The sequence below is a fragment of the Streptomyces sp. NPDC026538 genome (assembly GCF_055567535.1).
In genome coordinates this window covers 210023-323354 of sequence record NZ_JBVHQG010000005.1, presented here as the reverse complement: position 1 = coordinate 323354, position 113332 = coordinate 210023, and the positions used below count along the sequence as shown (strand labels likewise).

Below are 113332 nucleotides of genomic sequence, written 5' to 3'. Positions count from 1 at the left end.
CGCCACCGAGGTGAACGCCCGTACCTGGTTGAGCCGGTGGTCCTCGTCGGCGACCAGCGCGGCCTGGGTCTCCGCGTCCTCCGCGGCCAGCTTCTGCTTGTCGCCGTCCCCGTCGGCGTGCGCCGCGGTGGACGTGCCCAGCAGCAGCGTCGCCGCCACCGCGAAGGAGCCCAGCAGCGCCGCCGTTCTGGCACCGGCCCGGCGCAGCCCCGTGCCGGGGCCCGGTCTGGCAGTGATGAGTCGTGCCGACATGACGTCAGATCACCTCCGGCTGGAGAGCGGAGTGGTTCTGACCGCCGCCGGAGAGGGTCGAGGCGCTCTGGCCCTCGCCTCCGATGCTGGTGGAGCTGCGGGTGAGCCAGCCCTGCTTGTTCATGGTGACGAAGGCGTACAGCTTGATCGGCAGCGAGATCATGATGACCACGAGAGCCGTCAGTGGCAGCAGCAGGATCTCCTGCGGATGCCTGCGCAGATGTGAGTAGCCACGGACCGCACGGCCCAGCATCAGCCAGACCAGGGTGAGGACGATGCCGCGCCCGCTGAAGTCGAGCCGGCTCAGCAGCAGATAGCCGAGGGCCATGCCCATGGTCACCGGGGTGAGCAGGATCTGCAGCACGGTGATCTTGGTGACCAGCGGGGCCCGCCACAGCCAGCCCTTGTACAGCGAGGTCAGGTAGCACCGGTAGGAGTTGCGGCTCCACCGGACGCGCTGCTTGACGAAGGCCCGGAAGGACGAGGGGAACATGGAGATGGCCCGTGCGGAGGACTGGTGCACCGTCTTGTAACCGGAGGCGAGCACCAGCCAGGTCAGCCTGCCGTCGTCGCCGGCCACACAGCGGCGGCCGAGGAAGAACTCGTTCTCCAGGTTCTCCAGGACCGGCAGGACCGCCGCCCGTCGGTAGGCGGCCGTACGGCCCGACAGACAGGCCACGGCACCGGCCCGGCCCATGGCCGGGACGTAGTCGTAGTAACGGAGGTTGACCAGCCAGTCGGCTATTCGGCGCCAGACACTGGTGGTGCGCTGGTAGACGTTCTGCTGGGTGCCCACCCCGCCGACCGTCGGGTCCACGAAGGGCATCTGTACGGCGTCCAGCAGGCCCGGCTCCCAGCGGGTGTCGGAGTCCACCAGGACGAGCAGCTCCCCCGTGGCGGCACGAATGCCGACGCCCAAGGCGGAACGTTTCCCCCTGTGTTCGAAGGCGAGCACCCGCACCCGGGGGTCCTCCACCAGCGACAGCCGGCGCAGTACCTCGTGGTCCTCCACGTCGGGAACGATGATGATCTCGGCCGGGTCCTGGGCGAGCCAGGTGTCCAGGCATTCCAGCAGGATGTCAGGGTCTTCCCGGTATGCCGGGACCACCACGGAGACACTGGTACGGAAGTTGTTGACGACCGGCTTGGCGAACCGGGAGAGCACCGCTCGGTACAGCCAGAGCGCCCAGACGAAGAGTCCGGCAAGCCCCAGCGGCATCAGCTCTCGCCACGAAGTCTCCCCCACAGCCTCGACGATCCACGACCAGACCTGGTCGAAGAACTCGGACAATGTTGCGTTCTCCCCCCACATAACACGGCTGCCTCGGTCCGAAAGGGACAGAACCGGGCACTGCTTCAGCGATGCTAGGAGATCTTGGGTGAACGAGGGTCACACAAAACGCAAACTTCGCTTACAAAATCTTCACACACCACTCGCCACGGACGCGACGAACCGTCGTACGACAGGTGTGCAGGACCCCCGATTCCCCATTCTCTCCCCAGCCGTGACGGCGCGTCACACGCGTCACGGCTGGAGCAGGATCATATGGGGGTGATGTGAAGAGCACGAACTCTTCCGATAAATGGCATGTTTCGGCGCAACGAGCAGAAAGCGCGGCCCGTTCGAACACGCACACCGGAAGGGGTGCGGGGCGGCCATCGACATCACGAGAAGGGGCGCGGGCGGCCATCGACATGCGGCTACCGCCGCGCGTTCGCGACCGGCCCCCACGCACCCGCAGACGGCTACCGGCCCACACCCCCCGCCGCAGGCAACCCCGTCCCGATCCCGGTCACTTGTTCTTCCCACGGCTCCGGGTGGAGAGGGGGTGGGGGCCCCGATGAGGGCCGCCCACCTGGTCCTTCAGCCCCCAAGCGCCGATTTCAGCCGCTCCGGGTCGGTGGTCGGGGCGTCACAGGTGAAGTTACGGCAGACGTACGCGGCCGCCTCGCCCCCGACGAGCGGGCGCTCGGCGAGCAGCGGGAACTCGTCACTCCCCGGAGTCCCCATGGCCACGACCGCGCCGGGTGCGACGCCCAGAAGTGCGATGCGGTGCAGGGCGGTTGTACGGCCGTCCCGTTGGTCGGGTCCCACGACCGCGACCTCGCGCGGACCGTCGAGGAACGCCTCGGCGACGGCGAGCCCCCACCCGATGAAACGCGGCACCCGCGGCCCGAGCGTCCTGACGACACCCAACGCCCGTTCCGCCGCGGTGCGATGAGGCTCCGACCCGGTGTGGGCCGCGTAACTCAGCAGCGCACCCGCGGCCGCGGTCCAGCCGGAGGGCGTGGCGTTGTCGGTCGGGTCCTGCGGCCGGCGGATGAGCCGCTCGGCATCGGAGGCGGTGTCGTAGAGGGAACCGGTCTCCGGGTCGGCGAACCGGACCAGGACGTGGTCGAGCAGCAGCCCGGCGAACTCCAGCCAGACGCCCTCGCCGGTCACCGACGCGAGCGCCATGAAGCCCTCGGCGACATCGCCGTAGTCCTCCAGCACGCCCGCGTTGGCGCCGACCCGGCCGTCCCGGCTGGTGCGGGCGATCCGTGCGTGGTCGTCGAAATGCAGCCGTACGAGGAGATCCGCCGCACCGACGGCGGCCTCGACCAGATCGGGCCGGTCGAAGTAGGCGCCGGTCTCGGCGAGCGCGGCGACGGCGAGGCCGTTCCAGGCGGCGACCACCTTGTCGTCCCGGCCGGGCGCGGGGCGCTCCGCGCGCCGCGCGAGCAGCCGCCGCTTGATCGACTCGATCTTTTCGGCGTCGAACTCGCCCTCCTGCTGCGGGAGTTGCAGGACGGACTGACCGTGCTCGAAGGTGCCTGCCTCGGTGACCCCGAAGTACTGGGCGGCGAGATCCGCGTCGGCGCCGAGGACCTCGACGAGCTGCGCGGGCGTCCACACGTAGTACGCGCCCTCGACGTGCCTGCCGGTCCCGTCGTCACTGTCGGCATCCAGGGCGGAGGCGAACCCGCCCTCGCCGGTGCGCAGTTCCCGGACCATGAAGTCGGCGGTCTCCAGGGCGACCCGGCGGGCCAGCTCGCTGCGTTCACTGGCGGCTCCGTCGCGGGTGGTGGCCCGCCACAGGTGCGCGTACGCCCGGCAGAGCAGGGCGTTGTCGTACAGCATCTTCTCGAAGTGCGGCACGACCCAGTCGCGGTCGACGGAGTACCGGGCGAAGCCGCCGCCGAGCTGGTCGTAGAGGCCGCCGCGGGCCATCCGCTCGCAGGTGTCCGCGGCCATCTGCAGGGCGCCTTCGGAACCGGTCCGGGCGTGGTGGCGCAGCAGGAACTCGATGACCATGGACGGCGGGAACTTGGGGGCGCCGCCGAACCCGCCGCGCTGCGCGTCGTATTCACGGGTGAGCCCGAGCAGGGCCTGGGCGAGCTCCTCCTCGCCGGGCGGCCGGGAGCCCTGGTGGCTGATCTCCCGCTCGGCGAGATCACGGACGATCTTCCCGGCGACCTCGGCGACCTCGTCCCTCCGGTCCGCCCAGGCGCCCCGGACACCTTCCAGCACCTGCCGGAAGGAGGGCATGCCGTGGCGCGGGGCGGGCGGGAAGTAGGTGCCGAAGTAGAAGGGCTCGGCGTCGGGCGTGAGAAACACGGTCATCGGCCAGCCACCCTGCCCGGTGGCGGCCTGCACGGCCTCCATATAGACGGCATCGACATCGGGCCGCTCTTCACGGTCGACCTTCACGGCGACGAAGTGCTCGTTGAGGTAGTCGGCGGTGTCCTGGTCCTCGAAGGATTCGTGGGCCATGACATGGCACCAGTGGCACGAGCTGTATCCGACGCTCAGCAGGACGGGTCTGTTCGTCTCGCGGGCCCGGGTGAAGGCCTCGGCCGACCAGGGCCACCAGTCGACGGGATTGTCGGCGTGCTGGAGGAGGTACGGGGACGTCTCATGGGCCAGTCGGTTCACCCTCCCACTCTCCCACGGCGTCGGGAGCAGCGTAGAAGCGCAGGTTGACCCGGCGTGCCCCCTCGGGAACGGCGTCGTCCGGGTGGCTGTGGCGGGCGAGGAGTTCCTGGTAGGCGTGGACGAAGGCGTGCAGGTCGTCCTTGGTCATCCAGGTGCCGGTGCGCTGCACCTGGGCCCAGCCCTGCGGCCCCCGGTACTCCTCGTGGGCGCGGCGGAACAGCGCGGTGTCGACCTCGATCCTGAGCAGGGCGAGGTGCTCGGCCGCCGCGTACTCCTCGCTGGTCATCGTGGACGGGTCGGGGGTGGTGTGCCTGAACGGCAGGCTCCGCCACCACCGCTCCCGCCCTCCCGACTTCTCCGGGATCTCCTCGATGAGCTTCTGTTCGGCGAGTTTGCGCAGGTGGTAGCTGGTGGTGCCGGAGCTCTCGCCGAGTTCGCGGGCGAGCACGGTGGAGTTGGCCTCGCCGTGCCGGCCGAGGTAGTCGAGGATCCGGCGGCGCAGGGGATTGCCCAGCGACTTGTAGAGGGCGGTGCGTTCGAGGCCGGTCAGCTCGGTGTGTGCGGCGGGGTCGGGCGCTGCGGCCGTCCCGGGCGTGACGTCGGTCATGCGATCACCGTAGCCCTGAGACCCCTGAGAGAACCCTGACCCTTCCCCGATGTCTGCCGAATTTTATTTGCAGACATTTCTCTGCGGTCTAGCGTGGGGGCATGGCGGAGGACCCGTGAGGTCCCAGCTTCGGGGAAGCCGGAACAAGGTGAGGGGGCCGAGGTGTTGGAGCGGTTAACGGCGACGGAGGCGCGGAGGATGCAGCGGACGAGGCGGTTGAAGAGGTGGGCACTGATCCTTCTCGGGTCGTCCGCCGTGCTGCTGGTGCCGTGGATGGTGGTGCTGGCGCTGACGCTGCCCACCAAGGCCGAGGTGCACCACTGGTCACTGGCCTGGATCGGGCTGGACGTCCTGATGGCGATGGGCTGCGCGGCCACGGCGGTGCTGGGGCTGCGGGGGGACGCCCGGGCCCGTCTGACGGCTTCGGCGACGGCATCGGTCGCGATCCTGGACGCCTGGTTCGACATAACGACGTCGGCGGTCGGCACAGAACTGCTGGAGGCGCTCGGCAGTGCGGTGGCGGAGGCGGGTCTGGCCGCGGCATGCGTCTTCCTGGCGCTGTCGAAGGGCCGGCAGAGCGAGCCCGTGCCGCGGTAGCCGATCCGTTCCGCGACGATCCCGCTTCGATGATCCGGCTTCGATGATCCGGCCCTCTCGCAACTTCGCTCTCTCCCAAGGACACTCATAAGCAAAGGAGTTACCGCTGGAGGGGGACGGGACATGCGGGACGCCCATCGGGCGGAGGCCGACCGGCTGCTGGTCCGGGCCGTGGAGGAGGAGGTCCGCCGCTCCGGCGGCCGCGTGGACGGGCAGCTGTTGCTGTCCCGGGCCCGCGGCGGCCTGGACGCGATGGCACAGAGCGCCGCCGAGGAGTACGACACCTACGCCCACGCTCTCGACGAGAGCGAGGCCGGCCGGCAGAGCTTCGGCCAGCGGTACGCCAGAGAGGGTGCCGGAACTCCCCTGCTGGTAGCGGCCGTCGCCGCGGTCGCCGCCACCGTCGCCGACCTCTCCCTGGGCACCGGCGCCGGTACGGCACTCGGCGCGGGCGTGGCCGCCGGAGTGATCGGCGCGGCCGCCACGGTCGTCAAGGTCGCGGGTGCTCATCTGCCCGCCGCTCATCACCAGGCCGGCGCGGCCGGTCAGCCCGGCGGTCCCGAGCAGCTTCGGCTGCAGTGGCTGACCGCGCTGGAGGTGCGGGGCATCCGTCCGTTCCTCGATCAGCAGCGGGTGCTGAGCGCGTCCACGGGGCCGAAGAAGCAGGGCCCGGGGCTGCGTGGTGCGGACAAGAGCGCGGCGGCCCGCAGGCGTACGGTGCTGCAGCAGTCGTTCGGTCAGCTCCCCGACCCGGACGTCCCGTTCGCCGGCCGGCACCAGGAGCTGGCGCGGATCCGGCAGTGGGCGCAGGCGGCGCGGGCGACCACGGAGACCCGTCCGACGGTGGTCGTCCTGCATGGCGAGCCCGGCTCCGGGCGTACGACGCTCGCGGTCCGGGCCACCCACGATCTGAAGGACTTCTTCCGGGGTGCGGTCGTGGTGGATCTGCGCGGCGACACCCGGGGCGAGCCGCCGTTGCCCACCCGGGACGCGTTGCTGCATCTGCTCAACCGGCTGGGTGCGCCGCGTGAACAGCTGCTGTTCCGTGAGCGTTCCTCGGCGGACCAGCAGGTCAAGCGGCTCAGCGAGCTGTACCACCAGCACCTGACGGGTCTGCCGGTGACGATCGTGCTGGACGACGCCTCGGATGCCGAGCAGGTGCGCACGCTGATCCCGGAGCGGTCCGACAGCCTGGTCCTGGTCACTGCCCGGGAGCAGCTCGACCTGCCCGCGGACCTGCCGGCCTGGGTGCATCAGCTTCCGGTGACGGCGCTGGACGCGGCGGGCGCGGAGGAGCTGCTGGACGCGGCGGCGCAGGACACGTCGGGGCCGTACGACGCGCAGTCCGCGGAGCGGATCCGGGAGTTGTGCGGCGGCCTGCCGTTGGCGCTGCGGGTGGCGGGCTCGTCGCTGGGTTCGCGGTCGCCGCTCCAGCTGGCGGCGGATCTCGGCGCGTACGGCCCGGTCGAGCCGGTGGAGCGGGTGCTGTGGCTGCGCTACACCGACCAGTCGGAGACCGGACGTCGTCTGCTGCGGAGGCTGGCGCTGGCGGGCCGGGCCTCGCTCGGCGCGGCGGCCGCGGCCGCTCTGCTGGCCACGGACGAGGCGGAGGCGACCCGTCATCTGGTCGCGCTGGCGCAGGCCGGTCTGATCGACCACGTCCGGGGCAGCCGCTACCGGTTGCACGACCTGGTCCGTGCCTTCGCCCAGGCCCGCCTCGCCGACGAGGAGGAGCCGGCCGACCGCACGGCGGCGCAGGAGCGGCTGATCGTGAACTACGGGGAGCTGGCCGACTCCGTGCTGCGGCTGGTGGACGGCAACATGTCGACCCGCTCGGACCGGTTCAGCCCGCACGGCTTCACCTCGCTCGACGAGGCGCTGCGCTGGCTGGACGACGAGTCGAGTTTCATCACGGCGGCGCTGCGACACGCGGAGGGCGTCGACCAGGCGGCCGTGCAGAGTCTGCTGGGCGCCCTGTGCGACTACTGCCTGCTGCGCGGCGACCTGTACCGGCTCGGTGAGATCAGCGAGTTGGCGCAGGCGGTGGACCAGGGCCTGCTGGTGCGCTCGGTGCAGTGGCGTACCGGTATCGCGGCCCGTCAGCTGGGTGAACTGGACAAGGCGCGCACCACCCTCACCTCGGTGGTGGACCTCTACATGGAGGCGCATCACGACGCCGGTGCGGCCCGCGCCCTGTGCTCCCTGGGAATCACCCTGCACCATCAGGGCAACCTCACCGAGGCGGCGGCCAGGCTCCAGGAGGCGCTGGATCTCCAGGCGGCCCCCCAGCTGGCGACCGACCGGGCCTGGACGATGCACGCGCTGGCGGCGGTGCAGCGCGACCGTGCCCGGCTGCCGGAGGCGTTGGACCTGCTCACCCGCTCGCTCGTGCTGCACCGGGAGGGCGGTTCGGTGCACGGCGAGGCCTGGGCGCACTTCCAGCTCGGTCAGCTGGCGCTGCGGATGGGTGACGTACCGCGTGCGGAGCGGGAGCTGGGGGCGGCGCTGGAGCGTTACGGCCGTACCCGCGACGCCCGTGGCGAGGCCTGGGCGCTGACCCAGCTGGCGCGGGCCCGGCTGGTGGACGGTGACGCCGCCCCGGCGGTGGACGCACTGCGCCAGGCGGCCGCCCGGCACCGGGAGAACGAGGACGCGCGCGGCGAGGCCTGGACCGTCTACTACCTGGGCCAGGCCCTGGAGGAGACCGGCACGCTGGACCTGGCGGTCCGTGAGCTGGAGCGCTCGCGCACCATGTTCTCCCGCATACGGGACGTCTACGGGCTGGCCTGTGCCCGCCACCACTCGGCCCGGGCGACCCGCGACCAGCGGGCGGCCCAGACCGGCTCGCTGCGCAACTCGGGTTTCGCCCGTCAGCTCCTGGTCGACGCCCGCGCCGACTTCCAGCGCATCGGTGTCGTCCACGGCGAGGCCTGGACCTGTCTGGAGCTGGCCGTCGTGGACGCCGGCAACAACCGCACCCAGCAGGCCCTGGCCCTGTGCGACGAGGCGGTCACCCTGTTCTCGTCGTACGGCGACCGCCGTGGCGAGGACTGGGCTCGCTTCCTGCGCTGCACCCTGCTCCCCTACGCCGCGCCGGGCGGTGTGGAGGTGGGCACGGCGGTCGCCCAGGAGGAGCTGGCCCAGCTCTCCCGCGGCGCCCATCCGCTGCGCGACGAGAAGCTGGCCGAGTACGTCACGGCGTACGGCCTGCTGCTGGACCGCGGGGTCACCCTGGAGTCCGGCTGGCAGGCCTGGCGTCTGGGCATGGTCCCCAGCCGGCACGCCCGCGAGGTGATGGGGGTGCCGGTGCCGGGTGGGGCGTGACGCCGGTCAGCCCTTGGGTTCGGCCGCGGGAGTCCCCGAGTCCGCCTTGGCGTCCGGGGACTCCTTGAAGTCGACCTTCTGCATGTGCTTGCTCATGGACTTCATCAGGCCCCAGACCGCCACGGCCATCACCGCGAAGACGATGAAGCCGAGGACCCCGGGGGTGACCTTGTTCTCGTCGACCTCCTTGGCGAGGGGGACGAGATGCGTCAGTGCCAGACTTGCGCTTGCGCTCATGTCAGGCATTGTCGCGGATGCCCGCAAAGAGGTCGTCCTCGGGGAGGGAGGTATCGACGAACGACTTCGCGAGCTCGTACTCCTCGGTCGGCCAGACCTCCTTCTGGAGGTCCATCGGGACCTTGAACCAGCCGCCGTCGGGGTCGATCTGCGTGGCGTGGGCGATCAGCGCCTTGTCGCGGATCTCGAAGAAGTCCGCGCACGGGATGTGCGTGGTCAGGGTGCGCTCGGTGCGCTCGACCTCGTTCCACCGCTTCAGCCAGTCGCCGTACGGCGACTCCATGCCGCGTGCCAGCAGCGCGTTGTGCAGCGCCTCGGTGCGGGGGCGGTTGAAGCCCTGGTTGTAGTAGAGCTTCTGCGCCTGGTGGACGGGGCCGAACTCGCTCTCGGGGTACTTCTCGGGGTCGGCCGCGCCCTCGAAGGCCACCATCGAGATCTTGTGGGTCATGATGTGGTCGGGGTGCGGGTAGCCGCCGTTCTCGTCATAGGTGGTGATCACCTGCGGGCGGAACGCGCGGATCCTGCGGACGAGCTCGCCGGCCGCCTTGTCGACGTCCTCCAGGGCGAAGCAGCCCTCGGGGAGCGGCGGCAGCGGGTCGCCCTCGGGCAGGCCGGAGTCGACGAAACCGAGCCACTGCTGCTTGACGCCGAGGATCTCGCGGGCCTCGTCCATCTCCTTCTTGCGTACCTCGTGGATGTGCTCCTCGATGTACTTGTCGCCCTGCAGCTTGGGGTTGAGGATGGAGCCGCGCTCCCCGCCCGTGCAGGTCACCACCAGCACGTCCACCCCCTCGGACACGTACTTCGCCATGGTGGCCGCGCCCTTGCTCGACTCGTCGTCGGGGTGGGCGTGCACGGCCATCAGTCGCAGCTGGTCAGTCAAGACTCATCCTCAGTAAGTCGGCGCCCCGGTGTCTTCGGGTGCGATCGGCGCTTCTATAGTGACCGAATCGGGGGGCGAATAATTCCGGGGTCCGGGTCTCGCCGGGTCCGGGAGGGGTTCTTGCCGGGAGGACGATCATGAGTACCGCGAGTACGCGGCTGCCCGAGGGCCGCTACGGCCGCTCCTCGGACGAGGTCGCCGACCGCAGGCTCAAGATCACCGGCGCCGTCCTGGGCGCCCTGCTGCTCGCCCTGGTCGGCTACTTCGCCTATCACTATGTCGTGAAGAGCGAGATCAGCGCCCAGGTGGTCGCCTTCGACGCCTCGGACAGCGCGGTCAAGGTGCATCTGGAGGTCCACAAGGACGCCGGCGCCTCCGGGTACTGCACCCTGCGTTCCCAGGCCGCGGACGGCTCCGAGGTGGGCCGTGCGGACTTCCGCTTCACCGGTTCCGCCACCGAGATCGACCGGGTGGTCACGCTCCGTACGACGGCCCGGGGCACCACGGCGGAGCTGCTCGGCTGCCACGCCGACTGACGTCAGCCATGAATACGTAGGCCCTCACCTGCGTTGACGTAATTCTGATGGCTTATGTCCTCCCCCTTACGCCGTTGAATTGTTAGGCTCGTGGTTTCGCCCTTCCATGGAGGAACATGCTTCTGGGTAGGGCGATGCTTTGTATTCCCAGTACCGACGAGGAGCACCTGTGACCCAGACCAGCGAGAACGTCACCTGGCTGACCCAGGAGGCGTACAACCAGCTCAAGGCCGAGCTGGAGTACCTGTCTGGTCCTGCGCGCACGGAGATCGCCGCCAAGATCGCGGCCGCGCGCGAGGAGGGCGACCTGCGCGAGAACGGCGGGTACCACGCGGCCAAGGAGGAGCAGGGCAAGCAGGAGCTCCGTGTGCGCCAGCTGACCCAGCTTCTGGAGAACGCCAAGGTCGGCGAGGCTCCGACCTCCGCGGACGGCGCCGTCGCGCCCGGCATGGTGGTGACCATCGCCTTCGACGGCGACGAGGACGACACCATGACGTTCCTCCTGGCCTCACGCGAATACGCGAGCGCCGACGTCGAGACCTATTCGCCGCAGTCCCCGCTGGGCACCGGTGTCATCGGACACAAGGTGGGCGAGGACGCGGAGTACGAGCTGCCGAACGGCAAGAAGGCCTCGGTGAAGATCCTCAAGGCCGAGCCCTACTCCGGCTGACGCGAACAGACCCGCCCCCGGCGCCCGTGGGACGCCGGGGGCCTTGTCATGCCATGCGTCGCGCGATCATGGTCCGGTTCACGCGGTGGCCGAGCGGTACTTGCGGACCGCGAGCGTCCGGAAGACCAGGATGATCGCGACCGACCAGATCAGCGAGGCCAGGATCGGGTGCTGCATGGGCCAGGCGTCGGACGCGTTGAAGCCCGGCGGCAGGTTGCCGAACAGCTCACGGGCCGCCTGGACGGTGGCGCTGAACGGGTTCCATTCCGCGATGTGACGCAGGAACGTCGGCAGGTGGCTCGCGTCCACGAACGCGTTCGAGATGAACGTGAGCGGGAACAGCCAGATCAGACCGCCCGAGGTCGCGGCTTCCGGAGTACGCACGGACAGGCCGATCAGCGCGCCGATCCAGGAGAACGCGTACCCGAGCAGCAGGAGCAGACCGAAGCCGGCGAGCACCTTGCCGAAGTTCTCGTGGGCGCGCCAGCCGACGATCAGGGCGACGACCGCCAGCACGACGAGGGTGAGCGCGGTCTGCACCAGGTCGGCGATGGTCCGTCCGGTCAGCACCGCGCCGCGCGCCATGGGCAACGACCGGAAGCGGTCGATGAGTCCCTTGTGCATGTCGTCGGCGATGCCGGCGCCCGCGCCCGCGGTGGCGAAGGTCACCGTCTGCGCGAAGATGCCCGCCATCAGGAACTCGCGGTAGGCCTGGGTGGAGGTGGACGAGCCGACCTGGATCGAGCCGCCGAACACATAGGTGAACAGCACCACGAACATGATCGGCTGGATGAGCCCGAAGATCAGCATCTCGGGGATCCGGGACATCCGGATCAGGTTGCGTCTGGCGACCACCATCGAGTCGCGGAAGGACTGGCTGAGGGCGTTGCCCGGGGCGGCTACCCGCACGGTGTCGCTGGCGGCACTCACTTCACGGTCTCCTTGCGGCTGTCCTTGCGGGTGTCCTTCGGGCCCTGTTCACCGTTGTCCTCGGTCTTCTCCTCGGCCGTGTGTCCGGTCAGGGACAGGAAGACGTCGTCGAGGGTGGGGCGGCGCAGCGCGATGTCGTCGATCTCGATGCCCCGGGAGTCCAGCTCGCGTATGACCTCGGCGAGCAGCTTGGCACCGCCGGTGACGGGGACGGTGAGCTTGCGGGTGTGCTCCTCGACGGTGGTCTCGCCCTTGCCGAAGCCGTGCAGCACCTCGGCGGCGGTCGGGATGTGGTCGCGCTCGTGCACCACGACCTCGACGCGCTCGCCGCCGGTGCGGGCCTTGAGCTGGTCGGAGGTGCCCTGCGCGATGACCCGGCCGTGGTCGACGACCGCGATGTCGTGGGCGAGGTGGTCGGCCTCCTCCAGGTACTGGGTGGTGAGCAGCAGCGTCGTACCGCCGGAGACCAGCTGTTTGATGACCTCCCACAGCTGCTGGCGGTTGCGGGGGTCGAGGCCGGTCGTCGGTTCGTCCATGAACATCACGGGCGGCGAGACGACCAGGGCGGCCGCGAGGTCGAGGCGGCGGCGCATGCCTCCGGAGTAGGTCTTGGTGGGGCGGTCGGCGGCGTCGGTGAGGTGGAACTGCTCCAGCAGCTCGACCGCGCGGGCCTTGGCCTGCTTCGCGCCCATCTGGTAGAGACGGCCGACCATCTGCAGGTTCTCGCGGCCGGTCAGGTATTCGTCGACCGCCGCGAACTGTCCGGACAGGCCGATGGAGCGGCGTACCGCGTCCGGCTGCCTGACCACGTCCAGACCCGCGACGACCGCCCTGCCGCTGTCGGGGCGGAGCAGGGTCGTCAGACAGCGGACGGTCGTCGTCTTGCCGGCGCCGTTCGGCCCGAGCAGTCCGAGGACCGTGCCTTCGGGGACATCGAGGTCGACGCCGTCCAAAGCCCTTACGTCACCGAAGGTCTTCACCAGGCCTTCGGCATAGATGGCGCCTGGCATATGAGTCTCCACGTCGTCGAGAATTCTTCGAGAAAGGCTAGGGAAGCGCGCTGCGGGCCGCCTATGGTTTTCGCCGGCGCGACGGCAGCCGGGCGCGGCCGTGGCCACGCGACACACCATAACGCGATGTATCGCGTCCGTCGACAGAATTCCTCGAACGAGTGAATGAACAGGTCCTGACCTGGCCGTTTCCCGCCGGGAGCGGCCGCTCTCTCAGTCGATGACCGTGTAACCGGCCTCGCGCAACGCCTGCCCGAGCTCGGTGCAGTGCACCGGACCCTTGGTCTCCAGGTGCAGTTCGACCTCCGCCTCCGAGAGCCCGAGCCGCGGGTCGGTCCGCACGTGACTCACGTCCAGGACGTTGGCGTCGGCCGCCGACAGCACCCCGAGGAGCGTGGCGAGGGCGCCCGGCCGGTCGGTCAGCCGCAGCCGTACGGCCAGGTAACGGCCCTGCGCGGACATGCCGTGCCGCAGCACCCGCTGCATCAGCACCGGATCGACGTTGCCGCCGGAGAGCACCGCGACGACCGGTCCGGCGAAGGCGCCCGGCTCGGCGAGCAGGGCGGCCACCGGAGCGGCGCCGGCCGGTTCCACGACCAGCTTGGCCCGCTCCAGGCAGAGCAGCAGGGCGGCGGAGAGCTGGTCCTCGCCGACCGTGCGGACCTCGTCGACCAGTTCCTCGATCAGCGCGAACGGCACGTCGCCGGGCCGTCCGACCTTGATGCCGTCGGCCATCGTCACGGGGTTCCGCACCGAGACCGGGCGCCCGGCCGCCAGCGAGGGCGGGTACGCGGCCGCGCCCGCCGCCTGGACGCCCACGATCCGCACGTCCGGCCTGACCGCCTTCACCGCGACCGCGATGCCGGCCGCGAGCCCGCCGCCGCCGATACCGACGACGATCGTGCCGACCTCCGGGCACTGGTCCAGGATCTCCAGGCCGACCGTGCCCTGACCGGCGATGACGTCGGGGTGGTCAAAGGGGTGGATGAACACCGCGCCGGTCTCGGCCGCGTACTCCTGGGCGGCGGCCAGCGTCTCGTCGACCACCTGGCCGTGCAGCCGTACCTCCGCGCCGTACTCGCGGGTGGCGCTGATCTTGGGCAGCGGGGCGCCGTTGGGCATGAACACCGTGGCGTGCACGCCCAGCAGCGCGGAGGCCAGGGCCACGCCCTGCGCGTGGTTCCCGGCGCTGGCCGCCACGACCCCGGCGGCTCGCTGCTCGGGCAGCAGCCCGGCGATCCGCACATAGGCGCCGCGCAGCTTGAACGAACCGGTCCGCTGGAGGTTCTCGCACTTGAGGTGCACCGGCGAGCCGACCAGCTGGGACAGGTACCTGCTGCTCTCCATCGCGGTCACCCGCGCCACGCCCGTGAGCATCTTCTGAGCGCCGCGTACGTCGTCGAGGGTGACGGGGCGCAAGGAGTCAGCCGTGCTGTAGCTCATGACCCAAGTCTCGCAGTTCACAGGCCGAAGCCTCGGGTGTGACCAAGCTCCGAGACCGGTTTGCGCAGCGCCGGTACGGCTCGCCCCCTGTCCGCGTACTCTGTCCCCCACACCAGCACTCTTCATGAAGTGAGCCTCCGGCCATGCCCACAACACCTGAAATGTCGATGGACATGACGACCGTCGGTGACACCGGTCTCCTCGATACGCTGCAGCACGAGGTGGCGGTGTTCGCCCGCCGTGCCGAACAGACCCGGCTCGGCGGCGTCGGGCAGGTGCGCAACTCCATGGACCGCGCCGCGTACCTGCTGCTCAACCGGCTCGACAAGGAAGGCCCCATGGGGGTCAAGGCGCTCGCCGCGAGCATGGGGATCGACTCCTCCACGGTCACCCGGCAGGTGGCCCCGCTGGTCGACACCGGGCTCGTCAAGCGCACCTCGCACCCCGAGGACGGGCGGGCCGTGGTGCTCCAACTGTCCCCCCGCGGGCTGTCGCGGCTGGACGAAGTGCGTTCTTCGCGGCGGCAGTTGATGGCGGAGCTGACCCAGGACTGGGAGCCGGCGGAGCGGGAGACGTTCTGTGCGCTGCTCACGCGCTTCAACAGCGCCCTGTCCGCGCGCATGACCATCCAGCCCGGCCCGGACACGCCGTCGGTGTCCTGAACCCCGGCCGGCACCCGACCGCGTCCTGAGCCATGGCCCGGACCCGCCGTCGGTGTCCTGACCCCAGGCCGGGACCTGACCGCGTCCTGAACCCCCGGCCCGGACCCGTCCGGCGTCCTGAGCCGTGGACGGCACCCGCCCGCGGAACATCCGCCGCGCGTGTCGCCCGGCTCTTGACCGTGGGGGCACCCCTGGCCTCATATGAGACCGGGCCTCCGTCGTATCCGAATCCGTGTCCGGGTCCCGGACGCGGTGGGGCCCCACAGACGGGGAGGCGCGGTGCGTGATCGGCAGGCGTTCCAGGACGCCCGCCGGGCCCGGGAGTTCGAGGCGTTCGTCGCGGGCGCGGCAGGACGGCTGCTGCATGCCGCGACCCTGCTCACCGCGGAGGCCCCGGACGCCAACCCGCGCGCGCGGCGCCTGCTGACCCTCGCGCTCGCGCACACGTACGCGAGCTGGGACCGGCTGCGCGGCGAGGACCCGTACGACCGGGCCCGCCAGCACCTGGCCCTGCGCTTCGCGAACTCCGTCTGGCACCAGTACGGCGGCCCGCTGAGCCGCACCCGCCCGCACCCGCACAGCACCCTCGCCGTCCTGACGCCCCAGGAGCGCCTGATCCTGGTGCTCCGGCTGTACGAGGGGGTCGCCGAGGAGCAGACGGCGGCGCTGCTCGGCCTGCCCACCGACCGTGTGCACGCCATCTGTGACCGGGCCACCGCCACCCTGCTGCACCCGCCCAGGAAGGCGGCATCGACGGTGATGGGAGCGAAGGTGGCACCGTCGTGAACCGCGCCGAACGCGAGGCCGCCGCCCGGCGGATCATGGACCAGAGACCGCCGCGGGTGCCGCCCGACCTCTACGGCGAGGCGGTGCGCCGGGGAGGCCGCCTGCTGCGCCGCAGACGCGCGGCCCGCCGCCTGCTGTGGCTGCTGCTGTGCGCGGCGGCGGTGGCGTTCACCGTCTGGGCGGCACTGGTCCGGCCGTGGGCGCAGCCGCCGTCCACGACGACTCCGCCCATCGTCGGCTGGTGAGCCGGACCTAGGGCCGGTCGTGTGGATCATGCCGCGGACGCGAGGTCCGGCCCGCACGTCTGCGGCGTTGTCCTGCGACCTGACCCGGACGACAGGCCCTAGCCCAGCGCCTGCTGCAGGTCCTCCAGCAGGTCGTCGACGTTCTCGATGCCCACGGACAGGCGCACCAGGTCGGCGGGCACCTCCAGCGCGGAACCGGCCGCCGAGGCGTGGGTCATCCGGCCCGGGTGCTCGATCAGCGACTCGACACCGCCCAGGGACTCACCGAGGGTGAACACCTTGGCGCGGTTGCAGACCTCGACGGCCGCCTCCTCGCCGCCCGTGACCTGGAAGGAGACCATGCCGCCGAAGGCCTTCATCTGCTTGGCGGCGGTCTCGTGACCGGGGTGCTCGGGCAGGCCCGGGTAGAGGACACGCGTCACGCGCGCGTGCCGGCTCAGCATGTCGGCGACCCTGGTGGCGTTCTCGCTGTGCCGGTCCATGCGCACCGCGAGCGTCTTGGTGCCGCGCAGCACCAGCCACGAGTCGAACGGCCCGGCGACCGCGCCCATCGCGTTCTGGTGGTACGCCAGCTCCTCGCCCAGCGCCTGGTCCGACACGATCAGCGCGCCGCCGACCACGTCCGAGTGACCGCCCATGTACTTCGTCAGCGAGTGCACGACGACGTCCGCGCCGAGCGAGAGCGGCTGCTGGAGGTACGGCGTGGCGAAGGTGTTGTCGACGACGAGCCGGGCGCCCGCGTCGTGGGCGACCTGCGCGACCGCGGCGATGTCGGTGATGCCGAGCAGCGGGTTGGACGGGGTCTCCACCCAGACCGCCTTGGTCTTCGGGGTGATCGCGGCACGTACGGCCGACGGGTCGCTGGTGTCGGCGACGGACCACTCCACGCCCCACCGGGAGACGACCTTCGCGAACAGCCGGAACGTGCCGCCGTAGGCGTCGTTCGGGATGACCACGTGGTCGCCGGGGCTGAGCAGGGTGCGCAGCAGGGCGTCCTCGGCCGCCAGCCCGGACGCGAACGCGAGCCCGCGGCGGCCGCCCTCCAGCGCGGCGAGGTTCTCTTCCAGGGCGGTCCTGGTGGGGTTGGCGCTACGGCTGTACTCGTAGCCGCCGCGCAGGCCGCCGACGCCGTCCTGCTTGTAGGTCGAGACCTGGTAGATCGGCGGTACGACCGCACCGGTGAGGGGGTCCGCCGTGTTGCCCGCGTGGATGGCGAGCGTCTCGAAATGCTGACTGATGTGCCTGTCGCTCATAGGTCATGAGCCTAGTGCTCACGTGCCTGCGCACGCGCCCCGGAGGGGCGGGGGGCCGTGTCGATGTGCGGCTCTGCCGGGTGGGCGCGACAGGCTCCCACCGGCCCGCCGTCGCGCCCCGCCCCCGCGTTGTCCACAGGTCGTGACCACCGGTTGGCCAATTGTCCGCGCCGTCTGGTTCGCTTGACGCATGGCGATTCTCTGGGCCCTGATGGCGCTGCTCCTGCTGAGCTTCGTGCTGCTCCCCGTCCTGCGGCGGCGGCGCGGCATGATCGAGCAGGTCCACCCGAGCCACCCGGACGCCGCAGACCCGGCGGACTACGGCTTCGTGCGCGAGGAGGAGCTGGACATCCGGATGCCGGGACCCGACCAGGACCTGCTCGACGTCCTGGACCTGGTGCAGCGCACCCACGACTACCACGCGGCGGCGCAGCTGCTCGCGGGCACGGAGATCGCCGGCGAGCTGCGCTGGCAGCGGGTGCAGGCCTTCGCCGGGGCGGCGGCGCTGGAGCTCCAGCAGCGGCCGGGCGGGGTCAGCGAGACGCCGGGCGGGCAGTGGCTCCGGGTGTGGCGCGCCGAGCAGCCCAAGGACGCGGGCGGCGCCGCCGTGCACGCGGAGTTCCTGGTCCAGCAGGCGTGGCGGACGTCGACGCCGGGCACGGACGACTTCCGGATCATCATGGAGGAGGCCAGGGACGCCTGCGGACAGGCGGCCCTGCTGTCCCCCGGGGACCCGGTGCCGTACATCGTCGAGCTCTCGGTGGCCCGCGGGCTGAACTACTCGCAGACCGAGTTCGAGAAGCTGTGGCTGAAGATCCTGGACCGCGCGCCGGCGCACATGGGAGCGCATCTCGCGGCCCTGCACTACTGGTGCGAGAAGTGGCACGGCTCTCGCGCGGTGGCGTACTCCTTCGCCGAGGCGGCCGCCGCGCGCGCCCCGCGGGGCTCGCTGCTGGCCGCGATGCCGCTGTTCGCGGTCTTCGAGCACCTCCCCGAGGTGAACCTGGTGGCGAGTTTCTACCAGAGCGAGGTCGTCACCAAGGCGGTGCACGGCGCTCTGCACGCGGTGCACTCGGCCCGCCAGGACGACCCGATGCTCGCCCACGTCCGGCATCTGCTGGTCTTCTTCCTGGTCCGCTCCGAGCGCTGGGCGGAGGCCATGGGCGAGCTGATACACGTCGACGGGCACGTGGGAGCCCTGCCCTGGACGCTGTCCGCGAACCCGGCCGCCGAGTTCGCCCTCTACCGCGCGCTGGCGGTGGCGGGCTACGAGGCGAACGGCGGAAGCCCGGCGACGCTGCACAGCTGAGGGCGCCGGCAAGAAGAAGGGTCGGGTGCCGGCTGCGGGCGGGTGGGGCCCGGCCGATCGTCGGCCGACGTCAGGCGACAGCGCTCTTCCCTGCCCTCGTTTCTGTCACACCCATGCCACCCCCGGGGGATCCCGCGGTCTGCCTGGAGCCCGCCCGGGTTCGTCACTCAGCGCCGCGGAGAGGAAGAATGGGAGCCCCGCGCCGTGTGAGGTGGTGGCAATGCCTGCTTGGCACCTGCGTGACTATCACGAAGACGATCTCGACCAGGCCATCGACATCTGGGATCAGAGCCGCCGGGCCGAGGAGGACCAGGTGTTCGCGGTTTCCGAGGTCATGACGGCGGCCAAGGCCGGACAGACCTCGGTCGTCGCGGTTGTCGGCGATGAACTGGTCGGCATGGCCGTGGCACAGGCGTACGGAAAGCGGGGGTGGATCCTCCTGGTGGCGCTCGCCTCCCGCTGGCGCGAGCGCGGGATCGGAAGCGCCCTGCTCTCCGATCTCGAACGGCGCCTGCGGGCACTGGGCGTGCGGCACATCAGTGCGCTGCTGCCCGCCGGCGCGGCGGGGACGAAGGCGCTGGAGAACTCCGGCTACCGGTTCCGCGACGGGCTCACCTACTACGAGAAACTCGAACCTCCCGAGACCGCCAACTCGGAGGTCCTCGCGGCGCTGGGCGGCCGCATGCTGCCCGAGGGTCTCTGGGACGCCATGGCCGGCATGGAGCAGGAGAAGCAGGTCGTCGAACGCCGTGTCGTGCTCCCGCTGACCGAACCGGCGCTGGCAGACCGTTACGGCGTCGTCCCGCCCAAGGCGATCATCCTGTTCGGCCCGCCAGGCACCGGAAAGACCAGTTTCGCCAAAGCGGTCGCCTCACGGCTCGGCTGGCCGTTCGTGGAGCTCTTCCCCTCACGCCTCGCGGCCGACACGAGCGAGGGCCTGGCCGTGGCACTGCGGGAGGTCTTCGCGGACCTGGCGGAACTGGACTCGGTCCTCCTCTTCATCGACGAGGTCGAGGAGATCGCCGGTGCGCGCTCCGGCAAGGCGGTCGATCCCGGGCACGGCGTGACCAACGAGCTGCTCAAGCTCATCCCCATCTTCCGCGAGCACGACGCGCGGCTGCTGGCCTGTGCCACCAACTCGGTTCGCTCCCTCGACGCGGCGTTCCTGCGGCCGGGCCGGTTCGACTACGTCATCCCCATCGGCCCACCGGACGCAACTGCCCGCGCGGCGATCTGGAGTCGTTATCTCCGGGCCTCCGCCGAGTCGGTGGACATCGCCCAACTCGTCCGGGCGAGCGAGCTGTTCACTCCGGCCGACATCGAATTCGCCGCCCGCAAGGGCGCACAGGCGGCATTCGAGCGCGAAGTCACCCATCGTCAAGGCCGACCGGCCACGACCGAGGACTACATGACCGCCATCGCCGACACGCGACCGACACTCACCGCACAGGCCATCCAGGAGTTCGCGGAGGACATCGACAAGTACCGCCGACTCTGACACGGAGCCCACGCCCGGCCGACGTCAACAGCGGTGGCCTGCCACTCCGGCCTGTCCTCCATGTGCCCGACGGGCCGCACGCCGACTCCCACGGATGACTGGTCGCTTGCCGGCGTCCGTGTTCGATGATCGCCGCATCGGTGCTGCGGAGCGGTTCTTCCATGGCGTACGGCGTGGGCTCGGTCAGCTCAGGTGACCACCGGTTTTCGACCCGTTGCCCGATCCGACGGAGCACGTCGGCCGCAAACGGCAGGCAGTTGCCCGCGCGGGCCAAGTAGCGTCCGGCACATGGAGTGACATCTCAGCAAAAAAGGGTCTGTGAACACGCCTTGACATGGGTCGTCAAGGGGTGTTCACAGACCCGTGCTCAATGCAGGATCGGAAGCCCGGCTCGACGCCGGGTCCTCTTCGCCTCTGTGGTTCAGCCGGTGACGTCGCCGCACCTGGGCTCGGCGAGCCTGTCCTGCCGAGCCGTTCGTGTCCGCGGGGACGGCTGGGTGGCCCCCTTGGCGACCGGCTGGAAGTAGTGGTCCAGCGCCCAGGCCGCCACGCGGGTGCCGGCCCGGCAGCCGACTACGTCCGCCGTGCGGGAGTGGACACCGCCCCACACACGGGCGTCGACGACGTCCCGGTTGAAGTGGTCGGCGGACCCGTAGTACCGCGTGGTGCCGGTGACCTCGGAGGGGACGTGGAGGTCGATGCGCGAGGTGCCGAGGACGCCGGTCAGGGCGCGTGCCACGGCGGCGGCGACGGTCGTATGGCCGGCGACGTAGTCCGGGTGCGGCGGGGTGAGGAGCAGCGGCTCCCAGGCCGGGTCCGCCGTCGTCGCGGGATTGCCGTCGGTGTCGGCGAGGCGGATGGCGGTGATCGGCCGCCAGGTGCCGTAGTGGAGCTTGGCGTCCCATGCGGTGACGACGGCGTCGGTCGCGGACGTGTTCACCGCGGCGAACAGCCGGGCTGTCTCGGCGATGCCGAGCCGGTGCCGGGCGGCGTGGTCTCGTACGGCTGCCTGAACCTGTTCGACCAGGTTGCCGCTGAAGAAGAGGGCGGTCTCGGTCTGCTGCGCGCTCCTGCCCGAGCCGGTCTTCCCGCCCATGGCCTTCAGCTCCTGGACATCATCGGCGTAAGCGGCCGAGGAGAGGGCGGGTGGTGCGCCGGGGCGGAACTGCTGCGGGGAGGTGAGCAGGAGGGGGCGGAGCCTGGCGAGCCAGGTGTCGCTGAAGGGCTGGAACGCGGGCGGGGTGGGCCGCCAGACCCCCGGTGCCGGGGAAGCGGTGAAGGGGACGTCCGCGAACCTTCCGTCCCCTTCCCGGAGTTCGATGATGCGGGCGGCGGCGCGCTTTCCGTAGTCGACGCCCCGGTCTCGGGCCTGACCGGCCGGAAGAGCGGCGAGCGAGTCCGCGTAGGCGGTGTCGAGGCGCTCCTTGAAGGCAGGGAAATAGGTGAGCAGCACGTCGTGGGCCGCAGTGGCGGCGGCCGCCGCGGAGGATGCCTTGGCCGGACCGCGCTCGCGCCATTTGTACAGGGCGTAGCCGCCTTCGATCCCCACCACGGCGTTGTACACGGCGACGGAGACGAACCCCTCCCAGATCGCCGCCTGCCCGGAGGGGCGTGGGCCAAGGCTGGACTTGATCGTGTCGGTGGCGATGGCGTTCCACTCCCGGACCACGGCTGCCGGGGCCGCCGCGGTCCGGGTGTCCGCGTCGGGGGGACTTGCCGCGGCGGTGAGCGTCACGAGGGCGATGGCCACGACGGCGCAGATGAATCCCCGGACACGTGAACGCGGAGGAACGGGAAGAGGGGGCTCTTGATACAAGGCGTCCTCCATGGAGTCGAGTGCCCAAGGCTTAGCAACAGCCCACTGCGCGAGCAAGACAACTCGCCGCGAACCGGACAGACCCATGGCGCCCTCGAACGCCTCACCGCCCGCTGCAAGGAGATCGCCGGACGGGGCCTGCGCCCACCTCCGGCCCCGGCGAACCGCGCTGCAGGGGGCAGGGGCGCGAACCCGGGCCGCGGTCCGTGAGGGCTCTGGCGGACTGAGCGTCGTTCGGGCCGACGGCCGACGTGCGGGACCCGGCGGGCAGCCGGACAATATTGGTGCGGGGTGCTTGAACTCTGCTGCAGGTCCTCGTCGCAGGGTCACACGGACCTGCGTCGTACACCCTTCGCAGCCCTCCCGGTCAGCGCTCCGCGCGCGTGAGCAGAAGGGTGCTCGAGCATGGGCGGCATCGACGGACCGGCTCTTGAGAGTCTGCGTGAGGCACTGCGGGGACCCGTCCTCGCTCCGGGAGAAGCGGGCTATGACGAGGCCCGCAGCATCTACAACGCCATGATCGACCGGCGTCCGGCGGTGATCGCGGGGTGCGTCGACGTGGCGGACGTACGGACGGCGCTCTCGTTCGCCCAGGACACCGGGCTGGAGCTGACGGTGCGTGGGGGCGGACACAGCGGTCCGGGGCTGTGTGTGGTCGACGACGCGCTGATGCTCGACCTGACGCCGATGCGCTGGGTGGACGTCGACCCGCAGACGAGGACCGCGCGCGTGGGCGGCGGAAGCCAGTGGGGCGACCTCGACCACGCGACCCACACGTTCGGCCTGGCCACTCCGGCCGGGATCGTCTCGACCACCGGAGTCGGCGGTCTCACCCTCGGCGGTGGGCACGGGCATCTGACCCGCAGGTACGGCCTGACCATCGACAACCTGCTGTCCGCCGACGTGGTCCTCGCCGACGGCACGTTCGTCACCGCATCGGAGAACGACCACCCGGACCTGTTCTGGGCGCTGCGGGGCGGCGGCGGCAACTTCGGCGTGGTCACGTCGTTCACCTTCCAGCTGCACCCCGTGGACACCGTCGGCCTCGGGGTGACCGTCTGGCCCGTCGACCGCACCCGTGAAGTGCTCCAGTGGTACCGGGAGTTCCTGCCCGGTGCGCCCGAGGAGCTCAGCGGCTTCTTCGCCCTCCTGACGGTACCGCCCGGGCCGCCCTTCCCCGAGCCGATCCACGGACGGAAGGTGTGTGGCGTGGTGTGGTGCTACACAGGTGACCTGGAAGGGGATCGCTTGGAGAAGGCGTTGACCGTCGTGAACGCGCCCGGGCCGCCGGTGTTCCACTTCACCACTCCCATGCCCTACCCCGCCCTGCAGAGCATGTTTGACGGGCTGATGCCCAAGGGGCTGCAGTGGTACTGGCGCGGCGATTTCTTCGACGCGGTCCCCGACGACGCCATCGCCGTACACGAGACGTACGGCCAGAACCTCCCCACCGGCCTGTCCACGATGCACCTGTACCCGATCGACGGGGCGACCCGCCGGGTCGATGCCGACGACACGGCCTGGGCCTATCGACATGCCACGTGGTCCGGCGTCATCGCGGGCATCGACCCCGAGCCCGCCAACGCCGGCCTGGTCCGGCAGTGGTGCACCGACTACTGGAGCGATCTGCACCCCTATTCCATGGGCGGCGCCTACATCAACTTCCTTGGCGAGGAGGAAAGCGCCGACCGGGTCCGGGGTACGTACCGTGAACACTACGACCGGCTCGCCGCGATCAAGCACACTTACGACCCCGACAACTTCTTCCACGCCAACCAGAACATCCCACCCGCCACCTCGTGAGCGGCCCGACTCCAGAATGCCGGACCTGGCAAGAGCTGTGAGCGAGGCTCGACATGGGTCATCAAGCAGCGTTCACCGCCCACAAGAACCTATGCCTGCGCGCTGGACCGAGGTCGCCTTCGGGCCGGCCTCTCGGGGCGAGGATCATGGTGTGGTGAAGTGGACGAAGGAGACGCCCCCGGTCGGGCAGTCCGAGCATGAGCCCGAACTCTCGGCCTACCAGCGGGCGATGAGGAACCGACTTCTCGCGGCCCCGGTGATGCCCGCACCCGAACCCTGGCGGCCCGTCTTCGCGTACGAGTACGGCATCCCTGTGGGCGGACTGCTCGGGATCGGCTTCGCGAGGGACCCCGACAGCGGCCGCGATCTGGTGATGGTCGTCTCCTCCGACGGTCACGGTCTCTTCGACGCCGTGACCGGCGAGAAGATCGCCAGGGACCGCGACCCCGCTCCCGAGGACAGCACCCCCGACGCAGTCGCCGACCTGTCCTGCCCCGGGCTTGGGCCGATCACCGGAAGCCGCGTACGCATCGCCGGGCTCTTCGGCGGCGGGCTGCACACCACCACCGAAGACGGCTGGACCCTGGAAGTCGTCACCCCGGCCTGGCCGAACGAACGGGTCCTGCTGTCCCTTGACGGCGGACTCCCCCACGCGGGTCCGCACGGAGCGCAGTGGTGGCACATCTTCCACTCGAACTACTCCACATTCCGCGCGGCCGGCTTCTCTCCCTCCGGCCGCACGATCGCCGTGGCGACGAGCAGCGACCTCTCCCTGTGGACCCGCAGTACGGACGACCGTCATACCGACGGCAGGAAGATCCGGTTCAGGTGACGATTCAGGATCGCGGCTGCGGACTCCGGGCTGCGCTGGCCGACGAGGATGCTGGTGCCGAGTCCGGCTGACATGGCGAGCAGGCCGGACGCTTCGTCTCTCGCATCGATTCCAGGCCCGGTGAGATCGGCCTCTTGCGCCTCCCGGAGGAGCCCGGTGAGGGTGTCCTCGGCGGCATCAGGGTTCGCGATGAAGGGCTGCGCGGCGAGGGCCTCGTCGGTCACGGCCAGGACGGCGTACGAGGTGTAGAGGAAGTGGAACGTGCGGCTTTCCTCATCGGTCGGCAGCGCCGCCATCAGAAGCGCCTCGATCACGGCGCGTGGGCCCGGACTGCTCCCGGCGGCACGGACCCGGGCGGCGACCCGTGCTCCGAACCTCTCCGTCAGATGGTGCAGCCCGAAGAGCAGCAGCTTCTCCTTGGTCTCGAAGTAGTACTGGACCAGCCGCAGTGACACGCCGGCCTCCGCCGCCACATCGCGCATCCCCACGGCGTGCAGCCCGTTCCGCCCCGCGACCCTGACGAGTGCCTCGGCGATCTCGGTTCGTCGTTGTGCGTGGTCCACACGTTTCGGCATCGGTTGCGCCTCTCCTCCGTCCGGGCCGGTTGCTCGGCCGTTTTCATGATACGACTGTATCAAGTTGATGATACGGTCGTACCACGATCAAGTTGTCGCCTCTGGAGGTGCCTTCCGTGCCCGAGACCACGACCCGCGAACGCGTCCGCCCCGACGTAGGGCGATATGTGAGCGACGCCCTTCGCGAGCGATATTTCTCCGCGTGCGACGCCGTCTACGCCATGGGTGCGTCGGCTGTCGCGCAGGAGGACGTGGAGACCAGCTTCGGGACGACGCACGTCTACCGGTACGGCTCCGACGACCCGGCCGGCGCGTCGCGCACCCCGGTGGTCCTGGTGCATGGCGCGGGCAGCTGCTCCGCGATGTGGTACCCGAACACCCCGGCGCTCAGCACCGAGCGCCCCGTCTACGCGATCGACACACCCGGCGATCCCGGCCGCAGTGTTCAGCGTGAACCCATTCACCAGCCCGAACGTGCCGCCCAGTGGCTGGACGAGACACTCGCCGGCCTCGGCCTCGACCGCGTCCACCTGGTTGGTTCCTCCTATGGAGGATGGCTCGCCCTGAATCAGGCGCACCGCAGGCCCGCACGCCTCGCCTCGGTCACCCTGCTCGACCCGGGCGGCCTGGAGAAGGTCGGCCTGCGTTTCTTCGTCTGGATTTTCGTCAGCCTCTTCGCGACCTTCGCACCCAAGAGGCTGCGCCCTCGGCTGGCGGCCTGGCTGGAGCAGCCGGTCCTCGTCGTGCCGCAGCTGCGCGCGATGATCAGAGCAGGCGTCCGCGCCTACCGCATTCGCCGCCCGGCTCCACTGCCCCTGTCCGAGGAGGAACTGTCCACCATCCGCACCCCGCTCTATCTGGTGCTCGGCAAGCGAAGCCTCCTTGTGCATCCGACGCGGCAAGTGGAGCGCGTTCCGCGGCTGATACGGGGTGCCCGGGCCGAGATCGTCTCGAACACCGGTCACGGACCGCAGATCGACCACGCGGACGAGGTCAACCGCAGGATGTTGGATTTCATGGACTCGATCGGCTGACGGGTGCGGACCCGGCGCCTTCTCCGTCGCCGTCGCCGCCTGGTGGGCCCCGCGTCGGCGGACTACCGCGCTCGGCCGAGAAGCAACCGCGCGTGGCACAAGAGCAGTCCGCGGCAGGGGCAGCCGGGCTCGGCGTGGCCGCTAGGCCGGATGCCGTGTTCGAGATGCGTGCCGGTGCCGTCCCGTCACAGGATCCTGGTCATGCGGACATCTACTGTCATACGGCCCTGTCCTGTACCGGCGCGGCGCGGCGGCGCGCGTCATGCCATATCCGCGGCTCTTGCCTGCGGAGTCCTGCTGGCCGGCACCGCGGCGTGCGGTGGAGCCGGCGGGCACCGGAGTCATGTCGGTGCGCCGGGCGTCAACAACCCGGCAGCGCACGGCTCCCCCGGCCCGGAAGCGGGCCCGCCCGTTCCGGGCGTCGGAAGCCGCATGTGGAAGCGCGTGCCGGCCGACACCCGCCAGGCCGTGGTCGTCTACGGCGACGGGCCGGACTCCGCCGAGAGCACCGTCGTGCTCTACGAGAGACAGGGCGCCGCCTGGAAACGCAAGGGCAGTTGGCCCGCGCACAACGGCAGGGAGGGCTGGACGACCGACCATCGCATGGACGACGAGCGCAGTCCCGTCGGCGCGTTCTCCCTGACGGATGCGGGAGGCAATCTCGAGGATCCGGGCAGCCGCTTGCGCTACTGGTACGACGACAACGCCTTCGCGTCCATGACCGAGGACGGCGACGACCACGCCCACGACTTCGACTACGTCATCGCCATCGACTACAACCGGCTCAAGGGTGTCCCGCCGTTCGACTGGAACCGTCCCCAGGGAGTGGAGAAGGGCGGCGGCATATGGCTGCACCTGGACCACGGCGACGGCACGTCTGCCTGCGTCACCGTCCCCGAGTCGGGCATGAAGACCCTGCTGAGCACCCTCGATCCCCACCTTCACCCCGTCGTGGTGATGGGAGACCGGGAGCGGCTGAAAGCCTGACGCCCGGCCCGCAACCCAGGTGCGTGCCCGACGGGATGCCATCCGCGCAAGTGCACGTCCGGCCGGCGACCGCGGGGCCGGCCGACGACCACCGTCGGCCTCATGCGGTCCGTTGCTAAGGTCGGCGGATGACCAGTCGCAGCCGCGACCACGTCGCAGACGTCCAGAGCGTCGTGGCCGCGCACATGCCCGACTGTCGGATCGAGTCCGTTGTGCCGCTCGGCGAGGGCCTGGACAACCTGGCGTACGAGGTCAACGGTGAGCTGGTCGTGCGCTTTTGCAAGGAGCCCGACCTGGCGCGGCGGACCGCCCTGGTGGGCCACGAGGCCCGCCTGCTTGCCGCCGTCGCCGACATCTCGCCGCTGCCCGTCCCCGAACCGGCGTTCACGGTCGCGGAGCTGGGATGTCTGGCCTACCGCAAGCTCCCCGGCGTGCCGTTGTCGGACTTGCCGCGGCACCAGCGGTCGGCGCACGGCTCGTCGATCGCCGCCACGCTCGGCCAGTTGCTCACCGCACTGCATGCTGTTCCGATCGGACGGCTGGCCGATCTGGTGGACGCGGACCGCCGGCCGCTGGCCGAGTGGCGGCACGAGGCCACGGAGAGCTATGCGACGGTGGCCGGGCAGGTACCGGCGGTGCACCGCCGACCCGTCGAGGCGTTCCTGGACGCCGCACCACCGCACGAGGGGTACACCCCGACGTTCTCCCACAACGATCTGGGGATCGAACACGTTCTCGTCGACCCGGTCGCATGGACGGTGACCGGCGTCATCGACTGGAGCGACGCGGCCGTCGTCGATCCGGCCTACGACTTCGGGCTGCTCCACCGCGATCTCGGCCCTGCCGCCGCCCGCGCCGCCATCAGCGGCTACCGAACCGACGCCAACGACCTCGCGGCGCTCGGCGAGCGCGCCCTGTTCTACGCCAGGTGCAGTGTCTTCGAGGACCTGGCGCACGGCATCGAGACGGGACAGAGCAGCTACGTCGACAACAGCCTTGCCTCGATGGAGTGGCTGTTCCCGGCCGGTCCCTGCGACGGGGGCTGTGCGGCGCGGCCGTAAGTCGCTCCGTGGGCGGGTGGACGGTGGCCATCCACGACGTGACCCCGCTCACCCACGACGTCCACGCCCTGGTCGACGTCCAGGCCCTGGTCGGCGGTGCCTGGGGGGCGGGCCGACCCACCGGACGGCAAGTGACGGCCGATGGGCCGCACGGCGGCACAGGCCCCCAGCACCGGGGGCCTGTCCGCGTGGTCTGTCCGGTGGGCCGGCCCGCGGTCAGCCCTCCGTGCGGGCCGGCAGTCGCCAGCCCGGGCGCGGGAAGTGGCAGGTGTAGCCGTCCGGGTAACGCTCCAGGTAGTCCTGGTGCTCGGGCTCGGCCTCCCAGAAGGGACCGACCGGCTCCACCTCGGTGACGACCTTCCCCGGCCAGAGTCCGGAGGCGTCCACGTCCGCGATCGTGTCCTCGGCGATCCGCTTCTGCTCGTCGTCCACGTAGTAGATCGCCGAGCGGTAGCTGAGGCCGATGTCGTTGCCCTGGCGGTTCTTGGTGCTCGGGTCGTGGATCTGGAAGAAGAACTCGAGGATCGCGCGGTAGTCGGTCTTCTCGAGGTCGAAGAGGATCTCTATGGCCTCCGCGTGCGTGCCGTGGTTACGGTACGTCGCGTTGGGCACGTCACCCCCGGTGTATCCGACCCGGGTCCCGGTCACGCCCGGGAGCCGGCGGATCAGGTCCTGCATCCCCCAGAAGCATCCGCCCGCCAGCACGGCCCTCTGCGTCTGCGCAGCCATTACGGACCCTCCAATTCCTGTCAGCTCGGTCACTCGGGCTGTTCGGCTCGCACATCACCGGCGTCCCGCGCCCACTCCCCACAACGCGCGAGGACCCCGTGCGATTCCGCACCCGTCCGACCGGCCGCGCGGCCGTCGTCGCCGAGGTCGCGGACCCGTTGGAGCGGGGATCGAGCCGGGTGAGCCGCCGGCTGGTACCGCCGGGACCTGGGGCGGCCGAGGTCGCCCGGGATCGGTGCCGGGAATGGGGTTGCGTCGGTCGTGCGGCGGCGGGCTGAATGGCCCGTATGGCCGACATCCATGGCTCCTACGACGAGTTGTTCGCCGCTGTGCCCACCATGCTCTCCGGGCTGCTGGACGAGGGGGATGTGGGAGGTGCCGTCGCCGTCTTCGTGGACGGGGAGCCCGTGGTCGACGTGTGGGGCGGGTTCGCCGACGCGGGGCGGAGTGTGCCGTGGGAGCGGGACACGATCGTCAACGTGTTCTCCGTGACCAAGACGATGACCGCCCTGTGCGGGCTGGTCCTGGTCGACCGGGGTGAGCTGGATCCCGACGCGCCGGTGGCCCGGTACTGGCCCGAGTTCGCCGCGGCGGGCAAGGAGGGCGTGCTGGTACGGCATCTGCTCTCGCACACCGCCGGGCTGCCCGACTGGGAAGGGCCGACGGAGGAGTTGTACGACTGGACGACGGCCACGGCCCGGCTCGCCGGGACGGCTCCGCAGTGGGAGCCGGGGACGGCGGCCGGGTATCACTCGCTCACCCAGGGGTTCCTCGTGGGTGAGGTGGTGCGCCGGATCACCGGGCGGACCCTGGGCGAGTTCTTCGCCGCCGAGGTGGCCGGCCCGCTGGGCGCGGACTTCCATATCGGGCTGGGCGCCGAGCACGACCGGCGGGTGGCGCTCACCGTGCCGCCGCCGGGCAGGGACGAGGACTACGCGGCCGGCGCGCGGGACGGCGACGCGCCACAACGCGCCGGCGTGGCCACCCTGCGCGTCCGGGACGGCAACAGCCTCGCCTGGCGGCGCGCCCAGATCCCCGCGGCCAGCGGCTTCGGCAACGCCCGCGCCATCGCCCTCGTGCAGTCCCTGATCGCCTGCGGCGGAACCGTCGGCGGGGTGCGGGTGCTGTCGCAGGCGGGGTGCGAACGGGCCCGGGAGGTGCAGTTCGACGGTGACGACCGGGTCCTGGGCATGCCCTCCCGCTACGGCCTGGGCTACGGCCTCTTCGGCAGCGCCCTCGGCTGGGGCGGCTGGGGCGGCGCGCTGGTCTGGGTCGACCCGGACGAGCGGACGGCGATCGCCTACGTGACGAACCAGATGCGTGAACCGGCGACCGACAACCGGGCGATCGAGCTGGTCATGGCCGCGCAGGACGGAATCAAGGGGCTGCGCGGGTGAGCACCCGAGACCGGGGAGGCGGGCCCGGGGCACCGAGCAGCGGGATCTTTCTCGTCGGCGGGGGCTGGGACGCTCCCGAGGTGTACGGGCCGCTGCTGCGGGCCGCGGGCGCGGGCAGCCGTCGTATCGGGTGTGTGATCGTCGACGAGGGAGACGGGGCGGAGCAGTTCGGACGGTACGCGGGGGCGTTGCGGGCGGCCGGGGAGTGCGTTCCGGTGCCGCTGCTCGTGCCGGTCGGAGGGCGGTTCGAACCCGGGTCGTTGAAGGACGGCCTGGACGGGGTGCTGGTGTGCGGTGGGCTCACGCCTGCCTACCAGGACGCGTTCTCGGGCTGTCTGGAACTGCTGCCCGAGGTGCTCGCCGAGCATCGCATCCCCTACGCCGGATTCTCCGCGGGCGCCGTTCTCGCCGCCCGACGGGCCGTGGTCGGCGGCTGGCTGGTGGACGGCGCGCCGGTCTGTCCGCCGGACACCGCGGAGGACCTGGCCGACGTCGAGGTCCGGCCGGGCCTCGGACTGGTGCCCTTCGCGGTGGAGGTGCACGCGGCGCAGTGGGGCACGCTGGGCCGGCTGGTCGCGGCCGTGGCGCACGGCCGGGTGCCGTACGGCGTCGCGGTCGACGAGAACACCGTGCTGACGGTGGCGGACGAGCGGGGGCTGGTCGGCGGGCGTGGGCGCGTGCATGTCGTACGGCCGTCCGCTGGTGACGGGGCGGGTGCGGTCGTACGGTCGTACGCGGCCGGGGAGGCCGTGCCGCTGGGTCAGCCGCCGCTGCCGTAGGGCCGGGTGAGGATTTCCAGGCGGTGGCCGTTGGGGTCGTCGAAGTAGGTGCCGCGGCCGCCGTCGTTGGTGTTGATCTCGCCGGGGCGGTTGTGGTGCGGGTCGGCCCAGTAGGTGAGGCCGGCGTCCCGGACGCGGGTGAAGATCTCGTCGAAGTCGTCCTCGGAGACCAGGAAGGCGTAGTGCTGCGGCGGGATGTTCCCGGGGCTGTCCAGGTAGTCGAGGGTGACGCCGTTCGGCAGCGCCACCGGGACGAACGGGCCGTATTCGGGGCTGACTTCAAGACCGAGGATGTCGGCCAGGAACCTCGCCGACGCGTGCTTGTCGTGGGCGGCGACGATGGTGTGGTTCAGGTTCACGGTCATCGTGGGACCTCCTCCTGTCCAACGTACTCCCGGCGCCGGTTAAGGTCAGGCTTGCCTTAGTCGCCGATCGTGAGACCTGGTTGTGCGTGCGTCGAGAATGAAGGCCGTCCTGGCCATGTCCGCCGTGTCCGTGGTGGGCGCCCTGCTGGCCGGCTGCTCCGCCTCCGCCTCCGCCCGCGATGCCGGGGCGTCGCACGCCGACGGAACTGTCAACAAGGTCGCCGGCGCCTCCGAAGGCCCCTCCGCCGCGCCGAGCGCCCTCGCCGACGGCATGGGCTCGGACAACGAGACCGACGGCCTTTTCCCGCGCACGGTCACCCACTTCGCGGGCAGGACCACCATCAAGGCCCGGCCGAATCGGATCGCGGTGCTCTCCACCGGGCAGCTCGACGACCTGCTCACCCTCGGCATCGTCCCGACCGCCGGCACCCGCGGTCGGTGATCGTCGCCCTCGCGCTGCTCCTCTCGGCGGCTCACCCGCACGCCTCAGCTGCCGCTGGTCTGCTCGGCGTTGACGGGCGGCCTGGTGCGGGTGACCGCCGACCCGGTGGCGCGCACCCTGGTACCTCCGCTGGAGATCCCGGTGGGTGCGCTCACCTCCCTGGCCGGCGGTCCCTATCCGCTCTGGCTCCTCGGCCGGAAGCAGAGACGGTGACTCAGATCGTCGCCGTGTCGATCACGAAGCGGTAGCGGACGTCGCTGTTGACGACCCGCTCGTAGGCCTCGTTGACCTGGTCGGCGCTGATCAGTTCGATCTCCGCCCCCAGGTTGTGCTCGGCGCAGAAGTCCAGCATCTCCTGGGTCTCCTGGATACCGCCGATGCCGGAGCTGCTCAGGACGCGACGGTTGCCGAAGACGGAGGAGAGCAGGATGTGCACCGGCTCCTCCGGGATGCCGACGTTCACCATCGCGCCGTCGGTGCGCAGCAGCGACAGGTACGCGTCGAAGTCGAGCGGCGCCGACACCGTGTTGAGGATGATGTCGAACGTGCCCTTGAGGTCCTCGAAGGTCTTCGGGTCACTGGTCGCCCGGTAGTCCGTGGCGCCCAGCTTCAGGCCGTCGTCCTTCTTGCGGAGCGACTGGGACAGGACGGTGACCTCCGCGCCGAGGGCGGCGGCGATCTTGACGCCCATGTGGCCCAGGCCGCCGAGGCCGACGACCGCGACCTTCTTGCCGGGACCCGCGTTCCAGTGCTTCAGCGGGGAGTACGTGGTGATGCCGGCGCACAGCAGCGGGGCGGCGACGTCGAGGGAGAGGCCGTCGGGAATGCGGACGACGTAGTTCTCGTCGACGACGATCTTCTGCGAGTAGCCGCCGTAGGTCGGCTGCCCGTCCTTGCCCACGGCGTTGTACGTCCAGGTCGGACCGCCGCCGGTGCAGTACTGCTGGAGACCGGCCTTGCAGTTGTCGCACTCGCGGCAGGAGTCGACCATGCAGCCGACGCCCACCCGGTCCCCCACCGCGTACCGGGTGACACCCGGGCCGACCTCGGAGACGACGCCCGCGATCTCGTGCCCGGGCACCATCGGGAAGATCGCGGTACCCCAGCCCTCGCGGGCCTGGTGGATGTCGGAGTGACAGATACCGGCGAACTCGATGTCGATGAGGACGTCGAATTCACCGACCGCGCGCCGCTCGATCGTGGTCCGCTCCAGCGGGGCCTTCGCGGCGGGCGCGGCGTAAGCAGCAACAGTGGTCATGAGGGGGGTTCTCCTAGGGGTGTGTTCGTACCCGGTCGCCTTCTTCCCGGGCACACATCCAGGCTCCCTCACGCTACGTCCGCCACCCAGTCCCCGCCTCTGCGTACGTCTGGCGTGCCTACCACTGGCGGGGTCAGGTTCGCGTGCGTACGACCGTGAATACTGGACGTATGGAAGAGCAGCCCCCGACCTCCCCCTCCCCGCCGCTGGACCGGCGTGCCGAGCTCAGCGAGTTCCTGCGCACCCGGCGGGCCCGGCTGCTCCCCGGCGACGTGGGGCTGCCGGACTTCGGGCGGCACCGCAGGGTGCCGGGGCTGCGGCGCGAGGAGCTGGCGCAGCTGGCCGGCGTCTCGGTGGCGTACTACACGCGCCTGGAACAGGGCAACGGGCGGAACGTGTCGGCGGAGGTGCTGGACGCGATCGCCCGCGCGCTGCGGCTGTCCGACGCCGAGCACGCGCATCTCATGCACCTGGCCAAGGGCAAGCAGCACAAGAAGAAGGCGTCGGCGCGGCCGCAGCAGGTGCGGCCGGCGCTGGGGCAGCTGCTGGAGGCGATGGACGGGGTGCCCGCGTACATCGGGGGGCGCCGCTCGGACATCCTGGCGTGGAACGGGATGGCGGCGGCGGTCTTCGGTGACTGGTCGGAGCTGCCGGTCACGGAGCGCAACTGGGCGCGGCTGGTGTTCCTGCGGCCCGAGTACCGCGATCTCTTCGTCGAATGGGAGCAGAAGGCGATCGACATCGTCTGCCTGCTGCGTATGGACGCGGGCTGCTTTCCCGACGACACCCGGCTGTCCGCGCTGGTCGGCGAGCTCTCGGTGAAGAGCGAGGAGTTCCGCCGGCTGTGGGCGACGCACGACGTCAAGGAGAAGAGCCACGGGGTGAAGCGGTTGCACCACCCTTTGGTGGGCGAGCTGTCCCTCAGCTACGAGTCGTTCCGGATGCCCGACGACCCGGACCAGTCCCTGGTCACGTACCACGCGGAGCCTGGCTCGGCGTCGGCGGAGGCGCTGCGGCTGCTGGCCAGCTGGGGCACGGACGCGACCCGCGTCGCCCCCGCCCCCTGACCTGACCCCGGGCATGCGGAACGGCCCGCCGGAAGCAGCGCTTCCGACGGGCCGCTCGCTGTGGATCCACTCAGCGGCAGTCCGCCCAGTGGCGGTCCACCCGGTGCCCGGCCGCTCCGCGGCTACGGCTCACTTGGCGTAGTACGCGTTGTAGATGGAGATCGTCGACTTGTTGCCCTTCTTGTCGGCGATCTTGGCGTGGAACGAGATGGCCTTGCCCTTGGCCGGGTTCTTGACGGTGATCTTGCCGTGGCTGACCGTCAGCTTCTTCCAGGTCTGGCCGTAGTCGTACGACACGTAGACCGAGAGGGACTTCAGGTTGCGGCCGGCGGCCGCGCCCTCGACGGTGACCGGGAAGGTGACCGTCTTGCCCGCCGCGACGCGGCTGTCCGAGCCGGTGTTGGCGCCGAAGTGGACGGTGGAGGCGGGGAGCTTGGCCGGCGGGGCGGCGCCGGCCGACTTCTTCGAGTGGAAGGTCCAGCTGGCGTCGATCCGGGTGGAGGCGGCGGCGACCCTGACCGAGCGGATGACCGAGGTGGTCAGCTTGTACTCGGCGTCGGCGGACGGCACGGTGAAGGAGCCGTCACCGAACAGCGGGTCCTTGTTGGAACCCACCTTGGTGCCGTTGCGGTACAGGGTGGTGTTCACCGACAGGAAGTCGGAGGACCCGGCGTGCTTGGCGCTGTCCGAGAACAGCGGGACGATGCCGTAGATCTGGTTTCCGTCGCGGTACAGACCGAACTCGTTGGTCAGATGCGGACCGAAGATCGCCCTGTTGAAGGTGTTCTGGTAGCTCTTGCCCGCCTTGTACTGCTGCGGGTCGCTCGTGTAGAAGGCGTCGGCGATCGGCAGGCCCTGGGCGTCATGGCCGCTGAACTGGGCGAAGTCGAAGCCCCACAGGGCGCCGTCGACGGTGGAGACATGGACGGTACGGGCGCTGGGCAGCTTCTGCTCCCCCTCACCGCCCATCACCACGTCTTCGCCGACGATGCCCCACGGGCTGACCGAGCCGGTCTTGCCGGGAGCGGAGGCGCCGAGGGTGTTCTTGACCGTGGCGAACTCGCCGGCCTTGAAGTGCCGGACCTTGTCGCCCTGGATCTTCCTGACCTGGGCGCTGGTGGCGACGTCGTACTCCTCGCGGTCGCCCTTGGTGAACTGGCCGCTCCAGGTCTGGGTCAGACCGCTCGCGACCTCACCGCCCAGCGGGGCCATCCGGATCTTGTCGAAGGTGTCGAAGCCGACCCCGAACCCGATGCCCGCCGGGTCGTACATGTAGTCGATCGTCGCGGAGCCCGGCTTCGCCTGGGCGTCCGGCACGGTGATGTCGGCCGCCTTGGTGGTGCGGGCGTCGATGGTGACCGTGAGGTCCCTGGTGACGCTCAGCTTGGGCTGGACCAGCCAGTCGAGACCGCCGTCGAAGGTGGTGAGGTCCTTCGCGATCCAGGCGTCGAGCAGGTACGTGCCCTTGGGCACCCGGATCGTGGCGGTCCCGGAGCCGGCGGTCGGGACGGCGTAGGCGCGGCCGTCGCCGAGGCCCGAGTAGCTCATCAGGGCGGTGTTGTAGACACCGGTCGGGTTGCCGTCGCGCCCGATGTGCTTGACGGTGACGCTGTACGACTGGACCTCACGCAGCACCGCGGCCGCCGTGCGGACACTCTGGCCGTCGCCGGTCGCCGTGACGTACGCCGAGTAGGCGCCGTCGAGGGTGCCGCCCAGCTTGGTGTTGGCGGTGACGTCGACGGCGGCCGTGCCGCCCGCCGGGACGGTCACCTTGGTCGCGCCCAGCTTGAAGAAGCCGGCCGGGGCGGCCGCACCCTTGGGGTCGGTACCGCTCGCCGTGAGGCTGAGGGTGACGTCCTTGGTGCCGAGGTTGCGGTAGGTGAGCTGCTTGGTGACCGGGGTGTCGTCGGTGTGCGGCCACTGCTGCACACCGAAGTTCACCGACACCGGGTCGGCGACCACGGTCTGCTTGATGGCCTTGTCGACGGCGATACGGCCCGAACCCTGCTCGAACGGCGTGTACTTGCCGCCCTTGGCGGAGCCGGTCAGCGCGGCCTTCAGCTGCTGGTAGCCCCAGTCGGGGTGCTCCTGCTTCAGGATCGCGGCGGCGCCGGCGACATGCGGGGTCGCCATCGACGTGCCCGAGATGGTCAGGTAGCCGGGCGGGTTCTCGCCGACCTCCTGGTCGATGAGGCTGCCCTTGGCCGCGGCCGCGGTGATGTCGACGCCGGGCGCGGTGACGTCCGGCTTGATGGTGCCCTCGGCGCTGGGGCCGGTGGAGGAGAAGTCGGCGAGCTTGTCGTTGCCGTCGACGGCGCCGACGGTGAGCGCGGCGTCCGCGCTGCCCGGCGAACCGATCGACTCGGGGCCCTCGTTGCCCGCGGCGATCGCGAACAGGATGCCCTTCTCGTCGGAGAGCTTGTTGACCTCGGCTTCGAGCGGGTCGATCTCCGGGGTGTCGTAGCCGCCCAGGCTGAGGTTGACGACATCGGCGCCCTCGGCCGCCGCCCACTCCATGCCGGCCAGGATGCCGGAGTCGTCACCGGAGCCGGTGTCGTCCAGGACCTTGCCGTTGAGGATCTTCGCACCGGGCGCGACACCGGTGTACTTGCCGTGCGACTTGGCGCCGGTGCCCGCCGCGATGGAGGCGACGTGCGTGCCGTGCCCGAAGTGGTCCGAGGCGTCGGCCGCCGTGCTGAAGTTCTTGGACTCGATCACCTGGTCCTTGAGGTCCGGGTGGGTCGTGTCGACACCGGTGTCCAGGACGGCGATCTTGACGCCCTTGCCGTTGTAACCGGCCGCCCACGCCTTGGGCGCGCCGATCTGCGGCACGGACTTGTCGAGGCTGGCCTTGCGGACGCCGTCGAGCCAGACGTGCGCGATGCCGGAGGCCGCCTTGTCCCCGTTGGTGACCGCGTCCCACAGCTCCGGCGTGTCCTTGACCGGGGTCTGCACGGCGTCGGCGTTGAGCGTCTTGAGGCTGTGCCGCAGGGTGCCGGCGTCGCGGACGTCGGCCTTGGCGGCACCGGCCGCGCCCTGGTACCCGACGATGACCTTCAGGCCGTTCTTCTGCGCCTTGCGGGTCGCGGCCTTGTTCAACTCGGTGACGTCGAAGAGCCGTTGGTCCAGCTTGCCGGAGGCGACCAGCCGCACGGCGTCACCGGGGACGACGAGGGTGTGGCCATCGGCCTTGCGGATCTGGAAAGGTATGTGCTCGCGTCCTTCGGCCCGCTCCAGGCCGACGACCCGGCCCTTGGCGTCGAGGGCGACCCGGTCACCGGTGATCAGGGTGACGTGGTGCCTGCCGGCGACCGATGAAGCGGCCGCGGAGGCCGCGGCGGCGCGCTGCTCCGGCTTCGCCGACGCCGGGCTGGTCATGCCTGCGGCGAGAGCGACGGCTGCCGCCGTGGCCACCGTGGCCGCGGCAGCTCTTTTCACTTGTCTGCGCAAGACTCCCCCTGGGAGACGGTGTCCCGGGCGAATTCCCCGTTCACCCGGCCGGAGGCAGTCCCGTACGTGTATACGTCAACCCCCCGGAATACGGAGTATGCCGGGGGGTGATCAGCGGGCTCAAGAGATGAGAGACCGGTAAGAGGAGTACAGGAGAACTGTTACGCGCCGGGGTGGACACTGTTACCCAACTGCGCGGTTGTGCGCGGGAGTTCGGTGTTAGGTGGCGTCAGCCAGTGACGCACTTCACGCGCCCGCGTTCTCCTTGACGGTGATCTTGCCCTTGCGGATGGTCGCCAGCCGGGGGGCCTTCCTCGCGATCGCGGAGTCGTGGGTGACCATGATGAAGGTCAGCCCGTGCTCCTTCCACATGCGCTCCAGTACGTCCATGATCTCGTCGCGCATGCCCTCGTCGAGGTTGCCGGTGGGCTCGTCGGCGAGCAGCACCTTGGGCTGCTTGACGAGGGCCCGGGCGATGGCGACGCGCTGCTGCTGGCCGCCGGACATCTCGCCGGGAAGGTGGCCGAGGCGCTCGCCGAGGCCGACCGACGTCAGCGCCTCGGCGGCGCGTTCCCGCCTTTCCCTGGCCTTGACGCCGAGCGGGACGAGGGCGGTCTCGACGTTCTCCTGGGCGGTGAGCGTCGGGATCAGGTTGAAGGACTGGAACACGAAACCGATGTTCTCGCTGCGGACCCGGGTCAGCTTGGTCTCGGAGAGCTTGGCCAGGTCGGTGCCGTCCAGGACGATTTCGCCGGAGGTCGGCCGGTCCAGGCCGCCGAGCATCTGCAGGAGGGTGGACTTGCCGCCGCCGGTGGGGCCCTGGATGACCAGGCGGTCGCCGTCGGAGATGGTGAGGTCGATGCCGTCGAGGGCGCGGACGGTGTCCTTGCCGCGGGAGTAGAGCTTGGTGACGCTTCTGAGTTCGTACATGGTGGCTCCTGGAGGGTTTGGAGGGGGGCGGCTTCGTCATTGGCTGCGGGTGGGTGGGGGGCTGGTCGCGCAGCTCCCCGCGCCCCTTACGGGGCGCTGCAGTCGCGGGCGCCTTGTCAGCTCACTCAGCTGCGGGCAGTCGTGCTGCTGGGGCGATGGGGGTCCCCCCGCTCGAGCGAAGCCGAGAGCGGGGGAGGGCGGGCGCGGCGGCACCCTGCCGGCGCCGGTAAGCGACACCCCCCCGCCCCAGCCACAACCGGCGCCGGCTACTCCACTCGCCGCAGCGCATCCGCAGGCCGCAGCCTCGACGCGCGCCAGCCGCCGAACGCACCCGCGATCAGGCCGCCGGCCACCGCCAGACCCACCGCGACCGCGATCGTCGTCACGCTGACCGGTGCCGTCAGGGCGACCTCCAGCGTCTTCGCGGCCTGCCGCCCGCCGCCGAAGCCGCCGCCACCGCCACCGCCGAAGCCGCCACCGCCGCCGGGAGCGGCGCCCGCGTTGCCGCCGCCACCGCCGCCGAGGGAGGCGTCCAGGGTCGGGCTGATCTCGGTGACGACGTACGCGCCCGCCAGACCGAGCGCGATACCGAGCGCGCCGCCGACCAGGCCGTTGACCATGGCCTCACCGATGACCTGACCGGTGACCCGGCGGGACTTCCAGCCCAGCGCCTTCAGCGTGCCGAACTCGCGGACCCGGCGGGAGACCGCGGAGGAGGTCAGCAGTCCGGCCACCAGGAACGCGGCCACGAGCACCGCGATGGACAGCCACTTGCCGACGTTGGTCGCGAGCGAGGACGCCGTGGAGAGGGAGCCGGAGACGGTGTCCGCGAGGTCGGCGGAGGTGGTGACCGTCGTACCCGAGACGTTCTTCTGGATGGTCGACTTGACGGCCGAGATCTGCTTGGAGTCGGTCGCCTTGACGTAGATCGTGGTGACCTTGTTCTTCTCGTCGGCCAGCGTCTGCGCCTGCTTCAGGGGCATGTACAGGTTGGCCGCCGCGTCACCGCTGTCGGCCGTCGCGATGCCGATGATCGTGTACTTGACCTTGTTGATGGTGACGGTCGAACCGACCTTGTACTTCTTCTCCTTGGCGTACGCCGAGTCGGCGACCAGTACCTTGGCGTCGGTCTCGGTCGTCTTGAAGGTACGACCGCTGGTGATCTTCGACGAGGTCAGCGGGCCGACCTCGGTCTGGGTCACGTCGGTGCCGTAGACCGTGTACGAGTTGACGTCGAAGTTGGCGCCGCCGCCCCGGACCTCACCCTGCGGGGCGCCGGTGCCCCCGCCGTTGCCCTGGCCCTGGCCGCCCTGCTGGTTGCCGCCGGAGCCCTGGTTCTGCTGGAACTGACCCCGGGTGAACTGGCCGCTGATCTTGACCACGTTGAGGTTCAGCCCGCCGACCGCGGTCGCCACGCCCTTCTGGCCGCCGACCTTGGTGACGGTGGTGGAGGCGAGGGTGGTGAAACCCTGCACCATGACGCGGTCACTGCTCTGCGTGCTCGACGAGCCGTTGTTCTGCGCGTCGAAGTTGAAGCGGGGCCGTTGGGAGGCGCTCGTGGACGCCGACGCGGCCTTGGTGACGGTCATGTCCGTACCCAGGCCGTACAGCGACTGGAGGACCTTGTCCTGCGCCTTCCCCATGCCGTTGGACACGGAGTTGACCACGATGACCAGTGCGATGCCCAGCGCGAGGCCGGAGGCGACGACGAGAGCCGCCTTTCTGCGGCGGCGCAGTTCGCGCCTCAGGTAGGTGAAGAACATGACCGCAAGGTAGGGACGCACCGTGATGGCTCGATAAGGCCGAAATAAGAGAAGCATGAGAAGGCTGTGGCGGGCCCCAGAAATGCCGATGCCGCCCCTGGGGGCGGCATCGGCGAGCTGTGTGGCGACTGTGCGTCAGACGGCCGAACCGGCCTTCCAGGCGGCCCAGTTCAGGTTCCAGCCGTTGAGGCCGTTGTCGGGGGCCACGGTCTTGTCGCCGGTGTTGGAGATGACCACCACGTCACCGACGATCGAGTGGCTGTACACCCAGTAGGCGGGCGTGCTGGTGTCGTTGGCGCCCTTGGTGTCGGACAGGCCGACGCAGCCGTGGCTGGTGTTCACGGCACCGAAGATGGACTTGGCGCCCCAGTAGTTGCCGTGCAGGAAGGTGCCGGAGCTGGTGAGGCGGATGGCGTGCGGCACGTCCTTGATGTCGTACTCGCCCTTGCCGTCGCTGTCGGTGAAGCCCACGGTCGCGCCGTTCATGCGCGTCTCCTTGAACTTCTCGGACATCACCATGACGCCGTTGTACGTCTTGTTCTCGGGCGAACCCGCAGAGATCGGTATGGTCTTGACCGTCCTGCCGTCCTGGGTGATCTTCATCTCCTTGGTCTTGGCGTCGACGTAGGAGACCTGGTTGCGGCCGATGTGGAAGGTGACCGTCTTCTGCTGGACGCCGTAGACACCGGAGGCGCCCTGCACACCGTCGAGCGCGAGCTTCAGCGTGACGGTGGAGTTCTCCTTCCAGTAGTCCTCGGGACGGCAGTCCATGCGCTGGGTGGAGAACCAGTGGCAGGCGACCTCCTGGCCGCTGCTGGAGGTGACCGTGATGCCCTTCTGGACGGCGGCCTTGTCGGTGATCTGCTTGTCGAAGTTGATCGACACGGGCATGCCGACGCCGACGGTCGAGCCGTCCTCCGGCGTGAAGGTGCCTATGAAGCTGTTGGCCGGGGAGACCGTGGTGAAGGAGGCGTTCTCGTGGGCGACCAGACCGGCGGAGTCCTTGGCCTCGGCGTCCACCTTGTAGGTGGTGGACCGCTCCAGCTGGGTGGAGGGCTTCCAGGTCGTCTTGTCGGCGGACAGGGCGCCGGCGACCGCGGTGCCGTCGGCCGTCGTCATCGTCACGTTCGTGAGCGTGCCCTTGCTGACGGTGACGGCCGCGGAGTTGTTGATGGAGGCGTTGTCCGAACCGTCCTTGGGCGTGATCGTGATGTCGGCCTGGGACGACTTCTTCGCCGCCGCCTGATCCGACTGGGCCTGCGAGCTCTCACCGCTGCCGGACGCCTTGTCGTCGCTTCCGGAACACGCCGTGAGCACCAGCACACCGCCGAGCAGTGCGGACGCGGCCATCAGGCCCTTGCGCCGCTTACTGTCCGTCATCACACGCTTCTCCATCGTTGCCGAGTCCGCGAACACACCGAGAGTCCCCGTCAAGAACCTTCAACGCTACGGCCGCTTCGTCCCGTTCCACATTCCTGGGAGGTGTGGGGCACACCACGTCCGCCGGGGCGGGCGGTGCGGCAGGGGTCGGTCCGTGCGCTGTCTCAGACGACGAAACCCCGGACGGCGGTCGCCGTCCGGGGTCACTGGTTCCCCGGAACGCTCAGCCGATGCCGTCCTCTTCCTCGTCGTCGCCCTCGCCATCATCCTCGTCGAGGTCCCAGTCCGGCGAATCCGGATCGTAGGAGACCTGCTCGCTGGACCAGGAGGCCTGCTGGAGTTCGACTCCGGGCACCTCGCTGACCAGGTCGAACGGGTCGACGAGATAGGCAAGGGCCTCGGCGGTGTCTTCCGTCACAGCGCTCTCGGCGTGCGCACGCTCCTCGCCGGGCAGCTCGGCGTCCTCGGCGATCCGCTGCAGCGCGGCCTTGGTGACCTCGTCGGCGTCCTCGACTTCGAGGACCAGCTCCACTCGAAGCCGCACAAAACGTGATGTCTCTGGAGTGCTCATGCCGGGAGCGTACGGCCGAAACCTCCTGTGACTTTCCCGTGACCCGCGATTTTCACTAACATCGCCCCACACGGCCAATTCGCCAGCGTCACAAGGGGATCGATATTCCGTGTCATCCGTTCGCCGCCCGCTGCTGACCGCCACCGCCGCAGGCACGCTCCTGTGCGCGCTGTGGTTCGTCCCGTCCGCCAACGCGTCCCAGGACACCCCGGCGAGAACCGGCACGTCGGAGAGTACGGCGACACAGGTCACCCAGCAGGCCAAGGCGCTGTCCGAGGCGACCGGGGACGCCGGTCAACTCGCCGACACCGGAAGCCCGGACACCACGCCGTACGTCATCGGCGGCACCCTTTTCCTCGCCGTCGGCGCCGGGTTCGTGGTGTACTCGGTCCGCCGGGAACGGCTGGAATTTTAAACAACTTGACCGATCCTTGACCGGGGACTCAGAGTCCCCTCATGAAGAGATCATCGGCCCTGCGGATGTGCACCCTCGCCGCCGGCGGCGCACTGTCCCTCGCCCTCATCACGGGCTGCTCCGACGGGAGTTCCGAGGACCCGTCCGCCACCACGGACTCCGCCTCCAGCGTCAAGGCGTCGAGCGCCGCTGAGTTGAAGCAGCAGATTCTCGCGCAGGGCGAGGTCGACGGCTACAAGGTCAACGCGATCGGCGAGGCCGCGCCGACCCGCAGCAAGATCAAGGCGAGCGACGAGAAGTGCCGCCCGCTGGCCTACGTCCTCACCGGCCTCGCACCGGCCGAGGCGCCCGCGGAGATCGGCCGCACGGTCCGCGAGGACAAGAAGGACCCGACCGACGACGCGACCTCCCTCGATGACATGGCCGACGGAAAGTTCGAGGACGCGCTCAAGGACTCGCTGAACCTGGACGTCACGTCCCTCGACCTGTCGTCGTACGACGGGAAGGGCGCGCAGCAGGCCCTGAAGGCCCTCTCGGCGGCGGTCAAGGACTGCGCGAGCGGCTTCACGGGCGGCGCGGCCGGCGACGAGCAGAAGGTCACGAAGGTCACGGCGACCAAGCCCTCGGGCGCCGGCGACGAGTCGGTGGCGTTCACGGCGGTCACCGACATGGACGGCGACAAGGGCCCCCTGCACGCGGAGGTGGTACGCCACGGCAACACGCTCGCGACGTACTTCACGATGAACATCGGGGCGATGATGGCCGGACAGACGTACACGGTACCGCCCCCGGTGATCAAGGCCCAGTCAGCGAAGCTGAAGTAACACGCAGTTCCCCGCGCCCTTTCGGCGGCGCAGGGAACTCCGCATCTCGAGGCGCGGGCAACTCCCCATCTTGGGGGCGCGGGCAACTCCCCATCTTGGGGGCGCGGGGAACTCCGCATCTTGGGGGCGCGGGGAACTGCGCGACCAGCCCCCGCACACCCGCACCCGACGATGCGGGAGACTCCGCATCCTGGGGGCGCGGGCAACTCCGCATCCTGGGGGCGCGGGGAACTCCGCATCCTGGGGGCGCGGGGAACTGCGCATCCTGGGGGCGCGGGGAACTGCGCGACCAGCCCCCACACACCCGCACCCGACGATGCGGGAGACTCCCCATCCTGGGGGCGCGGGGAACTCCGCATCTTGGGGGCGCGGGGAACTCCGCATCCTGGGGGCGCGGGCAACTCCGCATCCTGGGGGCGCGGGGAACTGCGCGACCAGCCCCCACACACCCGCACCCGACGATGCGGCCGAGGCCTACCGCAGCGCCCCGGTCACCTTCTCGACGGCCTCCACGAGCGCTCCGCCCCGCACGAACTCCTCCGCCGCCGCGAGGTCGGGCGCCAGGTACCGGTCGGGCCCAACCCCCCGCACCCCCGCGGAGCGCGCCGCCTCGATCACGGCCAGCGAAGCCGGCGCCGCCGTCAGCCCCTCCCGCAGCTCGATCGCCCGGGTCGCCGCATACAGCTCGACGGCGATGACCCGCGCCAGATTGCCCACGGCCGTCCGCAGCTTGCGCGCCGCCGACCACCCCATGGAGACATGGTCCTCCTGCATCGCGGAGGAGGGGATCGAGTCGGCCGACGCCGGCACGGCGAGCCGCTTCAGCTCGCTGACCAGCGCCGCCTGCGTGTACTGGGCGATCATCAGGCCCGAGTCGACGCCCGCGTCGTCCGCCAGGAACGGCGGCAGCCCGTGGCTGCGGTTCTTGTCCAGCAGCCGGTCGGTCCGGCGCTCGGCGATGGACCCGAGGTCGGCCACCGCGATGGCGAGGAAGTCGAGGACGTAGGCGACCGGCGCGCCATGGAAGTTGCCGTTGGACTCGACCCGCCCGTCGGGCAGCACGACCGGGTTGTCGACGGCCGACGCCAGCTCCCGCTCGGCGACGAGGCGCGCGTGCGCGAGCGTGTCCCGACCGGCCCCGGCGACCTGCGGAGCACACCGCACCGAGTACGCGTCCTGGACGCGCGGCGCGTCGTCCTGGTGGTGCCCGGTGAGCTGGGAGCCCTTGAGCACGGCGAGCATGTTGGCGGCGCTGTCGCCCTGCCCGGGGTGCGGGCGGATCGCGTGCAGCTCGGGCGCGAGCACCTTGTCCGTGCCGAGCAGCGCCTCCAGGCTCAACGCGGCTGTGACATCGGCGGACTTGTAGAGCATGTCCAGGTCGGCGAGGGCCATGACCAGCATGCCGAGCATGCCGTCGGTGCCGTTGAGGAGCGCGAGCCCCTCCTTCTCGCGCAGTTCGACGGGCGCGATCCCGTGCTCGGCGAGCAGCTCACCGGCGGGGCGGACGACGCCGTCCGGGCCCTCCGCGTCCCCCTCGCCCATCAGCGTGAGCGCGCAGTGGGACAGCGGCGCCAGGTCGCCGGAGCAGCCGAGGGAGCCGTACTCGTGCACGACCGGGGTGATTCCGGCGTTCAGCACGTCGGCCATGGTCTGGGCGACTTCGGGACGCACACCGGTGTGTCCGGAGCAGACGGTCTTCAGCCGCAGGAACATCAGGGCCCGTACGACCTCGCGCTCCACCCGCGGCCCCATGCCGGCCGCGTGCGAGCGCACGATGTTGCGCTGCAACTGGGCCCGCAGCTCCGGGCTGATGTGCCGGGTCGCGAGAGCGCCGAAGCCGGTGCTCACGCCGTAGACCGGCTCCGGCTTGGCCGCCAGCGCGTCCACGATCTCCCGGGCCGCCGCCAGCGCCGCGACCGCCTCCGCCGACAGTTCGACGCGGGCGCCGCCGCGCGCCACGGCGAGGACGTCGGACGCGGTGACACCGGACGTCCCCACCACCACAGTGTGCATATCCATATTCAGGAGCGTACGCAGTGAATGCAGCTGCTGTCACTAGTGGGGTGCAGGGTTGCCCCTTACTTCTAGGTCACTTCTGCGTAAACAGCTGTACGGTCATGACCGCCGGCCCCGGAAGCTGCGCCGCTCGGCCCGTTCCGGCGGGGGCGCGTCGGCCAGTCGGACGACGGGATCGTCCGGCCCCTCCCGCCCGGCCACCACCGGCCGTTCCGCGCGGAGCGCCTTGGCGCGGTACTGCGCGGCGTCGGCGAGCCGGAACAGGCGGCGGGCCGAGCGCACCGGCCCGATCGGGTCCGCGGTCGAGGCGACCCCGCACGCGACCCCCTCCCCCAGCTCCAGCTCCCCGGCCCGGCGGCAGAGTTCGTCGGCCGCCTTGACCACGTCGTCGGCCTGCGGGCCGACCACCAGCAGACAGAACTCGTCCCCGCCGAGCCGTGCGGCGAGGGCACCCGGGAGCATCGCCCCGCACAGGGACAGGACCGAGCCGAACCGTTCGAGAAGACGGTCGCCGACGGCGTGCCCCTGGGTGTCGTTGACCCGCTTGAGCCCGTTGAGGTCGCAGACGACCAGGCTGACCACGGCGTCGTCCGCGCGGTGCCGGTCGATCGCCTCGTCGAGGCGTACGTCGACGGCACGGCGGTTGGCGAGCCCGGTGAGCGCGTCGGTGTACGCCAGCCGGCGGGCCTCCTCGAGACGCTCGGTCTGGGCGATCCCGGCGGCGACCACGGAGGCCAGGACGGTGGCGAAGTCGGCGTCGCCGTGACCGAAGACGGGGGTCTGGACGGCGCGGGCGACATACAGCTCGCCCCACGCCCTGCCGTGCAGCAGGATCGGCGCGACCAGGCAGCAGCCGCGGCCCCTGCGGCGCAGGGCGTCGACCCGCCGGTGCGAGTAGCCGGGGCGGCCGGCGGCGGGACCCTCGGCCGTCTCCACCCAGGCGTTGGGGCCGCCGCCGCCCGCCCAGCGTTCGTGGAGGAACTCGGTGATCTCGGGGAACTGGTGCACCGGGTAGGCCTCGGCCTCCGGGAACTCCTCCTCGTCCGGGGCGCGCTCCCCGACGTTCACGAGGACCCGCAGCCGGCCGAGGTCGCGCTCCCAGACGGAGAGCGCGGCGAAGCTGCCGTCCAGGGCACGGCAGGCCCCGGCCGCGGCGGCGCGCCAGCACTCGTGTGGGGTGTGAGCCGCAGCCATGCCCTGAGCCAGCGCCACGACGGCGGCGAGCCGTATGTCCTCACCCATTACTCCAGGCTAGGGAGGTTTGGGCTCATTCGGGACATTGGTGCGGCGAACAGGTGTAGCGACGACCTGCGCCGTCCCGGGGCGCGGCCCGATGGGGCCGATCACGCGGTTCCCCGCGCCCCGGCCCACCCGCACCTCACTCCCCCGGCCACTCCGGCTTCCGCTTCTCGTTGAACGCCGCGACGCCCTCCGCACGGTCCCCCGAGAACGCCACCGACCGCCATGCCGCGTCCTCGACCTCCAGCCCCGTCCGCAGGTCCAGCCCGTGCCCGAGCCGCAGCGCCCGCTTCGCCGCCCGCAGCCCCACCGGCGAGTTCGCCGCCATCCGTGCCGCCAGCGCCAGCGCCGCGTCCCGGTCCTGGCCCGTCTCCACCAGCTGGTCGACCAGGCCCAGCTCATGCGCCTCCGGCGCCTCCACCCGGCGCGCCGAGAAGATCAGCTCGGCCGCGCGGGCCGCGCCGACCCGGCGGGGCAGCAGCTGCGTACCGCCGCCGCCCGGAATCACGCCCACCGACACCTCGGGCAGGCCCACCACGGCCGTGCCGTCGGCCACGATCACGTCGCAGGACAGCGCCAGCTCGAAGCCCCCGCCGAGCGCGTAGCCGTGCACGGCGGCGACCGTCGGCATCGGCAGCTCCAGTACGCCGGTGTACGCCCCGCGCGACAGCGGCCGCGCCCGGACCAGCTCCGCGTCGGTCATGGAGTTGCGCTCCTTGAGGTCGGCGCCGACGCAGAACGCCCGCTCGTGCGAGGAGGTCAGCACCACCACCCGGGCGTCCCGGTCGGCGCCCAGCGCGGCGCACGCGGCCACGATCGAGCGGGCCATGTCCGCCGACACCGCGTTCATGGCCTTGGGCCGGTCCAGTACGAGTTCCACCACGTGACCGTGGCGTCGTACCAGCACGAACTCCCCGTACCGCTCCTCGCTCATGGCACCCTCCGCTCGACTCGCACTCGCGTTAACGCTTGTTAACCGCACGATCATCGCAGCCGGGCCCGGCTCGGGGAAAGGGGCATCGACCACCTCCGGAGACCCTCGTTCGGGTGACATCCCGGGAGACTCCCGGCGCACACCCCATGGAAGCGCATAACGTGCGCTCGCCACGGCGCATCGGGGGGCGCGCAGCGGGGAGGGAGCGTCATGACAGAAACGCCGTCAGTCGGCCGCCGGGGGCGGCACCGCAAGCCCCGCCCCCGCAAGGTGCTGTTCGCCGCCGGAGGTCTCGCACTGGCCGCCGGGGTGCTGAGCCTCGTACGCATCGTCCCGGAGGGCGGTGTCGGCACGCCCGGCACCGCGGAGGCGGAGCCCCGGCTGGATCCGACCGCCGACGCCACGGACCGGTCGGCGAACGCGGCCGCCACCCTCGGTCCGGTCCGCACGGCCACCGCCTCGGCGGCCACCGTCATGGGCGGCACGAGCCGGACCCCGACGGCCACGCCGTCCGCCACGCCGTCCGCACCGGCGTCGGTCTCACCCAGCGCACCGCCCGCCAGGACCGTCACGGTCCCGACCACCATCCCGACGAGCCCGGCACGACCGGCCGGCACCGCGCCGGCTCCGGCGACCAGCACCCCGGCCACGACCCCCACCCCGACCTCCACGCCCGGTACCCGTCCGCCGGGCGACGGTGTCTGCCTGCCCGTCGTCGGACTGTGCGTGGACCCACTGATACAGGCCGGTCGCCGCTAGGACGGCTCCCCGTCGCGGCGGGTGAGCAGCCAGGGCTCCACCACGCCCAGGCCACGCACCGGGCGCTGCCACATCGGCTGGAGCGCGAAGCGGTACGTCGGGGGTTCCTCGCCCTCCTTCTCGGCGGTGGCCGCTGCCTCGGCGGCCTCCGCCTCCGAGGCGGGCGCCTCGCCGGAGCGGATCAGTTCCTCGGCGAACGCCGAGTCGACGAGCACGGCGTCCCGCGGGGCTATGGACGTCAGCCGGGAGGCCAGGTTCACGGTCGTACCGAAGACATCGCCCATTCGGGTGGTCACGGTGCCGAAGGCCATGCCGACGCGGAGCTCCGGCATCGTCTCGTCGTGGCCCATGGTCTCCACCAGGCGCAGCGCGATGTCGGCGGCCGTGCCGGCGTCGTCGGCGGCGTACAGGACCTCGTCGCCGAGGGTCTTGATGAGCCGGCCACCGCGGGCCGCCACCAGGTCGGCGGCGGTGGTCTCGAAGGCCTCGACCAGCTCGCCGAGTTCCTCCTCCTCCATCCGGCGGGTCAGCCGGGTGAACCCGACCAGGTCGGCGAAGCCGACGGCCAGCCGCCGGTCGACCATCTCCTCGTCGTCGGCCGACTGCACGACCCGGCCGGCCGAGGCGGCGAGCTGACGGCGCCAGACGTAGACCAGGAACTCCTCCAGCTCGGGCAGGAGCAGTTCGACGATCGGGTACGTGACCTCGGTGCGGGTCATGCCCGGCTCGGGGGGCTCGGTCAGGCCCTCCAGGAAGGAATCCATCTGCCATTCGGCCAGACGGGCGGTGGTCTGCCCGGTCGACCGGGCCACCTGCACGGCCATGGCCTCGCTGAGCAGGCCCGCCTCGACGAGACCGGCGAGCCGGCGCAGGGCCAGCACGTCGGCCTCGGTGAGCGCCTTTGCCTGCCCGATGTCCGCGAAGCCCATGGCCCGCCAGAACCTCGAGGCCAGTTCCATGGAGACGCCGGCGCTGCGGGCCGCCTGGAACGGGGTGTAGCGGCGCTCGGCACCGAGGATCAGGCCTTCGAGGCGCAGGGCGAGCGGGTCCTCGCCGGAGTCGGCGGCGTCCGCGCCCTCGCCGGAGCCCGTGTCGTCGACGGTCACGCCTGCTGCCCTTCCGATCTGCCGCGGTCACGTATCGACCGGCCTCAACTCTACGGCAGCTGTGCGGTAGCTCACTTCGTGAGGTGGGCCGATGTCAGGTCGCCCCGCCGGCGTTCCCTGGGGGCTACGCCCCCCGGACCCCCGCGCCAGGGGACGCGGACGGCCCGGATCCCGCCTGCCGGGCCGACGGGGGCCGAGCGCGCCCACGCGGCGGTGGCCGCAAATCAATTACAACCCCGCGCCCCTTACGGGGCCGTCGCAACCGCGGGCAGTCGTGCCGCTCGGGGCGGGTGCCCCAGCTCGAGCGAAGCCGAGCACGGACGGCCCGGATCCCACCTGCCGGGCCGACGGGGGCCGAGCGCGCCCCCGCGGGGGTGGCCGCAAATCGGGCACAGCCCCGCGCTCCAACGGGGCCCGTCGTCGCCGTAGGCGGTCGTGCCGCTCGAAATGACGTGAGCGATACCCCGCCCCCGCCACACCGGCTCACGCCGGCCGTAGGTGCACGATGTCGCCCGCCCCGACAGGTTCCTGCACGCCCGCCTCCGTGGCGATCACCAGTCGTCCGTCCCCGTCCACGGCCACCGCCTCCCCGACCAGCGACCGGTCCCCCGGCAGCTCGGCCCGGACCGTCCGCCCCAACGTCGCGCAGCCCGCCGCATACGCCTCCTGGAGCCCGCTGCGCGCCGGATCGCCGCCCGCCGCGCGCCAGCGCCCGTACCAGTCCTCCAGCGACCGCAGCACCGCCCGCAGCAGCGGATCCCGGTCCGTGGTCGCGGCGCCGGCCAGCGCCAGCGACCCCGCCTGCGGCACCGGCAGCTCCTCCGCTCGGAGCGTGACGTTGATACCGACGCCGACCACGACGGCGTCCTCGCCGGCCCGCTCCGCCAGGATGCCCCCGGCCTTGCGCTCCTCGTCACCGACGGTCACCAGCAGGTCGTTCGGCCATTTGAGTGCCGTATCGACGCCGGCCGCCCGGGCCAGCCCCGTCGCCACCGCCACCCCGGTCAGCAGCGGCAGCCAGCCCCAGCGGGCCACCGGCACCTCGGCCGGCTTCAGCAGCACCGAGAAGAACAGGCCGGAGCGGGCCGGAGCCGTCCACTGGCGGTCCAGACGGCCCCGCCCGGAGGTCTGTTCCTCGGCGACGAGCACGGCGCCCTCGTCCGCGTCCCCCGCGAGGGCCCGCGCCACCAGGTCGGAATTGGTGGAGCCGGTGCGCTGCACGACCTCGATGTCGCAGTAGAGGCCGCCATGGCCGCCGTCCCGCACCAGAGCCCTGCGCAGCCCCGCCGCCCCGAGCGGTGGACGGTCCAGGTCGGACCAGCGATTGTTGTTCTCGTCTGCTGCATCTCGCGGCGTCATGCAAGCCACCCTAGGTGTGTTGTACGCCGCACTGCCGTTTGGTAGGTGCCCCACTACGCTACGGATGAGTAACCGTCCCCCCTTTTGAGCAGGCAGGGAGCCGCATCCCGATGTCCGAGCCGGAAGAGATCGACATTCACACGACCGCGGGGAAGCTCGCGGATCTCCAGCGCCGTGTCCATGAAGCGACACACGCCGGTTCGGAGCGCGCGGTCGAAAAGCAGCACGCCAAGGGCAAGTTGACGGCCCGTGAGCGGATCGAGCTGCTCCTCGACGAGGGCTCCTTCGTCGAGCTGGACGAGTTCACCCGCCACCGCTCCACCGACTTCGGCCTGGAGAAGAACCGCCCGTACGGCGACGGCGTCGTCACCGGATACGGCACGGTGGACGGCCGCCCGATCGCCGTCTTCTCCCAGGACTTCACCGTCTTCGGCGGCGCCCTCGGCGAGGTCTACGGCCAGAAGATCGTCAAGGTGATGGACTTCGCCCTGAAGACCGGCTGCCCGGTCATCGGCATCAACGACTCCGGCGGCGCCAGGATCCAGGAGGGGGTCGCCTCCCTCGGCGCGTACGGCGAGATCTTCCGCCGCAACACGCACGCGAGCGGTGTGATCCCGCAGATCTCGCTGGTCGTCGGGCCCTGTGCCGGCGGCGCCGTGTACTCCCCGGCCATCACCGACTTCACGGTCATGGTCGACCAGACGTCCCACATGTTCATCACCGGTCCTGACGTCATCAAGACGGTCACCGGCGAGGACGTCGGCTTCGAGGAGCTGGGCGGCGCCCGCACCCACAACTCGGTCTCCGGCGTGGCCCATCACATGGCCGGCGACGAGAAGGACGCCATCGAGTACATCAAGCAGCTGCTGTCGTACCTGCCGTCCAACAACCTCTCCGAGGCCCCGGTCTTCCCGGAGGAGGCGGACCTGGCCGTCACCGACGAGGACCGCGAGCTGGACACCCTGGTCCCGGACAGCGCGAACCAGCCGTACGACATCCACACGGTGCTCGAACACGTCCTCGACGACGGTGAGTTCTTCGAGACGCAGACCCTGTTCGCGCCGAACATCGTCACCGGCTTCGGCCGGGTCGAGGGCCACCCGGTCGGCATCGTCGCCAACCAGCCGATGCAGTTCGCCGGCTGCCTGGACATCAAGGCGAGCGAGAAGGCGGCCCGCTTCGTCCGCACCTGCGACGCCTTCAACGTCCCGGTCATCACCTTCGTCGACGTCCCGGGCTTCCTCCCCGGCGTCGACCAGGAGCACGACGGCATCATCCGGCGCGGCGCCAAGCTGATCTACGCCTACGCCGAGGCGACGGTCCCCCTGATCACCGTCATCACCCGCAAGGCCTTCGGCGGCGCCTACGACGTCATGGGCTCCAAGCACCTGGGTGCCGACCTCAACCTCGCCTGGCCGACCGCCCAGATCGCCGTCATGGGCGCCCAGGGCGCCGTCAACATCCTGCACCGCCGCACGCTCGCCGAGGCGGAGTCCGACGGCGCGGACGTCGAAGCCGTGCGCGCCCGTCTGATCCAGGAGTACGAGGACCACCTCCTCAACCCCTACACGGCCGCCGAACGCGGTTACATCGACGCCGTGATCATGCCGTCGGACACGCGGCGCCATGTCGTACGGGGCCTGCGCCAGCTCCGTACCAAGCGCGAGTCCCTGCCGCCGAAGAAGCACGGCAACATCCCCCTCTAAGGAGCCGCTGTGACGATCAAGGTCATACGGGGCAACCCGACCCCGGAGGAACTGGCCGCCGCTCTGGCGGTGGTCAGGGCGAGGGCGGCGGCCCTGGCAACCGCCCCGTCCGGCACCCCCACGGCACGGGCCGCCTGGTCCGACCCGTCCCGCATCGCCCAGCACCGGGTCCCCGCCCCGAGCCCGACGGCCTGGACCCGCACGTACTGGCCAAGCTGAGAAAAACGCCCAAGGAGCGCGGGGAACCGCGCACGGAACAACAACCCGGGGCACCGATCTAAGTACCCCTACTCAGGCGCCCTGGGTCGGCCGAGCCGCACGCTGGTGGCATGCTGTGGTCGGACCCTGACGACGAGCCGCCGAAGGACCTGCAGGACATGCAGAACACCCTCCGGCGGCTCGGCGTCTTCCTGGCTCTGGTCATGCTCCTGCTGATGATCGTTCTCGGCGTGAGGTGAGCACTCACCTGTCCGCGCCCACCGATACGCTGACGCCATGCGCAGACTCGTCCTCGCCTCCCAGTCCCCCGCCCGGCTGAACCTCCTGCGCCAGGCGGGTCTCGCTCCCGAGGTGATCGTCAGCGGCGTCGACGAGGACGCCGTCACCGCCCCCACCCCGGCCGAACTGGCCCTCGCCCTCGCGGAGGCCAAGGCCTCCGTCGTCGCCGCCCGCGCCGACGTGCAGGGCGCGATCGTGATCGGCTGCGACTCGGTGCTGGACCTCGACGGCCGGGCGCTCGGCAAGCCGACGGACGCCGAGGAGGCGACCGCCCGCTGGAAGTCGATGCGCGGCCGGGCCGGCACCCTGCAGACCGGGCACTGCGTGTGGGACACGGCGAGCAACCGGCACGTGTCGGCGACCGCCTCCACCGTCGTCCGGTTCGGCGAGCCCACCGACGTGGAGGTCGCCGCGTACGTCGCCTCCGGCGAACCCCTCTACGTGGCGGGCGCGTTCACCCTGGACGGCCGCAGCGCGCCGTTCATCGACGGCATCGAGGGCGACCACGGCAACGTGATCGGCATCAGCCTGCCCCTGGTCCGCCGGCTGCTCGGGGAGCTCGGCATCGGCATCACGGAGTTGTGGGCGCCGGCGGAGTGACCGGCCCGGCGGCCGGCGTGTCCTTCCTCGGTTCCGGTTCCGGCTCACCGGCAGCCGGTCCGGAACCGTCCGCACCCCCGTCGGCCTGCGCCCCGGCGCCCGCGCCCTCCGTCCGGTCGTACGTCATCAACAGCAGCACGACGAGGGCCAGGACGACCACCATGGACAGGAACGCGGTCCAGCCGATCAGGCCCCACGCCACGGCGCCCAGCAGGCCGTGTACGACCGCGACGCTGATCAGCAGGATGCGGCCGAGGCCGGCGGGCGCCCGGTTGCGTATGGCCACCAGCAGGGCCACCAGGGCGCACAGCGCGAAGTAGAGGCCGAAGACCACGGCGCCGATCTTCGCGGTCATCGACATGTTGTCAGGGTCGAGCCCGGCCAGGGACATGTCCTGACGGTCGACCACCACTCCCATGAACCAGTTGAGCGCGGCGACGCCGAGTGCCTCCGCGAGGAGTATGACCGCCACGGCCCAAGCCACCGGTCTGCGCACCACCGGCCCCCACCCACTTTCAGGTCACGGCCCCACGAGAGCCGCTGTTACTTGAAGTACGTTCAAGACATCGCGAACGCTACTAACGGGTAAACCCGGGGACAAGGGGCCGGGCGTCGGCAAAGATTCGTTGGGCCATTCGTAGGGACTCAACAAAGAAACGCTGTGGGGCGCGGCACGCTCTCACAGAGACCTTGAGCACATCGCGGGGCTAGGGTTTTCCGAAGGAGTCCTGCGTACCGCGGTGCGACAAGGGCTTTCGCGGGTCGGGCGAGCCTCGCATCACGCTCCGTGTGGGCAAGCTCACCATTGGGGACGGGTCGAAGTGCCGTGTCGGCCTTCCCTAAACTCGGCTTGTTTCAAGGAGGGAGCCTCAATCGTGCGCAAGGTGCTCATCGCCAACCGTGGCGAAATCGCTGTCCGCGTGGCCCGGGCCTGCCGGGACGCAGGGATCGCGAGCGTGGCCGTCTACGCGGACCCGGATCGGGACGCTCTGCATGTCCGCGCCGCTGATGAGGCGTTCGCCCTGGGCGGTGACACCCCGGCCACCAGCTACCTGGACATCGACAAGGTCCTGAACGCGGCACGCGAGGCGGGGGCCGACGCCGTCCACCCGGGCTACGGCTTCCTCTCCGAGAACGCGGAGTTCGCCCAGGCGGTCCTGGACGCCGGCCTGACCTGGATCGGTCCGCCGCCGCAGGCCATCCGCGACCTCGGCGACAAGGTGGCCGCCCGGCACATCGCCCAGCGCGCCGGCGCCCCGCTGGTCGCCGGTACCCCGGACCCGGTCTCGGGTGCCGACGAGGTCGTGGCGTTCGCCGAGGAACACGGCCTGCCGATCGCGATCAAGGCCGCCTTCGGCGGTGGCGGGCGCGGCCTGAAGGTCGCCCGCACCCTCGAGGAGGTCCCGGAGCTGTACGACTCCGCCGTCCGTGAGGCGGTGGCCGCCTTCGGGCGCGGGGAGTGCTTCGTGGAGCGCTACCTGGACCGGCCGCGGCACGTGGAGACCCAGTGCCTGGCCGACAAGCACGGCAACGTGGTCGTGGTGTCGACCCGTGACTGCTCGCTGCAGCGCCGCCACCAGAAGCTGGTGGAGGAGGCCCCGGCCCCCTTCCTGTCCGACGCGCAGGTCGCCGAGCTGTACCGCGCCTCCAAGGCCATCCTCAAGGAGGCCGCCTACGAGGGCGCCGGCACCTGTGAGTTCCTGGTCGGCCAGGACGGCACGATCTCCTTCCTGGAGGTCAACACCCGCCTCCAGGTCGAGCACCCGGTGACCGAGGAGGTCGCCGGCATCGACCTGGTCCGCGAGATGTTCCGGATCGCCGACGGCGAGGAGCTCGGCTACGACGACCCCGAACTGCGTGGTCATTCGTTCGAGTTCCGGATCAACGGCGAGGACCCGGGCCGCAACTTCCTGCCCGCCCCCGGTTCGGTCACCACCTTCGACGCGCCGTCCGGCCCCGGTGTCCGCCTGGACGCGGGCGTGGAGGCCGGCTCGGTCATCGGCCCGGCGTGGGACTCCCTGCTGGCCAAGCTGATCGTCACCGGCCGGACCCGCAAGGAGGCCCTGGAGCGGGCCGCGCGTGCCCTGGACGAGTTCCAGGTCGAGGGCATGGCCACGGCCATCCCGTTCCACCGCGTCGTCGTCCGGGACCCGGCGTTCGCGCCCGAGCTCACCGGCTCCGAGGACCCCTTCACGGTCCACACCCGGTGGATCGAGACCGAGTTCGTCAACGAGATCAAGCCCTTCGCCGCCCCGGCCGACGCCGAGGCGGAGGAGGACGCCGGCCGTGAGACGGTCGTCGTCGAGGTCGGCGGCAAGCGTCTGGAGGTCTCCCTCCCGGCGTCCCTGGGCATGACCCTGGCCCGCACCGGCCTCGCCGCCGGCGCCAAGCCGAAGCGCCGGGCCGCCAAGAAGTCCGGCCCGGTCGCCTCCGGTGACACCCTCGCCTCGCCGATGCAGGGCACGATCGTCAAGATCGCGGTCGAGGAGGGCCAGGAGGTCAAGGAGGGCGACCTGGTCGTCGTCCTGGAGGCCATGAAGATGGAGCAGCCGCTGAACGCCCACAAGGCCGGCACCATCAAGGGCCTCGCCGCCGAGGTCGGCGCGTCCCTCACCTCCGGCGCCGTGATCTGCGAGATCAAGGACTGACGAGACCCCGAACCGCGTCGCCCGGCGAACGGCACCCGCCCGTTCGCCGGGCACCCGACTTTCTGGAACGGCCCATGCGCGCCGACGCCCGACGCAACCACGACCGGCTGCTCGCCGAGGCCCGTACGGTCTTCGCCGAGCACGGCACCGACGCCTCGCTGGAGGACGTGGCCCGCCGGGCGGGCGTGGGCATCGGCACCCTGTACCGGCACTTCCCGACCCGGCACGCCCTGATGAGCGCCGTCTTCGAGGACGCGGTGGACGAACTCCTCGCCAGGGCCCGCGAGTTGCTGACGGCTCCCGAGCCGTGCAGGGGTCTGCTCACGTGGCTCCACGAGGTGGTCACCAGCACGGCGGCGTACCGGGGTCTGTCCCGGGCCCTGATGTCGGCGTCATCGACCGATCCGGCCTCGGCCCTGGCCCGCTGCGGCACTCCGATGCGGGAGGCCGGCGCGGCCCTGCTGGCCCGCGCTCAGGAAGCGGGGACGGTACGGGCCGACGTACAGATCACCGACCTGCTCCAACTCATCCACGCCATCGCCCTGGCAGTGGAGGAGTCACCGGGAGATCCCGAGCTGGCGAACCGCCTGCTGACCCTGACGTTGAAGGGACTCACGCCAGAGAGGCCCAGGGGCGCGGGGCCGTATTGATATGCGGCTCCGCCGCGTGGGCGCGGCCGGCCCCGGCGGACCTGCGCCCGTGCGACGATCGAACCGGCACGGCGCCCAGGCACCCGGCGCTCACCGCCGCCGCATGTCGGCGACCCGCCCCCGCTCGCCCCCCGTCGGCGGCTCCCCGTTCATCATCGAAGCCGACCGCAGCCCCGACCCGGGCACCTGGCCCCGCCGCGGCCCCGGAAGGGATACGTCCCGACGCTGTTGATGCTGTTGCTGACGCGCCGGGACCTGGTCACCCCCCGGGTTTCCGGACGCTCCGGCCACAGCGATCTGCACCCCCTGATCGGCGAGGGCCTGGAGCTCCGTGGCGGCACGGTCGTCGTGAGCCGGCGGCTCGTCCGTGACCAACCGGGTGATGACGTCCGTCGGCACGGTCTGGAACATCGTGTCCGTACCGAGCTTGGTGTGGTCGGCGAGGACGACCACCTCCGCGGCGGCCTGCACCAGCGCCCGGTCGACGGACGCCGACAGCATGTTGGACGTGGAAAGCCCCCGCTCGGCCGTCAGGCCACTGCCCGACAGAAAGGCCTTCGACACCCGCAGCCCCTGCAGGGACTGCTCGGCGCCGGAGCCGACCAGGGCGTAGTTGGAGCCGCGCAGGGTGCCGCCGGTCATCACGACCTCGACCCGGTTGGCATGGGCCAACGCCTGCGCCACCAGAAGCGAGTTGGTGACGACGGTGAGTCCGGGCACGCGCGCCAGCCGGCGCGCGAGTTCCTGGGTGGTGGTACCCGCCCCGACCACGATGGCCTCGCCCTCTTCGACGAGACCCGCGGCGAGATCGGCGATGGCCGTCTTCTCGGCGGTCGCGAGATGTGACTTCTGCGGAAAGCCGGACTCCCGCGTGAACCCGCCCGGCAAAACCGCACCGCCATGCCGGCGGTCGAGGAGTCCTTCTGCCTCCAGTGCGCGCACGTCCCGCCGTACGGTCACTTCTGAGGTCTGGACGACGCGGGCGAGCTCACGGAGCGATACGGCCCCGTTCGCGCGCACCATTTCGAGGATCAATTGGCGACGTTCTGCAGCGAACACGAAACTGACAGTAACCCCAACGACCGTCTGCTTTCAGCAGTTTGCGCCGAATAGCAGAAGTTGTTCGCACAGCAGGGTCGGGAGTGGTATAGGAGCTACCCCACCCGACTATGCCGTACGCATGCTCGACAACTCCCCGTGACCAGCGGGGAGTCGATTCCGGCCGTCAGAGTTCGCTGCCGGTCTTCCGCGTGTGCAGCTGCCGCGCGACCTCCGCGATCGACCCCGAAAGAGAGGGATACACGGTGAACGCGTTCGCGATCTGTTCGACCGTCAGATTGTTGTCGACGGCGATCGAGATCGGATGGATCAGCTCCGAGGCCCGTGGCGAGACCACCACACCGCCCACCACGATCCCCGTCCCCGGTCGGCAGAACAGCTTCACGAAGCCGTCCCGGATGCCCTGCATCTTGGCGCGCGGGTTGCGCAGCAGCGGCAGCTTCACACCCCGGGCGTCGATCTTGCCCGCGTCCACGTCCGCCTGGGTGTAGCCGACCGTCGCGATCTCCGGGTCGGTGAACACGTTGGACGACACGGTCTTCAGGTTCAGCGGAGCCACCGCGTCGCCCAGGAAGTGGTAGATCGCGATCCGCCCCTGCATGGCGGCCACCGACGCCAGAGCGAACACGCCCGTCACGTCACCGGCGGCGTACACACCCGGAGCCGTCGTCCGCGACACCCTGTCGGTCCAGATGTGCCCGGAGTCACGTAGCTTGACGCCCGCGCCCTCCAGCCCGAGACCGGCGCTGTTCGGAATCGCGCCGACGGCCATCAGACAGTGCGAACCGCTGATCACCCGGCCGTCCGCGAGCGTGACCTCGACCCGGTCTCCCACCCGCTTGGCGGCGGCGGCCCGCGAGCGCGCCATGACGTTCATGCCACGGCGACGGAAGACGTCCTCCAGAACGGCGGCCGCGTCCGGGTCCTCGCCCGGCAGCACCCGGTCCCGCGACGACACCAGCGTGACCCTCGACCCCAGCGCCTGGTACGCGCCGGCGAACTCGGCACCGGTCACACCCGACCCGACCACGATGAGTTCCTCGGGCAGCTCGGTGAGGTCGTAGACCTGGGTCCAGTTCAGGATGCGCTCGCCGTCGGGCTGGGCGTCGGGCAGCTCGCGCGGGTGACCGCCGGTGGCGATGAGCACCGCGTCCGCCGTGAGGGTCTCCTCGCTCCCGTCCGCGGCCGTGACCACGACCTTCCGCGAGCCGTCCAGGGCCTGCATGCCCTCCAGCCGGCCCCGCCCCCGCATGACCCGGGCACCGGCACGCGTCACCGAGGCCGTGATGTCGTGAGACTGAGCGAGCGCAAGCCGCTTCACACGCCGGTTGACCTTGCCCAGATCGACCCCGACCACCCGGGCCGCCTGCTCCAGCGGCGGGGTGTCGTCGGCGACGATGATCCCCAGCTCCTCGTACGAGGAGTCGAAGTTCGTCATCACCTCGGCCGTGGCGATGAGAGTCTTCGACGGCACGCAGTCGGTCAGCACCGACGCTCCGCCCAGACCGTCGCAGTCGACGACGGTCACCTCCGCGCCGAGCTGCGCTGCCACCAGCGCCGCTTCATAGCCGCCGGGTCCGCCACCGATGATCACGATCCGAGTCACGTACTCCATTGTCCCGCACGCTTCAAGGTGCTACTGCCCGGGGGCACCACCCGGCCGCATCCTGGGGCTGGAGAGGTACCTGTGGCGGCTGCCGTACCCTCTCCCCATGTCGTCGCTCTACGCCGCGTACGCCGGCAATCTCGACGCACGGCTGATGTCCCGCCGCGCCCCGCACTCCCCCCTCCGTGCCACCGGCTGGCTGAACGGATGGCGGCTGACCTTCGGCGGCGAGCAGATGGGCTGGGAGGGCGCGCTGGCCACCATCGTCGAGGACCCCCTCGCCGAGGTCTTCGTCGGCCTCTACGACCTCGCCCCGATGGACGAGGAGTCCATGGACCGCTGGGAGGGCGTCGGCATGGGCATCTACCGCCGGGCACGCGTGCGCGTGCACACGCTGGAGGGCGAGGAGTCCGCCTGGCTCTACGTCCTCAACGGCTACGAGGGCGGTCTGCCCTCGGCCCGCTACCTCGGCGAGATCGCCGACGCGGCGGAGTCGGCGGGCGCCCCGCACGACTACGTCATGGAACTCCGCAAGCGCCCCTGCTGAGCCCCCAAACCGCACAGACCACACACAGCCGACCCAAAAGTTGCCTGCGTCACACCGCTCGTTGGAAACGACAAGACAACGATCGCCATCCCGTGAGCTCAGTCATCTACGCGCGTAGGCCCAGACCGGCTACTCTCATCCGCGTGAACGCATCTCTTCTTCCGGACGACATCCAGGGCGACCCCCATGCCGCTGCCGGGGCGGCCGCCGCGCGCCTGCGCGAGCTCACGGGCGCCGAGACCCACGACGTCGCCCTCGTGATGGGCTCCGGCTGGGCTCCGGCCGTCGACGCCCTGGGCGCTCCCGACGCCGAGTTCCAGGTCACCGAGCTGCCCGGCTTCCCGCCGCCGGCCGTCGAGGGACACGGGGGCAAGATCCGCTCGTACTCCTTCGGTGATAAGCGTGCGCTGGTCTTCCTGGGCCGCACGCACTACTACGAGGGCCGCGGTGTCGCCGCCGTCGCGCACGGCGTCCGCACCGCCGTCGCCGCGGGCTGCAAGACCATCGTCCTCACCAACGGCTGCGGCGGCCTGCGCGAGGGCATGCGCCCCGGCCAGCCGGTCCTCATCAGCGACCACATCAACCTCACGGCGACCTCCCCGATCGTCGGCGCGAACTTCGTCGACCTGACGGACCTCTACTCGCCCCGCCTGCGCGCCCTGTGCAAGGAGATCGACGCCACCCTCGAAGAGGGCGTCTACGCGCAGTTCCCGGGCCCGCACTACGAGACTCCGGCCGAGATCCGCATGGCCCGCGTCATCGGCGCGGACCTGGTGGGCATGTCCACGGTCCTCGAGGCGATCGCCGCGCGCGAGGCCGGCGCCGAGGTCCTGGGCATCTCCCTGGTGACGAACCTGGCGGCGGGCATGACCGGCGAACCGCTGAACCACGAGGAGGTCCTCCAGGCCGGCCGCGACTCGGCGGCGCGGATGGGCGAGCTGCTCGCGCAGGTACTGGGCAGGATCTGAGAAACACGGCAGAGGGTGCCAGGGAGGGCCGTAGAGCGACTGCGGGACCGCCGGTGGCTGGTCGCGCAGTTCCCCGCGCCCCTGAGTGGGCACACGCACCCGGCGCCACAACGGACCGTTGGCCGCATGAGCGGTCCGCCATGGTCCTCGCACGCGGCGGGAAGGAACGGGGTGGGGAGTTCCCGCCCGCAGCGGCCGGCGTTCGTCACCCCGCACCACCCGAGATGGTCCACCGCCGGTCCGAGGACGGAGACTCCCCGCCCCGACCCCGACTCACCACCACCCGTAGGCGCTACGCGCACCCCCACCGAAGCAGCACCGGCGCCGCAGGCACACCACGAGAGGTTGGACGACGACCGTGCACGACGATCTCATCGCCCGGGCCAGGACCTGGCTGGCCGAGGACCCGGACCCGGACACCCGTGACGAGCTGGCCAAGCTGATCGACGCCGGTGACACCACCGAACTGTCGGACCGCTTCGCCGGCACCCTCCAGTTCGGCACCGCCGGCCTCCGCGGCGAACTCGGCGCCGGCCCGATGCGCATGAACCGCACCGTCGTCATCCGGGCCGCCGCCGGCCTCGCCGGCTACCTCAGGAAGCAGGGCCAGGGCACCGGCACCGTCGTCATCGGCTACGACGCCCGCCACAAGTCCGCCGACTTCGCCCGCGACACCGCGGCCGTCATGACCGGCGCCGGGCTCCACGCCGTCGTCCTGCCCCGCCCCCTCCCCACCCCGGTCCTGGCGTTCGCCATACGGCACCTGGGCGCGGTCGCCGGCGTGGAGGTCACCGCCAGCCACAACCCGCCCCGCGACAACGGCTACAAGGTCTACCTCGGCGACGGCTCCCAGATCGTCCCGCCCGCCGACGCGGAGATCGCCGCCGAGATCCACGCGATCGCGAGCCTGAACGACGTCCCCCGCCCCGACACCGGCTGGGAAACCCTCGACGACACCGTCCTGGACGCCTACCTGGCCCGTACGGACGCCGTCCTGGCCCCCGGCTCCCCCCGCACCGCACGGACCGTCTACACGGCCATGCACGGCGTCGGCAAGGACACCCTCCTCGCCGCCTTCGCCCGCGCCGGCTTCCCCGAGCCGGTCCTCGTCCCGGAGCAGGCGGATCCCGACCCGGACTTCCCGACCGTCGCCTTCCCCAACCCGGAAGAGCCCGGCGCGATGGACCTCTCCTTCGCGAAGGCCCGCGAGAGCGACCCCGACCTGATCATCGCCAACGACCCGGACGCCGACCGCTGCGCCGCCGCCGTCAAGGACGACGGCGAATGGCGCATGCTGCGCGGCGACGAGGTCGGCGCCCTCCTCGCCGCCCACCTGGTCCGCCGCGGCGTCACCGGCGTGTTCGCCGAGTCGATCGTCTCCTCCTCCCTCCTCGGCCGGATCGCCGAGAAGGCGGGACTGCCGTACGAGGAGACCCTCACCGGCTTCAAGTGGATCGCCCGCGTCGACGGCCTGCGCTACGGCTACGAGGAGGCCCTCGGCTACTGCGTCGACCCCGACGGCGTCCGCGACAAGGACGGCATCACCGCCGCGCTCCTGATCACCGAGCTGGCCTCGGTCCTCAAGGAGGAGGGCCGTACCCTCCTCGACCTCCTCGACGACCTCGCCGTGGAGCACGGCCTGCACGCCACCGACCAGCTCTCGGTCCGCGTCGAGGACCTCGCCGTCATCGCCGACGCCATGCGCAGGCTCCGCGAGCAGCCCCCGACCGCGCTCGCCGGCCTCCCCGTCACCGGCGCGGAGGACCTGACCCGGGGCACGGACCGGCTCCCGCCCACCGACGGCCTGCGCTACACGCTCACCGGTGCCCGGGTCGTCGTCCGCCCCAGCGGCACCGAGCCCAAGCTGAAGTGCTACCTGGAGGTCGTCGTCCCGGTGGCCACGCACGCCGGCCTTCCGGCGGCCCGCGCCAGGGCGGCCGAGACCCTGGCCGCGATCAAGCAGGACCTGTCGACAGCAGCCGGCATCTGAACCGAGGGGCGCCCCGGGCGCCCCTCGACTTCGTTGGCCCATGTACGGCTCCGCAGCACCCCATCGGGTGATTTCCCGGCGGTAGTTGACCCGGGCTCCACGCCGTGCCCCGGTGGCCGGGAAACGGTGGTCGGGTAACGCCCGCCACCGCCGCCGTACCGGAGTCTGGAGCCGCCGCCGTGTCCTCGACCGCCCCCGACACCGCCCCCAGCGGACACATCCCGGGCTCCCGAAGACCCCACCTCCCCACCGCGGGCGTCCCCCGTCACGCGCTGCGCCGGGCGGCCCCGGCCCTCGCCGGGTATCTCGCCGTACGGCTCGCCGGGCTGGTGTTCCTCGCCGTGTGGGCGCACCGGCGGCACCACGGGGTGTGGCCGATGCTGGCGACGCAGTGGGACTCCCGCTGGTATCTGGGGATCGCCGACCACGGGTACACGCACACCCTCGGGATCGCCTACGACCACAACAACCTGGCGTTCTTCCCGCTGTATCCGCTGCTGGTCAAGGCCGTGGCCGTGCTGACCCCGGGCACCCGGGCCAGTACCGGGCTCGGACTCGCCTGGCTGGCGTCGCTGGTCGCGGCCTGGGGCGTGTTCGCGGTGGGCGACCGGGTGGCCGGCCGGCGGGTCGGGGTGCTGCTCACGGTGTTGTGGGCGGCGTACCCGGTGGGTCTGGTGCAGTGGATGGGTTACACCGAGTCGCTGTTCACGGCGTTCGCCGCGTGGACGCTGTACGCGGTGCTCGGCGAGCGCTGGCTGTGGGCGGCGGCGGGATCGGTGCTGGCGGGGCTGACCCGGCCGACCGGGATCGCGGTGGCCGCCGCGGTGACGGTCACCGCGCTGCTCTCGCTGCGCTCGCGGTTCTCGGCCCGCGCGCTGACGGCGGCGGTGCTGGCGCCGCTGGGCTGGTGCGCGTACGTCGGCTGGGTGGGCCTCCGGCTGGGCCGCTGGGACGGCTACTTCGCCGTGCAGCGGATGTGGCACAACGAACTGGACGGCGGGGCGGAGACCGTGCGCTGGCTCCGGCATCTGTTCGGGCAGGTCCCGCGGCCGGAGCTGTTCCTGGTGGTGGTGAGCCTGACGATGCTCGCGTCGGTCGTGCTGTTCGGGCTCGCGGTGGCGGACCGGCAGCCGGTGCCGCTGCTGGTGTTCGGCGCGGTCCTGCTGGTGATCGTGGTGGCCAGCGGGGGCGTCTACTTCCCGCGGGCCCGCTTCCTCCTCCCCGCCTTCCCGCTGCTGCTGCCCGTCGCCGGGTATCTCGCCCGCGCCTCACGGCGGTTGCGGGTGCTCGCGCTGACGGCGGCGGTGGCGGGTTCGGCCTACTGCGGTGCGTACATGCTGCTGGTGTGGCCGAGTGCCCCGTGATTCACGGGGAGTTGGGCCTTCGCTTGCTTCTGGGACGCCTACCGCCGAAGGGGTGACCGCAGGCTGTGACCGCGGCAGTGATGCGCTCCCGGCCCCCCTGGAGGCATCCGCCCCCCAGGTGTTGCGCCGCCCCGGCTCACTGGCGGAACACCGGTTGCCACCACCGTCCGCGCGTACGCCGACGGCGACACCGCTGGTCCTACGCCGGCACGGCCACGACCGCCGCCGCGGTCTCCCCGTCCGACCAAGTCGACGTCCGCTGACCTCCGACCGGGTGAACCCCTGAACGACGGTGCCGGGCCACCCGCCACGGGGGGCCCGGCACCGCGTGCGTGCCGGTCAGCCCGTCGCCAGCAGGATCGCCAGGAGTACCGCTCCCGCGATCGCCGGGGCAGCCACCTCGTACGCCCAGCGGACCGTGACCTCACCCTGCGCGGACTCCGCCTGGCCCCGGTGCTCCAGCGTCTCCCGCAGGTCGTCCATGACCTTGTCGGTGTCCGCGCGCGCCGGCCCGGTCGCCTCGTCGGGCTCCCGCTGGCCCCCGATCGCGCCGCCGAGCCCGAAGCCGCCGAGCCCGCCCCCGGCGAACCCCGTCCGGCCGCGCCGCGCGTCCGACCCCGCCTTCGCCTGCGCCTTCGCCTGCCGACTGGCCGCCTTCTTGCGGCCCCGCAGCGAGACGGGGATCGCCCACAGCTGGTACTTCGCGCCCGACTTGACGATCACCTCGTTCGAGTAACCGGAGCGCAGGGAGGCGATCTCCCCCCACGGCAGCGTGATCACCCGGAACGGGTTCCGCACCCGCAGCCGGTCCTCGCCCGCGAACACCGCCGGGCGCAGCGTGAACGCCACCACCAGCGGCACCAGCAGGATCATGGCCGCCAGCGCGAGCCAGGGGGTGTGGCCGTGGCCCCGGATCAGCGCGTCGATGCCCAGCCAGCAGATGATGCCGAGCAGAAGTACGCCGCCGATCAGCGCCTGGGGCGAGCGGTAGATGCGGTCCTTGACGAGGGGCGTGGTCATGCCGCGATTCTGCCTCAGCTCTGCGCCTTCGCGCCGTGCGGGATACGTGCGGTGCGCGGGTGCGGATGGTTCCTGGCTGCTAGCGCCCACGCGGAGCCGCGTATCGATACGACCCGCGCCCCTTCCAGGGGCGCCCACCCAGCCGCCAGTGATAAGAACCGTTCCTCCGGGGTGTACAGCCGCTACGCGCGTAGATATGCTCGGGTGGTGACCATGCCCACCACCGCACCCCACGCAGCTGCTGACGTCACCGCGTCCGACGGCACGCTGCGCCGCTTCCTCCACGGGCTGCCCGGCGTCGACGCGGTCGGCCTGGAGGCGCGTGCCGCCTCCCTCGGCACCCGCTCCATCAAGACCACCGCGAAGGCGTACGCCATCGACCTCGCCATCTCGATGGTCGACCTGACGACGCTGGAAGGCGCCGACACCCCGGGCAAGGTCCGGGCGCTCGGCGCCAAGGCGGTCCACCCGGACCCGACGGACCGTACGACCCCCGCCACGGCCGCCGTCTGTGTCTATCCCGACATGGTGGCCACCGCCAAGGAGGCCGTCGCCGGCTCCGGCGTCAAGGTCGCCTCGGTCGCCACCGCCTTCCCGGCGGGCCGCGCGGCCCTGCCGGTCAAGCTCGCCGACGTGCGGGACGCCGTGGCCGCGGGTGCCGACGAGATCGACATGGTCATCGACCGCGGGGCGTTCCTCGCGGGGAACTACGGCAAGGTGTACGAGGAGATCGTCGCCGTGAAGGAGGCCTCGGGCGCCGCCCGGCTCAAGGTCATCTTCGAGACCGGCGAGCTGTCGACGTACGACAACATCCGCCGGGCCTCCTGGCTGGGCATGCTCGCCGGCGCCGACTTCATCAAGACGTCCACCGGCAAGGTGGCGGTGAACGCGACGCCCGCGAACACCCTCCTCATGCTGGAGGCCGTGCGCGACTTCCGCGCGCAGACCGGCGTCCAGGTCGGCGTCAAGCCCGCCGGCGGCATCCGGACCAGCAAGGACGCGATCAAGTTCCTCGTCCTGGTGAACGAGACGGCGGGCGCGGACTGGCTGGACAACCACTGGTTCCGCTTCGGCGCCTCCTCGCTCCTGAACGACCTGCTGATGCAGCGTCAGAAGCTGGCCACCGGCCGCTACTCCGGCCCCGACTACGTGACGGTGGACTGATCACCATGGCCAAGGAAAAGATGACCACCGCATTCGAGTACGCACCGGCGCCCGAGTCCCGCTCCGTCGTCGACATCGCGCCCTCCTACGGCCTCTTCATCGACGGCGAGTTCACCGACGCGGCCGACGGCAAGGTCTTCAAGACCGTCAGCCCCAGCACCGAGGAGGTCCTCTCCGAGGTCGCCCGGGCCGGTGCCGAGGACGTCGACCGGGCCGTCAAGGCCGCCCGCAAGGCCTTCGGGAAGTGGTCCGCGCTGCCGGGTTCCGAGCGCGCCAAGTACCTCTTCCGGATCGCCCGGATCATCCAGGAGCGCAGCCGTGAGCTGGCCGTCCTGGAGACGCTGGACAACGGCAAGCCCATCAAGGAGACCCGCGACGCCGACCTCCCCCTGGTCGCCGCGCACTTCTTTTACTACGCGGGCTGGGCGGACAAGCTCGACCACGCGGGCTACGGCGCGAACCCGCAGCCGCTCGGCGTGGCCGGCCAGGTCATTCCGTGGAACTTCCCGCTCCTGATGCTGGCCTGGAAGATCGCCCCGGCGCTCGCCACCGGCAACACGGTGGTCCTCAAGCCCGCCGAGACGACCCCGCTCTCCGCGCTCTTCTTCGCGGACATCTGCCGCCAGGCGGGCCTGCCCAGGGGCGTCGTCAACATCCTCCCCGGCTACGGTGACGCGGGCGCCGCGCTCGTCGCCCACCCCGACGTGAACAAGGTCGCCTTCACCGGCTCCACCGCCGTCGGCAAGGAGATCGCGCGCACGGTCGCGGGCAGCCGCAAGAAGCTCACCCTCGAACTGGGCGGCAAGGGCGCGAACATCGTCTTCGACGACGCCCCCATCGACCAGGCCGTCGAGGGCATCGTCAACGGCATCTTCTTCAACCAGGGCCAGGTCTGCTGCGCGGGCTCCCGGCTCCTCGTCCAGGAGTCGATCCACGACGAGCTGCTCGACTCCCTGAAGCGCCGCCTGTCCACCCTTCGCCTCGGCGATCCGCTGGACAAGAACACCGACATCGGCGCGATCAACTCCGCGGAGCAGCTCGCGCGCATCACCTCCCTCGTCGAGCAGGGCGAGGCGGAGGGCGCCGAGCGCTGGTCCCCGGCCTGTGAGATCCCCTCCGCCGGCTACTGGTTCGCCCCGACGCTCTTCACGAACGTCACCCAGGCGCACACCGTCGCCCGCGACGAGATCTTCGGCCCGGTGCTGTCGGTCCTGACCTTCCGCACGCCCGACGAGGCCGTGGCGAAGGCCAACAACACGCCCTACGGCCTGTCCGCCGGCATCTGGACCGAGAAGGGCTCGCGGATCCTCGCCGTCGCCAACAAGCTGCGCGCGGGCGTGATCTGGTCCAACACGTTCAACAAGTTCGACCCCACCTCGCCGTTCGGCGGGTACAAGGAGTCGGGCTTCGGCCGCGAGGGCGGCCGCCACGGTCTGGAGGCGTACCTCGATGTCCGATAAGTCCGAGCAGCAGCGTCTGAGCGTCTTCAAGACCTACAAGCTGTACGTCGGGGGCAAGTTCCCCCGCAGCGAGAGCGGCCGGGTGTACGAGGTGACCACGAAGCCGAAAGCCGCTGACGCGGCGGGCAAGGGCAATTGGCTGGCCAACGCACCGCTTGCCAGCCGCAAGGACGCCCGGGACGCGGTCGTGGCCGCGCGCAAGGCGTTCGGCGGCTGGTCCGGGGCGACCGCCTACAACCGGGGGCAGGTCCTCTACCGCGTCGCGGAGATGCTGGAGGGCCGCCGGGACCAGTTCACGCGCGAGGTCGCGGACGCGGAGGGCCTCGGCAGGTCCAAGGCCGCCGCGGTCGTGGACGCGACCATCGACCGCTGGGTCTGGTACGCGGGCTGGACCGACAAGATCGCCCAGGTGGTCGGCGGCGGCAACCCGGTCGCGGGCCCGTTCTTCAACCTCTCCTCCCCCGAGCCGACCGGTGTGGTGGCCGTCCTGGCCCCGCAGGAGTCGTCGTTCCTGGGCCTGGTGTCCGTGCTCGCGCCCGTGATCGCGACCGGCAACACGGCGGTCGTCGTCGCCAGCGAGAAGGCGCCGCTCCCGGCGCTCTCCCTGGCCGAGGTGCTCGCCACCTCCGACGTCCCCGGCGGAGTGGTCAACGTCCTCTCCGGCCGTACGGCGGAGATCGCGGCGCCCCTCGCCGCCCACCAGGACGTCAACGCGATCGACCTCGCGGGCGCGGACGAGGCGCTGGCGAAGGAGCTGGAGATCGCGGCGGCCGACAACCTCAAGCGGGTGCTGCGTCCACAGCCTGTGGATTACGCCGTGACCCCGGGAACCGAGCGCCTCACGGCCTTCCTGGAGACGAAGACGGTCTGGCACCCGACGGGGGCGCTGGGCGCGTCGGGGTCCTCCTACTGATTCGCCTCCGTGCGTGGGGAACCGCGGGCCGGCCGTGACTGGTCGCGCAGTTCCCCACGCCCCCTTACGGGGCGCTCAACTCCCCGCGTTCCCCAGCGCCTGCCCCAGCACCGGAACCGCCCCGACCGACGACGCCTGCGCCACCGGACCCGTCAGCATCTTCGACGACACCGGCTGGAAGTCGGCCACCTGCGTGCCCACCCCGTTGTCCAGCGGGTCGACACCCGTGCCCGCCAGCGGGTTGGGCTTCAGCCCCGTCACCGGCCCCGTGACATACGGCAGTACGGCCCCCAGCGCCTGCATGCCCGCCTTCGGGTCGATGTGACCGAGCGAGGTGGGCGAGGTCCGCACCAGGGGGTCCATGACGTGCTGGGTGTCCGCGGCGGCCGTCGTGGCGCCCGCGCCGAGCGCGACCCCCGCCGTGGCGAGTGCGACCAGGGCGCGCTGAGCGGTCGGATGCGGGGAGGACGCGGTTCGGGCCATTGCTGATGCCACCTTCGGATGCTCAGGGTGATCGGATTGACACTCAGGGTAGTTGAGGTGTGACTCACGCTCCAAAGCCGACCCGCGGGGTCGGCAGCAGGCCCCCCATGCGTCAAACTGGTGTTCCGTGAGCCTTCATCTCCCGTCCCCCGCCCGTGTGGTGCTGCTGTGCGGCCCCTCGGGCTCGGGCAAGTCACTCGTCGCCGCCCGTTCCGGGCTGCCCGTCCTGCGCCTCGACGACTTCTACAAGGAGGGCGACGACCCGACTCTGCCGCTGGTGGCGGGGAGTTCGGACATCGACTGGGACCACCCGGAGTCCTGGGACGCGGAGGTCGCGGTCGAGGCCATCGCCCGGCTCTGCGCCACGGGGTCGGCGCCGGTGCCGGTGTACGACATCGCGCTGAGCGCCCGTACCGGCGAGGAACCGCTGCACATCGGCCGTACCCCGCTGTTCATCGCGGAGGGCATCTTCGCCGCCGAGATAGTGGAGCGCTGCCGGGAGCTGGGGCTGCTGGCCGACGCGCTCTGCCTGAACCGGGGCCCGATGCGGACCTTCCGGCGGCGCTTCCTGCGCGATCTCAAGGAGGGCCGCAAGTCGGTGCCGTTCCTGCTGCGCCGGGGCTGGCGGCTGATGCGCGCGGAGCGGGCGATCGTGGCCCGCCAGGTGTCGCTGGGCGCGCACCCGTGCGACCGGGACGAGGCGCTGGGCCGGCTGGCCGCGGCCGCCGTCGGGCGTCACGGGACAGCGAAGACCACCGCACCCATCAACTGAGGAACCACGGCGGCGAGCAACCACGTCCGCGAGAGTGGCGCCGGGTCACGCGCAAAAGGGCGCGGGACTGGATGGACCCCCCGGCCCTCCAGTCCCGCTCCCCCGTTGCTCCGCCGAACACCCCCGTGTCCCCCGTGGCGGAGCTCCCCCGTGCTTTCCCCGCGAGTCCCCCCGGACTCGCTTCCCCCATGGGCCCTGACTCGCGTCCCCCGTGAGTCCCCCCGGGCCCTCCCCGTCGGGATCCCCCCGGATCCCCTTACCTTCAGGCGACAAGCTCCCCGAAGGCGCTCTCCTCGTCACGGCCGAAGCTGAGGACCTCGTCCTCGCGCAGCCGGCGGAGCGACCGCCAGATGCTGGACTTCACCGTGCCGACACTGATGTCGAGGATCTCCGCGATCTCCGGGTCCGTGCGGCCCTCGTAGTAGCGCAGGACCAGCATGGTGCGCTGGAGTTCGGGGAGCCGGGCCAGCGCCTGCCACAGGACCGCGCGCAGCTCGGTGCCGCTCATCGCGTCCGTGTCGCCGGGCGTCTCCGGCAGTTCCTCGGTCGGGTACTCGTTGAGCTTGCGGCGCCGCCAGGCGCTGATGTGCAGGTTGGTCATCGTCCGCCGCAGGTAACCGCCCACGGCCGCCTTGTCGCTGATCCGGTCCCACGCCTTGTACGTCGAGAACAGCGCGCTCTGCAGCAGGTCCTCGGCCTCGTAGCGGTCACCGGTCAGGTGGTAGGCGGTCGCGTACAGGGAGGCTCGGCGTTCCTGGACGTAGGCGGTGAACTCCGCCTCGGTCAGCGAGCGCTGCTCCCCCGTGTCCTCCCCGTGCGCGGATCCCCCATGCGGCTCCCCCGTGAAGCCGTCGACCACCGTCATGTAGGCGGCGTGCTGACGTCCGGTGCCGCGAGCGCACCCCCGCCCGCTCACGGCACCGGACTTCTCGGAACCCCGGTGCACATCGTGCAGACGCGTGATCACTGCGCTGGTGCTGTGACCGATCAGCGTGTTCATCTCGCGCCCCCCGTCGTGGACTTCCGGTAGTTCGGCTTGCTCAGGCCGCTCGCCTCGTTCCGCTCGCTTGCCTGTGCCGAGAACTCTGCCGGGCCACCTTCACGGCCGTATCCGCCGACTGTCACAGACCTGTCACAGGGGTTCGGCACAGAGAGTCCACACAAGATGCACAGATGGTGGCGCTAGGGAGGTTTGCAGGCGGCTACCGGTCGCACAGGTCGTACGACAGGCCCCGCATGGGCCAGAATGAGCCCGTGCCTTCCCTGTTGCTGATCGAGGACGACGACGCCATCCGTACGGCCCTGGAGCTCTCACTGACGCGCCAGGGGCACCGGGTGGCCACCGCTGCGACCGGTGAGGACGGTCTGAAGCTGTTGCGTGAGCAGCGGCCCGATCTGATCGTCCTCGACGTCATGCTGCCCGGCATCGACGGGTTCGAGGTGTGCCGGCGGATCCGGCGCACGGACCAGTTGCCGATCATTCTGCTGACCGCGCGCAGCGACGACATCGACGTGGTGGTCGGGCTGGAGTCCGGGGCCGACGACTATGTCGTCAAACCCGTCCAGGGCCGGGTGCTCGACGCCCGGATCCGGGCCGTGCTGCGCCGCGGGGAGCGGGAGTCCAGCGACTCGGCGACCTACGGCAATGTCGTCATCGACCGGTCCGCGATGACCGTGACGAAGAACGGCGAGGACCTCCAGCTGACGCCGACCGAGCTGCGGCTGCTGCTCGAACTGAGCCGGCGGCCCGGGCAGGCGCTGTCCCGGCAGCAGTTGCTGCGGCTGGTCTGGGAGCACGACTACCTCGGTGACTCCCGGCTCGTGGACGCCTGTGTGCAACGGCTGCGCGCCAAGGTGGAGGACGTGCCCTCCTCCCCGACCCTGATCCGTACCGTGCGTGGTGTCGGCTACCGCCTGGACGCTCCTCAGTGACGGACCGGCAAGGGGGTTTCCGCGGCTGGGCCGCGGATCGCAAGGGAGCCGTGTCCAGGCTGCGTTTCACCAGTCTGCGGCTGCGGCTCGTCGTGGTCTTCGGGCTCGTCGCGCTGACCGCGGCCGTGTCCGCCTCCGGCATCGCGTACTGGCTCAACCGCGAGGCCGTGCTCACCCGTACCCAGGACGCGGTGCTGCGCGACTTCCAGCAGGAGATGCAGAACCGGGCCGGAGCGCTGCCCGTCCATCCCACCCAGGACGAACTCCAGCGCACGGCCGGGCAGATGGCCGTCAGCAGTCAGCGGTTCAGCGTGTTACTGGTCGGCCAGGACCCGGACGGCAAGACGGTGTACGGCAGTTCGGACGGGCTGAGCGCGTTCGCGCTCGACGACGTGCCCCGGTCGCTGCGCACGGCCGTCGACAAGCAGCAGAAGCTGACCGACTCCAACAAGTCGGCGTACCACCTGTACTGGCAGCGGGTCGTCGACCACGGCACGCCGTACCTGGTGGCCGGGACCCGGCTGATCGGCGGCGGGCCGTCCGGCTACATGATGAAGTCACTGGAGCCGGAGGCGAAGGACCTCAACTCGCTGGCGTGGTCGCTGGGGATCGCCACCGGGCTGGCGCTCATCGGCTCGGCGTTGCTGGCGCAGGCCGCCGCCACGACCGTGCTGAAGCCCGTGCACCGGCTGGGCGTCGCCGCGCGGCGACTCGGCGAGGGCAAGCTGGACACCCGGCTGCGGGTGTCGGGGACGGACGAACTCGCCGATCTCTCACGGACGTTCAACGACGCGGCCGAGGCGCTGGAGAAACGGGTCGACGACATGGCCGCGCGCGACGACGCCTCGCGCCGCTTCGTCGCCGACATGAGCCATGAACTCCGTACGCCGCTCACCGCGATCACCGCCGTGACCGAGATCCTGGAGGAGGAGCTGGAGGCGGAGTCGGGGTCGATGGACCCGATGATCGAGCCCGCGGTCCGGCTGGTCGTCAGCGAGACGCGCCGCCTCAACGACCTCGTCGAGAACCTGATGGAGGTCACCCGCTTCGACGCAGGTACGGCCCGGCTGGTCCTCGACGACGTCGACATCGCCGACCAGATCACCGCCTGCATCGACGCCCGGGCCTGGCTGGACGCGGTGGAGCTGGACGCCGAGCGCGGCATCCACGCCCGCCTCGACCCGCGCCGCCTCGACGTCATCCTCGCCAACCTGATCGGCAACGCGCTCAAGCACGGCGGTTCGCCGGTGCGGGTGTCGGTGCGCATGGACCAGGAAGAAGGCGGTGACCTGGTGATCGCCGTACGCGACCACGGTCCGGGCATCCCCGAGGACGTCCTGCCGCACGTCTTCGACCGGTTCTACAAGGCGAGCGCCTCCCGGCCGCGTTCCGAGGGCAGCGGGCTGGGTCTGTCCATCGCGACGGAGAACGCCCGGATCCACGGCGGCTCGATCACCGCCGCCAACTCTCCCGAGGGCGGTGCGGTGTTCACCCTGCGGCTGCCCCGGGACGCCTCGACGCTCACCGCGGAGAGCCAGGACGCCGGGGAGAAGGACGCCTGATGCAGGGACGAAGACTCCTGGCCGTCGCCGGGCTGGCGCTCGCGCTCTCCGGGTGCGGGATCCGGGCCACCGAGGTGCCGACCGACTTCGGCGGGGCGCCCTCGCGGGTGCCGTGTTCGATGACCCAGCCGGATCTGTCGGCGCAGTCCGCGCGCGGGGTGCCGGTGCAGGTGTTCCTGCTGTGCGGCTCCTCGCTGGTGACCGTGGACCGGGAGGTGCGGGTCCCGGAGGGCACGGCGGACGCGCAGCGGCGGGTGATCGTCGCGCAGGGGCTCCTCGACCAGCTCGCGGAGACGCCCACGGCCGCCGAGAAGGCGGCGGGCTACACGACGTACGTGCGCGGCGGGATGTCGGTCGTCAAGCCCCGGCCCGGGGACCCCGAGGACACGCTGCGGCTGAGCACGTCCCCGGCCCAGCTGACGTCGTACGCGCTGGGCCAGATCGTGTGCACGCTCTCCGACTCGGCCGCGGCCGAGGGCGACGGTTCGGTGATCCTCGGCGGGCCGGGGCGGGAGTCGCTGCTGCGGTACGAGTGCACGGACGCGGTGCGGAACTCTCCGAGTGGGAACCGGCCGCCGGCCAGTGAGGTTTCTTCCGGGTGAGGGGTGTTTCGGCGCCTGATGGGGTGTCGCCCGAGGCTGGGGGGCGAGTGCCGGTGGTGTGTGGTTGATCGCGCCCAAGCGGCGGAGCCGCATATTGATACAGCCCCGCGCTCCTGACGGGGCGCTCCACGTACCGTGTGTCGAAAGCCTCACCCCCTAGCATCCGGAACCGTTCGCGTGCGCGGGCGCGTCTACGGGGGCGTGCAGCGTCAAGGCTCCATCGGCGGCAGCGCCGCGATCCGCGTCCGTGCGACAGGGGGTGTCCTCCTTGTCGCACATCTCGCGTTCGTCGCCTGGCTGATGCTGCGGCCACTGGACGTGCCGTGGGTGATGCCCGCCAACCTGCACCCGTTCGCCGGTATCCGCGCCGACCTGGCGCTGGGCCCGCGCGAGGCGGCCCACCGGATCGGTGAGGGCCTCGCGCTGCTCGCCCCGCTGGGCGTGCTGCTCCCGCTGGTCCACGGCCGGCTGCGCGTCTCCCCGCTCGCCTCCCTGATCGGTACCGCCGCCACCGGCGCCCTGATCTCGCTCGGCATAGCCCTGCTGCAGACCGGGGTGCCCGGGCGGGTGGTGGACGTCGACTCGATCCTGCTGAACACGGTCGGTGTGATCCTGGCGCATCTGGCGGTGGTGCCGGCGGCCCGCTCCCGGCTCCGCCGGCGGGGTGCGCGGCGACGGCCCGCGGCCCTCCCCCAGGAGGACGCGGCTCAGGGTCGTACCCCGACGATTCCCAGGGTCGGGATCGCCCCGTAGAGCGACGCTTCGACCCGGTTCGTCTTCGTACCGTGGAGGACAGATGAGGGGCCGCACGGGCCGCCTCGAACCGGTCGCCCAGCACCGGACACTCACGAAGGAGACGCGGATGTCCAGCCTCGCCCGCCCCACCCATGGCCGCATGATCGGCGGAGTGTGCGCCGCGCTGGCCCGCCGCTTCGGCACCTCCGCGACCACGATGCGGGTGATCTTCCTGCTGTCCTGCCTGCTGCCGGGACCGCAGTTCCTGCTCTACATCGCGCTGTGGATCCTCCTCCCCTCGGAGGAGAAGGCCACCGCCTGGTAACACCTGGGGACGGCAACGCCGTCGGGGCGCACCGGACGATTCCGGTGCGCCCCGGCGGCGTTGCCGATCCGCTGGGGAGAGGTCAGCCGATCGGAATCCCGTTCACCGGCAGACCGTGGGTGGGCATGCCCTGGACCGGCAGTCCACCGAGCAGGCCGGCGACGGGCTTGGTCGGGCCACCACCGGCGAGCAGCTGCTCGGCGGCCGGCTGGGCGGCGGCAAGACCCGCGGCGAGGGCGGTCCGCCCCTGCGCCAGAGCCTCACCGGCCCCCGGCAGGGCCTTGGAGACGTTCTCGGCCGGCAGCGTCTTGGTGACGGTGTCCAGGGCCTGCGAGGAGTCCGGGACGGCCGGGGCCGCATTGGCCGCGCCCGCGCCGACGGCGGCGAAGGCGGCGCCGAGAGCGGCGACACCGAGGGTCTTGGCAGCAGACTGCTTCATCGTTGATGCGTCCTTGGAATACGGTGACGGGGATCTTTGAATAACGCGCTGAGCGGTCCACGACCGTAAACATGCCGGACCACCCACCGCAAACACCGGAATGCGGACGGACAGCGGGAGACCGTCCGCATTCCGAGCCCCGCCGGAGCTCCCGATCAGCCCTGCGGATCGGCAGAACCGCTGGTGGAGGCGGTCTGCCGGAACAGCCATTCGGATTTCAGCTCCGCATAACCCGGCTTGACGACGTCATTGATCATGGCGAGTCGTTCATCGAAAGGAATGAACGCTGATTTCATCGCATTGACGGAGAACCACTGCATGTCGTCGAGCGTGTAACCGAATGCGTCGACAAGGTGCTCGAATTCCCGGGTCATGCTGGTCCCCGACATCAGCCGGTTGTCCGTGTTCACGGTGGCCCGGAAGTGCAGCCGGCGCAGCAGCCCGATCGGGTGCTCGGCGTAGGAGTCGGCGGCCCCGGTCTGGAGGTTGGAGCTGGGGCACAGCTCCAGCGGGATCCGCTTGTCACGGACGTACGAGGCGAGCCGGCCGAGCTTGACCGTGCCGTCCTCGTGGACCTGGATGTCGTCGATGATCCGCACGCCGTGCCCGAGCCGGTCGGCGCCGCACCACTGGAGGGCCTGCCAGATGGACGGCAGTCCGAAGGCCTCGCCGGCATGGATGGTGAAGTGGTTGTTCTCGCGCTTGAGGTACTCGAACGCGTCGAGATGCCGGGTGGGCGGGTAGCCGGCCTCGGCGCCTGCGATGTCGAAGCCGACGACGCCCAGGTCCCGGTAGCGGTTGGCGAGCTCGGCGATCTCCAGGGAGCGGGCCGCGTGCCGCATGGCGGTGAGCAGGGCGCCGACCCGGATCCGGCGGCCGTTCTCCCGGGCGAGCGCCTCGCCCTGCCGGAAGCCCTCGTTGACGGCCTCGACGACCTCTTCGAGGGACAGGCCCCCTTCGAGGTGCTGCTCGGGTGCGTACCGCACCTCGGCGTACACGACGCCGTCCTCGGCGAGGTCCTCCGCGCACTCGCGCGCGACCCGCACCAGGGCGCCCCGGGTCTGCATGACCCCGACGGTGTGCGAGAAGGTCTCCAGGTACCGCTCCAGCGAGCCGGAGTCGGCGGCCTCCCGGAACCAGACGCCGAGCTTGTCCGGATCGGATTCGGGAAGGCCGGCGTACCCGGTCTCCCGGGCGAGGTCGGCGACGGTACCGGGGCGCAGACCGCCGTCGAGATGGTCGTGCAGCAGAACCTTCGGTGCCCGGCGGATCTGCTCCGGCGTCGGGGTGTTCGCGATGCTCTGGCTCGTCATTTCCGCACTGTAACTCCTACGCGCGTAGATCGCCCGGTACTCTGCATATTCCGTTTCCCGTCGATACGTAACGGTGACCGCACGGACGGGTCGCGTACACCGCTTCTTCTGACACTGTTCTGTCATGGCACAGCAAGCGACGCCGGTCCGAACGGCCAGGCTGGGCAGAGCAGTCGGTCAGGAGCCGACGACGGTGAGCGGAGCGGTCCTGCTGCTCCCGGGCGGCGAGGAGGTCTCCGCCCGCAAGCCATCCCTCGTATGGGCGACGCCCTTCGTCCGCGCGCTCGGACGCCGGCTCGCCAGGGACGGCCGGGACGAGGGACTGGCCGCGCACATCGTCCATTACCGCTATCGCGGCTGGAACGGCAACGAGGCGCACCTCGCGGGGGACGCGAGCTGGGCGGCCGACGAGGTGGTGCGGCGGTACGGTGATGTCCCGGTGTGCCTGCTGGGGCTGGGCATGGGCGGCCGGGCCGCGCTGCGCGCGGGCGGCCAAGAGGCCGTCAACTCCGTCGTCTCCATCGCCCCTTGGCTGCCGGAGACGGATGTGGCGGCGCCCGAGGAACCGGTACGGCAGCTGGTGGGGCGCCGGGTGCTGATCGTGCACGGCACGAACGACGAACGGACCGACCCGGAGCAGTCGTTCCGGCTGGCGGCGCGGGCCAAGAAGGCGAACCGGGAGGTGTGCCGGTTCGAGGTGCACTCGGACGGGCACGGGTTGCATCAGCACCGGGACGAAGTCCTCGCGCTCGCCTCGGACTTCGTGATGGGGGCGCTGTACGGACACGCGGTGTCGCGGCCGGTGGAGGACGCGTTGGCCGCGCCGCCGCCCATCGGGTTGCGGATGCCGCTCGCGGCGGGGTTCGGGCGGTCGCTTCGTAAGGGCTGACGTCCGGGTTCGGAGTGCGGGTGTGTCGGGGCCGGTCGCGCCCATGCGGCGGAGCCGCATATCAATACAGCCCCGCGCCCCTGGCCGGGCGCCATTCCCTAGGTGGGAAGCAAGTTGCCCCTTCTCGACAGCAGGAACTTCTTGAAGGCCACCACCGGTGGGGTGTCCGGGTGGCCGTCCAGCCACGCCACGCCGATCTCCCTCGCCGCCCTTGGCGCCGTGACCGTCAGTTCCACAACTCCCGGGCGGGGAAACGCGGGTGGGGGCAGGAGCGCGACTCCCAGCCCCGCCGCAACCAGGCCCCGCAGGGTCTCCGCCTCCTCCCCCTCGAAGGCGATCCGCGGCCGGAAGCCGGCCTCCTGGCACAGGTCGTCGGTGATGCGGCGCAGCCCGTAGCCCGGCTCCAGGGTCACGAACGTCTCGTCAGCCGCTTCGGCGAGGCGGATGCGCTTGCGGCCGGCCAGCGGATGGTCCGCGGGCACCACCAGGCGGAGCTTCTGTTCGTCCAGGCGCCTGGCCACCAGGTCCGGGGCGTCCGGCACCGGGGAGGTGAGGCACAGGTCCAGCTCGCCCGCCCGGAGCTTCTCGATCATCGCCTCGCCGTAGTTCTGGACGAGGCTGAAGCGGACCCGGGGGTGGTCGGCGCGGAAGGCATGGAGGAGCCCCGGGACCGTCTCCGCGCCCATCGTGTGCAGGAACCCGAAGGCGACCTTGCCCGTCGCGGGGTCGGCGTCGGCGCGTACCTCGTCGGCGGCGCGCCGGACCTCGGCGAGGGCGCGTTCGACCGAGGTGAGGAAGGTGCGTCCGGCCGGGGTGAGGGAGACGGTGCGCCCGTGGCGGGTGAAGAGGTCGACGCCGAGGTCCTGCTCCAGGCGGGCCATCGCGCGGGAGAGCGTGGACTGGGGGACGCCGAGCTCCTGTGCGGCCCGGGTGACATGCTCCGTGCGGGCCACGCCGGCGAAGTACGCGAGGCGCGGAGCCAGCAACATCGTCATGTCTTCTGTGTCACTGTCCGGTGACAGGCGCTTCGCTGACCTCTGTTGATGCTGCATGGGAACGATTATGGCGATTCCATGCATTGGACGGATCAAATAGGGGTCCCTAGGTTCGAGGTATGTCTCCCGCCAGTACCGGGGCGTCCACCACCATGGACGCCGCAACGACCCTCCCCGCCTCCGACACCTCCGACTCCCGGATGACCCCGGGCGGCCCCGGCTACCGCCGGATGAGCCTCGCCCTCTTCCTCGCCGGTGTCGCGACCTTCGCCCTCCTCTACTCCACGCAGGCCCTGCTGCCGCTGATCTCGAACGGCTTCGGGGTGAGCGCGAGCGACGCGAGCTGGACCGTGGCGGCGGCGACCGGCGGTCTGGCGCTGTTCGTCATCCCGATGAGCGCCCTCTCCGAGCGCTTCGGGCGCCGTACGGTCATGACCGCGTCGCTGGCGGTGGCGGTGGCGGTGGGTCTGCTGGTCCCCTTCGCGCCGTCGCTGGGCGTGCTGGTGGTGCTGCGCGGCATCCAGGGCGCCGCGCTGGCCGGGCTGCCGGCCTCGGCGCAGGCCTACCTGGCCGAGGAGGTCCGCCCCAGGGCCCTGGTCACGGCGATAGGCCTGTTCGTCGCGGGCAACAGTGTCGGCGGGATGAGCGGCCGGGTCATCACCGGCTGGGTCGCACAGGAGTGGGGCTGGCGGGTCGCGTTGGGCGTCATAGGCGTCATCGCGGTCGGCTGCGCGGTGGCCTTCCGGCTGCTCCTCCCCGCCCCGCGGCACTTCAGGGCCGGCTCGCTGCACCCGCGCCGGCTGCTCGGCACGGTCCGCGACCATCTGGCCAACCCGCTGCTGCGCCGCCTGTACGCGATCGGCGCGCTGTTCATGACCGTCTTCGGCGGCGTCTACACGGTGATCGGCTACCGCCTGACCGAGGAGCCGTTCTCGCTCCCCCAGGGAATCGTCGGCTCGATCTTCCTCGTCTACCTGGTCGGTACGGTCTCGGCCTCCACGGCGGGCCGTCTGGTCGGCCGGCTCGGCCGCCGAGGCGCCCTCTACCTGGGCGGCGGCACCACGGCCGCCGGCCTCCTCCTCTCCCTGGCCGACTCGCTCCCCCTGGTCCTGCTGGGCCTCGTCCTGATCACCGCGGGCTTCTTCGCGGGCCACGCGGTCGCGTCCTCGGCGGTCAGCAAGACGGCCACCCACGGGCGGGCCCAGGCCTCCGCCATCTACCAGTCCGCGTACTACATCGGCTCCAGCGCGGGCAGCACGGTGGGCGCGCTGGCCTTCCACGCGAGCGGCTGGCCGGGAACGGTGGGGGTGGCCCTGCTGGCGATCGCGGGCGTGGTGACGATCACCGTTCTCGGCTCGGTGGCCGCGCGCAGGCAGGTCCTGGCGAACGCCCACTGATCGGCGCCCGCACCGGAACGCCCCGAAAGGGGCGCGGGGCCCATCTGAAATGCGGCTCCGCCGCGTGGGCGCGACCAGCCACGACGGCGCCGCACCCGCCCCCGGACCGCATCACTCGAGTCCCTGGGCGCACCCCATCTCACCTGCACGTTTCCCCACTCCGGGAGCCATTGTCAGTCCCCTGCGGTAGCTTCCAGATGCTGGAGCGCAACGGCGCGCGGGCAGGAACGGCCACAGGGGTGGGTGGACGGAAATGAGCAACAGCACGGCGACGGCGGAGCTGGACGTCGCACTGGAGAAGTACCGGACCGAGCTGACCGGGTACTGCTACCGGATGCTCGGCTCGTCGTTCGAGGCCGAGGACGCCGTGCAGGACGCCCTGGTGCGGGCCTGGCGGAGCTACGACAAGTTCGAGGGCCGCTCCAGTCTGCGGTCGTGGCTGTACCGGATCGCGACCAACGTCTGCCTGGACATGCTGTCCGCGGGCAACAAGCGGGCCCGCCCGATGGACCTCTCCGAGTCGACCCCGCTCGCCCGGGCGGCACTGTCGCCCCGGCCCGACAACACCTGGCTGGAGCCGGTGCCGGACGCGCGGGTGCTGCCGACCGTGGAAGACCCGGCGGAGGCGGCCGTGGCCAAGGAGTCCGTCCGCCTCGCCTTCATGGCCGCGCTGCAACAGCTGCCGCCCAAGCAGCGGGCGGTGCTGATCCTGCGCGAGGTGCTGGCCTGGAAGGCCAACGAGGTGGCCGAACTGCTCGGCACCACCGTCGCCTCGGTCAACAGCGCCCTGCAGCGGGCCCGGGCCACACTGGCCGAGCAGCAGCAGTCGGGCGCCGCCGCCGAGGTCTCCGACCCGCTCGACGAGGAGCAGCAGAAGCTCCTGGAGCGCTATGTCGCGGCCTTCGAGGGCTACGACATGACCGCGCTGACGGCACTCCTCCACGAGGACGCCATCATGACGATGCCGCCGTTCGACCTGTGGCTCGTCGGCCACGAGGACATCGCCGGCTTCATGACCACCATCGGCTCCGCCTGCGAGGGCTCCCGGCTGTTCCCGGTCCAGGTCAACGGCCTGCCCGGGTTCGCCCAGTACAAGCCCGACCCGGACACCGGCGGCTGGAGCCCCTGGGCGGTCCAGGTCCTGGAGATCTCAGACGGCCGACTGACCGGGTTCCACTTCTTCCTCGACACCAAGCGCTGGTTCCCGCTCTTCGGTCTCCCCCTCCACCTGGAGGCGAAGGCCGACGAGGCGGAGGAGGGAGCGTAAAGCGGGGTCGGGGTCCCGCAGCCGTATCCGCCCTCCGGCCCGGCGGGCGGTCAGCTCCAGCCGGGCCAGCACATCGACGGCCGCGAGCCCGGGCGGCCCGATCCCGGCGACATCGCAGACGACGATCCCGGCCGCGGCGCCGGCCAGCAGCGCCCGCACCTCGGCGCACAGCGCGGCCACCGCGTCCCTGGCGACGGGGCCGGGCAGCACGAGCACGGCGGGGGGCATGGCATCCACGAACCGGTAGACCGTCACCGGCGCGACAACTCATCGGTAGGGTGCCGGGTTTTCGCACGTCGTCGCGTAGATCACAAGGATCGTAACGTTGACCTGCACCTGACCCGCACCAGAGGGTTGGGTGTATGCCCCACAGATCAGCGTCTCGACGGATACCCGACGGCCTTCCGCGCCCCGAGGGGGTCCCGTGCAGGGGGTGCTGAGCGGCTTCGCGGTCATCGCGATCGTCATCGGGGTCGGATACGTCCTCGGCCGCGGCGGCCACCTCGGGATCAACGGCCGCGAGGTGCTCACCAAGCTCGCCTTCCATGTCGCCTCCCCCGCCCTGCTCTTCACCACGCTCGCGAAGGCCGACCTGGCGGTGATCTTCTCCAGCCGACTCCTGGTGACGGCCCTGAGCACGGCAGCGGCGGCGGGCGCGTTCGTGGCGGTGGGTGCCGTACGGCACTGGGGCGTGGGACGCACCACCATCGGTGCGCTGTGCTCCAGTTACGTCAACTCCGGCAACCTCGGCATCCCGATCGCGGTGTACGTGCTGGGCGACGCGTCCCTGGTGGCCCCGGTCCTGCTCTTCCAGGTGGTCGTCCTCACCCCGGTCGCCCTGACGATCCTGGACCTGTCGGGCATGGGCGAGAAGGGCCCCTGGTGGCGCCGGCTCCTCGCCCCGCTCCGCAACCCGATAGCCGTCGGCTCCCTCACCGGGGTCCTGGTCTCGGGGCTCGGCATCCGCCTCCCCGGCCCGGTGATGGACCCCCTGACCCTGATCGGCAACATGTCGGTCCCGGCGGTGCTGCTCGCCTTCGGCATCTCCCTGCACGGCAGCACCCCGCCCGGCAGGGGCCGTGACCGCCACCCGGTGTTCCTCTCGGTGGCTTTGAAGTCGGTGGGCCAGCCGCTGATCGCCTGGGCCCTGGCGTCAGCGGTCTTCGACCTCCACGGCGCCCCGCTCCTCGACGTGACGGTGACCTCGGCCCTCCCGGCCGCCCAGAACCTCTACACCTACGCCAGCACCTACCGGGTGGGCGAGGAACTGGCCCGTGACTCGATCCTGCTGTCCACGGTGCTGTCGGTACCGGTGCTGGTCGTGGTGGCGGCGCTGCTGGGGTGACGGGGGCCGCCGCCCGGGGCCGGTCAGGCGATGCGCTCCAGCACGACGGGCGACGCCGTGAACTCCGTGCCGGCGGCCGCGATGTCGTAGGACCCCTCGACCGACTGGAGCGCGTACTCGAAGCGCTCCGGGGTGTCGGTGTGCAGGGTCAGCAGGGGCTGGCCCGCCGTGACCGTGTCGCCGGGCTTGGCGTGCAGCTCGACGCCCGCGCCCGCCTGCACCGGGTCCTCCTTGCGGGCGCGGCCCGCGCCCAGGCGCCAGGCGGCGACGCCGATGCCGTAGGCGTCGAGTCGGGTCAGGACGCCGGACGACGGCGCCTTGATCACGTGCTGCTCCTTGGCCACCGGGAGCACCGCGTCCGGGTCGCCGCCCTGGGCCGCGATCATCCGGCGCCAGACGTCCATCGCCGAGCCGTCGGCCAGCGCCTTGGCCGGGTCGGCGTCCTTCAGGCCGGCCGCCTCGAGCATCTCGCGGGCCAGGGCGAGGGTCAGTTCGACGACGTCGGAAGGACCTCCGCCGGCCAGGACCTCGACCGACTCGCGGACCTCCAGGGCGTTGCCCGCCGTGAGGCCCAGGGGGGTGGACATGTCGGTGAGGAGCGCGACCGTCTTCACGCCGTGGTCGGTACCGAGGCCGACCATGGTGGAGGCCAGCTCACGCGCGTCCTCGATCGTCTTCATGAAGGCACCGGTGCCGACCTTCACGTCCAGGACCAGCGAGCCGGTGCCCTCGGCGATCTTCTTCGACATGATCGAGGAGGCGATCAGCGGGATCGCCTCGACCGTGCCGGTCACGTCGCGGAGCGCGTAGAGCTTCTTGTCCGCCGGTGCCAGGCCGTCGCCGGCCGCGCAGATCACCGCGCCGGTGCCGTCCAGCACCGACAGCATCTCCTCGTTGGAGAGCAGGGCGCGCCAGCCGGGGATCGACTCCAGCTTGTCCAGGGTGCCGCCGGTGTGGCCGAGACCCCGGCCGGAGAGCTGGGGGACGGCCGCGCCGCAGGCCGCGACGAGGGGGGCCAGCGGGAGGGTGATCTTGTCGCCCACACCGCCCGTGGAGTGCTTGTCGGCGGTCGGGCGGGACAGGGAGGAGAAGTCCATGCGCTCGCCGGAGGCGATCATCGCCGCCGTCCAGCGGGCGATCTCGCGCCGGTTCATGCCGTTGAGGAGGATGGCCATCGCGAGCGACGACATCTGCTCGTCGGCGACCTCGCCGCGCGTGTACGCGTCGATGACCCAGTCGATCTGCTCGTCGCTGAGCTCACCGCGGTCCCGCTTGGTGCGGATGACGGAGATGGCGTCCATGGCCATGACGTTCCCTTCGAAGCATTGCGGCAGTGCGAAGCGCGCGGCCCCTCCGGGTGAGGAGGGGCCGCACGGGAGTTACTTGGTGAGATGGGCCGGGCCGAAGGCCTGGGGCAGCATCTCGGAGAGGGGCAGGACGCCCTCCGGGGTGTCCAGGAGGAGGTCCGGGCCGCCGAACTCGTAGAGCAGCTGGCGGCAGCGGCCACACGGGACGAGCAGCCCGCCCGTGCCGTCCACGCAGGTGAAGTGGGTCAGCCGGCCGCCGCCGGTGCGCTGGAGCTGGGAGACCAGTCCGCACTCGGCGCACAGGCCCAGGCCGTAGGAGGCGTTCTCCACGTTGCAGCCGGCGACCGTACGCCCGTCGTCGACCAGGGCGGCGGCCCCGACCGGGAAGCCGGAGTACGGCGCGTAGGCGTGGGACATGGCCTCCCGCGCCTCCGCCCGCAGGGTCTCCCAGTCGAAGCCGGCGGCGGTCGTCACTTGCCCTGTCCCTTCCGGTACGGCAGGCCGTCCGCCTTCGGCATCCGCAGGGACTGCGCGGACAGCGACAGCACCAGCAGGGTGACGAGGTACGGGGTCGCGGTCACGAGCTGACGCGGGACCTCGTTGGTGGAGGCGTACCAGATGAACATCAGGACCGAGATGACGATCGTGATGACGGCCGGAACGTACTTCTTGCGCCAGGCCAGGTAGACCGCGCCGAAGACCAGCAGGATCGCGAGCAGCAGGATCAGCGCGTGCACGTTCACCGTGCCGCCGCGCAGGTTGAGGCTGTCGGTGTAGCCGAACAGGCCCGCGCCCAGCGCCAGTCCGCCCGGCATCCAGTTGCCGAAGATCATCGCGGCGAGACCGATGTAACCGCGGCCGGCCGTCTGGCCGTCCAGGTAGACGTTCGAGGCGACGATCGAGAGGAACGCGCCGCCGAGGCCGGCGAAGCCACCGCTGATGATCACCGCGATGTACTTGTACTTGTAGACGTTGACGCCCAGGGACTCGGCCGCGACCGGGTTCTCACCGCAGGAGCGCAGGCGCAGGCCGAAGGCGGTGCGCCACAGCACCCACCAGGTGATCGGAACGAGGGCGACGGCGATGACCGTCAGCGGGGAGAGGTCGGTGAGCAGACCGCCGACCAGGCCGCCGATGTCGGAGATCAGGAACCAGTGCTTCTCGTTGAGCGTGTTCAGCCAGTCGGACAGGCCTGGCACGCTGAACGTGCCGAGCGAGTCGATCGGCGGGGACTGCTTGGAGGAGCCGCCGGGGGCGTCCTCGAAGGTGAACTTCGAGAGGTAGCGGGTGGCGCCCAGGGCGAGGATGTTCAGGGCCACACCGGAGACGATGTGGTTGACGTTGAAGGTGACGGTCGCGATGGCGTGCAGCAGGGCGCCGAGCGCGCCGCCGATGATGCCGAAGACCACCCCGGCCCAGGGACCCCACTGGTAACCGGCCCAGGCACCGAACCAGGTGCCGAGGATCATCATGCCTTCGAGGCCGATGTTGACGACGCCCGCGCGCTCGGCCCACAGACCGCCGAGACCGGCGAGGCCGATCGGCACGGCGAGGCGCAGCGCGGTGGACATCTGGCCGGTCGAGGTGATGCCGTCGGCACCGGTGATCAGACGGACGGCCGAGGTCAGGATCAGGACGCCCGCGATGACCAGCAGGAGTACCGGGAGCGACATTCGGCGGCCGCCCTTGCCGGGCTGCTTCGCCTGCGGCTTGGCGATGGTCGCGGTGGACATCAGGCCGCCACCTCCTTCTTGGTGTTCTGGGCGGCGGCCGCGGCGAGCTCCGCGCCGACCTGGCGCTGCTGGCGGCGCAGGCCCCACTGGCGTACGGCTTCGTAGGAGATGACCACGGAGAAGACGATCAGGCCCTGCATGATCGTGGCGATCTCCTTCTCGTACGCCACCGGGGTCGCGTAGTCGAGGGCGGGCGAGGCCTTGTCGAGGAAGGCCCAGAGCAGGGCGGCGAAGGCGATGCCGCCGGGGTTGTTGCGGCCGAGCAGGGCGATGCCGATGGCGGTGAAGCCGAGGCCGGCCGGGAAGTCGAGGCTGTAGGTGTGGGAGTCACCGAGCAGCAGCGGCAGGCCCGCGAGGCCGGAGACCGCGCCGGAGATCAGCATGGAGATCAGGACCATGCGCTTGGCGTCGACGCCGGAGGCCGCGGCGGCGGACTCGGAGGCGCCGGTGGCGCGCAGGTCAAAGCCGAAGCGGGTGCGGTTGAGGACGAGCCAGTAGGCGATGCCCAGGGCGATGGCGACGAAGACCATGCCGTAGATCTCGCCGACGTCGGAGCCCAGGTCGATGCCCGGGAACCAGCCGGACTTCTTCATCACGCCGGTCGTCATGTTGTTGCCGACCTGCACGCCCCACACGTTGGAGAGGGTGACGTAGCCGATGACGCTGGTGGCGATGGCGTTCAGCATGATCGTGGCGACGACCTCGCTGACCCCTCGGGTGACCTTGAGGACGCCCGCGATGCCGGCCCAGAAGGCGCCGGTGAACATGGCGACCAGGAGCAGCATCGGGATCTGGAGGGCGGCGGGCAGGCCGACGTTGGCGCCGACCACGGCCGTCATCACGGCGGCGAGCCGGTACTGGCCGTCGACGCCGATGTTGAACAGGTTCATCCGGAAGCCGAGGGCCACCGCGATGGCCGCGATGTAGTACATCGCCGCCTGGTTGACGATCAGCACCTGGATGTCCGAGTACGGCAGCTGCTGGAGCATCAGGGAGTACGGCTCGAACGGGTTGCGGTCCGAGGCGAGCAGCACGATCGACGTCAGTGCGATCGCGAGGACGAGCGCGATGACCGGGCCGGCCAGCGCGAGGAGCACCCGCTCCTTGTCGAACTTCTTCATCGGGCCTCGTCCTCCGGACCAGCGGCGCCATCGTCGGTGGTTGCTACGTGTTCCAGGTGGCCGGACGCGGCACCCGTCATGGCGGAGCCCAGCTCCTCCGGGGTGATGGTGGCCGGGTCGGCGTCCGCGACCAGCTTTCCGTCGAAGATCACCCGCAGGGTGTCCGACAGGCCGATCAGCTCGTCGAGGTCCGCGGAGATCAGCAGCACGGCCAGGCCCTTCCGGCGGGCCTCCCGGATGCGGTCCCAGATCTGCGCCTGCGCGCCGACGTCCACACCGCGGGTGGGGTGGGCGGCGATCAGGAACTTCGGGCTGTGGCTCATCTCGCGGCCGACGATCAGCTTCTGCTGGTTGCCGCCGGACAGGGAGGCGGCGGTGACGTCGATGCCGGGGGTGCGGACGTCGTACTCCTCGACGATCCGGCGGGTGTCGGCCTGGGCGCCCTTGATGTCCAGCCAGAAGCCCTTCGCGTTGGGCTTCTCGGTGACGTGACCGAGGATGCGGTTCTCCCAGAGCGGCGACTCCAGGAGCAGGCCCTGGCGGTGCCGGTCCTCGGGGATGTAGCCGACGCCGGACTCGCGGCGCTTGCGGGTGGCCCACCCGGTGATGTCCTCGCCGAGGAACTCGATCGTGCCGGAATCCGCGTTGCGGGTGCCGATCAGCGCGTCGATCAGCTCGGTCTGGCCGTTGCCCTCGACACCGGCGATGCCCATGACCTCGCCGGCGTGGATGGTGAAGGTGACGTCGTCGAGGACGCGCTTGGCCGCGCCGGGGGCGGTGGCCTCGGTGAGCACGTCGGCACCGGCCGTGGCACCGGCCGAGCCGGGTGTCGCGGTCTCGGGCTGCGCGCCGAGCTCGCCGAGCGAGGCGCCGCCGCTGGCGTAGACGGTGAGGTCGCGGACGGTGACGACCGGCTTGTCGGTGACCGTGGACCCGGCGGTCTCCGGGGTCGGCAGCTCGCTGCCGACCATCAGTTCGGCGAGCTGGCGCGGGGTGGTCTCGGAGGGGATCGCGGTCCCGACCGTCGTTCCGCGGCGGATGACGGTGATGTCGTCGGCCACCGACAGCACCTCGCCGAGCTTGTGCGAGATGAAGATGACCGACAGGCCCTCGGACTTCAGCTCCCGCAGGTTGTCGAAGAGCGCGTCGACCTCCTGCGGGACCAGGACGGCGGTGGGCTCGTCGAGGATGAGGGTCTTGGCACCGCGGTAGAGGACCTTGAGGATCTCCACGCGCTGCCGTTCGGCGACGCCGAGGTCCTCGACCAGGGCGTCGGGGCGGATGCCGAGGCCGTAGCGGTCGGAGATCTCACGGATCTTCTTCCGGGCGTTGCCGCCGATGCCGTAGCGCTTCTCGCTGCCGAGCACCACGTTCTCCAGCACCGTCAGGTTGTCCGCCAGCATGAAGTGCTGGTGGACCATGCCGATGCCGCGGGCGATGGCATCGGCCGGGGACGAGAAGGAGACCTGCTCGCCGTCGATCGCGATGGTGCCCTCGTCCGGCTTCTGCATGCCGTAGAGGATCTTCATCAGGGTCGACTTGCCGGCGCCGTTCTCCCCGACGAGGGCATGGACGGTGCCCTTGCGGACGGACAGGTGGATGTCGTGGTTGGCTACGACACCCGGGAATCGTTTGGTGATCCCCGCCAGCTCGACCGCGGCTGTCGTCTCTGCGGTGAGCGGAGGGCTGCTGGACGCGTCGATGGCGCACTCTCCTAGGGAAAGGGGCCGCTCTACGCGCGTAGCGCCCCTGCTTTAAATAGTGCCCGGACCTGACCGAGCTTTTACGACTCTCGATCCGTTCCGAGCATTCTGCCGCGCGAACGGGGTGGGTCCCCGCCGTAGACCGTCTGGACGGTACTGGTTCTACGGCAGGGGCGCGGGAAGGTCATCCTCCCCGCACCCCGTTCCGTGGCCGTAACGCTGCCATTACAGCGTTCTTTTGGCCATGGGCCGAGCGGCCCGATGGTGCTGGATCAAGAAGTCTTGACCGTGATGGAGCCGTCCTTGATGCCGGCCTCGGCCTTCTTGAGCGCGGCCTGCAGGGTGGCGTTGTTCTTGAAGGCCGGGTTGGAGTCGGCCAGGCCGACGGAGCCGTTGCTCAGGGAGCCGCGGATCTCGCCGGACAGCGGCTTCTTGTCCTTGATGACGGACTTGGCCAGGTCGTACACAGCGCCCTCGACGTTCTTGAGGGCCGAGGTCAGGATGTAGTTCTTGTACTTCGACAGCGCGGCCTGGTTGTACTGGTCGGAGTCGACGCCGATCGCCCACACCTTGTGCGCGGCGGCGGACTTGATGACGCCCTGGCCGGAGAGACCGGCTGCGGCGTAGACCACGTCGGCACCGGCCGCGATCTGGCCATCGGCGGCGGCCTCGCCCTTGTCGGGGCTGGAGAAGCCGCCCTCCTGGGGGGTCTGGGTCAGGTACTGGGCCTTGACCTTGACGTTCTTCTTGGTGGCCTTGACGCCCTGCTCGAAGCCCGCCTCGAACTTGTGGATCAGCGGCACGTCCACGCCGCCGATGAAGCCCACGGTGTTCGACTTGGTGGTCAGCGCGGCGGTGACGCCGGCCAGGTACGAGGACTGCTCCTCGTGGAAGACCATGTCCGCGACGTTGCTCGCCTGGTCCTGGTTGTCGTCGATGATGCCGAAGGTGACCTTCGGGAACTTCGCGGCGGCCTCCTTGACGGCGGGCGCGTAGGCGAAGCCGACGCCGATCACCGGGTTGTAGCCGGACTTGGCGAGCGTCTCCAACCGCTGCACCTTGTCCGCGTCCGACTCGCCGTCCTGCGGCTCGACGTCCCGGCCGCTGACACCGAACTCCTTGTCGGCCTTCTGGAAGCCGGCGTACGCGGCGTCGTTGAAGGACTGGTCGCCCTTGCCGCCGACGTCGTACGCGAGACCGACACCCTTGGACGCGCCGGCCTTGCCGGTGGACGAGCTGGACGAACTGCCGCACGCTGAAACAGTGACGGCGAGGGCTGCGGTTGCAACGCCTGCAACCGCGATACGGGACACCCGGCGCATGGAACTTGACTCCTTCGTGCAAGCGCCCAAACCAGGCGCTGGTTCCGCGGCAGCGTAACGCGCGTAGACCAGACGGAAAACCCCCAATGTCCGGTCCGTTATCTACCTGTGGCCACAGTCACGGCCAAGGTGACGGACAGCAGTGCGCCCCTTGCGGGAGGCAAGGGGCGCACGGACTGCAACGGCGGGCGGGCGGCCGTACGCGTCGGTACGGCCGCTCACCCGGCGACTCATATATGTCGCATTACTTCGTGTTGACGGTGACCTTGCCGTCGATGATGTCCTGCTTGGCCTTGTCGACGGCGGCGACGACCTTGGTCATGGCCTTGTACTTCGGGTTGGAGTCGGCGAAGCCGACGCCGTCGGTCTTGAGGGTGCCCTCGATGACACCGCTCTCCGGCTTGCCCTGGTAGACGGACTTCACGAGGTCGTACACCGCGCCGCCGACGTTCTTCAGGGCGGAGCCCAGGATGTAGTCCTTGTACTTGGCGAGAGCGCTCTGGCCGTACTGGTCGGAGTCGACACCGATCGCCCAGATCTTGGCGGTGGCGGCGGCCTGGATCACACCCTGGCCGGAGAGACCGGCCGCGTGGTAGATGACGTCGGCACCCGCTTCGATCTGCCCCTGTGCCGCGGCCTTGCCCTTGTCGGGGCTGGAGAAGCCGCCCTCCGCGGGCGTCTGGGTCAGGTACTGCGACTCGATCTTGATCTTCGGGTTGACCGACTTGGCACCCTGGTCGAACCCGGCCTCGAAGGTGTGGATCAGCGGAATGTCCACACCGCCGATGAAGCCGATGTGGTCCTTCTTGGTGGCCGAGGCCGCGGCCACACCCGCGAGGTACGACGACTGCTCCGCCGCGAAGACCATGTCGACGACGTTCTTGGCCGTCACTTCGTTGTCGTCGATGATGCCAAAGGTGATCTTGGGGTACTTGGCCGCGATCTCCTTGACCGCCGGCGCGTACACGAAGCCGACACCGATGATCGGGTTGTAGCCGGCCTTGGCCAGCTGGTCGAGCCGCTGCACCTTGTCGGCGTCGGTCTCGTTGTCGGCGGGCTCGACGTCCCGGCCGCCGATGCCGAACTCCTTCTCGGCCTTCTGGAAGCCGGCGTAGGCGGCGTCGTTGAAGGACTGGTCGCCCTTGCCGCCGATGTCGTAGGCGAGGCCGATGCCCTTGCCGTTGTACTTGCCGGACGAGCCGGTGCCGGAGGCACCGCTGTCCTGGCTGGACTTACCGCATCCGGCAGCCGCGAGGGCGATGACGGCGACCGTCACCGCGGCTTGGGAGAACTTCGTCCTCCGAGAGACAGAACGCACAGCACGTACCCCTTCGTCCCCACGGCACCGTCACCGGCCCGCTTCCCCAACCGGCCACCTGCGGTGGCGATTTCGGCGCACAGTAACGCGCGTAGAAGGGAAGGGGAACGGGGTTTCTCCGGGCCGTTATCGAACCGTGCCGACCCCGGGTTACAAGAAGAGACCATCGGTTACGCCGGGGTGACACAAGGGGACGAATGGACCCCTGTCGGGCATCCTCGTCCCCTGCCGTCCGCTGACCGTTTCTCCGGCGTTCTTCCCCGGCCGTCCACTCCGCCGCCCGTGCGGCCGCCCGTGCCGCCGCTAGCGGGTCGCGTCGATGAGGGCGGCGGCGGTGAACAGCTCCACCCCGACCGTGATGGCCCGCTCGTCGGCGTCGAAGTCACCCTGGTGCAGGTCGCGCACGGTCCGCTCGCCCGGCGTCCGCACCCCGAGCCGTGCCAGGGCGCCCGGCACGTGCTCCAGGTACCAGGAGAAGTCCTCGCCGCCGAGGCTCTGCTCGGTGGTCTCGATGGAGTCGGTGCCGCGCCGGGCGGTCATCGCGTCCCGCAGCAGTTCGGTGATCACCGGGTCGTTGACGACCGGCGGCACCCCGCGCACGTAGTTGATCTCGGACTTGGCCCGGTGCAGGGTCGCGATCTCGTCGATCGCCGCGTGCACCACGTCCGGCGCCTGCCGCCAGGCGGCCAGGTCCAGGCACCGCACGGTCCCGGAGAGCTCGGCGTGCTGGGGGATGACGTTGGGCGCGTGCCCGGACTCGATCCGTCCCCAGGTCACGGCGAGCCCGCTGCGGCTGTCCACGCGCCGCGCGATGAGCGCAGGCACGTCGACGGCGACCCGGGCGGCGGCGGTGACCATGTCGGTGGTCAGATGCGGCCGGGCGGTGTGCCCGCCGGGCCCGTCCAGCGCCACCTCGATACGGTCGCAGGCGCTGGTGATGGCCCCGGTCCTGAGCCCGATCCGCCCCGCGTCCACCCGCGGGTCGCAGTGCACGGCGATGATCCGCCCCACCCCGTCCAGCACCCCGGACGCGATGGCGTCGGCGGCACCGCCGGGCAGCACCTCCTCGGCGGGCTGGAAGAGCAGCCGTACGGGCCGCGGCAGCAGCCCCCGCTCGTGGAGCTCGGCGAGGACGAGCCCGGCGCCCAGCACCACGGCGGTGTGCACGTCGTGCCCGCACGCGTGCGCCCGGTCCGGCACGGTGGACCGGTAGGCGCACTCGGTCTTCATGTCCGGGATGGGCAGGGCGTCGATGTCGGCGCGCAGGGCGAGCACGGGCAGCCCGTCGGTCTCGGGCCCGATGTCACAGCTGAGCCCGGTTCCCATGGAGAGCACCCGCGGCCTCAGACCGGCCTTCTCCAGCCGTTCCTTGATCGCGGCCGTGGTGCGGAACTCCTGGTTGCCCAGCTCGGGGTGCATGTGCAGGTCGCGCCGGAAGGCTACGAGTTCGGCGTGCAGCTCCTCGCTGAGCACACCGGGGAGCACATCCCCTGGGAGGTCGGCCTCGGACTCTAGGGACATCAATTGGTTCACCCTCTGAAGGGTAGGACGCCCGGGGGGTCAACTGCCCCGAGATCAACAAAAGTTCAGCCCGTTAGGGGAAGAAAATCTGACCGCGATGGCATGACCTCGGACGTGGCTGGGTAAAACCTATGTTTCCTCTTCCACGCATACCACGCCGCGCGGCAATCACGCCGTTTCTGTCCACGTACCGAAACGGAACCGGGCCGGAACGGCGACTTCGACACGCGCGGCACGCCCGCCCGGTAGCGTGCGCGACCGTGACGGACCCGGAGACGACCGACTTCATAGAAACCACCCGTACGTCCTACGACGCGATCGCCGAGGACTACTCCGCCGCCTATGCCGGCCCCCCGGACCAACCGGTGGACATGTCCCTGATCGGCGCCTTCGCCCAACTGGTGAAGGCGAACGGCACCGCCCCCGTGGCCGACCTGGGCAGCGGCCCCGGCCACGTCACCGCCCACCTGAACGAGCTGGGGGTCCCGGCCTTCGGCATCGACCTCTCCCCCGCCATGGTCGCCCTGGCCCGCGAGGCCCACCCCGGCGTGCGGTTCCACCGGGGCTCGATGACGTCCCTGGACCTGCCCGACGCGACCCTGGGCGGCATCCTCGCCCTCTACTCGATCATCCACGTCCCCGACGCCCACCTGCCGGCGACCTTCGCCGGCTTCCACCGCGTCCTGGTCCCCGGCGGCCACGTCCTGCTGGCCTTCCAGAAGGGCGAACAGCCCGGCCTCCACCTCACCGAACGCTTCGGCCACGAGATCGACCTCCACTACTACTGGCGCCCGGCGTACGCGGTGGGCGACATGCTCGCCAAGGCGGGCCTGGAGGTGGCGGCCACCCTGATCCGCGAGCCGCTCGGCCAGGAGAAGTGGCCCCGGGCGTTCGTACTGGCCCGCAAGCCCTGACCGTACGGGGAGTGCTCGGCCGGAGACATCAGAGCTGAGCCACCTGAGTACGGTGCACACACTCGGTGACGACGTCCCGCAGGCTGCCGGTGTCGGCCAGCAGTCGCCGCTGCTCGTCGGCGCCGTTGCCGTCCCGCAGCAGCCGTTGAACGGCCTCCTCCACCATCGCCAGGTCGCCGCTGTCCGCGAGGGCGTCCCGGGTGTGCGCCAGCAGGGCGTCCAGGACCGCCTCCGCCGGCCGGGGCCGCAGGGTGAGGGGATCGAGCAGTTTCCCGCCCAGCCCCGAGCGGGCGGCGCGCCACCCGGCCATCCGCGCCAGTCCCACGCCGTGGTCCACGGGCTCCTGCCCAGCCCGCCACTCCCGCCCGGCGGTCTCCACCAGGGCACGGGCCAGCGCGGCCACGAGCACGGCGGTCCCGGCGCGCAGGCACACGTCGGCGACCCGGATCTCCACGGTCGGATAGCGCTGGGCGAGCCGGGCGTCGAAGTAGACCATCCCCTCGTCCAGGATGACGCCGGTGGCCACCATGTCCGCGACCAGCCGGTGGTAGCGCTCCGCGGACCGGAACAGCTCGGCCGGCCCGGCGGACGGCCAGCGCGCCCACACCCGGCTGCGATAACTGGCGTACCCGGAGTCCCGGCCCTGCCAGAAGGGGGAATTGGCGCTGACGGCGACGAGCGCGGGCAGCCAGGGCCGCACCCGGTCCAGAACCCCGACCCCCTCCTCGTCCGACTCCACGGAAACATGCACATGACACCCGCAGACCAGTTGCTCCCGGGTGGCGATCCCGTACTGCTCGGCCATCCACTGGTAGCGCCGGTTGACGCTGACGGAGGGGCTGACCGGCAGCGGCGAGCTGGCCAGCGCGGTAACGGCGCACCCCATCTCCCCGGCGAGCCGCGCGGCCTCCTTACGGCACCGCACGATCTCCTCTCCCAGGTCCGTCATCTCCGACTGCGGCTGGGTGGCGAACTCCAGCATCTGCCCGTAGAGCTCCTTCTCGAACACCTCCTGCCCCGGATCCGCCAACGCGGCCCGGGCCAGCACCGCGGCCGCCGACGCCTTCGGCTCCCCCGTCTCCGGGTCCACGAGCAGAAGCTCCTCCTCCACTCCGACGGTACGCACCCGGGCCACCCTCCATCCGTGCCGCCACCGAACGCGGCAGCCTCTGCACCCCCGACTTCCCACGCCGGCCGGGTGGACACCTGCCGGCGGCGGGCGGCTGGACGCTCACTCCGCCGCGAACAGCTCCGCGGCGTCCGTGGCGTGCATGGCGCGCCGAGCCCAGGCCTCAAGCCGGTCCAGCTCGGTGCAGGCGTGCACCTGCTCGCGCCGCCGCGCACGTCGACCTGACGCCCGAGGACCTCGCCCGCATCCAGGAGATCCTGCCGCACGGGGCGGCCGGATCCCGCTACCCGGCCGCGGTCATGCGGGCCTGGCGGTGACCGCGCCGATCCCTCCGACGGGCCCTGCGGGCCGGCCGGCACCGCCGCGGGCGGGCGTCATGGGGAGCGGGGCCACGCCCGTGGCAAGGGGTGATCACCGTGGCGTGAGCACGCCGCCGGCTACGCCGGGCTCGCCACCGCCGTCAGCCGGTGCACGTCCTTCGCCGTGCCGGTGACCCCGGAGAGGAACCCCTGGGCGCGCGGCGACGCGTTCTCCGTCAGCCAGGCCGGGTCGATGTCGCAGACGGCCACCCGGACGCCCGTGCCGACCAGGGCCAGGGGGAGGGTGTGTACGACCGTCGAGGGAAAGCTCAGGATCGTACGGCCGATCGGGCCGCGGCGGGCGATCAGTTCCAGGGGGAGGTCCGGGCGGACTATCTCCAGCCCCGTCTCGCCCGCGAGGCGGTGGAGTTTCTCCGTGCTCTCCCGGCGGTGGGCGAAGTAGCGGGTCGCACCGTGTGCCTTCGCCAGGGTCTGGACGGCCTCCAGATAGCGGTCGCCGTCCACGACGCCGGTCTCCACCAGGGAGGTGCCGACCATGTCGGCGCCCTTGGTGATGCGCGGCGGGCCGAAGCGGGCTCTGGTCCAGCCGAAGTCGTTGGCGGTGACCGTCACGCCCGCCGGGGTCTCCGTCACCGGCATGGAGGAGAAGACCTCCACCCGGCGGCGGTCGCTGGGCGTGAGGCGGCGGCGCGCGGAGGAGGAGACGGGGGCGAAGAGCAGGTCCCGGGCGCCCGGGCGGCCGCCCTTGCGGTGCCAGCGGACCAGGCGTTCGCCGCGCGCCAGTTGGGCCACGAACTCCATCGTCGCCGTGCCGTCGTCGACGACGACCAGGTCACGGGCACGGGTGATGGTCAGGAGCAGCTGCACGTAGCGGGAGAAGGGATCGCCCATCACGATGCGGTCGGCCCGGCGGAGCGAGCCCGCCAGGCCGCCGATCGTCTGGAAGGGGGCGGTGGTGCCGCCCCGGGCTTCCTCCCAGCGGACCCGGTATCCCTCGTCACGGGCCAGGTCCGCCATACGGCGCAGCTGGCCCCGGGTCATGGGGTCCGTCGGGGACAGGACGACGATCGTGAGTTCCGCGCCGGGTGCCGCCGCCGATATGGCGACCGATGCGCGGCGGCCCTGCGAGGGCACCGTCGGCACCGCCCCGCGCAGGGCGTGGACATGCGCCCACTCCAGCACGTTCAGCAGCTGCACCGGACTCTCGACGAACGCGAGTGTGTGGGGGCCGGGGTTCCCGGCGCGGGGGCTCATCGACGTACGACCGTCCCGTCGTCGTAACACAACAGACGTAACTTCAGGATCTCAGCGGTGTCAGACCTGGACCGGCTCGCCGGCCGCCGCGGCGATCTCCGCCTCGGCGACGACACCGGTGACACGGCGCAGCTTCTTCATCGGGCCGAGCTCGGAGTCGTAGACCTTCTTGACGCCGTCACCGAGGGAGGCCGAGATGGTGCGGATGTCGCGGACCAGGCGGGTGAGGCCCTGCGGCTCGACGGAGGCGGCCTGGTCGGAGCCCCACATGGCGCGGTCCAGGGTGATGTGGCGCTCGACGAAGGTGGCGCCCAGGGCGACCGCGGCGAGGGTGGTCTGCAGGCCCGTCTCGTGGCCGGAGTAGCCGATCGGGACGTTCGGGTACTCCTTCTCCAGCGTGTTGATCACGCGGAGGTTGAGCTCCTCGGCCTTCGCCGGGTAGGTGGAGGTGGCGTGGCAGAGCAGGATGTTGTCCGAGCCGAGGACCTCGACCGCGTGGCGGATCTGCTTCGGGGTGGACATGCCGGTGGAGAGGATGACCGAGCGGCCGGTGGCGCGCAGCGCCTTCAGCAGCTCGTCGTCCGTCAGGGACGCGGAGGCGACCTTGTGGGCCGGGACGTCGAACTTCTCCAGGAAGGCGACGGCCTCGGTGTCCCACGGGGAGGCGAACCAGGCGATGTTCTTGCTCTTGCAGTACTCGTCGATCTGGCGGTACTCGTCCTCACCGAACTCCACGCGGTGGCGGTAGTCGATGTAGGTCATGCGACCCCAGGGGGTGTCACGCTCGATGTCCCACTGGTCGCGCGGGGTGCAGATCTCCGGGGTGCGCTTCTGGAACTTGACGGCGTCACAGCCGGCCTCGGCGGCGACGTCGATCAGCTTGAAGGCGTTCTCCAGCTCACCGTTGTGGTTGATGCCGATCTCGCCGCAGATGTAGACGGGCTGACCGGGGCCGACCTCACGGGTACCGAACGTGCGCAGACGGGAGTTGCTCATGACTGTGGGGTGTCCTTACTTCGGGAGGGAATCGAGAGAGGGGCCGAGGATCCAGCTGGCGATCTCTCGGATCGCGCCGTCGCCACCCGGGACGGTGGTGACCGCGCGTGCGGCGCCGCGTACGACGTCGTGGGCGCTCGCGACCGCCACGGGCCAGCCCACGAGGGCGAAGCACGGGAGGTCATTGACGTCGTTTCCGACGTAGAGCACGCGCTCGGGAGCGATGCCCTGCTCCTCGCACCACTGCTTGAGTGCGAGGTCCTTGCGGTCGATGCCGTGCAGGACCGGGATCTGTAGCTTCCGGGCCCGGGCGGCGACGACCGGGTTCTGCTCCGTGGAGAGGATCAGCATCTTCAGCCCGCTCTTTCGCAGGGCGGCGATGCCGAGTCCGTCGCCGCGGTGCACGGAGACGAACTCCTTTCCATCGGCGTCGATCAGCACCCGGTCGTCGGTCTGGGTGCCGTCGAAGTCCAGTACGACCGCGTCGATGTCGTCGGCGGTCGGCAGCGAACCGGGGCGGTCCGCGTCGAAGAGGGTGGCCAGCGCGCGGGCGCGGGCCAGGTCGTGCGGGTCGTCGATCTCCAGGACGCGGGCCGGGTCGGTGCGCACCAGCTCGGTGTGGCCGAAGAAGCGGTGCCGGTGCTCGCGGAAGCCGGCGGCGCGCATCGCGTAGGCGGCGCCGGTCTCCAGGAAGTCCTGCGGGCGGTCCTGGCGGCGGGGGCGGAAGGACTTGTCGTGGTTGACGCCGAAGCCGCCGCTCGCCGAGGCCGCGTCGGTGCCGACCGGCACCGGGGCGTCCACGTCGTCGCGCCAGACGAAGCCGTGGAAGGGCGCCACGGTCAGGGCCGTGTCGGCGCCGTTCTCGACGATCGCGCCGGCCACCCCGTCGATGTCCTCGCGGATGATGAACGGGCTGGTGCACTGCACGAGCAGGACCACGTCCACCGGGGCGCCGTGCAGCGCCTCGTGGGCGTCCATGGCGTGCAGGACGGCGGCCTCGGAGGTGGCGGTGTCACCGGCGATGGCGGCGGGACGCAGTACCACCTCGGCGCCGGCGGACCGGGCGGCCGCGGCGATCGCCTGGTCGTCGGTCGAGACGACGACGTCGGTCACCAGCCGGGAGGCCCGGCACTCGCGGACGGCGCGGGCGACCAGCGGGACGCCGCCGACCGGGAGGAGGTTCTTCGCGGGCACGCCCTTGGAGCCGCCGCGCGCGGGGATCACGGCGAGTACCCGGGGTACGACGGCCGTTTCGGGGTGGGACATCGGCTCTGTTCCTTCGGATGCGTGGAGCTGGGCTCCTTGGCGCGGGATCCGGTCGCTCACAGCTCTCCCATTCGTCGGATCACGGGGGCCACCCGCTGGACGCCGTGGCGGTAGGCGCCGCGTGCGGCCCGGCGCACGATCTGGCGGACGGGGCCCGGTGCCTTGTCGGCGGCGGGCGCGCCGGGCAGCGGTACGCCGTCGGGGCCGAGGTGGTGGCGGGCCAGGATGCCGGGCAGGTAACCGGGTGCGGTCTCGGGTGTGTAGTACGGGTTCAGGGGCGGCAGGCCGCCGGGCCGGGCGAGCAGCTTGGCGATCCGCTCGCGGCCGGCGTCGAACGCGGTGGCGTAGGAGCCGTCGGCGGCGACGCCCTGCCGTGAGACCCACTCGGCGTCGGGCACCGGGCGGTGTCCGGCGTCGAGCTGGTCCCAGGAGGCGAGGCAGCCGGAGCCGACGAAGTGGTGGTTGCCGAACGTCTCGCGGACCCCGAGGTCGGTGAGGACCACGGTGGGGATCCGCCGGTGCAGGGCTTCCAGAGCGGCCGTCGAGCTGACGGTGACCAGGAGGTCCGTGCGGTCGAGTACCTCGCCCATGTGCCCGTACACCAGACGGAAGTTGGCGGGCACGTCCTTGCCCTGGACCAGCTTCTGGTACGGCAGTTCCTCGATGTGGGTGGTGTGCTCGCCGGGCTTGGAGCGCAGCTTGAGCAGCACCTCCCGCTCGGGGTGCTGACGGGCGTGCCGGATGAGGCGGTTGAGCAGGTACGTACGGTCCTTGCGGCTCTCGGGGACCGAGGGCTGGGCCGCGAACACCACGGTGTAGGGCTCGTGTTCGCCTTCGTAGGGCTCTCCGCCGAGGAACGGCAGCGCGACCTCGGTCACCGCGGAGGAGTCCGCGCCGACCCCGTCGTACACGGCCCGGAATCGGTCCGCGTCCTGGCGGGAGTTGGCGAGGACGAGGTCCGCTCCGTGCCGCAGCAGCAGACCGTCGGCGAGCTTCTCGTAGACGACGCCGACATAGCCGGTGACGACGACGGGCCGCTTCTCGCGGCCGGCGAAGACGCTGCGCAGCCCGTGCAGCATCGCCTGCACCCCGCCGCCGACGAGGGAGAGGACGAGGATGTCGTACGACGCCGTGCCCTCGGGGTCGGCTTCCGTGCCCGCGGGCCCGGCCTCCATGGCACGCAGGAACTCGACGGCCGTCACCTCGCGGAGCGAGTCCGCGTGGACGCCGACTTCCTGGAGCTGGCGGGCGGTGGGGGTGGCACGGCCGCGCAGGAGGTAGCCGTCGAGCCGGACGTCCGAGTTGTCGCTTTCGTTGGGGATCAGGCGCTTCGCGGTGAGCGCCCCCCACTTCCACCGAGTATCGGAATCCGCCAGGACGGCCACCCGCAGGGACTTCGTTGCACTTGCTGGCACATCCAAGACGCTAGGAAGCGATTCCGAGGATCTCCCGAACCCGAATCCAACAAAGGGTTAACAACACATCGCCGAATGGCGAATCAGCCCGGGATAAGCCTTGAAAAAGCCCCGATTCATAGCTTCGACACATGTCGTTCACCTGGTGTCAAGACAACGGTCAGGACGGATGACGGGCGCCCCTCTAACGTCCCCCACGTGGTCAAGCTCTCCGTCATCGTGCCGTTCTACAACGTGCAGCAATACGCGCCCGACACCCTGAGGAGCCTGCGCGCGAACGCGCGTGAGGACTTCGAATTCATTCTCGTCGACGACTGCTCGACCGACGGGACACCAGAGATTCTCGCGCGAGCCGAGCGCGAGCTGCCAGGCGCGGTCCATGTCAGACACGAGCTGAACGGAGGGCTGGCCACCGCGCGCAACACCGGCATCGACAAAGCACGCGGCGAGTACGTCACCTTCCTGGACGGCGACGACTGGCTCGCGCCCGGCTACTACCCGGACCTGGTGACCGCGATCGAGTCGCTGGGCTGCGACTTCGTCCGTACCGACCATGTGCAGTGCACCGCGCGCGCACGGGTCGTGCACCGGGTGCCGGTCGGCCGCCGCAACACCGTCATGAACCCGCGGGAGGCGATCCTGCCGACCGACCGGACCACCTCCGTCGACTACGCGTACGCGTGGGCGGGGGTCTACCACCGCCGTCTGGTGGACAAGGGGGTCGTCCACTTCACGGACGGCCTGCGCACGGCCGAGGACCGGCCGTGGATCTGGAAACTGCACCGGGAGGCCGAGTCCTTCGCGGCGGTGAACCTGCTCGGCGTCTTCTACCGGCGTGGCGTAGCCTCGTCACTCACGCAGATCGGAGATGTCCGTCAGCTCGATTTCATTCGCGCGTTCGACCAGGTGATCGAGGAAACCGCACAGGACGCGGACGCGAAGGAACTCCTGCCGAAGGCCGTCCGTACCTACTGCGCCATCATTTCCCATCACCTGGGATCCATCGAAAGGTTCGAGCCCGCGGTGGCGAAAAAGCTGAAATCCATGAGCGCCGCCGCACTGCGGCGCATGCCGCAGGACGTGCTGGACGAGGCCCTGGACTCCATGGACCTCCAGCGCGCCACCAAGCTGCGCCGGCTGCGCCGCCGTCCCGCTCCCGCGGGGGCCGCCGCGTGACGACCCAGATCTTCCAGGCGTCCACCCTCTACGGCACGGCCACCCTCGCCGCCGCCCTGGACTCCGGCGTCTTCCGCCCGGCCGACCGGCGCATCCTGCTGGTCTGCAACAACGCGGCCACCCCGGAGACCACTCCGGGCCTGGACGTGGCGCCGGGCTTCGAGCGGCTGCGGGACCGCTTCGACGACGTGATCTCGTACAACGAGACGATCTTCCCGTTCCACCCCGGTGGCTGGGCCCCGCGCCCCGAGGACCTCCCCCTGTGGGAACGCTTCCTGCGCCACGAGTGGCGGCTCGGCGACGACGACGTGGAACTCGCCGTCGAGTCCATCCAGGTCAACCCCTCGCTGAGCCTCACCCAGATGTTCACCGGCGCCCCGGTCACCGTCTACGCCGACGGCCTGATGAGCTACGGCCCGACCCGCAACAAGATCGACCCGTTGGTCGGCACCCGGGTGGACCGGGTCCTCCACCTCGACCTGGTGCCGGGTCTGAAGCCGATGCTGCTCACCGAGTTCGGTGTCCCCGGCGAGGTCGTGCCGACCCCGGCCTTCACCAAGGTGCTGGCCGAACTGGCCCCCAGCGGGGACGAGTTGCCGCAGATCGAGGAACCGGCCCTGCTGCTCGGCCAGTACCTCTCCGCGCTCGGCATCCTCTCCCCCGAGCAGGAGGAGAACCTGCACGTCCGGATGTTGAAGGGCGCCGTCGAACTCGGCCACACCAAGGTCGTGTTCAAGCCGCACCCCTCCGCCCCGGCCCGCTTCGTGCACACCCTGGAGCAGGAGGCCGAGAGGCTCGAGGTCGACCTCACCGTCCTGGACACCACGGTCCTCGCCGAGGTGCTGTACCAGAAGATGCGCCCCGCGCTGGTCGTCGGCTGCTTCTCCACCGCGCTGCTCACCGCGTCCGCGCTGTACGGCCTGCCGACCGCCCGGATCGGCACCGACACGCTCCTCGACAAGCTCACCCCGTACGAGAACAGCAACCGCGTGCCGGTCACCGTCGTCGACGCGCTGCTGCCCTCGCTCACCGACCGCAAGGCCGTCGAGGAGCAGCGCGCGCTGCTGACCGTCGGGGAACTCACCGAGTTGCTCCGCGCGGTGGGCTTCGCGATGCAGCCGAAGATCCACCCGCAGCTGCGCCAGGAGACCGAGCGCTATCTCACCAAGCACCTCAACGACACGACCATCCGCTACTTCAAGCGCAAGCGCCTGACCTCGCTCGCGCTGCCCGGCGGGCTTCCGGCCCAGCTGGGCTTCCTGCCGCGCAACGCGACCGTCCGTCGGATGGCCCGCAAGGCGCGCAACCTGCGGCGGGTCGTGCGCCGCTAGGCGCTCCGCCAAGCGCTCCGCTGGAAGCGCCGCGTCATGTCGTCGGTCGGCTGCCGCGCCGTTGTGGCTGGTCGCGCTCACGCGGCGGAGCCGCACATCCAATACAGCCCCGCGCCCCTTACGGGGCGCTGCCCATGGGGCGGGTCCGGATCCGGACCCGCCCCTTCGGCGTTATCGGCCGAGGATCTTCTTGATCGTGGCGCGGTTCTCCTCGGTGACCTTCCACAGCTGCTGCTGCCGGTCGTGCACGTCGGCGACGGTACGGCTGTGGTTGTCGAGGATGCCGATCGCGCGCTCGGTGAGGATGTCGCCGAGGTTGCGCTCGTGCACCGAGACGCCCCACTCGGGCCGCTCGATGTCGTTCAGGAAGTACGCCATCTTCGGGTGCGAGATGAGCGAGATGATGGGCGTGCCGACCCCGAACGGGATCATGCCGGCGTGCCCGCGCATGCCGATGACCAGGCGGGTCTTGGCGTACGTCTCACGGATCTCGTCGTTGGAGAAGTCGTACATCGGGATCACCGGCAGCGAGATGCCGTGCTCGCGGCGCAGGTCGAAGGCGATCTTCTCGTCGTCCAGCGAGTGCGCGACACACTTGACCTCGGTGTGCGCGCCGATCTTGCGCACGGCCTTGGCCATCTCGGCGAGGAAGTGCGCGTAGTCGTGGCCGAAGCGCAGCCCCGCGCGGTCGTAGGCCGCGTTGAGCATGACCGTGTCCTCGCGGTACGCCGGGTCGGTCCAGCCGGTCACCAGCTGGCGCATGACCGTGGTCGGGCAGGGCTGGAAGACGACCTTGTCCTGGAGCTCCGGCGGGAGCATGCCGCGGACCTTGGCGATGGAGCCGTGGTTGCGCAGGCCGAAGAAGGACGACTTCTCGACCAGCAGCCGCAGGCTCTCGTTGAACCGGGTGGCGCGGTAGGACTGGCCGTCGAAGGCGTTGAAGCCGACCGCGTAGATCATGATCGGGACGTCGATGGCGCGCAGGTGCTCGTCCGGGACGTTCCACTGCCAGGCACTGTTGCCGTTGGGCATGGTGTCCGGGATGAACAGACCGCCGCCGCCGATGACCAGACCCCGGCGGGCGTTGACCCGCTCCAGGGCGGCCTGGTCGAAGTAGCGGTGGGCGTGCACCGAGTGCCAGCGCCGGGAGGAGGTGTCCGGGCCGAAGCCGAGCCGGACGGTCTCCGGGAGCAGCTTGTCGCCCGCGTTGCCCTGCCGGTCCATGTAGAACGCGACGTGCGCCAGCTGGTCCTCGGCGCTGCCCTGCTCCTGGGAGGGGACGGCGGCCGCGCGCTGCGCCCACAGGCGGCTGGGGCGGTGCGTGGGGTCGACGGTGAGGCCGGCGGTGGCGTAGCGGAGGGCCTCGGTGTTGTCGCCGTGCACCCAGGCCATCTGGGCGAGCCGGGAGAAGGCGGTCGCGGCCCGGTTGGGGGCGGCGCTGGCGAGCAGCAGCTGGGTCTTGGCCTCGTCGTAGCGGGAGACGCTCATCAGGGCGTGGCCGAGCACCTCGTGCGGCCAGGCCTCGTCCAGCGGGATACGGACGCTGCTGAGCACGTCGACGGCGTCCTGGTAGTCGCCGGCCGCGATGTGCGCGGCGGCCACCTTGCGGGCGATCTCCACGTCCCCGGTGCGCTTGACGTGCGGGGTGCCGAAGTGGACGACCAGGTCGTGGTGGAGGCCGCCGGAGGAGGCGAAGTAGGCCGCGTGGAAGTCGGCGTCGTTCATCTCGAACTCGCGCCAGCGGTCCTCGGCCTGCGCGTAGCCGGACTCGCCGCCCTGCCAGGGCTTGTGCCGCCCGGTGAAGTGCAGGATCTTCGTCTCCTCCGGGACCGGGAGGTCGCCGGAGAGCCGCCGCTTGACGAAGTTGTACTTGGCGTCGAGGCGGACGAAGTCGCCGTCCAGGACGGCGTTCAGGATGCCCTGGTCGTGCTTGTCCAGCTCGTACTCGCCGCTGCGGCCGATCTTGTCGATCTTCGCGCAGAACTCGTCGGACAGGTACTCCTTCTGGATCACCAGAAGACCGGAGTTCAGCTTGTGCTGCCCGTAGAAGAACTGCGGCACGGCCGCGAGGCCCTCGCGCAGCTCCAGGAGCTCGCCGAGACCACCGAGGACGACCATGTCGGTGTCCAGGGTGATGATCGTGTCGTAGTCGCGCAGCCGGAAGATGTCGAGGATGAAGTACGCCTTGCGGACCAGGTAGTTGTCCTGGTCGCCCTTGACGTACGAGTCGTAGTGCGTGTCGTTGACCCGCTGCAGCACGATCCGCGGGTGCAGGGCGCGGATCTTCGCGATGGAGGCCGGGCGCAGGTCGTCGTAGAGCACGACGAAGTCCTCGCAGACGCCCGGGTTGGACAGGGCGAGGCTGCGCAGCAGGACGAGGAAGCCGGGGAGGTAGTTCTCGTCCACGTAGGACGCGAACGCGATCCGGCGCTTCTTGGTGAGGGCGCTCGCGTCGGTGTTCGGTATCGCCGGGGTGAAGGTGGTCGTCATCGCAGGGAGATCCTCATGTCGCTCACGCTCTGGGCCCGCTGCATGACCCAATCCTTCTCGCTGGTGTATTCGTGCACGGAGGTGATGGCCAGCTTCATGGCCTCCTGCACGCGGTAGGCGCCGCTCTCGTAGAAGTCGAACCCGATCAGGTCCAGGGTCGGGCTGACGTCCAGGAAGTCCAGCAGCCAGAGCATGTTGAAGCCGGAGGTCGGGATACCCGACCAGGCGTCGGCGCCGATCTGCCCGATGTTGCGCATCGGCCAGCGCAGCGACTCGTCGCCGAGGTACTTCTGGGCGCCGGGCACCAGCTTGTTGCGCAGCGAGTGCTTCCAGTCGCCGGAGACGCCGCCGAAGATCAGCCGGGTGGTCACCGGCTTCTCCCAGTTGAAGGCGTGCTTGTGGATGCTGACGTGGATGTCGGTGCGCTCACCGGTGTGCTTCGGGTCGATCTTGTACGAGTTGAAGCGCACGACCAGGTCGTAGTCGTCGATCTCCTTGCCCATGCCGCTGGCACCCACCCGGCCCGAGTTGGCGATCAGGCAGATCGACTTGCCGGCGATCTGGTTGCGGAACTCCCCGAGGGTGATCCACTGCACGCCGTCGAAGGTCGGGTTGCCGACCGGGCCGCGCATCCGGATCCGGCGCTGCTCGGCGTAGAGCGCGACCGCGTCGGTGAGACCGGCGTCACCGCCCTCGGCGAGGCGCAGGTCGAGGTACTGGCTGAGCAGTTCCTGCCGGTCGTTCACCGGCGCCTCGTCCGCGGCCAGGGCGAGCAGGGCGCCCACCAGCCGGGGCTCGGCGGCCTTCCAGTCACCGATGGCCTGCAGGGCGAGGCCCTCGGCCCAGGTGGCCGTGGAGGGCTCGCGGACGTGATCCGTGGCGGCGGGGACCTGGTGCTTGAGGAGGTCCAGGAGTTCGCGTTCGCGTTCGGCGGCGCGGCGCAGGCCGGAGATCCGGTTGGCGACGCCGAAGCCGTCCTCCTTGGTGAGTTCGAGGTAGCGCTCGTAGGCCTCGACGGCCTCGCTCTCCTCGCCGAGTCCCTCCAGGATGCGGGCGCGCAGCCGCCAGCCGGCGCGGGAGTTCTTGCGCTGGGCGAGCACGGTGTCGCTGATCACCAGGGCGAGGTTCAGCTCGTCGTTGTAGCCGCACTCCAGGGCCTTGTTGGCGACCGCGAGCAGGGCGTCCAGAAGGTCGTTGTTGATGCCGCCGGAGGGGCTCGCCGCGCCCTTGACGGCGCGCTTGAGAAGCGCCGTCGCGCCGCCGGCCGGGGCCGGCGCGGGCATGCTGGTGCCTTCCGTGGCGACGACCACCAGCAGTTTGCGCAACTGCTCCGCCAGCTCCGCGCGACGGCGGTCGAGGCTGCCGACCACTTTGCCGCTGTGCACAGCGCAGGCGTGCAGGCAGTCGTCCAGCTCCCCTCCGCGCGCAGGTGCCCGCCTGTTCTGGACCCTCGTCATAGCTCTCCTGATTTTGCCAAGCAAAGCTTGTGCAACTGCTGTGTGTGGTGGGGTGCCCCGCACAGGGGGGATGGATGGAGAAACTAGGAAGCCAAAACGACCATATGGTTAACGAATCCCGACGGGTGAGAGAATGGTTAGCAGGTTCACCGCGCACTTCCTATGGTTCCCCCAGGTGACGGTATGGGACTTCCACGTCCCGGGGACTCTGTGAACAGATCGGATGATTAACCGCCCGGGACCGGGTAGGCGTCTCGGACCATGTCTCTCGCCACCCCGACAAAGGCGCTCCCGCCTGCGAAGATTGCCGTCGCGCCGGCCCCACCCGGACGACCGCGCCCCCGACTCCTGGCCCTCGACGGACTACGGCTCCTGGCCGCGCTGATGGTCTGCCTCTACCACTACACAGGGCGCGGCGGAGTGGTCTCCGCGTCCTGGCACCAGAACCCCGCCCACGTCTTCCCGACCCTGTCCCGGGCGGCCGTCTACGGCTGTCTCGGCGTCGAGTTCTTCTTCGTCATCAGCGGCTTCGTGATCTGCATGAGCAGTTGGGGCCGCTCCCTCGGCGACTTCTTCCGCTCCCGCGTCGCCCGCCTCTACCCCGCCTACTGGGTCGCTCTGGTGCTGATCACCGGCGCGTCCCTGGTCCTGCCGGCCGTGGTCCACGCCGTCCGGCTCGACGAGTTCCTGGTCAACCTGACCATGCTGCAACAGCCGATGGGCGCGCCCCGCGTCCTCGGCGTCTGCTGGACGCTCTGGGTGGAGGTGCGTTTCTACGCGCTGTTCGCGCTGCTCGTCGTGCTGCCCGGCGTCACCTACCGCAGGGTGGTGCTGTTCTGCTCGGTGTGGACCCTGGCCGCCGTGCTCAGCACCTCGGCCGGCGGCCCCTGGACCGACCTGGTCGTCATTCCGCAGTACGCCCCGTACTTCATCGCGGGCCTGGCCCTCTACCTGGTCCACCGCTTCGGCGGCGGGGTGCTGCCCTGGGGCATCGTGGCGCTCTCCTGGATCCTCGGACTGCGCATGGCCACGGAGGGGCTGTGGCACGCCGGCTCGCCCCGGAACCCGTACGTGGTGATGCTCGTCGTCACGCTGGCCTATGCGGCGGTGGCGGCGGTGGCGGCGGGCTGGACGCGCTGGGCGGCCTGGCCCTGGCTGACCACGGCGGGGGCGCTGACGTACCCGTTCTACCTGGTGCACGAGCACCTGGGCTGGTTCGTGATCCGGGTGCTGCACCGGGGCTGGGGGCTGCCGCCGTGGCCCACGCTGGCGGTGACGGTGCTCGGCATGCTGGGCCTGGCCTGGCTGATCCACCGCTATGTGGAGCGGCCGTTCGGGCCGCGGCTGAAAACGGCGCTGAAGGGCGATTCCGGCACCCGGAATCCGGTCTAGCCGGCCAGCTCGGTATCGCCGCAGGCGGCGAATTCGGCGCCTTGCCGACGAGTTGCGGCTCGTCGGCGAGGCGCCGTGCCGGAAAATGATTTGACTTGGCGTCACCCATGCCTTCCTACGCCTTCTCGGCCACGCCGAATGCCTCCTTTGCCCGGCATTTCGGGACTCGGTGAACAAACAGGTCGGCGCTGCTCACAGACGTGCGCCCGCCCCGGTCCATCGCTCTTTCTTCGCATTGGTCCGCAATGCGCTCCGCGAGCCGGGCACGACGGGCGAATTCGAGCTTAATTCCAATGCCTCTTTCCGTACCTGGAGGCCCTTCGTCCCATTGACGCGAGCGGCCAATAACCATGCTTGTGAGATCGACTCGCGCACTCCTAGCGTGAGCCCGGAACAAGCCCGGCAAGATCGAACCGAACAGAGGAGAGCTCGTGAAGTCTCGTTTCCGCCTGTCGGCCGCTGCCGCTGTGGTGTCCCTGGCGGCGTTCGGCGCGGTGGGGGTCTCCACCTCGCCCGCGTCCGCCGCGACCGCCACCTGTTTCGGGTACACCGGAAACCTCAACGAATACGGCGCGGACTTCGTGGACTGGCAGTACGGGCCGGACGAATGCTTCGGCGTGGCCCCGTCCGGAACCATCTGGCACACCTGGTCGGGCGCGGGCGGCTGGAAGGAAATGCCGGGCGACGGAAAGGCCCTGGCCACCGTCGGCTACTTCGAGTCCTCCGCCGGGAAGGCCATCAAGGTCGTGACGGCGGCCGGCAACTACTACTGCAACTACGACGACTACGCGACCAATACGTGGGGCGGCTGGTACCGGACGAACACCGACCACTGCTGAACCAGCAAAAAACCCGTTCCCGGGCGGTTGCGCAACCGCCCGGGAACGGGTTTTTTTCCGACTGAGACCGTGTACCACGGAGCCGAGTTCCTGTCATTTTCTTTTTTCACGGTGCCGCGGACGACACGGATTTCCTCGTCACACGCCGTACCGAGCACCGACACCCGCGATGATGATCTCCAGGCCGGTGTCGAACTGACTGTCGTAGTCGGTGAAGATCTCCCGGCCCGCCGCCGCCGACAGCGGGAAGTCGGCCAGCAGGCGAGCCCGTTCCTCCATGTCGTAGCCCTCCCGGCGTTCGCCGGGGAGGGGTTGGACGCCCTGTTCCTCCGTGACGAAGCCGATGGTGTAGGCGTTGACCATCGCGCCGATCACGGCCGCCTGGGCGAGGGTGAAGCCGGCCTCCGTCATGACGCGCAGGTACGCCTCCTGTTCGCCGGCGTGGTCGATGCCCGTGAAGCGTGAGCCGCTGTAGACCTTGGCGCCGTCGCGGTAGCCGAGCAGGGCCGCGCGCAGCCCGCCGCTCATGGTGCGCAGCACGTTCTGCCAGGTGCCGGAGGGGTCGAGTCGCGCGTCCGCGACCATCCGGCGGTACATCTCCGTCGCCATCTCGTCGAGCAGCGCCTGCTTGTCCTTGAAGTGCCAGTACAGAGCGGGCGCCTTGACGTCCAGCTCCTTGGCGATGGCCCGCAGGGTCAGCCCGTCCAGGCCGACCTCGTTCAGCAGGCGCAGGGCCGTGTCGGCGACCCGGCGGCGGTCGAGGGGGGCGCGTCGTTCCGTACTCACGCTTGACAGCTTAACAGCGTTAAGGGCAGCCTTGCCCCCGACGGCACTTAACGACGTTAAGGAGATGTGTGATGGACGTCCTGATCGTGGGCGCGGGCCCCACCGGACTCACCCTCGGTATCGACCTCGCCCGGCGCGGGGTGGACGCGCTGGTCGTGGAGGCGGGCGAGAAGCTGTTCGCCGGCTCGCGCGGCAAGGGGATCCAGCCCCGCACCCAGGAGGTCTTCGACGACCTCGGGGTGCGCGAGGCGCTCCGCGCGGCCGGCGGCCCCTACCCGCCCCAGCTGTTCTGGAAGAACGGCGAGCCGCTGGAGACACGGCCGATCTTCGACGAGGTGGCGGCGGACGAGGGCGCGCCGTACACCGATCCGCTGATGGTCGCGCAGTGGCGGACGCAGGAGGTGCTGTACGCACGGCTGCTGGAGCTCGGCGGCCGGGTCCGGTTCGGTCAGGCCCTGACGGGTCTGGAACAGGACGCGGAAGGGGTGACCGCCCACTTCGCCGACGGTACGACCGCCCGGGCGCGCCATGTGGTGGCGGCGGACGGGGGCCGGTCTGCCATACGGCGCGCGGTGGGGGTCGCGATGACCGGCGAGTCGGTCGACCCGAACCCCTTCCTGGTGGCCGACCTGCGGGTGCGTGGCCTCGACCGCGACCACTGGCACGTCTTCGCCGGCGCCGACGGCAACGGCGTGGCGCTGTGCCCGCTGGCCGGCACGGACGACTTCCAGCTGAGCGCGAAGCTGCCCGAGGGCACCGAGGCCGACCTGTCCCTGGAGGGCGTACGGCGCCTGGTGTCGGCGTACAGCCACCTCGGCGCGGCGGACGTCACCGAGGTGCGCTGGGCCTCCGACTTCCGCCCGCGCGCCGCCCTGGCCGACCGCTTCCGGGTGGGCCGGGTCTTCCTGGCCGGAGACGCCGCCCACGTCCACTCCCCGGCCGGCGGCCAGGGCCTGAACACCAGCGTCCAGGACGCCTACAACCTGGGCTGGAAACTGGCCGCGGTGCTCGCCGGTGACGCCCCGGACGCGCTCCTGGACACCTACGAGGAGGAGCGCCGCGCGAACGCCGCCGCCATGCTGAACCTCTCGACGGGCGTCCACCGCGGCGAGGTACGGCGCGGCCAGGCGACGGTCCAGCTGGGGATCGGCTACCGGGAGTCCTCACTGACGGCGGAGACCCGGGCGGAGCCGGGGCCGGTGCGGGCGGGCGACCGCGCGCCCGACGGACGGAACGCGGACGGGGTGCGGATGTTCGACGCCTTCCGGGGACCGCACTGGACCCTGCTGACCCCGGAGCCGGTGGACGGCATCGGCGGCCTGCCGGCCCCGGAGTCGTACGGCCCGGGTGTGTTCCTGGTCCGCCCGGACGGCTACGTGGGCTGGGCGGGCGGGACGGCCGAGGGGCTGCGGGAGTACGCGGCGCGCACCGGGGCCTTCCGGGTCGCGTAGGGCGAGGCGCCGAAGGCCCGCGCAGGCGGCTCAGGCGCTCGCCAGTGTCAGCTTCACCGCGAAGCCCAGGAACAGCGCCCCCGCCGCCGAGGTCGCCGTCGCGGCCAGACGCTTGCGGCGGCGGAAGGCGGCGGCCAGCCTGGTGCCGCTGAATATCAGGGCGGTCAGGTACAGGAAGCTGGCCAGCTGGGCGAAGGCGCCGAGCACGACGAAGGACAGCGCCGGGTAGGCGTACCCCGGGTCCACAAACTGCACGAAGAAGGCGACGAAAAACAGGATCGCCTTCGGGTTGAAGAGGCTGATCACCAGAGCGCGGCGGTAGGGCCGCTCCTGTGTGACGGCGGCCGGTGCCGGACCGCTCTCCGCGGCCGCGCGCTCCCGCCGGGTCCGCCACATCGACCGGGCCGCCCGCAGCATGCCGACCGCCAGCCAGGTCAGGTAGCCGGCGCCCGCGTACTTCACGATCCCGAACAGCACGGCGTTGGCCTGGAGCAGCGAGGCGACCCCGGCCGCGGACAGCGTCATCAGCACGGTGTCTCCGCACCACACCCCGGCGGCGGCCGTGTAGCCCGCCCGTATCCCCTGGCGGGCGGCGACCGAGAGTACGTACAGCGAGTTGGGGCCGGGCAGCAGGACGATCAGGACGAGGCCTGCCAGGTAGGTGGGGAGATCGATGACACCGAACATGCGAAGAAGTCTCGCACGGGGGTCTGACACCGCCCCCGCCCGTGCCGACCGGAAGGCATCCACCGGAGTCAGCAGGTGTCCACCAGGATCAGAAGGTGCCATCGGAGTCAGAAGGTGCCCACCAGGGTCAGAAGGTGTCCACCGGGGTGTAGGTGCCCCACACCTCCCGCAGCGCGTCGCACACCTCGCCGACCGTCGCGCGGGCACGCAGGGCCGCCTTCATCGGGTGGAGGACGTTGTCGGCGCCCTCGGCGGCCCTCTTCAGGGCGGTCAGGGCCGAGTCGACGGCCCGCCGGTCCCGTTCGGCGCGCAGGCGGGCGAGCCGTTCCGCCTGCCGGACCTCGATGGCCGGGTCCACGCGCAGCGGCTCGTAGGGTTCCTCCTCGTCGAGCCGGAAGCGGTTGACCCCGACCACCACCCGCTCCCCCGCGTCCGTCTCCCGCGCGATGCGGTAGGCGTTGCGCTCGATCTCGCCCTTCTGGAAGCCGGCCTCGATCGCCGCCACCGCGCCGCCCAGTTCCTCGACCCGGCGCATCAGACCGACGGCCGCGCCCTCCACGTCGTCGGTCATCCGCTCCACCGCGTAGGAACCGGCGAAGGGGTCCACCGTCGCGGTGACGTCGGTCTCGTGGGCCAGCACCTGCTGGGTGCGCAGGGCGAGCCGGGCACTCCTGTCCGTCGGCAGGGCGATCGCCTCGTCGAAGGAGTTGGTGTGCAGCGACTGGGTGCCGCCGAGGACCGCGGCCAGGGCCTGGACGGCCACCCGGACCAGGTTCACCTCCGGCTGCTGGGCCGTCAGCTGGACGCCCGCCGTCTGGGTGTGGAAGCGGAGCATCAGCGACTTTGGGTTCCGTGCCCCGAACTCCTCCCGCATCACCCCTGCCCAGATCCGTCGCGCCGCACGGAACTTGGCGACTTCCTCCAGCAGGGTCGTACGGGCCACGAAGAAGAAGGACAGACGGGGTGCGAAGTCGTCCACGTCCATGCCGGCCGCGACCGCGGTCCGCACGTACGCGATGCCGTCGGAGAGGGTGAAGGCGATCTCCTGCGCGGGCGAGGCGCCGGCCTCGGCCATGTGGTAGCCGGAGATCGAGATCGTGTTCCAC

Annotated in this window: 104 protein-coding genes (2 of these 104 cut by a window edge); 51 read left to right on the top strand and 53 right to left on the bottom strand. The window is 70.8% G+C overall.

Annotation, left to right across the window (positions count from 1 at the left end; all coding sequences use genetic code 11):
• From ACZ4N4_RS21950 to ACZ4N4_RS21935, 4 genes are all read right to left on the bottom strand, one after another.
• A protein-coding gene (locus tag ACZ4N4_RS21950; RefSeq protein WP_467591174.1) for a right-handed parallel beta-helix repeat-containing protein crosses the window boundary here: on the bottom strand, positions 1-252 show its beginning. It extends 1686 nt beyond the left edge of the window; only the first 252 of its 1938 coding nucleotides appear in the window; the start codon lies at positions 250-252; the stop codon falls past the left edge of the window.
• A 4-nt stretch (positions 253-256) separates the two neighbouring features.
• Positions 257-1543, bottom strand: coding sequence for a glycosyltransferase family 2 protein (locus ACZ4N4_RS21945; RefSeq protein WP_360476309.1), 1287 nt, complete (start codon positions 1541-1543; stop codon positions 257-259).
• A 573-nt stretch (positions 1544-2116) separates the two neighbouring features.
• Positions 2117-4168, bottom strand: coding sequence for a thioredoxin domain-containing protein (locus ACZ4N4_RS21940; RefSeq protein ID WP_467591171.1), 2052 nt, complete (start codon positions 4166-4168; stop codon positions 2117-2119).
• On the bottom strand, positions 4149-4775 hold the full coding sequence (locus tag ACZ4N4_RS21935) for an ArsR/SmtB family transcription factor (protein ID WP_467591168.1): 627 nt from the start codon (positions 4773-4775) through the stop codon (positions 4149-4151). The genes ACZ4N4_RS21940 and ACZ4N4_RS21935 overlap by 20 nt, the downstream gene beginning before the upstream one ends.
• 198 nt (positions 4776-4973) lie before the next feature.
• On the opposite strand from ACZ4N4_RS21935, the gene ACZ4N4_RS21930 reads away from it, so the two are divergent.
• Positions 4974-5372: a hypothetical protein gene (locus tag ACZ4N4_RS21930; protein ID WP_453568805.1), complete on the top strand. Its 399-nt coding sequence runs from the start codon at positions 4974-4976 to the stop codon at positions 5370-5372.
• Between the two features lie 123 nt (positions 5373-5495).
• The gene (locus ACZ4N4_RS21925; protein ID WP_467591165.1) at positions 5496-8696 is read left to right on the top strand and encodes a tetratricopeptide repeat protein; all 3201 of its coding nucleotides are present in this window, start codon (positions 5496-5498) and stop codon (positions 8694-8696) included.
• Positions 8697-8702: 6 nt separating this feature from the next.
• Here the strand turns inward: ACZ4N4_RS21925 and ACZ4N4_RS21920 are convergent, their stop codons facing one another.
• Both ACZ4N4_RS21920 and mca read right to left on the bottom strand, forming a co-directional pair.
• The gene (locus ACZ4N4_RS21920) at positions 8703-8942 is read right to left on the bottom strand and encodes a hypothetical protein (protein ID WP_453568809.1); all 240 of its coding nucleotides are present in this window, start codon (positions 8940-8942) and stop codon (positions 8703-8705) included.
• On the bottom strand, positions 8935-9816 hold the full coding sequence (gene mca, locus ACZ4N4_RS21915; protein ID WP_453568811.1) for a mycothiol conjugate amidase Mca: 882 nt from the start codon (positions 9814-9816) through the stop codon (positions 8935-8937). Before mca ends, ACZ4N4_RS21920 begins: the two co-directional genes overlap by 8 nt.
• A gap of 137 nt (positions 9817-9953) precedes the next feature.
• Between mca and ACZ4N4_RS21910 the strand changes: the two genes are divergently transcribed.
• Entirely contained in the window at positions 9954-10352 is a 399-nt protein-coding gene (locus ACZ4N4_RS21910) for a DUF4307 domain-containing protein (protein ID WP_467591162.1), read from the top strand.
• 169 nt (positions 10353-10521) lie between these two features.
• A complete protein-coding gene (gene greA, locus ACZ4N4_RS21905; RefSeq protein ID WP_351741496.1) occupies positions 10522-11022 on the top strand; it encodes a transcription elongation factor GreA in 501 nt (166 codons plus the stop codon).
• A gap of 78 nt (positions 11023-11100) precedes the next feature.
• Here greA and ACZ4N4_RS21900 read toward each other — a convergent pair whose 3' ends face one another.
• From ACZ4N4_RS21900 to ilvA, 3 genes are all read right to left on the bottom strand, one after another.
• The gene (locus tag ACZ4N4_RS21900) at positions 11101-11880 is read right to left on the bottom strand and encodes an ABC transporter permease (RefSeq protein WP_453569194.1); all 780 of its coding nucleotides are present in this window, start codon (positions 11878-11880) and stop codon (positions 11101-11103) included.
• A 68-nt stretch (positions 11881-11948) separates the two neighbouring features.
• Positions 11949-12962, bottom strand: coding sequence for an ATP-binding cassette domain-containing protein (locus ACZ4N4_RS21895; RefSeq protein WP_453568815.1), 1014 nt, complete (start codon positions 12960-12962; stop codon positions 11949-11951).
• Positions 12963-13175: 213 nt separating this feature from the next.
• Positions 13176-14405 carry a threonine ammonia-lyase gene (ilvA, locus tag ACZ4N4_RS21890; RefSeq protein ID WP_453568817.1) on the bottom strand — a complete coding sequence of 410 codons (1230 nt, stop codon included), beginning with the start codon at positions 14403-14405 and terminating at the stop codon, positions 13176-13178.
• Between the two features lie 161 nt (positions 14406-14566).
• Here ilvA and ACZ4N4_RS21885 point away from each other — a divergent pair, with 161 nt between their 5' ends.
• The 3 genes from ACZ4N4_RS21885 to ACZ4N4_RS21875 all read left to right on the top strand — a co-directional run bounded on the left by ACZ4N4_RS21885 (position 14567) and on the right by ACZ4N4_RS21875 (position 16098).
• The gene (locus ACZ4N4_RS21885) at positions 14567-15067 is read left to right on the top strand and encodes a MarR family winged helix-turn-helix transcriptional regulator (RefSeq protein ID WP_453569196.1); all 501 of its coding nucleotides are present in this window, start codon (positions 14567-14569) and stop codon (positions 15065-15067) included.
• A 279-nt stretch (positions 15068-15346) separates the two neighbouring features.
• Positions 15347-15853 (top strand): sigma factor-like helix-turn-helix DNA-binding protein, encoded by a 507-nt coding sequence (locus ACZ4N4_RS21880; RefSeq protein WP_453568818.1) that lies wholly within the window; start codon positions 15347-15349, stop codon positions 15851-15853.
• Positions 15850-16098: a hypothetical protein gene (locus tag ACZ4N4_RS21875; RefSeq protein WP_453568820.1), complete on the top strand. Its 249-nt coding sequence runs from the start codon at positions 15850-15852 to the stop codon at positions 16096-16098. Before ACZ4N4_RS21880 ends, ACZ4N4_RS21875 begins: the two co-directional genes overlap by 4 nt.
• Positions 16099-16196: 98 nt before the next feature.
• Here the strand turns inward: ACZ4N4_RS21875 and ACZ4N4_RS21870 are convergent, their stop codons facing one another.
• The gene (locus ACZ4N4_RS21870) at positions 16197-17351 is read right to left on the bottom strand and encodes a cystathionine gamma-synthase (RefSeq protein WP_450754637.1); all 1155 of its coding nucleotides are present in this window, start codon (positions 17349-17351) and stop codon (positions 16197-16199) included.
• Positions 17352-17541: 190 nt separating this feature from the next.
• On the opposite strand from ACZ4N4_RS21870, the gene ACZ4N4_RS21865 reads away from it, so the two are divergent.
• Together ACZ4N4_RS21865 and ACZ4N4_RS21860 are read left to right on the top strand one after the other, a co-directional pair.
• Positions 17542-18660: a hypothetical protein gene (locus ACZ4N4_RS21865; protein WP_467591156.1), complete on the top strand. Its 1119-nt coding sequence runs from the start codon at positions 17542-17544 to the stop codon at positions 18658-18660.
• 220 nt (positions 18661-18880) lie between these two features.
• The gene (locus tag ACZ4N4_RS21860; RefSeq protein WP_467591153.1) at positions 18881-20158 is read left to right on the top strand and encodes an ATP-binding protein; all 1278 of its coding nucleotides are present in this window, start codon (positions 18881-18883) and stop codon (positions 20156-20158) included.
• Positions 20159-20579: 421 nt separating this feature from the next.
• On the opposite strand, the gene ACZ4N4_RS21855 is transcribed toward ACZ4N4_RS21860, so the two are convergent.
• A complete protein-coding gene (locus tag ACZ4N4_RS21855; protein ID WP_467591150.1) occupies positions 20580-21908 on the bottom strand; it encodes a vanadium-dependent haloperoxidase in 1329 nt (442 codons plus the stop codon).
• A gap of 471 nt (positions 21909-22379) precedes the next feature.
• Here ACZ4N4_RS21855 and ACZ4N4_RS21850 point away from each other — a divergent pair, with 471 nt between their 5' ends.
• Together ACZ4N4_RS21850 and ACZ4N4_RS21845 are read left to right on the top strand one after the other, a co-directional pair.
• A complete protein-coding gene (locus ACZ4N4_RS21850; RefSeq protein ID WP_453568827.1) occupies positions 22380-23777 on the top strand; it encodes an FAD-binding oxidoreductase in 1398 nt (465 codons plus the stop codon).
• Between the two features lie 151 nt (positions 23778-23928).
• Positions 23929-24609 carry a hypothetical protein gene (locus ACZ4N4_RS21845; protein ID WP_467591147.1) on the top strand — a complete coding sequence of 227 codons (681 nt, stop codon included), beginning with the start codon at positions 23929-23931 and terminating at the stop codon, positions 24607-24609.
• On the opposite strand, the gene ACZ4N4_RS21840 is transcribed toward ACZ4N4_RS21845, so the two are convergent.
• Positions 24576-25184 carry a TetR/AcrR family transcriptional regulator gene (locus ACZ4N4_RS21840; RefSeq protein ID WP_467591144.1) on the bottom strand — a complete coding sequence of 203 codons (609 nt, stop codon included), beginning with the start codon at positions 25182-25184 and terminating at the stop codon, positions 24576-24578. The genes ACZ4N4_RS21845 and ACZ4N4_RS21840 overlap by 34 nt on opposite strands.
• Before the next feature lie 116 nt (positions 25185-25300).
• Between ACZ4N4_RS21840 and ACZ4N4_RS21835 the strand changes: the two genes are divergently transcribed.
• The 3 genes from ACZ4N4_RS21835 to ACZ4N4_RS21825 all read left to right on the top strand — a co-directional run bounded on the left by ACZ4N4_RS21835 (position 25301) and on the right by ACZ4N4_RS21825 (position 28266).
• The gene (locus ACZ4N4_RS21835; RefSeq protein ID WP_453568833.1) at positions 25301-26218 is read left to right on the top strand and encodes an alpha/beta fold hydrolase; all 918 of its coding nucleotides are present in this window, start codon (positions 25301-25303) and stop codon (positions 26216-26218) included.
• A gap of 432 nt (positions 26219-26650) precedes the next feature.
• A complete protein-coding gene (locus tag ACZ4N4_RS21830; protein ID WP_453568835.1) occupies positions 26651-27205 on the top strand; it encodes a hypothetical protein in 555 nt (184 codons plus the stop codon).
• 128 nt (positions 27206-27333) lie between these two features.
• Positions 27334-28266 (top strand): phosphotransferase family protein, encoded by a 933-nt coding sequence (locus ACZ4N4_RS21825; RefSeq protein WP_467591140.1) that lies wholly within the window; start codon positions 27334-27336, stop codon positions 28264-28266.
• 216 nt (positions 28267-28482) lie between these two features.
• On the opposite strand, the gene msrA is transcribed toward ACZ4N4_RS21825, so the two are convergent.
• Complete coding sequence (gene msrA, locus ACZ4N4_RS21820) at positions 28483-28995, bottom strand: peptide-methionine (S)-S-oxide reductase MsrA (RefSeq protein ID WP_467591138.1); 513 nt, start codon at positions 28993-28995, stop codon at positions 28483-28485.
• Between the two features lie 287 nt (positions 28996-29282).
• Here msrA and ACZ4N4_RS21815 point away from each other — a divergent pair, with 287 nt between their 5' ends.
• Positions 29283-30392, top strand: a complete 1110-nt coding sequence (locus tag ACZ4N4_RS21815) for a serine hydrolase domain-containing protein (RefSeq protein WP_467591135.1) — start codon at positions 29283-29285, stop codon at positions 30390-30392.
• On the top strand, positions 30389-31171 hold the full coding sequence (locus tag ACZ4N4_RS21810) for a type 1 glutamine amidotransferase family protein (protein ID WP_467591133.1): 783 nt from the start codon (positions 30389-30391) through the stop codon (positions 31169-31171). The genes ACZ4N4_RS21815 and ACZ4N4_RS21810 overlap by 4 nt, the downstream gene beginning before the upstream one ends.
• On the opposite strand, the gene ACZ4N4_RS21805 is transcribed toward ACZ4N4_RS21810, so the two are convergent.
• Positions 31153-31536, bottom strand: coding sequence for a VOC family protein (locus ACZ4N4_RS21805; RefSeq protein WP_467591131.1), 384 nt, complete (start codon positions 31534-31536; stop codon positions 31153-31155). The genes ACZ4N4_RS21810 and ACZ4N4_RS21805 overlap by 19 nt on opposite strands.
• A 115-nt stretch (positions 31537-31651) precedes the next feature.
• On the opposite strand from ACZ4N4_RS21805, the gene ACZ4N4_RS21800 reads away from it, so the two are divergent.
• Both ACZ4N4_RS21800 and ACZ4N4_RS21795 read left to right on the top strand, forming a co-directional pair.
• Positions 31652-31978, top strand: coding sequence for a hypothetical protein (locus ACZ4N4_RS21800; RefSeq protein WP_467591128.1), 327 nt, complete (start codon positions 31652-31654; stop codon positions 31976-31978).
• 84 nt (positions 31979-32062) lie between these two features.
• Positions 32063-32191: a hypothetical protein gene (locus ACZ4N4_RS21795; RefSeq protein ID WP_467591817.1), complete on the top strand. Its 129-nt coding sequence runs from the start codon at positions 32063-32065 to the stop codon at positions 32189-32191.
• A 1-nt stretch (position 32192) separates the two neighbouring features.
• Here the strand turns inward: ACZ4N4_RS21795 and ACZ4N4_RS21790 are convergent, their stop codons facing one another.
• Positions 32193-33236 (bottom strand): NAD(P)-dependent alcohol dehydrogenase, encoded by a 1044-nt coding sequence (locus tag ACZ4N4_RS21790; protein WP_467591125.1) that lies wholly within the window; start codon positions 33234-33236, stop codon positions 32193-32195.
• Positions 33237-33406: 170 nt separating this feature from the next.
• Here ACZ4N4_RS21790 and ACZ4N4_RS21785 point away from each other — a divergent pair, with 170 nt between their 5' ends.
• Positions 33407-34303, top strand: coding sequence for a helix-turn-helix domain-containing protein (locus tag ACZ4N4_RS21785; RefSeq protein WP_453380618.1), 897 nt, complete (start codon positions 33407-33409; stop codon positions 34301-34303).
• 129 nt (positions 34304-34432) lie between these two features.
• On the opposite strand, the gene ACZ4N4_RS21780 is transcribed toward ACZ4N4_RS21785, so the two are convergent.
• The 5 genes from ACZ4N4_RS21780 to ACZ4N4_RS21760 form a co-directional block, all read right to left on the bottom strand.
• Entirely contained in the window at positions 34433-37741 is a 3309-nt protein-coding gene (locus tag ACZ4N4_RS21780) for a S8 family peptidase (RefSeq protein ID WP_467591121.1), read from the bottom strand.
• A gap of 258 nt (positions 37742-37999) precedes the next feature.
• Complete coding sequence (locus tag ACZ4N4_RS21775; RefSeq protein ID WP_453568851.1) at positions 38000-38683, bottom strand: ABC transporter ATP-binding protein; 684 nt, start codon at positions 38681-38683, stop codon at positions 38000-38002.
• Between the two features lie 266 nt (positions 38684-38949).
• Positions 38950-40446, bottom strand: a complete 1497-nt coding sequence (locus tag ACZ4N4_RS21770; RefSeq protein WP_467591117.1) for an ABC transporter permease — start codon at positions 40444-40446, stop codon at positions 38950-38952.
• A 135-nt stretch (positions 40447-40581) separates the two neighbouring features.
• Positions 40582-41826, bottom strand: coding sequence for a L,D-transpeptidase (locus ACZ4N4_RS21765; protein WP_467591115.1), 1245 nt, complete (start codon positions 41824-41826; stop codon positions 40582-40584).
• 223 nt (positions 41827-42049) lie between these two features.
• Positions 42050-42397 carry a hypothetical protein gene (locus ACZ4N4_RS21760; protein ID WP_453568857.1) on the bottom strand — a complete coding sequence of 116 codons (348 nt, stop codon included), beginning with the start codon at positions 42395-42397 and terminating at the stop codon, positions 42050-42052.
• Between the two features lie 109 nt (positions 42398-42506).
• Here ACZ4N4_RS21760 and ACZ4N4_RS21755 point away from each other — a divergent pair, with 109 nt between their 5' ends.
• Together ACZ4N4_RS21755 and ACZ4N4_RS21750 are read left to right on the top strand one after the other, a co-directional pair.
• Positions 42507-42812, top strand: a complete 306-nt coding sequence (locus ACZ4N4_RS21755) for a hypothetical protein (protein ID WP_467591112.1) — start codon at positions 42507-42509, stop codon at positions 42810-42812.
• A gap of 41 nt (positions 42813-42853) precedes the next feature.
• Positions 42854-43636, top strand: a complete 783-nt coding sequence (locus ACZ4N4_RS21750) for a hypothetical protein (protein ID WP_467591109.1) — start codon at positions 42854-42856, stop codon at positions 43634-43636.
• Positions 43637-44110: 474 nt separating this feature from the next.
• Here ACZ4N4_RS21750 and hutH read toward each other — a convergent pair whose 3' ends face one another.
• The 3 genes from hutH to ACZ4N4_RS21735 all read right to left on the bottom strand — a co-directional run bounded on the left by hutH (position 44111) and on the right by ACZ4N4_RS21735 (position 47825).
• A complete protein-coding gene (hutH, locus tag ACZ4N4_RS21745; protein WP_453569197.1) occupies positions 44111-45649 on the bottom strand; it encodes a histidine ammonia-lyase in 1539 nt (512 codons plus the stop codon).
• Between the two features lie 102 nt (positions 45650-45751).
• The gene (locus tag ACZ4N4_RS21740; RefSeq protein WP_453568863.1) at positions 45752-46894 is read right to left on the bottom strand and encodes a GGDEF domain-containing protein; all 1143 of its coding nucleotides are present in this window, start codon (positions 46892-46894) and stop codon (positions 45752-45754) included.
• Positions 46895-47030: 136 nt separating this feature from the next.
• On the bottom strand, positions 47031-47825 hold the full coding sequence (locus ACZ4N4_RS21735) for an enoyl-CoA hydratase/isomerase family protein (protein ID WP_453568864.1): 795 nt from the start codon (positions 47823-47825) through the stop codon (positions 47031-47033).
• A 210-nt stretch (positions 47826-48035) separates the two neighbouring features.
• Here ACZ4N4_RS21735 and ACZ4N4_RS21730 point away from each other — a divergent pair, with 210 nt between their 5' ends.
• Complete coding sequence (locus ACZ4N4_RS21730; RefSeq protein ID WP_467591104.1) at positions 48036-48584, top strand: hypothetical protein; 549 nt, start codon at positions 48036-48038, stop codon at positions 48582-48584.
• On the opposite strand, the gene ACZ4N4_RS21725 is transcribed toward ACZ4N4_RS21730, so the two are convergent.
• Positions 48581-49690 carry an adenylate/guanylate cyclase domain-containing protein gene (locus ACZ4N4_RS21725; protein ID WP_450754597.1) on the bottom strand — a complete coding sequence of 370 codons (1110 nt, stop codon included), beginning with the start codon at positions 49688-49690 and terminating at the stop codon, positions 48581-48583. The genes ACZ4N4_RS21730 and ACZ4N4_RS21725 overlap by 4 nt on opposite strands.
• Before the next feature lie 483 nt (positions 49691-50173).
• On the bottom strand, positions 50174-51049 hold the full coding sequence (locus tag ACZ4N4_RS21720; RefSeq protein WP_467591101.1) for a biotin--[acetyl-CoA-carboxylase] ligase: 876 nt from the start codon (positions 51047-51049) through the stop codon (positions 50174-50176).
• A 110-nt stretch (positions 51050-51159) separates the two neighbouring features.
• Between ACZ4N4_RS21720 and ACZ4N4_RS21715 the strand changes: the two genes are divergently transcribed.
• From ACZ4N4_RS21715 to ACZ4N4_RS21700, 4 genes are all read left to right on the top strand, one after another.
• The gene (locus tag ACZ4N4_RS21715; RefSeq protein WP_467591098.1) at positions 51160-52755 is read left to right on the top strand and encodes an acyl-CoA carboxylase subunit beta; all 1596 of its coding nucleotides are present in this window, start codon (positions 51160-51162) and stop codon (positions 52753-52755) included.
• A 9-nt stretch (positions 52756-52764) separates the two neighbouring features.
• Positions 52765-52974, top strand: a complete 210-nt coding sequence (locus tag ACZ4N4_RS21710; RefSeq protein ID WP_453380632.1) for an acyl-CoA carboxylase epsilon subunit — start codon at positions 52765-52767, stop codon at positions 52972-52974.
• A gap of 110 nt (positions 52975-53084) precedes the next feature.
• A complete protein-coding gene (gene mmpB, locus ACZ4N4_RS21705) occupies positions 53085-53213 on the top strand; it encodes a morphogenic membrane protein MmpB (protein ID WP_453568873.1) in 129 nt (42 codons plus the stop codon).
• A gap of 37 nt (positions 53214-53250) precedes the next feature.
• Entirely contained in the window at positions 53251-53853 is a 603-nt protein-coding gene (locus ACZ4N4_RS21700; RefSeq protein WP_467591094.1) for a Maf family protein, read from the top strand.
• On the opposite strand, the gene ACZ4N4_RS21695 is transcribed toward ACZ4N4_RS21700, so the two are convergent.
• The gene (locus tag ACZ4N4_RS21695; RefSeq protein ID WP_467591091.1) at positions 53825-54352 is read right to left on the bottom strand and encodes a hypothetical protein; all 528 of its coding nucleotides are present in this window, start codon (positions 54350-54352) and stop codon (positions 53825-53827) included. The genes ACZ4N4_RS21700 and ACZ4N4_RS21695 overlap by 29 nt on opposite strands.
• A gap of 376 nt (positions 54353-54728) precedes the next feature.
• Between ACZ4N4_RS21695 and ACZ4N4_RS21690 the strand changes: the two genes are divergently transcribed.
• Both ACZ4N4_RS21690 and ACZ4N4_RS21685 read left to right on the top strand, forming a co-directional pair.
• Complete coding sequence (locus ACZ4N4_RS21690) at positions 54729-56501, top strand: acetyl/propionyl/methylcrotonyl-CoA carboxylase subunit alpha (RefSeq protein ID WP_467591088.1); 1773 nt, start codon at positions 54729-54731, stop codon at positions 56499-56501.
• A gap of 74 nt (positions 56502-56575) precedes the next feature.
• Positions 56576-57151, top strand: a complete 576-nt coding sequence (locus tag ACZ4N4_RS21685; RefSeq protein ID WP_467591086.1) for a TetR/AcrR family transcriptional regulator — start codon at positions 56576-56578, stop codon at positions 57149-57151.
• A gap of 90 nt (positions 57152-57241) precedes the next feature.
• Here the strand turns inward: ACZ4N4_RS21685 and ACZ4N4_RS21680 are convergent, their stop codons facing one another.
• Both ACZ4N4_RS21680 and ACZ4N4_RS21675 read right to left on the bottom strand, forming a co-directional pair.
• On the bottom strand, positions 57242-58174 hold the full coding sequence (locus ACZ4N4_RS21680) for a DeoR/GlpR family DNA-binding transcription regulator (protein ID WP_450755274.1): 933 nt from the start codon (positions 58172-58174) through the stop codon (positions 57242-57244).
• Positions 58175-58376: 202 nt separating this feature from the next.
• Positions 58377-59825, bottom strand: a complete 1449-nt coding sequence (locus tag ACZ4N4_RS21675; RefSeq protein ID WP_453568882.1) for an NAD(P)H-quinone dehydrogenase — start codon at positions 59823-59825, stop codon at positions 58377-58379.
• A gap of 97 nt (positions 59826-59922) precedes the next feature.
• On the opposite strand from ACZ4N4_RS21675, the gene ACZ4N4_RS21670 reads away from it, so the two are divergent.
• The 4 genes from ACZ4N4_RS21670 to ACZ4N4_RS21655 all read left to right on the top strand — a co-directional run bounded on the left by ACZ4N4_RS21670 (position 59923) and on the right by ACZ4N4_RS21655 (position 64685).
• Positions 59923-60363, top strand: coding sequence for a gamma-glutamylcyclotransferase family protein (locus ACZ4N4_RS21670; RefSeq protein WP_453568883.1), 441 nt, complete (start codon positions 59923-59925; stop codon positions 60361-60363).
• 143 nt (positions 60364-60506) lie between these two features.
• Positions 60507-61331: a purine-nucleoside phosphorylase gene (locus ACZ4N4_RS21665; protein WP_351741376.1), complete on the top strand. Its 825-nt coding sequence runs from the start codon at positions 60507-60509 to the stop codon at positions 61329-61331.
• Between the two features lie 358 nt (positions 61332-61689).
• Positions 61690-63321, top strand: a complete 1632-nt coding sequence (locus tag ACZ4N4_RS21660) for a phospho-sugar mutase (protein ID WP_467591081.1) — start codon at positions 61690-61692, stop codon at positions 63319-63321.
• Between the two features lie 179 nt (positions 63322-63500).
• A complete protein-coding gene (locus ACZ4N4_RS21655; RefSeq protein ID WP_467591078.1) occupies positions 63501-64685 on the top strand; it encodes a hypothetical protein in 1185 nt (394 codons plus the stop codon).
• Between the two features lie 339 nt (positions 64686-65024).
• On the opposite strand, the gene ACZ4N4_RS21650 is transcribed toward ACZ4N4_RS21655, so the two are convergent.
• The gene (locus ACZ4N4_RS21650; protein WP_467591076.1) at positions 65025-65705 is read right to left on the bottom strand and encodes a PH domain-containing protein; all 681 of its coding nucleotides are present in this window, start codon (positions 65703-65705) and stop codon (positions 65025-65027) included.
• 213 nt (positions 65706-65918) lie between these two features.
• On the opposite strand from ACZ4N4_RS21650, the gene deoC reads away from it, so the two are divergent.
• From deoC to ACZ4N4_RS21635, 3 genes are read left to right on the top strand one after another with little or no spacing between them, the layout of a single operon-like run.
• Positions 65919-66869 (top strand): deoxyribose-phosphate aldolase, encoded by a 951-nt coding sequence (gene deoC / locus ACZ4N4_RS21645; protein WP_467591814.1) that lies wholly within the window; start codon positions 65919-65921, stop codon positions 66867-66869.
• A 20-nt stretch (positions 66870-66889) separates the two neighbouring features.
• Positions 66890-68329, top strand: coding sequence for an aldehyde dehydrogenase family protein (locus tag ACZ4N4_RS21640; protein WP_467591073.1), 1440 nt, complete (start codon positions 66890-66892; stop codon positions 68327-68329).
• Positions 68319-69242: an aldehyde dehydrogenase family protein gene (locus ACZ4N4_RS21635; RefSeq protein ID WP_467591070.1), complete on the top strand. Its 924-nt coding sequence runs from the start codon at positions 68319-68321 to the stop codon at positions 69240-69242. Before ACZ4N4_RS21640 ends, ACZ4N4_RS21635 begins: the two co-directional genes overlap by 11 nt.
• Before the next feature lie 75 nt (positions 69243-69317).
• Here ACZ4N4_RS21635 and ACZ4N4_RS21630 read toward each other — a convergent pair whose 3' ends face one another.
• Positions 69318-69725 carry a hypothetical protein gene (locus tag ACZ4N4_RS21630; protein ID WP_453568895.1) on the bottom strand — a complete coding sequence of 136 codons (408 nt, stop codon included), beginning with the start codon at positions 69723-69725 and terminating at the stop codon, positions 69318-69320.
• A 127-nt stretch (positions 69726-69852) separates the two neighbouring features.
• Between ACZ4N4_RS21630 and ACZ4N4_RS21625 the strand changes: the two genes are divergently transcribed.
• Positions 69853-70497: a uridine kinase family protein gene (locus ACZ4N4_RS21625; RefSeq protein ID WP_467591067.1), complete on the top strand. Its 645-nt coding sequence runs from the start codon at positions 69853-69855 to the stop codon at positions 70495-70497.
• A 262-nt stretch (positions 70498-70759) separates the two neighbouring features.
• On the opposite strand, the gene ACZ4N4_RS21620 is transcribed toward ACZ4N4_RS21625, so the two are convergent.
• Positions 70760-71497, bottom strand: a complete 738-nt coding sequence (locus ACZ4N4_RS21620; protein ID WP_453568899.1) for a SigE family RNA polymerase sigma factor — start codon at positions 71495-71497, stop codon at positions 70760-70762.
• A 254-nt stretch (positions 71498-71751) separates the two neighbouring features.
• Here ACZ4N4_RS21620 and afsQ1 point away from each other — a divergent pair, with 254 nt between their 5' ends.
• From afsQ1 to ACZ4N4_RS21595, 5 genes are all read left to right on the top strand, one after another.
• Complete coding sequence (gene afsQ1, locus ACZ4N4_RS21615; protein ID WP_174855921.1) at positions 71752-72429, top strand: two-component system response regulator AfsQ1; 678 nt, start codon at positions 71752-71754, stop codon at positions 72427-72429.
• The gene (locus ACZ4N4_RS21610; protein ID WP_453568901.1) at positions 72426-73991 is read left to right on the top strand and encodes an ATP-binding protein; all 1566 of its coding nucleotides are present in this window, start codon (positions 72426-72428) and stop codon (positions 73989-73991) included. Before afsQ1 ends, ACZ4N4_RS21610 begins: the two co-directional genes overlap by 4 nt.
• Positions 73991-74593 (top strand): hypothetical protein, encoded by a 603-nt coding sequence (locus tag ACZ4N4_RS21605; RefSeq protein ID WP_467591062.1) that lies wholly within the window; start codon positions 73991-73993, stop codon positions 74591-74593. The genes ACZ4N4_RS21610 and ACZ4N4_RS21605 overlap by 1 nt, the downstream gene beginning before the upstream one ends.
• Before the next feature lie 201 nt (positions 74594-74794).
• On the top strand, positions 74795-75346 hold the full coding sequence (locus tag ACZ4N4_RS21600) for a VanZ family protein (RefSeq protein WP_467591811.1): 552 nt from the start codon (positions 74795-74797) through the stop codon (positions 75344-75346).
• 109 nt (positions 75347-75455) lie between these two features.
• On the top strand, positions 75456-75653 hold the full coding sequence (locus tag ACZ4N4_RS21595; RefSeq protein WP_089099209.1) for a PspC domain-containing protein: 198 nt from the start codon (positions 75456-75458) through the stop codon (positions 75651-75653).
• An 82-nt stretch (positions 75654-75735) separates the two neighbouring features.
• Here ACZ4N4_RS21595 and ACZ4N4_RS21590 read toward each other — a convergent pair whose 3' ends face one another.
• Both ACZ4N4_RS21590 and ACZ4N4_RS21585 read right to left on the bottom strand, forming a co-directional pair.
• The gene (locus ACZ4N4_RS21590; protein ID WP_453568907.1) at positions 75736-76092 is read right to left on the bottom strand and encodes an ATP-binding protein; all 357 of its coding nucleotides are present in this window, start codon (positions 76090-76092) and stop codon (positions 75736-75738) included.
• Between the two features lie 155 nt (positions 76093-76247).
• Positions 76248-77405 carry an adenosine deaminase gene (locus tag ACZ4N4_RS21585; protein ID WP_467591059.1) on the bottom strand — a complete coding sequence of 386 codons (1158 nt, stop codon included), beginning with the start codon at positions 77403-77405 and terminating at the stop codon, positions 76248-76250.
• Between the two features lie 124 nt (positions 77406-77529).
• Here ACZ4N4_RS21585 and ACZ4N4_RS21580 point away from each other — a divergent pair, with 124 nt between their 5' ends.
• On the top strand, positions 77530-78294 hold the full coding sequence (locus ACZ4N4_RS21580) for a prolyl oligopeptidase family serine peptidase (RefSeq protein WP_467591056.1): 765 nt from the start codon (positions 77530-77532) through the stop codon (positions 78292-78294).
• 98 nt (positions 78295-78392) lie between these two features.
• On the opposite strand, the gene ACZ4N4_RS21575 is transcribed toward ACZ4N4_RS21580, so the two are convergent.
• Entirely contained in the window at positions 78393-79346 is a 954-nt protein-coding gene (locus ACZ4N4_RS21575) for a LysR family transcriptional regulator (RefSeq protein ID WP_467591053.1), read from the bottom strand.
• A 62-nt stretch (positions 79347-79408) separates the two neighbouring features.
• On the opposite strand from ACZ4N4_RS21575, the gene ACZ4N4_RS21570 reads away from it, so the two are divergent.
• Both ACZ4N4_RS21570 and ACZ4N4_RS21565 read left to right on the top strand, forming a co-directional pair.
• Complete coding sequence (locus ACZ4N4_RS21570; RefSeq protein ID WP_467591050.1) at positions 79409-80686, top strand: MFS transporter; 1278 nt, start codon at positions 79409-79411, stop codon at positions 80684-80686.
• A 253-nt stretch (positions 80687-80939) separates the two neighbouring features.
• Entirely contained in the window at positions 80940-81953 is a 1014-nt protein-coding gene (locus tag ACZ4N4_RS21565; RefSeq protein WP_467591047.1) for a sigma-70 family RNA polymerase sigma factor, read from the top strand.
• Here ACZ4N4_RS21565 and ACZ4N4_RS21560 read toward each other — a convergent pair.
• The gene (locus ACZ4N4_RS21560) at positions 81837-82208 is read right to left on the bottom strand and encodes an STAS domain-containing protein (protein ID WP_467591045.1); all 372 of its coding nucleotides are present in this window, start codon (positions 82206-82208) and stop codon (positions 81837-81839) included. The two genes, ACZ4N4_RS21565 and ACZ4N4_RS21560, sit on opposite strands and share 117 nt — an antisense overlap.
• Before the next feature lie 169 nt (positions 82209-82377).
• Here ACZ4N4_RS21560 and ACZ4N4_RS21555 point away from each other — a divergent pair, with 169 nt between their 5' ends.
• Positions 82378-83298, top strand: coding sequence for an AEC family transporter (locus ACZ4N4_RS21555; protein ID WP_467591042.1), 921 nt, complete (start codon positions 82378-82380; stop codon positions 83296-83298).
• A 23-nt stretch (positions 83299-83321) separates the two neighbouring features.
• On the opposite strand, the gene ACZ4N4_RS21550 is transcribed toward ACZ4N4_RS21555, so the two are convergent.
• The 8 genes from ACZ4N4_RS21550 to ACZ4N4_RS21515 all read right to left on the bottom strand — a co-directional run bounded on the left by ACZ4N4_RS21550 (position 83322) and on the right by ACZ4N4_RS21515 (position 93323).
• The gene (locus tag ACZ4N4_RS21550) at positions 83322-84605 is read right to left on the bottom strand and encodes a thymidine phosphorylase (RefSeq protein ID WP_467591039.1); all 1284 of its coding nucleotides are present in this window, start codon (positions 84603-84605) and stop codon (positions 83322-83324) included.
• A 72-nt stretch (positions 84606-84677) separates the two neighbouring features.
• The gene (locus tag ACZ4N4_RS21545; protein WP_453568922.1) at positions 84678-85079 is read right to left on the bottom strand and encodes a cytidine deaminase; all 402 of its coding nucleotides are present in this window, start codon (positions 85077-85079) and stop codon (positions 84678-84680) included.
• Positions 85076-86338, bottom strand: a complete 1263-nt coding sequence (locus ACZ4N4_RS21540; RefSeq protein ID WP_467591036.1) for an ABC transporter permease — start codon at positions 86336-86338, stop codon at positions 85076-85078. Before ACZ4N4_RS21540 ends, ACZ4N4_RS21545 begins: the two co-directional genes overlap by 4 nt.
• Entirely contained in the window at positions 86338-87459 is a 1122-nt protein-coding gene (locus tag ACZ4N4_RS21535; RefSeq protein ID WP_453568924.1) for an ABC transporter permease, read from the bottom strand. The genes ACZ4N4_RS21540 and ACZ4N4_RS21535 overlap by 1 nt, the downstream gene beginning before the upstream one ends.
• Positions 87456-89162, bottom strand: a complete 1707-nt coding sequence (locus tag ACZ4N4_RS21530; RefSeq protein WP_467591808.1) for an ABC transporter ATP-binding protein — start codon at positions 89160-89162, stop codon at positions 87456-87458. Before ACZ4N4_RS21530 ends, ACZ4N4_RS21535 begins: the two co-directional genes overlap by 4 nt.
• Positions 89163-89434: 272 nt before the next feature.
• Positions 89435-90484 carry a BMP family lipoprotein gene (locus ACZ4N4_RS21525; RefSeq protein WP_467591032.1) on the bottom strand — a complete coding sequence of 350 codons (1050 nt, stop codon included), beginning with the start codon at positions 90482-90484 and terminating at the stop codon, positions 89435-89437.
• A gap of 244 nt (positions 90485-90728) precedes the next feature.
• Positions 90729-91760, bottom strand: a complete 1032-nt coding sequence (locus tag ACZ4N4_RS21520) for a BMP family lipoprotein (protein ID WP_467591805.1) — start codon at positions 91758-91760, stop codon at positions 90729-90731.
• A 345-nt stretch (positions 91761-92105) separates the two neighbouring features.
• Positions 92106-93323, bottom strand: a complete 1218-nt coding sequence (locus ACZ4N4_RS21515; RefSeq protein ID WP_453568927.1) for a M20 family metallopeptidase — start codon at positions 93321-93323, stop codon at positions 92106-92108.
• Between the two features lie 260 nt (positions 93324-93583).
• Here ACZ4N4_RS21515 and ACZ4N4_RS21510 point away from each other — a divergent pair, with 260 nt between their 5' ends.
• On the top strand, positions 93584-94237 hold the full coding sequence (locus ACZ4N4_RS21510) for a class I SAM-dependent DNA methyltransferase (protein WP_453568928.1): 654 nt from the start codon (positions 93584-93586) through the stop codon (positions 94235-94237).
• 28 nt (positions 94238-94265) lie between these two features.
• On the opposite strand, the gene ACZ4N4_RS21505 is transcribed toward ACZ4N4_RS21510, so the two are convergent.
• The 5 genes from ACZ4N4_RS21505 to ACZ4N4_RS21485 all read right to left on the bottom strand — a co-directional run bounded on the left by ACZ4N4_RS21505 (position 94266) and on the right by ACZ4N4_RS21485 (position 100617).
• Complete coding sequence (locus ACZ4N4_RS21505; protein ID WP_467591028.1) at positions 94266-95363, bottom strand: glutamate--cysteine ligase; 1098 nt, start codon at positions 95361-95363, stop codon at positions 94266-94268.
• Between the two features lie 440 nt (positions 95364-95803).
• Positions 95804-96940 carry a hypothetical protein gene (locus ACZ4N4_RS21500; RefSeq protein ID WP_453568930.1) on the bottom strand — a complete coding sequence of 379 codons (1137 nt, stop codon included), beginning with the start codon at positions 96938-96940 and terminating at the stop codon, positions 95804-95806.
• A 60-nt stretch (positions 96941-97000) separates the two neighbouring features.
• Positions 97001-97936 carry an N-acetylneuraminate synthase family protein gene (locus tag ACZ4N4_RS21495; RefSeq protein WP_453568931.1) on the bottom strand — a complete coding sequence of 312 codons (936 nt, stop codon included), beginning with the start codon at positions 97934-97936 and terminating at the stop codon, positions 97001-97003.
• Positions 97937-97951: 15 nt separating this feature from the next.
• Positions 97952-99202 carry a cytidylyltransferase domain-containing protein gene (locus ACZ4N4_RS21490; RefSeq protein ID WP_453568932.1) on the bottom strand — a complete coding sequence of 417 codons (1251 nt, stop codon included), beginning with the start codon at positions 99200-99202 and terminating at the stop codon, positions 97952-97954.
• 56 nt (positions 99203-99258) lie between these two features.
• Positions 99259-100617: a DUF6716 putative glycosyltransferase gene (locus ACZ4N4_RS21485; RefSeq protein WP_467591024.1), complete on the bottom strand. Its 1359-nt coding sequence runs from the start codon at positions 100615-100617 to the stop codon at positions 99259-99261.
• Positions 100618-100815: 198 nt separating this feature from the next.
• Between ACZ4N4_RS21485 and ACZ4N4_RS21480 the strand changes: the two genes are divergently transcribed.
• Positions 100816-101793 (top strand): glycosyltransferase family 2 protein, encoded by a 978-nt coding sequence (locus ACZ4N4_RS21480; RefSeq protein WP_467591021.1) that lies wholly within the window; start codon positions 100816-100818, stop codon positions 101791-101793.
• The gene (locus ACZ4N4_RS21475) at positions 101790-103124 is read left to right on the top strand and encodes an alpha-2,8-polysialyltransferase family protein (protein ID WP_467591018.1); all 1335 of its coding nucleotides are present in this window, start codon (positions 101790-101792) and stop codon (positions 103122-103124) included. Before ACZ4N4_RS21480 ends, ACZ4N4_RS21475 begins: the two co-directional genes overlap by 4 nt.
• 171 nt (positions 103125-103295) lie before the next feature.
• Here the strand turns inward: ACZ4N4_RS21475 and ACZ4N4_RS21470 are convergent, their stop codons facing one another.
• Positions 103296-105614 carry a glycosyltransferase gene (locus ACZ4N4_RS21470; protein ID WP_467591015.1) on the bottom strand — a complete coding sequence of 773 codons (2319 nt, stop codon included), beginning with the start codon at positions 105612-105614 and terminating at the stop codon, positions 103296-103298.
• Positions 105611-107071, bottom strand: coding sequence for a glycosyltransferase family 29 protein (locus tag ACZ4N4_RS21465; protein WP_467591012.1), 1461 nt, complete (start codon positions 107069-107071; stop codon positions 105611-105613). Before ACZ4N4_RS21465 ends, ACZ4N4_RS21470 begins: the two co-directional genes overlap by 4 nt.
• Positions 107072-107332: 261 nt before the next feature.
• Between ACZ4N4_RS21465 and ACZ4N4_RS21460 the strand changes: the two genes are divergently transcribed.
• Positions 107333-108463, top strand: coding sequence for an acyltransferase family protein (locus ACZ4N4_RS21460; RefSeq protein WP_467591009.1), 1131 nt, complete (start codon positions 107333-107335; stop codon positions 108461-108463).
• Positions 108464-108894: 431 nt separating this feature from the next.
• Positions 108895-109302 (top strand): hypothetical protein, encoded by a 408-nt coding sequence (locus ACZ4N4_RS21455; RefSeq protein WP_467591006.1) that lies wholly within the window; start codon positions 108895-108897, stop codon positions 109300-109302.
• A gap of 138 nt (positions 109303-109440) precedes the next feature.
• On the opposite strand, the gene ACZ4N4_RS21450 is transcribed toward ACZ4N4_RS21455, so the two are convergent.
• Positions 109441-110088 (bottom strand): TetR/AcrR family transcriptional regulator C-terminal domain-containing protein, encoded by a 648-nt coding sequence (locus tag ACZ4N4_RS21450; RefSeq protein ID WP_467591004.1) that lies wholly within the window; start codon positions 110086-110088, stop codon positions 109441-109443.
• Positions 110089-110159: 71 nt separating this feature from the next.
• On the opposite strand from ACZ4N4_RS21450, the gene ACZ4N4_RS21445 reads away from it, so the two are divergent.
• Positions 110160-111539, top strand: a complete 1380-nt coding sequence (locus ACZ4N4_RS21445) for an FAD-dependent monooxygenase (RefSeq protein WP_467591001.1) — start codon at positions 110160-110162, stop codon at positions 111537-111539.
• 30 nt (positions 111540-111569) lie between these two features.
• Here ACZ4N4_RS21445 and leuE read toward each other — a convergent pair whose 3' ends face one another.
• Together leuE and ACZ4N4_RS21435 are read right to left on the bottom strand one after the other, a co-directional pair.
• Positions 111570-112226, bottom strand: a complete 657-nt coding sequence (leuE, locus tag ACZ4N4_RS21440; protein ID WP_467590998.1) for a leucine efflux protein LeuE — start codon at positions 112224-112226, stop codon at positions 111570-111572.
• Positions 112227-112353: 127 nt separating this feature from the next.
• Positions 112354-113332 carry the 3' portion of an acyl-CoA mutase large subunit family protein gene (locus ACZ4N4_RS21435; protein ID WP_467590995.1) on the bottom strand. The gene runs 602 nt beyond the window's last position, so only the last 979 of its 1581 coding nucleotides appear in the window; the start codon falls outside the window, past its right edge; the stop codon is at positions 112354-112356.

Bases quoted from the DNA above. Each gene is read 5' to 3' on its own strand.
- ACZ4N4_RS21605 (WP_467591062.1), top strand. From the start codon at position 73,991: ATGCAGGGACGAAGACTCCTGGCCGTCGCCGGGCTGGCGCTCGCGCTC.
- ACZ4N4_RS21700 (WP_467591094.1), top strand. From the start codon at position 53,251: ATGCGCAGACTCGTCCTCGCCTCCCAGTCCCCCGCCCGGCTGAACCTC.
- ACZ4N4_RS21570 (WP_467591050.1), top strand. From the start codon at position 79,409: ATGTCTCCCGCCAGTACCGGGGCGTCCACCACCATGGACGCCGCAACG.
- ACZ4N4_RS21680 (WP_450755274.1), bottom strand. From the start codon at position 58,174: ATGGTGCGCGCGAACGGGGCCGTATCGCTCCGTGAGCTCGCCCGCGTC.
- ACZ4N4_RS21675 (WP_453568882.1), bottom strand. From the start codon at position 59,825: ATGGAGTACGTGACTCGGATCGTGATCATCGGTGGCGGACCCGGCGGC.
- ACZ4N4_RS21465 (WP_467591012.1), bottom strand. From the start codon at position 107,071: ATGACGAGGGTCCAGAACAGGCGGGCACCTGCGCGCGGAGGGGAGCTG.
- ACZ4N4_RS21765 (WP_467591115.1), bottom strand. From the start codon at position 41,826: ATGACGGACAGTAAGCGGCGCAAGGGCCTGATGGCCGCGTCCGCACTG.
- ACZ4N4_RS21715 (WP_467591098.1), top strand. From the start codon at position 51,160: ATGTCCGAGCCGGAAGAGATCGACATTCACACGACCGCGGGGAAGCTC.
- ACZ4N4_RS21650 (WP_467591076.1), bottom strand. From the start codon at position 65,705: ATGACCACGCCCCTCGTCAAGGACCGCATCTACCGCTCGCCCCAGGCG.
- ACZ4N4_RS21730 (WP_467591104.1), top strand. From the start codon at position 48,036: ATGACAGAAACGCCGTCAGTCGGCCGCCGGGGGCGGCACCGCAAGCCC.
- ACZ4N4_RS21885 (WP_453569196.1), top strand. From the start codon at position 14,567: ATGTCGATGGACATGACGACCGTCGGTGACACCGGTCTCCTCGATACG.
- ACZ4N4_RS21470 (WP_467591015.1), bottom strand. From the start codon at position 105,614: ATGACGACCACCTTCACCCCGGCGATACCGAACACCGACGCGAGCGCC.
- ACZ4N4_RS21770 (WP_467591117.1), bottom strand. From the start codon at position 40,446: ATGTTCTTCACCTACCTGAGGCGCGAACTGCGCCGCCGCAGAAAGGCG.
- ACZ4N4_RS21930 (WP_453568805.1), top strand. From the start codon at position 4,974: ATGCAGCGGACGAGGCGGTTGAAGAGGTGGGCACTGATCCTTCTCGGG.
- ACZ4N4_RS21825 (WP_467591140.1), top strand. From the start codon at position 27,334: ATGACCAGTCGCAGCCGCGACCACGTCGCAGACGTCCAGAGCGTCGTG.
- ACZ4N4_RS21815 (WP_467591135.1), top strand. From the start codon at position 29,283: ATGGCCGACATCCATGGCTCCTACGACGAGTTGTTCGCCGCTGTGCCC.
- ACZ4N4_RS21670 (WP_453568883.1), top strand. From the start codon at position 59,923: ATGTCGTCGCTCTACGCCGCGTACGCCGGCAATCTCGACGCACGGCTG.
- ACZ4N4_RS21685 (WP_467591086.1), top strand. From the start codon at position 56,576: ATGCGCGCCGACGCCCGACGCAACCACGACCGGCTGCTCGCCGAGGCC.
- hutH (WP_453569197.1), bottom strand. From the start codon at position 45,649: ATGCACACTGTGGTGGTGGGGACGTCCGGTGTCACCGCGTCCGACGTC.
- ACZ4N4_RS21935 (WP_467591168.1), bottom strand. From the start codon at position 4,775: ATGACCGACGTCACGCCCGGGACGGCCGCAGCGCCCGACCCCGCCGCA.
- ACZ4N4_RS21635 (WP_467591070.1), top strand. From the start codon at position 68,319: ATGTCCGATAAGTCCGAGCAGCAGCGTCTGAGCGTCTTCAAGACCTAC.
- ACZ4N4_RS21540 (WP_467591036.1), bottom strand. From the start codon at position 86,338: ATGTCCACCGCGACCATCGCCAAGCCGCAGGCGAAGCAGCCCGGCAAG.
- ACZ4N4_RS21500 (WP_453568930.1), bottom strand. From the start codon at position 96,940: ATGAGCCCCCGCGCCGGGAACCCCGGCCCCCACACACTCGCGTTCGTC.
- ACZ4N4_RS21445 (WP_467591001.1), top strand. From the start codon at position 110,160: ATGGACGTCCTGATCGTGGGCGCGGGCCCCACCGGACTCACCCTCGGT.
- ACZ4N4_RS21525 (WP_467591032.1), bottom strand. From the start codon at position 90,484: ATGCGCCGGGTGTCCCGTATCGCGGTTGCAGGCGTTGCAACCGCAGCC.
- ACZ4N4_RS21585 (WP_467591059.1), bottom strand. From the start codon at position 77,405: ATGACGAGCCAGAGCATCGCGAACACCCCGACGCCGGAGCAGATCCGC.
- ACZ4N4_RS21495 (WP_453568931.1), bottom strand. From the start codon at position 97,936: ATGAGCAACTCCCGTCTGCGCACGTTCGGTACCCGTGAGGTCGGCCCC.
- ACZ4N4_RS21720 (WP_467591101.1), bottom strand. From the start codon at position 51,049: ATGACGCCGCGAGATGCAGCAGACGAGAACAACAATCGCTGGTCCGAC.
- ACZ4N4_RS21760 (WP_453568857.1), bottom strand. From the start codon at position 42,397: ATGAGCACTCCAGAGACATCACGTTTTGTGCGGCTTCGAGTGGAGCTG.
- ACZ4N4_RS21575 (WP_467591053.1), bottom strand. From the start codon at position 79,346: ATGCAGCATCAACAGAGGTCAGCGAAGCGCCTGTCACCGGACAGTGAC.
- ACZ4N4_RS21900 (WP_453569194.1), bottom strand. From the start codon at position 11,880: ATGGTGGTCGCCAGACGCAACCTGATCCGGATGTCCCGGATCCCCGAG.
- msrA (WP_467591138.1), bottom strand. From the start codon at position 28,995: ATGGCTGCGCAGACGCAGAGGGCCGTGCTGGCGGGCGGATGCTTCTGG.
- ACZ4N4_RS21775 (WP_453568851.1), bottom strand. From the start codon at position 38,683: ATGTACGAACTCAGAAGCGTCACCAAGCTCTACTCCCGCGGCAAGGAC.
- ACZ4N4_RS21565 (WP_467591047.1), top strand. From the start codon at position 80,940: ATGAGCAACAGCACGGCGACGGCGGAGCTGGACGTCGCACTGGAGAAG.
- ACZ4N4_RS21735 (WP_453568864.1), bottom strand. From the start codon at position 47,825: ATGAGCGAGGAGCGGTACGGGGAGTTCGTGCTGGTACGACGCCACGGT.
- ACZ4N4_RS21620 (WP_453568899.1), bottom strand. From the start codon at position 71,497: ATGAACACGCTGATCGGTCACAGCACCAGCGCAGTGATCACGCGTCTG.
- ACZ4N4_RS21830 (WP_453568835.1), top strand. From the start codon at position 26,651: ATGTGGAAGCGCGTGCCGGCCGACACCCGCCAGGCCGTGGTCGTCTAC.
- ACZ4N4_RS21865 (WP_467591156.1), top strand. From the start codon at position 17,542: ATGGCGATTCTCTGGGCCCTGATGGCGCTGCTCCTGCTGAGCTTCGTG.
- ilvA (WP_453568817.1), bottom strand. From the start codon at position 14,405: ATGAGCTACAGCACGGCTGACTCCTTGCGCCCCGTCACCCTCGACGAC.
- mmpB (WP_453568873.1), top strand. From the start codon at position 53,085: ATGCTGTGGTCGGACCCTGACGACGAGCCGCCGAAGGACCTGCAGGAC.
- ACZ4N4_RS21515 (WP_453568927.1), bottom strand. From the start codon at position 93,323: ATGTCCCTAGAGTCCGAGGCCGACCTCCCAGGGGATGTGCTCCCCGGT.
- ACZ4N4_RS21840 (WP_467591144.1), bottom strand. From the start codon at position 25,184: ATGCCGAAACGTGTGGACCACGCACAACGACGAACCGAGATCGCCGAG.
- ACZ4N4_RS21740 (WP_453568863.1), bottom strand. From the start codon at position 46,894: ATGGGTGAGGACATACGGCTCGCCGCCGTCGTGGCGCTGGCTCAGGGC.
- ACZ4N4_RS21920 (WP_453568809.1), bottom strand. From the start codon at position 8,942: ATGCCTGACATGAGCGCAAGCGCAAGTCTGGCACTGACGCATCTCGTC.
- ACZ4N4_RS21460 (WP_467591009.1), top strand. From the start codon at position 107,333: ATGTCTCTCGCCACCCCGACAAAGGCGCTCCCGCCTGCGAAGATTGCC.
- ACZ4N4_RS21850 (WP_453568827.1), top strand. From the start codon at position 22,380: ATGGGCGGCATCGACGGACCGGCTCTTGAGAGTCTGCGTGAGGCACTG.
- ACZ4N4_RS21870 (WP_450754637.1), bottom strand. From the start codon at position 17,351: ATGAGCGACAGGCACATCAGTCAGCATTTCGAGACGCTCGCCATCCAC.
- ACZ4N4_RS21595 (WP_089099209.1), top strand. From the start codon at position 75,456: ATGTCCAGCCTCGCCCGCCCCACCCATGGCCGCATGATCGGCGGAGTG.
- ACZ4N4_RS21910 (WP_467591162.1), top strand. From the start codon at position 9,954: ATGAGTACCGCGAGTACGCGGCTGCCCGAGGGCCGCTACGGCCGCTCC.
- ACZ4N4_RS21550 (WP_467591039.1), bottom strand. From the start codon at position 84,605: ATGGCCATGGACGCCATCTCCGTCATCCGCACCAAGCGGGACCGCGGT.
- ACZ4N4_RS21580 (WP_467591056.1), top strand. From the start codon at position 77,530: ATGGCACAGCAAGCGACGCCGGTCCGAACGGCCAGGCTGGGCAGAGCA.
- leuE (WP_467590998.1), bottom strand. From the start codon at position 112,226: ATGTTCGGTGTCATCGATCTCCCCACCTACCTGGCAGGCCTCGTCCTG.
- ACZ4N4_RS21800 (WP_467591128.1), top strand. From the start codon at position 31,652: ATGTCCGCCGTGTCCGTGGTGGGCGCCCTGCTGGCCGGCTGCTCCGCC.
- ACZ4N4_RS21630 (WP_453568895.1), bottom strand. From the start codon at position 69,725: ATGGCCCGAACCGCGTCCTCCCCGCATCCGACCGCTCAGCGCGCCCTG.
- ACZ4N4_RS21895 (WP_453568815.1), bottom strand. From the start codon at position 12,962: ATGCCAGGCGCCATCTATGCCGAAGGCCTGGTGAAGACCTTCGGTGAC.
- ACZ4N4_RS21535 (WP_453568924.1), bottom strand. From the start codon at position 87,459: ATGAAGAAGTTCGACAAGGAGCGGGTGCTCCTCGCGCTGGCCGGCCCG.
- ACZ4N4_RS21590 (WP_453568907.1), bottom strand. From the start codon at position 76,092: ATGAAGCAGTCTGCTGCCAAGACCCTCGGTGTCGCCGCTCTCGGCGCC.
- ACZ4N4_RS21750 (WP_467591109.1), top strand. From the start codon at position 42,854: ATGAAGAGATCATCGGCCCTGCGGATGTGCACCCTCGCCGCCGGCGGC.
- ACZ4N4_RS21490 (WP_453568932.1), bottom strand. From the start codon at position 99,202: ATGTCCCACCCCGAAACGGCCGTCGTACCCCGGGTACTCGCCGTGATC.
- ACZ4N4_RS21785 (WP_453380618.1), top strand. From the start codon at position 33,407: ATGGAAGAGCAGCCCCCGACCTCCCCCTCCCCGCCGCTGGACCGGCGT.
- ACZ4N4_RS21925 (WP_467591165.1), top strand. From the start codon at position 5,496: ATGCGGGACGCCCATCGGGCGGAGGCCGACCGGCTGCTGGTCCGGGCC.
- ACZ4N4_RS21640 (WP_467591073.1), top strand. From the start codon at position 66,890: ATGACCACCGCATTCGAGTACGCACCGGCGCCCGAGTCCCGCTCCGTC.
- ACZ4N4_RS21790 (WP_467591125.1), bottom strand. From the start codon at position 33,236: ATGACCACTGTTGCTGCTTACGCCGCGCCCGCCGCGAAGGCCCCGCTG.
- ACZ4N4_RS21805 (WP_467591131.1), bottom strand. From the start codon at position 31,536: ATGACCGTGAACCTGAACCACACCATCGTCGCCGCCCACGACAAGCAC.
- ACZ4N4_RS21860 (WP_467591153.1), top strand. From the start codon at position 18,881: ATGCCTGCTTGGCACCTGCGTGACTATCACGAAGACGATCTCGACCAG.
- deoC (WP_467591814.1), top strand. From the start codon at position 65,919: ATGCCCACCACCGCACCCCACGCAGCTGCTGACGTCACCGCGTCCGAC.